This window comes from Nocardioides sp. QY071 (assembly GCF_029961765.1).
GTDB lineage: Bacteria > Actinomycetota > Actinomycetes > Propionibacteriales > Nocardioidaceae > Nocardioides.
Genome location: NZ_CP124681.1, coordinates 3,395,344 through 3,506,906 on the forward strand (window position 1 = coordinate 3,395,344; position 111,563 = coordinate 3,506,906).

Annotated in this window: 111 protein-coding genes, 1 tRNA gene and 1 pseudogene (2 of these 113 only partly in view); 60 read left to right on the top strand and 53 right to left on the bottom strand. The window is 72.2% G+C overall.

Translation table 11 applies throughout. From position 1 onward, the window contains the following. The 3 genes from thrC to QI633_RS16410 all read right to left on the bottom strand — a co-directional run. Positions 1-14 carry the 5' portion of a threonine synthase gene (gene thrC, locus QI633_RS16400; RefSeq protein WP_282426363.1) on the bottom strand. It extends 1,069 nt beyond the left edge of the window, so only the first 14 of its 1,083 coding nucleotides appear in the window; its start codon is at positions 12-14; its stop codon lies off the left edge, out of view. Between the two features lie 2 nt (positions 15-16). Then, complete coding sequence (locus QI633_RS16405; RefSeq protein ID WP_141798223.1) at positions 17-1,321, bottom strand: homoserine dehydrogenase; 1,305 nt, start codon at positions 1,319-1,321, stop codon at positions 17-19. 103 nt (positions 1,322-1,424) lie between these two features. Beyond that, positions 1,425-2,366 (bottom strand): NADP-dependent oxidoreductase, encoded by a 942-nt coding sequence (locus tag QI633_RS16410; protein WP_282426364.1) that lies wholly within the window; start codon positions 2,364-2,366, stop codon positions 1,425-1,427. 102 nt (positions 2,367-2,468) lie between these two features. Here QI633_RS16410 and QI633_RS16415 point away from each other — a divergent pair, with 102 nt between their 5' ends. Then, the gene (locus tag QI633_RS16415) at positions 2,469-3,419 is read left to right on the top strand and encodes a helix-turn-helix domain-containing protein (protein ID WP_282426365.1); all 951 of its coding nucleotides are present in this window, start codon (positions 2,469-2,471) and stop codon (positions 3,417-3,419) included. Here the strand turns inward: QI633_RS16415 and QI633_RS16420 are convergent. Both QI633_RS16420 and QI633_RS16425 read right to left on the bottom strand, forming a co-directional pair. Beyond that, positions 3,416-4,753 carry an MFS transporter gene (locus tag QI633_RS16420; protein WP_282426366.1) on the bottom strand — a complete coding sequence of 446 codons (1,338 nt, stop codon included), beginning with the start codon at positions 4,751-4,753 and terminating at the stop codon, positions 3,416-3,418. The two genes, QI633_RS16415 and QI633_RS16420, sit on opposite strands and share 4 nt — an antisense overlap. Further along, positions 4,750-5,709: a zinc-binding dehydrogenase gene (locus QI633_RS16425; protein WP_282426367.1), complete on the bottom strand. Its 960-nt coding sequence runs from the start codon at positions 5,707-5,709 to the stop codon at positions 4,750-4,752. The genes QI633_RS16420 and QI633_RS16425 overlap by 4 nt, the downstream gene beginning before the upstream one ends. 36 nt (positions 5,710-5,745) lie before the next feature. On the opposite strand from QI633_RS16425, the gene soxR reads away from it, so the two are divergent. Beyond that, complete coding sequence (soxR, locus tag QI633_RS16430) at positions 5,746-6,210, top strand: redox-sensitive transcriptional activator SoxR (protein WP_141798218.1); 465 nt, start codon at positions 5,746-5,748, stop codon at positions 6,208-6,210. Here soxR and lysA read toward each other — a convergent pair whose 3' ends face one another. Beyond that, positions 6,211-7,593: a diaminopimelate decarboxylase gene (gene lysA / locus QI633_RS16435; protein WP_282426368.1), complete on the bottom strand. Its 1,383-nt coding sequence runs from the start codon at positions 7,591-7,593 to the stop codon at positions 6,211-6,213. Continuing rightward, entirely contained in the window at positions 7,593-9,269 is a 1,677-nt protein-coding gene (gene argS / locus QI633_RS16440; protein WP_282426369.1) for an arginine--tRNA ligase, read from the bottom strand. The genes lysA and argS overlap by 1 nt, the downstream gene beginning before the upstream one ends. A gap of 94 nt (positions 9,270-9,363) precedes the next feature. On the opposite strand from argS, the gene QI633_RS16445 reads away from it, so the two are divergent. The 4 genes from QI633_RS16445 (at position 9,364) to QI633_RS16460 (ending at position 14,035) form a co-directional block, all read left to right on the top strand. Beyond that, positions 9,364-9,436 (top strand) — tRNA-Arg (locus QI633_RS16445). A 4-nt stretch (positions 9,437-9,440) separates the two neighbouring features. Then, a complete protein-coding gene (rnhA, locus tag QI633_RS16450) occupies positions 9,441-9,902 on the top strand; it encodes a ribonuclease HI (RefSeq protein WP_141798215.1) in 462 nt (153 codons plus the stop codon). A 198-nt stretch (positions 9,903-10,100) separates the two neighbouring features. Continuing rightward, positions 10,101-13,859, top strand: a complete 3,759-nt coding sequence (locus QI633_RS16455; protein ID WP_141798214.1) for a multifunctional oxoglutarate decarboxylase/oxoglutarate dehydrogenase thiamine pyrophosphate-binding subunit/dihydrolipoyllysine-residue succinyltransferase subunit — start codon at positions 10,101-10,103, stop codon at positions 13,857-13,859. After that, the gene (locus QI633_RS16460) at positions 13,859-14,035 is read left to right on the top strand and encodes a DUF6104 family protein (RefSeq protein WP_164483660.1); all 177 of its coding nucleotides are present in this window, start codon (positions 13,859-13,861) and stop codon (positions 14,033-14,035) included. Before QI633_RS16455 ends, QI633_RS16460 begins: the two co-directional genes overlap by 1 nt. Positions 14,036-14,133: 98 nt before the next feature. On the opposite strand, the gene QI633_RS16465 is transcribed toward QI633_RS16460, so the two are convergent. Next, entirely contained in the window at positions 14,134-16,239 is a 2,106-nt protein-coding gene (locus tag QI633_RS16465) for an MMPL family transporter (RefSeq protein ID WP_141798213.1), read from the bottom strand. A gap of 81 nt (positions 16,240-16,320) precedes the next feature. Between QI633_RS16465 and QI633_RS16470 the strand changes: the two genes are divergently transcribed. From QI633_RS16470 to QI633_RS16480, 3 genes are read left to right on the top strand one after another with little or no spacing between them, the layout of a single operon-like run. Further along, positions 16,321-16,974 carry a TetR/AcrR family transcriptional regulator gene (locus tag QI633_RS16470; protein ID WP_282426370.1) on the top strand — a complete coding sequence of 218 codons (654 nt, stop codon included), beginning with the start codon at positions 16,321-16,323 and terminating at the stop codon, positions 16,972-16,974. A 10-nt stretch (positions 16,975-16,984) separates the two neighbouring features. Further along, positions 16,985-17,653 (top strand): hypothetical protein, encoded by a 669-nt coding sequence (locus QI633_RS16475; RefSeq protein WP_141798211.1) that lies wholly within the window; start codon positions 16,985-16,987, stop codon positions 17,651-17,653. Further along, positions 17,650-18,291, top strand: coding sequence for an acetoacetate decarboxylase family protein (locus tag QI633_RS16480; RefSeq protein WP_141798210.1), 642 nt, complete (start codon positions 17,650-17,652; stop codon positions 18,289-18,291). Before QI633_RS16475 ends, QI633_RS16480 begins: the two co-directional genes overlap by 4 nt. A gap of 83 nt (positions 18,292-18,374) precedes the next feature. Here QI633_RS16480 and QI633_RS16485 read toward each other — a convergent pair whose 3' ends face one another. Genes QI633_RS16485 through QI633_RS16495 form a run of 3 tightly spaced genes read right to left on the bottom strand, consistent with a single transcriptional unit; the run spans position 18,375 to position 21,010 of the window. Beyond that, entirely contained in the window at positions 18,375-18,650 is a 276-nt protein-coding gene (locus QI633_RS16485) for a hypothetical protein (RefSeq protein WP_141798209.1), read from the bottom strand. A 25-nt stretch (positions 18,651-18,675) separates the two neighbouring features. Continuing rightward, positions 18,676-19,821, bottom strand: coding sequence for a fatty acid desaturase (locus QI633_RS16490; RefSeq protein ID WP_141798208.1), 1,146 nt, complete (start codon positions 19,819-19,821; stop codon positions 18,676-18,678). A 10-nt stretch (positions 19,822-19,831) separates the two neighbouring features. Further along, complete coding sequence (locus QI633_RS16495) at positions 19,832-21,010, bottom strand: ferredoxin reductase (RefSeq protein ID WP_282426371.1); 1,179 nt, start codon at positions 21,008-21,010, stop codon at positions 19,832-19,834. A 129-nt stretch (positions 21,011-21,139) separates the two neighbouring features. On the opposite strand from QI633_RS16495, the gene QI633_RS16500 reads away from it, so the two are divergent. From QI633_RS16500 to QI633_RS16510, 3 genes are all read left to right on the top strand, one after another. After that, on the top strand, positions 21,140-21,766 hold the full coding sequence (locus QI633_RS16500) for a TetR family transcriptional regulator (RefSeq protein WP_141798206.1): 627 nt from the start codon (positions 21,140-21,142) through the stop codon (positions 21,764-21,766). Positions 21,767-21,833: 67 nt separating this feature from the next. After that, the gene (locus QI633_RS16505) at positions 21,834-22,439 is read left to right on the top strand and encodes a hypothetical protein (protein WP_282426372.1); all 606 of its coding nucleotides are present in this window, start codon (positions 21,834-21,836) and stop codon (positions 22,437-22,439) included. Positions 22,440-22,522: 83 nt separating this feature from the next. Beyond that, the gene (locus QI633_RS16510; protein ID WP_141798204.1) at positions 22,523-23,587 is read left to right on the top strand and encodes an alpha/beta fold hydrolase; all 1,065 of its coding nucleotides are present in this window, start codon (positions 22,523-22,525) and stop codon (positions 23,585-23,587) included. Positions 23,588-23,640: 53 nt separating this feature from the next. Here the strand turns inward: QI633_RS16510 and QI633_RS16515 are convergent, their stop codons facing one another. The 4 genes from QI633_RS16515 to QI633_RS16530 all read right to left on the bottom strand — a co-directional run bounded on the left by QI633_RS16515 (position 23,641) and on the right by QI633_RS16530 (position 28,040). Then, complete coding sequence (locus QI633_RS16515; RefSeq protein ID WP_141798203.1) at positions 23,641-25,125, bottom strand: DHA2 family efflux MFS transporter permease subunit; 1,485 nt, start codon at positions 25,123-25,125, stop codon at positions 23,641-23,643. A 349-nt stretch (positions 25,126-25,474) separates the two neighbouring features. Then, positions 25,475-26,449, bottom strand: coding sequence for a zinc-binding dehydrogenase (locus QI633_RS16520; RefSeq protein WP_282426373.1), 975 nt, complete (start codon positions 26,447-26,449; stop codon positions 25,475-25,477). A gap of 21 nt (positions 26,450-26,470) precedes the next feature. Continuing rightward, a complete protein-coding gene (locus QI633_RS16525; RefSeq protein ID WP_282426374.1) occupies positions 26,471-27,664 on the bottom strand; it encodes an NADP-dependent malic enzyme in 1,194 nt (397 codons plus the stop codon). Between the two features lie 52 nt (positions 27,665-27,716). Continuing rightward, the gene (locus tag QI633_RS16530; protein WP_282426375.1) at positions 27,717-28,040 is read right to left on the bottom strand and encodes a S24 family peptidase; all 324 of its coding nucleotides are present in this window, start codon (positions 28,038-28,040) and stop codon (positions 27,717-27,719) included. 58 nt (positions 28,041-28,098) lie between these two features. On the opposite strand from QI633_RS16530, the gene sodN reads away from it, so the two are divergent. The 7 genes from sodN to QI633_RS16565 all read left to right on the top strand — a co-directional run bounded on the left by sodN (position 28,099) and on the right by QI633_RS16565 (position 33,279). Then, the gene (gene sodN / locus QI633_RS16535) at positions 28,099-28,524 is read left to right on the top strand and encodes a superoxide dismutase, Ni (protein WP_141798199.1); all 426 of its coding nucleotides are present in this window, start codon (positions 28,099-28,101) and stop codon (positions 28,522-28,524) included. Between the two features lie 213 nt (positions 28,525-28,737). After that, positions 28,738-29,523 carry a hypothetical protein gene (locus tag QI633_RS16540; protein WP_141798198.1) on the top strand — a complete coding sequence of 262 codons (786 nt, stop codon included), beginning with the start codon at positions 28,738-28,740 and terminating at the stop codon, positions 29,521-29,523. A 215-nt stretch (positions 29,524-29,738) separates the two neighbouring features. Next, complete coding sequence (locus QI633_RS16545) at positions 29,739-30,293, top strand: hypothetical protein (protein ID WP_282426376.1); 555 nt, start codon at positions 29,739-29,741, stop codon at positions 30,291-30,293. Positions 30,294-30,465: 172 nt separating this feature from the next. After that, positions 30,466-31,041, top strand: coding sequence for a hypothetical protein (locus QI633_RS16550; RefSeq protein ID WP_282426377.1), 576 nt, complete (start codon positions 30,466-30,468; stop codon positions 31,039-31,041). Positions 31,042-31,141: 100 nt separating this feature from the next. Beyond that, positions 31,142-31,564, top strand: a complete 423-nt coding sequence (locus tag QI633_RS16555; RefSeq protein ID WP_141798195.1) for an anti-sigma factor — start codon at positions 31,142-31,144, stop codon at positions 31,562-31,564. After that, positions 31,561-32,376, top strand: a complete 816-nt coding sequence (locus QI633_RS16560; RefSeq protein ID WP_141798194.1) for an RNA polymerase sigma factor SigF — start codon at positions 31,561-31,563, stop codon at positions 32,374-32,376. Before QI633_RS16555 ends, QI633_RS16560 begins: the two co-directional genes overlap by 4 nt. A 138-nt stretch (positions 32,377-32,514) precedes the next feature. Next, a complete protein-coding gene (locus tag QI633_RS16565) occupies positions 32,515-33,279 on the top strand; it encodes a hypothetical protein (RefSeq protein ID WP_282426378.1) in 765 nt (254 codons plus the stop codon). Positions 33,280-33,355: 76 nt separating this feature from the next. Here the strand turns inward: QI633_RS16565 and QI633_RS16570 are convergent, their stop codons facing one another. Then, the gene (locus tag QI633_RS16570) at positions 33,356-33,781 is read right to left on the bottom strand and encodes a hypothetical protein (RefSeq protein WP_141798192.1); all 426 of its coding nucleotides are present in this window, start codon (positions 33,779-33,781) and stop codon (positions 33,356-33,358) included. 186 nt (positions 33,782-33,967) lie between these two features. Between QI633_RS16570 and QI633_RS16575 the strand changes: the two genes are divergently transcribed. Further along, a complete protein-coding gene (locus QI633_RS16575; protein WP_038678054.1) occupies positions 33,968-34,222 on the top strand; it encodes a WhiB family transcriptional regulator in 255 nt (84 codons plus the stop codon). 26 nt (positions 34,223-34,248) lie between these two features. Here the strand turns inward: QI633_RS16575 and QI633_RS16580 are convergent, their stop codons facing one another. Next, on the bottom strand, positions 34,249-35,727 hold the full coding sequence (locus tag QI633_RS16580; protein WP_141798191.1) for a PAS domain-containing sensor histidine kinase: 1,479 nt from the start codon (positions 35,725-35,727) through the stop codon (positions 34,249-34,251). 111 nt (positions 35,728-35,838) lie between these two features. On the opposite strand from QI633_RS16580, the gene QI633_RS16585 reads away from it, so the two are divergent. Genes QI633_RS16585 through QI633_RS16595 form a run of 3 tightly spaced genes read left to right on the top strand, consistent with a single transcriptional unit; the run spans position 35,839 to position 38,861 of the window. Next, positions 35,839-36,696, top strand: coding sequence for a DUF2785 domain-containing protein (locus QI633_RS16585; protein ID WP_141798190.1), 858 nt, complete (start codon positions 35,839-35,841; stop codon positions 36,694-36,696). A gap of 40 nt (positions 36,697-36,736) precedes the next feature. Next, the gene (locus tag QI633_RS16590; RefSeq protein WP_282426379.1) at positions 36,737-38,437 is read left to right on the top strand and encodes an acetolactate synthase; all 1,701 of its coding nucleotides are present in this window, start codon (positions 36,737-36,739) and stop codon (positions 38,435-38,437) included. Between the two features lie 31 nt (positions 38,438-38,468). Continuing rightward, on the top strand, positions 38,469-38,861 hold the full coding sequence (locus QI633_RS16595) for a thioesterase (RefSeq protein WP_222117795.1): 393 nt from the start codon (positions 38,469-38,471) through the stop codon (positions 38,859-38,861). A 303-nt stretch (positions 38,862-39,164) separates the two neighbouring features. On the opposite strand, the gene rsrA is transcribed toward QI633_RS16595, so the two are convergent. Genes rsrA through QI633_RS16615 form a run of 4 tightly spaced genes read right to left on the bottom strand, consistent with a single transcriptional unit; the run spans position 39,165 to position 41,658 of the window. Beyond that, the gene (rsrA, locus tag QI633_RS16600; RefSeq protein WP_141798189.1) at positions 39,165-39,458 is read right to left on the bottom strand and encodes a mycothiol system anti-sigma-R factor; all 294 of its coding nucleotides are present in this window, start codon (positions 39,456-39,458) and stop codon (positions 39,165-39,167) included. After that, positions 39,458-40,171, bottom strand: coding sequence for a sigma-70 family RNA polymerase sigma factor (locus QI633_RS16605; RefSeq protein ID WP_260805900.1), 714 nt, complete (start codon positions 40,169-40,171; stop codon positions 39,458-39,460). Before QI633_RS16605 ends, rsrA begins: the two co-directional genes overlap by 1 nt. A gap of 15 nt (positions 40,172-40,186) precedes the next feature. Beyond that, a complete protein-coding gene (locus QI633_RS16610; protein WP_141798187.1) occupies positions 40,187-40,846 on the bottom strand; it encodes an alpha/beta family hydrolase in 660 nt (219 codons plus the stop codon). Continuing rightward, a complete protein-coding gene (locus tag QI633_RS16615) occupies positions 40,843-41,658 on the bottom strand; it encodes an SOS response-associated peptidase (RefSeq protein WP_141798186.1) in 816 nt (271 codons plus the stop codon). The genes QI633_RS16610 and QI633_RS16615 overlap by 4 nt, the downstream gene beginning before the upstream one ends. 50 nt (positions 41,659-41,708) lie before the next feature. On the opposite strand from QI633_RS16615, the gene QI633_RS16620 reads away from it, so the two are divergent. Genes QI633_RS16620 through rsgA form a run of 3 tightly spaced genes read left to right on the top strand, consistent with a single transcriptional unit; the run spans position 41,709 to position 44,534 of the window. Continuing rightward, a complete protein-coding gene (locus QI633_RS16620; protein ID WP_141798185.1) occupies positions 41,709-42,221 on the top strand; it encodes a DoxX family protein in 513 nt (170 codons plus the stop codon). A 13-nt stretch (positions 42,222-42,234) separates the two neighbouring features. Further along, complete coding sequence (gene aroA, locus QI633_RS16625) at positions 42,235-43,533, top strand: 3-phosphoshikimate 1-carboxyvinyltransferase (RefSeq protein WP_282426380.1); 1,299 nt, start codon at positions 42,235-42,237, stop codon at positions 43,531-43,533. Continuing rightward, positions 43,533-44,534 carry a ribosome small subunit-dependent GTPase A gene (gene rsgA / locus QI633_RS16630; RefSeq protein ID WP_282426381.1) on the top strand — a complete coding sequence of 334 codons (1,002 nt, stop codon included), beginning with the start codon at positions 43,533-43,535 and terminating at the stop codon, positions 44,532-44,534. The genes aroA and rsgA overlap by 1 nt, the downstream gene beginning before the upstream one ends. A 114-nt stretch (positions 44,535-44,648) precedes the next feature. Here rsgA and QI633_RS16635 read toward each other — a convergent pair whose 3' ends face one another. Then, positions 44,649-45,107: a DUF2231 domain-containing protein gene (locus QI633_RS16635; protein WP_282426382.1), complete on the bottom strand. Its 459-nt coding sequence runs from the start codon at positions 45,105-45,107 to the stop codon at positions 44,649-44,651. A gap of 79 nt (positions 45,108-45,186) precedes the next feature. On the opposite strand from QI633_RS16635, the gene hisN reads away from it, so the two are divergent. Next, positions 45,187-46,095: a histidinol-phosphatase gene (hisN, locus tag QI633_RS16640; protein WP_141798181.1), complete on the top strand. Its 909-nt coding sequence runs from the start codon at positions 45,187-45,189 to the stop codon at positions 46,093-46,095. Between the two features lie 10 nt (positions 46,096-46,105). After that, complete coding sequence (locus QI633_RS16645) at positions 46,106-46,537, top strand: CBS domain-containing protein (RefSeq protein ID WP_141798180.1); 432 nt, start codon at positions 46,106-46,108, stop codon at positions 46,535-46,537. Positions 46,538-46,622: 85 nt separating this feature from the next. Here the strand turns inward: QI633_RS16645 and QI633_RS16650 are convergent, their stop codons facing one another. The 8 genes from QI633_RS16650 to QI633_RS16685 all read right to left on the bottom strand — a co-directional run bounded on the left by QI633_RS16650 (position 46,623) and on the right by QI633_RS16685 (position 53,767). Further along, a complete protein-coding gene (locus QI633_RS16650; RefSeq protein ID WP_160158220.1) occupies positions 46,623-47,606 on the bottom strand; it encodes an alpha/beta fold hydrolase in 984 nt (327 codons plus the stop codon). Continuing rightward, positions 47,603-49,069, bottom strand: coding sequence for a wax ester/triacylglycerol synthase family O-acyltransferase (locus tag QI633_RS16655; protein WP_282426383.1), 1,467 nt, complete (start codon positions 49,067-49,069; stop codon positions 47,603-47,605). Before QI633_RS16655 ends, QI633_RS16650 begins: the two co-directional genes overlap by 4 nt. Further along, complete coding sequence (locus tag QI633_RS16660; protein ID WP_141798178.1) at positions 49,066-50,688, bottom strand: AMP-binding protein; 1,623 nt, start codon at positions 50,686-50,688, stop codon at positions 49,066-49,068. Before QI633_RS16660 ends, QI633_RS16655 begins: the two co-directional genes overlap by 4 nt. Next, complete coding sequence (locus tag QI633_RS16665) at positions 50,685-51,467, bottom strand: lysophospholipid acyltransferase family protein (protein WP_222117794.1); 783 nt, start codon at positions 51,465-51,467, stop codon at positions 50,685-50,687. The genes QI633_RS16660 and QI633_RS16665 overlap by 4 nt, the downstream gene beginning before the upstream one ends. Then, positions 51,464-52,309 carry an alpha/beta fold hydrolase gene (locus tag QI633_RS16670; protein ID WP_282426384.1) on the bottom strand — a complete coding sequence of 282 codons (846 nt, stop codon included), beginning with the start codon at positions 52,307-52,309 and terminating at the stop codon, positions 51,464-51,466. The genes QI633_RS16665 and QI633_RS16670 overlap by 4 nt, the downstream gene beginning before the upstream one ends. Before the next feature lie 144 nt (positions 52,310-52,453). Continuing rightward, positions 52,454-52,774 (bottom strand): hypothetical protein, encoded by a 321-nt coding sequence (locus tag QI633_RS16675; protein WP_141798176.1) that lies wholly within the window; start codon positions 52,772-52,774, stop codon positions 52,454-52,456. Beyond that, positions 52,771-53,346 carry a DUF5994 family protein gene (locus QI633_RS16680; protein WP_141798175.1) on the bottom strand — a complete coding sequence of 192 codons (576 nt, stop codon included), beginning with the start codon at positions 53,344-53,346 and terminating at the stop codon, positions 52,771-52,773. Before QI633_RS16680 ends, QI633_RS16675 begins: the two co-directional genes overlap by 4 nt. A gap of 67 nt (positions 53,347-53,413) precedes the next feature. Continuing rightward, positions 53,414-53,767: a DUF5994 family protein gene (locus QI633_RS16685; RefSeq protein WP_141798174.1), complete on the bottom strand. Its 354-nt coding sequence runs from the start codon at positions 53,765-53,767 to the stop codon at positions 53,414-53,416. 337 nt (positions 53,768-54,104) lie between these two features. On the opposite strand from QI633_RS16685, the pseudogene QI633_RS16690 reads away from it, so the two are divergent. From QI633_RS16690 to QI633_RS16705, 4 genes and pseudogenes are all read left to right on the top strand, one after another. After that, positions 54,105-54,329: pseudogene (locus QI633_RS16690) on the top strand (transposase); the annotation flags it as partial. Positions 54,330-54,441: 112 nt separating this feature from the next. Continuing rightward, on the top strand, positions 54,442-55,179 hold the full coding sequence (locus QI633_RS16695; RefSeq protein WP_282429311.1) for a transposase: 738 nt from the start codon (positions 54,442-54,444) through the stop codon (positions 55,177-55,179). Positions 55,180-55,789: 610 nt separating this feature from the next. Next, positions 55,790-56,197, top strand: coding sequence for a hypothetical protein (locus tag QI633_RS16700; protein ID WP_141798173.1), 408 nt, complete (start codon positions 55,790-55,792; stop codon positions 56,195-56,197). Between the two features lie 7 nt (positions 56,198-56,204). Beyond that, positions 56,205-56,966, top strand: a complete 762-nt coding sequence (locus tag QI633_RS16705) for a hypothetical protein (RefSeq protein ID WP_141798172.1) — start codon at positions 56,205-56,207, stop codon at positions 56,964-56,966. 584 nt (positions 56,967-57,550) lie between these two features. On the opposite strand, the gene QI633_RS16710 is transcribed toward QI633_RS16705, so the two are convergent. Genes QI633_RS16710 through QI633_RS16740 form a run of 7 tightly spaced genes read right to left on the bottom strand, consistent with a single transcriptional unit; the run spans position 57,551 to position 71,925 of the window. Beyond that, positions 57,551-59,998: a transglutaminase domain-containing protein gene (locus tag QI633_RS16710; RefSeq protein ID WP_282426385.1), complete on the bottom strand. Its 2,448-nt coding sequence runs from the start codon at positions 59,996-59,998 to the stop codon at positions 57,551-57,553. After that, positions 59,995-61,281, bottom strand: a complete 1,287-nt coding sequence (locus tag QI633_RS16715; RefSeq protein WP_141798170.1) for a DUF58 domain-containing protein — start codon at positions 61,279-61,281, stop codon at positions 59,995-59,997. The genes QI633_RS16710 and QI633_RS16715 overlap by 4 nt, the downstream gene beginning before the upstream one ends. Continuing rightward, the gene (locus QI633_RS16720) at positions 61,278-62,249 is read right to left on the bottom strand and encodes a MoxR family ATPase (protein WP_141798169.1); all 972 of its coding nucleotides are present in this window, start codon (positions 62,247-62,249) and stop codon (positions 61,278-61,280) included. Before QI633_RS16720 ends, QI633_RS16715 begins: the two co-directional genes overlap by 4 nt. 26 nt (positions 62,250-62,275) lie before the next feature. Next, complete coding sequence (locus QI633_RS16725; RefSeq protein WP_141798168.1) at positions 62,276-68,413, bottom strand: Ig-like domain-containing protein; 6,138 nt, start codon at positions 68,411-68,413, stop codon at positions 62,276-62,278. A gap of 5 nt (positions 68,414-68,418) precedes the next feature. Beyond that, entirely contained in the window at positions 68,419-69,942 is a 1,524-nt protein-coding gene (locus QI633_RS16730; RefSeq protein ID WP_141798167.1) for a serine/threonine-protein kinase, read from the bottom strand. Positions 69,943-69,952: 10 nt separating this feature from the next. Then, positions 69,953-71,098, bottom strand: a complete 1,146-nt coding sequence (locus QI633_RS16735) for an FHA domain-containing protein (RefSeq protein WP_282426386.1) — start codon at positions 71,096-71,098, stop codon at positions 69,953-69,955. Beyond that, positions 71,095-71,925 carry a protein phosphatase 2C domain-containing protein gene (locus QI633_RS16740; protein WP_160158219.1) on the bottom strand — a complete coding sequence of 277 codons (831 nt, stop codon included), beginning with the start codon at positions 71,923-71,925 and terminating at the stop codon, positions 71,095-71,097. Before QI633_RS16740 ends, QI633_RS16735 begins: the two co-directional genes overlap by 4 nt. 130 nt (positions 71,926-72,055) lie before the next feature. On the opposite strand from QI633_RS16740, the gene QI633_RS16745 reads away from it, so the two are divergent. Continuing rightward, positions 72,056-72,427 carry an FKBP-type peptidyl-prolyl cis-trans isomerase gene (locus tag QI633_RS16745; RefSeq protein ID WP_141798164.1) on the top strand — a complete coding sequence of 124 codons (372 nt, stop codon included), beginning with the start codon at positions 72,056-72,058 and terminating at the stop codon, positions 72,425-72,427. Between the two features lie 27 nt (positions 72,428-72,454). Here QI633_RS16745 and QI633_RS16750 read toward each other — a convergent pair whose 3' ends face one another. From QI633_RS16750 to QI633_RS16760, 3 genes are all read right to left on the bottom strand, one after another. Next, positions 72,455-72,736: an RNA-binding S4 domain-containing protein gene (locus QI633_RS16750; protein WP_141798163.1), complete on the bottom strand. Its 282-nt coding sequence runs from the start codon at positions 72,734-72,736 to the stop codon at positions 72,455-72,457. Positions 72,737-72,741: 5 nt separating this feature from the next. After that, positions 72,742-74,001: a DUF445 domain-containing protein gene (locus QI633_RS16755; RefSeq protein ID WP_282426387.1), complete on the bottom strand. Its 1,260-nt coding sequence runs from the start codon at positions 73,999-74,001 to the stop codon at positions 72,742-72,744. Positions 74,002-74,179: 178 nt separating this feature from the next. Continuing rightward, complete coding sequence (locus QI633_RS16760; protein ID WP_282426388.1) at positions 74,180-75,628, bottom strand: MFS transporter; 1,449 nt, start codon at positions 75,626-75,628, stop codon at positions 74,180-74,182. Between the two features lie 76 nt (positions 75,629-75,704). Between QI633_RS16760 and QI633_RS16765 the strand changes: the two genes are divergently transcribed. From QI633_RS16765 to QI633_RS16775, 3 genes are read left to right on the top strand one after another with little or no spacing between them, the layout of a single operon-like run. Beyond that, positions 75,705-76,313: a TetR/AcrR family transcriptional regulator gene (locus QI633_RS16765; RefSeq protein WP_282426389.1), complete on the top strand. Its 609-nt coding sequence runs from the start codon at positions 75,705-75,707 to the stop codon at positions 76,311-76,313. Next, complete coding sequence (locus QI633_RS16770; protein ID WP_282426390.1) at positions 76,313-76,972, top strand: Pr6Pr family membrane protein; 660 nt, start codon at positions 76,313-76,315, stop codon at positions 76,970-76,972. The genes QI633_RS16765 and QI633_RS16770 overlap by 1 nt, the downstream gene beginning before the upstream one ends. A gap of 4 nt (positions 76,973-76,976) precedes the next feature. Beyond that, positions 76,977-77,396 carry an oxidoreductase gene (locus QI633_RS16775; RefSeq protein WP_141798161.1) on the top strand — a complete coding sequence of 140 codons (420 nt, stop codon included), beginning with the start codon at positions 76,977-76,979 and terminating at the stop codon, positions 77,394-77,396. Positions 77,397-77,412: 16 nt separating this feature from the next. Here the strand turns inward: QI633_RS16775 and sigJ are convergent, their stop codons facing one another. Genes sigJ through QI633_RS16790 form a run of 3 tightly spaced genes read right to left on the bottom strand, consistent with a single transcriptional unit; the run spans position 77,413 to position 81,233 of the window. After that, positions 77,413-78,303, bottom strand: a complete 891-nt coding sequence (sigJ, locus tag QI633_RS16780) for an RNA polymerase sigma factor SigJ (protein WP_282426391.1) — start codon at positions 78,301-78,303, stop codon at positions 77,413-77,415. Further along, positions 78,296-79,036 (bottom strand): NAD(P)H-binding protein, encoded by a 741-nt coding sequence (locus QI633_RS16785; RefSeq protein ID WP_141798160.1) that lies wholly within the window; start codon positions 79,034-79,036, stop codon positions 78,296-78,298. The genes sigJ and QI633_RS16785 overlap by 8 nt, the downstream gene beginning before the upstream one ends. A gap of 40 nt (positions 79,037-79,076) precedes the next feature. Next, positions 79,077-81,233 carry a DEAD/DEAH box helicase gene (locus QI633_RS16790; RefSeq protein WP_282426392.1) on the bottom strand — a complete coding sequence of 719 codons (2,157 nt, stop codon included), beginning with the start codon at positions 81,231-81,233 and terminating at the stop codon, positions 79,077-79,079. A gap of 421 nt (positions 81,234-81,654) precedes the next feature. On the opposite strand from QI633_RS16790, the gene QI633_RS16795 reads away from it, so the two are divergent. After that, entirely contained in the window at positions 81,655-82,212 is a 558-nt protein-coding gene (locus tag QI633_RS16795) for a hypothetical protein (protein WP_282426393.1), read from the top strand. Here QI633_RS16795 and QI633_RS16800 read toward each other — a convergent pair. Next, positions 82,202-83,359: an acyl-CoA dehydrogenase family protein gene (locus QI633_RS16800; RefSeq protein ID WP_141798157.1), complete on the bottom strand. Its 1,158-nt coding sequence runs from the start codon at positions 83,357-83,359 to the stop codon at positions 82,202-82,204. The two genes, QI633_RS16795 and QI633_RS16800, sit on opposite strands and share 11 nt — an antisense overlap. Before the next feature lie 108 nt (positions 83,360-83,467). On the opposite strand from QI633_RS16800, the gene QI633_RS16805 reads away from it, so the two are divergent. Together QI633_RS16805 and QI633_RS16810 are read left to right on the top strand one after the other, a co-directional pair. Then, positions 83,468-84,166 carry a helix-turn-helix domain-containing protein gene (locus tag QI633_RS16805; protein ID WP_141798156.1) on the top strand — a complete coding sequence of 233 codons (699 nt, stop codon included), beginning with the start codon at positions 83,468-83,470 and terminating at the stop codon, positions 84,164-84,166. A 22-nt stretch (positions 84,167-84,188) separates the two neighbouring features. After that, positions 84,189-85,043, top strand: coding sequence for an SDR family oxidoreductase (locus QI633_RS16810; protein ID WP_141798155.1), 855 nt, complete (start codon positions 84,189-84,191; stop codon positions 85,041-85,043). On the opposite strand, the gene QI633_RS16815 is transcribed toward QI633_RS16810, so the two are convergent. Further along, positions 85,009-85,884 carry a LysR family transcriptional regulator gene (locus tag QI633_RS16815; RefSeq protein ID WP_282426394.1) on the bottom strand — a complete coding sequence of 292 codons (876 nt, stop codon included), beginning with the start codon at positions 85,882-85,884 and terminating at the stop codon, positions 85,009-85,011. The two genes, QI633_RS16810 and QI633_RS16815, sit on opposite strands and share 35 nt — an antisense overlap. A gap of 24 nt (positions 85,885-85,908) precedes the next feature. Between QI633_RS16815 and QI633_RS16820 the strand changes: the two genes are divergently transcribed. The 4 genes from QI633_RS16820 to QI633_RS16835 all read left to right on the top strand — a co-directional run bounded on the left by QI633_RS16820 (position 85,909) and on the right by QI633_RS16835 (position 90,038). Next, entirely contained in the window at positions 85,909-87,036 is a 1,128-nt protein-coding gene (locus QI633_RS16820) for a nuclear transport factor 2 family protein (RefSeq protein ID WP_282426395.1), read from the top strand. Between the two features lie 67 nt (positions 87,037-87,103). Further along, positions 87,104-87,649: a PadR family transcriptional regulator gene (locus QI633_RS16825; RefSeq protein WP_282426396.1), complete on the top strand. Its 546-nt coding sequence runs from the start codon at positions 87,104-87,106 to the stop codon at positions 87,647-87,649. Beyond that, entirely contained in the window at positions 87,646-89,649 is a 2,004-nt protein-coding gene (locus QI633_RS16830; RefSeq protein WP_282426397.1) for an NADPH-dependent 2,4-dienoyl-CoA reductase, read from the top strand. The genes QI633_RS16825 and QI633_RS16830 overlap by 4 nt, the downstream gene beginning before the upstream one ends. Then, complete coding sequence (locus tag QI633_RS16835) at positions 89,646-90,038, top strand: nuclear transport factor 2 family protein (protein WP_282426398.1); 393 nt, start codon at positions 89,646-89,648, stop codon at positions 90,036-90,038. Before QI633_RS16830 ends, QI633_RS16835 begins: the two co-directional genes overlap by 4 nt. Before the next feature lie 87 nt (positions 90,039-90,125). On the opposite strand, the gene QI633_RS16840 is transcribed toward QI633_RS16835, so the two are convergent. Continuing rightward, a complete protein-coding gene (locus QI633_RS16840) occupies positions 90,126-90,605 on the bottom strand; it encodes an SRPBCC family protein (RefSeq protein ID WP_282426399.1) in 480 nt (159 codons plus the stop codon). Positions 90,606-90,713: 108 nt separating this feature from the next. Here QI633_RS16840 and QI633_RS16845 point away from each other — a divergent pair, with 108 nt between their 5' ends. The 8 genes from QI633_RS16845 (at position 90,714) to QI633_RS16880 (ending at position 95,975) form a co-directional block, all read left to right on the top strand. Then, positions 90,714-90,950 (top strand): hypothetical protein, encoded by a 237-nt coding sequence (locus QI633_RS16845; protein ID WP_141798149.1) that lies wholly within the window; start codon positions 90,714-90,716, stop codon positions 90,948-90,950. Positions 90,951-91,035: 85 nt separating this feature from the next. Further along, complete coding sequence (locus tag QI633_RS16850; RefSeq protein ID WP_282426400.1) at positions 91,036-91,848, top strand: ATP-binding cassette domain-containing protein; 813 nt, start codon at positions 91,036-91,038, stop codon at positions 91,846-91,848. After that, the gene (locus QI633_RS16855) at positions 91,845-92,498 is read left to right on the top strand and encodes an ABC transporter permease subunit (RefSeq protein WP_282426401.1); all 654 of its coding nucleotides are present in this window, start codon (positions 91,845-91,847) and stop codon (positions 92,496-92,498) included. Before QI633_RS16850 ends, QI633_RS16855 begins: the two co-directional genes overlap by 4 nt. After that, positions 92,495-93,163, top strand: a complete 669-nt coding sequence (locus tag QI633_RS16860) for an ABC transporter permease subunit (RefSeq protein ID WP_141798146.1) — start codon at positions 92,495-92,497, stop codon at positions 93,161-93,163. Before QI633_RS16855 ends, QI633_RS16860 begins: the two co-directional genes overlap by 4 nt. Continuing rightward, positions 93,160-94,077 carry an ABC transporter substrate-binding protein gene (locus QI633_RS16865; RefSeq protein ID WP_282426402.1) on the top strand — a complete coding sequence of 306 codons (918 nt, stop codon included), beginning with the start codon at positions 93,160-93,162 and terminating at the stop codon, positions 94,075-94,077. The genes QI633_RS16860 and QI633_RS16865 overlap by 4 nt, the downstream gene beginning before the upstream one ends. Then, on the top strand, positions 94,074-94,928 hold the full coding sequence (locus QI633_RS16870) for an SDR family oxidoreductase (protein ID WP_282426403.1): 855 nt from the start codon (positions 94,074-94,076) through the stop codon (positions 94,926-94,928). Before QI633_RS16865 ends, QI633_RS16870 begins: the two co-directional genes overlap by 4 nt. A gap of 1 nt (position 94,929) precedes the next feature. Further along, a complete protein-coding gene (locus QI633_RS16875) occupies positions 94,930-95,313 on the top strand; it encodes a DUF1304 domain-containing protein (protein ID WP_282426404.1) in 384 nt (127 codons plus the stop codon). 38 nt (positions 95,314-95,351) lie between these two features. Further along, positions 95,352-95,975 (top strand): NAD(P)H-dependent oxidoreductase, encoded by a 624-nt coding sequence (locus tag QI633_RS16880; protein ID WP_282426405.1) that lies wholly within the window; start codon positions 95,352-95,354, stop codon positions 95,973-95,975. Position 95,976: 1 nt separating this feature from the next. On the opposite strand, the gene QI633_RS16885 is transcribed toward QI633_RS16880, so the two are convergent. Genes QI633_RS16885 through QI633_RS16895 form a run of 3 tightly spaced genes read right to left on the bottom strand, consistent with a single transcriptional unit; the run spans position 95,977 to position 98,050 of the window. Next, on the bottom strand, positions 95,977-96,513 hold the full coding sequence (locus QI633_RS16885; RefSeq protein ID WP_282426406.1) for a DUF4334 domain-containing protein: 537 nt from the start codon (positions 96,511-96,513) through the stop codon (positions 95,977-95,979). Next, a complete protein-coding gene (locus QI633_RS16890) occupies positions 96,510-97,655 on the bottom strand; it encodes a hypothetical protein (protein WP_282426407.1) in 1,146 nt (381 codons plus the stop codon). The genes QI633_RS16885 and QI633_RS16890 overlap by 4 nt, the downstream gene beginning before the upstream one ends. Further along, positions 97,652-98,050 (bottom strand): hypothetical protein, encoded by a 399-nt coding sequence (locus QI633_RS16895; RefSeq protein WP_141798141.1) that lies wholly within the window; start codon positions 98,048-98,050, stop codon positions 97,652-97,654. The genes QI633_RS16890 and QI633_RS16895 overlap by 4 nt, the downstream gene beginning before the upstream one ends. A gap of 148 nt (positions 98,051-98,198) precedes the next feature. Between QI633_RS16895 and QI633_RS16900 the strand changes: the two genes are divergently transcribed. The 6 genes from QI633_RS16900 to QI633_RS16925 all read left to right on the top strand — a co-directional run bounded on the left by QI633_RS16900 (position 98,199) and on the right by QI633_RS16925 (position 106,317). Continuing rightward, positions 98,199-99,974, top strand: a complete 1,776-nt coding sequence (locus QI633_RS16900; RefSeq protein WP_141798140.1) for a DUF3556 domain-containing protein — start codon at positions 98,199-98,201, stop codon at positions 99,972-99,974. Further along, entirely contained in the window at positions 99,971-101,440 is a 1,470-nt protein-coding gene (locus QI633_RS16905; RefSeq protein WP_282426408.1) for an AMP-binding protein, read from the top strand. The genes QI633_RS16900 and QI633_RS16905 overlap by 4 nt, the downstream gene beginning before the upstream one ends. A gap of 34 nt (positions 101,441-101,474) precedes the next feature. Continuing rightward, positions 101,475-102,767: a helix-turn-helix domain-containing protein gene (locus QI633_RS16910; RefSeq protein ID WP_282426409.1), complete on the top strand. Its 1,293-nt coding sequence runs from the start codon at positions 101,475-101,477 to the stop codon at positions 102,765-102,767. A 97-nt stretch (positions 102,768-102,864) separates the two neighbouring features. Then, complete coding sequence (locus tag QI633_RS16915; protein ID WP_282426410.1) at positions 102,865-104,277, top strand: NAD(P)/FAD-dependent oxidoreductase; 1,413 nt, start codon at positions 102,865-102,867, stop codon at positions 104,275-104,277. Between the two features lie 33 nt (positions 104,278-104,310). After that, positions 104,311-105,639: a deoxyribodipyrimidine photo-lyase gene (locus QI633_RS16920; protein ID WP_282426411.1), complete on the top strand. Its 1,329-nt coding sequence runs from the start codon at positions 104,311-104,313 to the stop codon at positions 105,637-105,639. A gap of 45 nt (positions 105,640-105,684) precedes the next feature. Beyond that, on the top strand, positions 105,685-106,317 hold the full coding sequence (locus QI633_RS16925) for an alpha/beta fold hydrolase (RefSeq protein WP_141798136.1): 633 nt from the start codon (positions 105,685-105,687) through the stop codon (positions 106,315-106,317). A 74-nt stretch (positions 106,318-106,391) separates the two neighbouring features. Here the strand turns inward: QI633_RS16925 and QI633_RS16930 are convergent, their stop codons facing one another. Together QI633_RS16930 and QI633_RS16935 are read right to left on the bottom strand one after the other, a co-directional pair. Beyond that, on the bottom strand, positions 106,392-106,652 hold the full coding sequence (locus QI633_RS16930; protein ID WP_036541962.1) for a metal-sensitive transcriptional regulator: 261 nt from the start codon (positions 106,650-106,652) through the stop codon (positions 106,392-106,394). Next, positions 106,649-107,068: a DUF302 domain-containing protein gene (locus QI633_RS16935; protein WP_282426412.1), complete on the bottom strand. Its 420-nt coding sequence runs from the start codon at positions 107,066-107,068 to the stop codon at positions 106,649-106,651. The genes QI633_RS16930 and QI633_RS16935 overlap by 4 nt, the downstream gene beginning before the upstream one ends. Positions 107,069-107,164: 96 nt before the next feature. Here QI633_RS16935 and QI633_RS16940 point away from each other — a divergent pair, with 96 nt between their 5' ends. From QI633_RS16940 to QI633_RS16950, 3 genes are all read left to right on the top strand, one after another. Next, on the top strand, positions 107,165-109,321 hold the full coding sequence (locus QI633_RS16940) for an MMPL family transporter (protein ID WP_282426413.1): 2,157 nt from the start codon (positions 107,165-107,167) through the stop codon (positions 109,319-109,321). Between the two features lie 51 nt (positions 109,322-109,372). After that, positions 109,373-109,747: a carboxymuconolactone decarboxylase family protein gene (locus tag QI633_RS16945; RefSeq protein ID WP_141798133.1), complete on the top strand. Its 375-nt coding sequence runs from the start codon at positions 109,373-109,375 to the stop codon at positions 109,745-109,747. 149 nt (positions 109,748-109,896) lie between these two features. Next, entirely contained in the window at positions 109,897-110,127 is a 231-nt protein-coding gene (locus tag QI633_RS16950; RefSeq protein WP_141798132.1) for a DUF2892 domain-containing protein, read from the top strand. Here the strand turns inward: QI633_RS16950 and QI633_RS16955 are convergent. Together QI633_RS16955 and pcaC are read right to left on the bottom strand one after the other, a co-directional pair. Next, positions 110,106-111,287, bottom strand: coding sequence for a 4-hydroxybenzoate 3-monooxygenase (locus QI633_RS16955; protein WP_282426414.1), 1,182 nt, complete (start codon positions 111,285-111,287; stop codon positions 110,106-110,108). The two genes, QI633_RS16950 and QI633_RS16955, sit on opposite strands and share 22 nt — an antisense overlap. Continuing rightward, positions 111,284-111,563 carry the 3' portion of a 4-carboxymuconolactone decarboxylase gene (gene pcaC / locus QI633_RS16960; RefSeq protein ID WP_141798130.1) on the bottom strand. Its footprint extends 101 nt past the window's final position, so the window shows 280 of its 381 coding nt (coding positions 102-381); its start codon lies off the right edge, out of view; the stop codon is at positions 111,284-111,286. The genes QI633_RS16955 and pcaC overlap by 4 nt, the downstream gene beginning before the upstream one ends.

Consider the following 111,563-nt stretch of genomic DNA (forward strand, 5'->3'; position numbering starts at 1 on the left):
GGCCTCGTGCTCATGCTCACTCTTCGGTTCCCTCGACGCGCATCACCGAGGTGACCTCGCGCACGATGTCCATGTCACGCAGGTGGTCGACGGTCGCGGCGAGCGCCGCGTCCGTGGCCTCGTGCGAGACGACGACGAGCTGGGCGTCGTCGCCCCGCCCCTCCTGACGAACGGTCTGGATCGACACCCCGTGCTCGGCGAACGCCAGGGCGACCGCCGCCAGCACGCCCGCCTTGTCGTCGACGTCGATGGCGACGTGGTAGCGCGTGCGGGTCTCCCCCATCGGCAGCACCGCCCGGTCGGCGTACGCCGACTCACCGACGCCGCGAGTGCCCTGGCGGTGGTTGCGCGCGACCGTGACGAGGTCGCCGAGGACGGCGCTCGCGGTCGGGGAGCCACCGGCGCCGGGGCCGTAGAACATCAGCTGGCCGGCGGCCTCGGACTCGACGAAGACCGCGTTGTAGGCCTCGCGGACACTGGCCAGCGGGTGCGACCTCGGGATCATCGCCGGGTGCACGCGGACGCTGACCGCCTCCTCGCCGTTCTCGTCGGCGAGCAGCTCGGCGATCGCGAGCAGCTTGACGACGCTGTCCATGTCGCGCGCCGAGCGGACGTCGCCGGCGCTGACGTCGGTGATGCCCTCGCGGTGCACGTCGTTGGCGGTGACCCGCGAGTGGAACGCCAGGCTCGCGAGGATCGCGGCCTTCGCCGCGGCGTCGAAGCCCTCGACGTCGGCGGTCGGGTCCGCCTCGGCGTACCCGAGAGCCTGGGCCTCCTCCAGCGCGTCGCCGAAGCCCGCACCCGAGGTGTCCATCTTGTCGAGGATGAAGTTGGTGGTGCCGTTGACGATGCCGAGCACCCTGGTCACCTTGTCGCCGGCGAGCGACTCGCGCAGCGGCCGCAGGATCGGGATGGCACCGGCGACGGCGGCCTCGTAGTAGAGGTCGCGCCCGGCCTTCTCGGCGGCCTCGAAGAGCGTCGCCCCGTCCTCGGCCAACAGCGCCTTGTTGGCGGTGACGACCGACGCGCCGTGCTCGAGCGCCGACAGGATCAGGGACCGCGCCGGCTCGATGCCGCCGATCACCTCGACCACCACGTCGACGTCGTCGCGGGCGACCAGCGCCGCGGCGTCCGTCGTGAGCAGCCCGGCCGGCACCTCGACCTCGCGCGGGCTGTCGAGGCGACGTACGGCGACGCCGACCAGCTCCACGGGGGCCCCGACCCGGGCCGCAAGGTCGTCGGCCTGCTCGCCGAGGAGCCGCACCACCTGCGACCCCACGGAACCGCAGCCGAGCACGGCAACCTTGAGAGGACTGTTCACCCGCTGATCGTATCGGCGACAGTCGACCCTCCCGTCAGGGACGGCAGAACGCGGACACCTTGCGGTGCTCCGGCCCGGGTCGGGACTCCGGTCGGGACTCGGTTCAGGGCACCGTGACGACGACCTTGCCCATCACCCGCCCGGTCTCCAGCCGCTCCTGTGCGGCGACGACCTGGTCGAGCGGGAAGGCTCCGTCGACGAGGACGGTGAGCCGGTCGGCGTCGGCCAGGGCGGCGACCTCGGCGAGGGCGGCTCCGTCGGCCGTGACCATGATCCGCTCGAGCCCCGTCGCCCCGGCCGCACGCAGTGCCTCGACCGCGCCGTCGGGGAACGCCGTGATCGTCACGACCGCGGTGCCCTGCCGGACCGCGCCCAGCGGCGGGACGCCGTCACTCACCGTCGAGAGGACGACGTCGACGGGTTCGACGGCGGCAAGCGCCTCGGCATCGCGGTAGTCGACCAGCTCGTCGGCGCCGAGGCCGGCCAGGACCGCGTGCTTGGCGGGGCTGGCCGTGGCGATCACGTGGGCCCCGCGGGCCTTCGCGACCTGGATGGCGAGGTGGCCCACGCCGCCGGCGCCTCCGAGGACCAGCACCCGCCGGCCGGTCGCGTCGCCGACGAGACCGGCCGCCTCGAAGGCGTGCCACGCGGTGAGGACGGCCAGCGGAGCAGCGCCCTGCTGCTCGACCTTCCAGGACGTGGGTGCCTTCGCGAGGTCCGCCGCGGGTACGACGGCCAGCTCGGCGAGCGTGTGTGCCGCGTGCGGGAAGCGGGCCAGGCCGAACACGGCGTCGCCGACCTCCAACGACGTCACTGCAGCACCGACGGCCGCCACCTCACCGGCGACGTCCCAGCCGGGGAGCGGCGAGTACTCGATCGGCCCGAAGTCGCTGCCCGCCGCGCGGATCTTGACGTCGACCGGGTTCAGCCCGACGGCCCCGACCCGGACGAGCACCTCGTCGTCCGCGGGGACCGGATCGGCGACCTCCACCAGCTCGATGACGTCGGCTGCGGCGCCGGCCGCGGTGTAGCGCACTGCGCGCATGACTGCTCCTTCTCGTTCGTGTGTCCTGCGGAGCCTCCAGCCTCCCGGCCGCCGCCCGCGCTCACCAGTGGCCAGATAGACGACATGTGTCATGATCTGGCCATGACCTCGACACGTCCGCACCGCATCGGCGTCGTCGCCCTTCCGGGCGTCTACGCCTACGAGCTCGGCATCGCCTCGCGGTTCTTCGGCGCCGCCGAGGTCGACGGCCGGCCCGCCTACGAGGTCGTCACGTGCAGCCTGGACGGTCGGCCGGTGGCGACGTCCGCCGACTTCTCGGTCGCGGTGGGCGCGGACCGCTCGGTTCTGGACGAGGTCGACACGATCGTCGTACCCCCGTGGGACACGGCCCTCGACGGCACCGACCCGATCGGCCTCACCGACCATGCCGCGCGGCGCGTCGTGTCGTACTGCACCGGCGCCTTCACGGTCGCCGCGTCCGGCCTGCTGGACGGCCGGGCCGCGACGACCCACTGGCGCAAGGCCGAGCAGTTCCGCATCGCCTTCCCGCAGGTCGACTTCCGGCCGGACGCTCTCTTCGTCGACGAGGGCGACGTCCTGACCGCGGCCGGCGCGTCGGCCGCGATCGACCTGACATTGCACATCATCGCCAAGGACCTCGGCGCCGCCGTGGCCGGCGACGTGTCGCGGGCGACCCTCGCTCCCCCGCACCGCGGCGGGGGGCAGTCACAGTTCGTGGCCCGTCCGGTCGTGGCAGGGGGCCCGGGCACCACCGCCGACGTCCGCGCCTGGCTGCTGGACCGCGTCGACCGTCCGGTCAGCCTCGACGAGGTCGCCGCGGCGTTCGGGCTGAGCGTGCGGACGCTGACGAGGAAGTTCCGTGACGAGACCGGCCTCACCCTGGGCAACTGGCTGGTCCAGGCCCGGGTCGAGCGCGCCAAGGAGCTGCTGGAGACCAGCGACGCCGTCGTGGACGTGGTGGCGGAGCGGGCCGGCTTCGCCACCGCCGCGGCGTTGCGCAAGCACTTCCGCGACCGGGTCGGCCTCTCGCCGCAGCAGTACCGCGCCCGCTTCTCGCTGCGCGCGTCCTAGCTGAGCCGGGTCGCCGGGACCAGCGCGAGCGCCCCGGTGACAGCGGCGGCGAGCACCAGCCCGGTGGCCGCGGCGACCGGTGCCGTCACCGCGAACCCGGCGAAGACCACGCCACCGAGGGCGAGCCCGGCGCTGTTGGCGAGGTAGTCGTTGAGCTGCAGCGCCGAGGAGGTACGGCCCTCCTCGCCTGCCCGCGCGGTGGCGAGGGCGAGCACGGAGAGCGTCGAGAAGGCCATGCCGATGCCGAGGCCGGCGGCGGCCCACCCGAGGACGGGTACGACGAGCGGCACCCCGGGCACGGCGACCAGCGCGAACACCCCGATCCCGCCGCCGAGCAGCACCGCGCCGAGGCGGACCCGGGTGGGCTGGTCGGCGAGCAGCCGCCAGCGGGCGGCGAGGACGGCACCGGCCGACCAGGTGACGGCACCGGTGGTGAGCACCCAGCCGGCCTGGGCCAGGGAGAGCTCGCGCTGCAGGGTGAGCAACAGCGGGACGTAGACCTCGGCTGCGGCGAAGGCGGTGCCGATCGCGGCGCGCGAGCCCAGGACGGCCGGCAGTCCGGGGCCCATCCGCCAGGTGCCGGGCGGCAGCAGCCGGCGTGCGCCGGCGGCGATGGCGGCCAGGCCGGCGACCACGAGGACGGGCCAGGCCGGGAGGGTGCGCTGGCCGGCCAGGCTGACGAGCAGCACCCCACCGGCGGCGAGCAGCGCCACGGGGAGCCGGCCGGGCTCGGAGCGGTCGACGCCGGGTCGTGACGGCGCGTCGGCGACCAGCAGCCAGGCAGCGACCGCGACGACCGGGACGCCGAGGAACACCCAGCGCCAGCCGAAGGCCGCGGCCACCTGCGCCGCGAGCACCGGCCCGACCAGCGCGGGGAGCACCCAGGCCGTGGTCAGGACGGCGAACACGCGCGGTCGCAGGCCCTCCGGGTAGGCCTGCGCGATGACCACGTAGAGCGCGACGCCGAGCACGCCGCCGCCGTACCCGTGGACGAGGCGGCCCAGCAGGAACACCGGCATCGAGGGCGCGAGACCGGCGATCACGACGCCGGCACAGAAGATGAGGAGTCCCCGGCGCAGCGCCGGACCGGGGCCGCGGCGGTCGACCTCCGCGCCGGCAGCCGCGAGGGCGACGACGGACGCGGCGAGGGGGGCCGCGAAGGCGACGGCGTACCAGCGCAGGCCGTCGAGGTCGTCGGCCACGTCGGGCATCACCGTGGCGACGGCGAGCGCCTCGAAGGCGAAGAGGAAGGCCAACGAGAAGACGCCGACCGTGGTCCGGCCGTGCCTGCCTCGCCACGGCGAGGTCGCCGTGGGCTCGACGAGCGCGGTCACCGCGGCGACCGCTCGACCACGAGGACGACCTTGCCCGCGGTCGCGCCCGCCTCGAGCGCGCGGTGGGCGCCGGCCGCGTCGGCGAGCGGGAAGGCGGAACCGACGTAAGGCACCCGGGAGCCGTCGGCGGCCGCGTCGAGGGCCAGTCGCTCGAACTCGGCCAGTCGGCTCATGATCGGCGGGCCGAGGACGTCGACGACGGACCGGGCCGGGTCGTCGTACGCGTTCTGGATGCCGGAGGCCCAGCCGTAGCGGACCAGTCGGCCACCAGGAGCGAGCCGGTCGTAGAGCGCCTGCCCGACCACACCACCCACGCCGTCGAGGACCAGGGTGAGCGGGCCCGGGACGCTGTCGGCCCAGCCAGGGGTACGCCGGTCCAGGGCCGGGTCGGCGCCGTGCCTGGCGGCGACGGCGACCTTGTCGGGCCCGCCGGCGACGCCGATCGCGGTCGCACCGAGGTTGCGCGCGCCCTGCAGCAGCAGGGTGCCGAGGCCGCCGGCCGCGGACGTGACGGCGACGACGTCGTCGGCGGCGAGGCGGGAGAGCTCGAGGATCGCGGCGGCCGTGCGGCCGGTCCCGATGGCGGCGACCGCGGTGGCGGCGTCGAGGTGGTCCGGCAGGGCGTGGGCCCGGGCCGCGTCGACGACCGCCTGGTCGGCGTACCCGCCACCGGCGAAGCCCAGGTGCGCCACCACGCGACGGCCCAGCCAGGCGGGATCGACGCCCTCGCCGACCCGGTCGACGGTTCCGGCGACCTCGCGTCCCGGGACCACCGGCAGGTCCGGCACCTGGCTCGGGCCGAAGGACTCGCCGGCCCGGATCGAGGTGTCGAGCAGGTGGACGCCGGCGACCTCGACCGCGATCCGGAGCTGGCCGGGGGCGGGGTCGAGGTCGGGCAGCTGCTCGAGACGGAGGAGGTCGGCGGGCCCGAAGGCGTGGTGTCGGATCGCGTGCATGACGGCATTCGACAACCTGAACTAAGGTTGAGGTCAATGGACCTCAACCGCGCCCTTCGCAGCCACGACCTGACGCCCGGCGACGTCGCCCACCGCTCGGGCGTCGCCATCTCCGCCCTGCACTACTACGAGCGCGAGGGGCTGATCACCAGCATCCGCACGGCCGGCAACCAGCGCCGCTACCACCGCGACGTGTTGCGTCGGGTCGCGTTCATCCGGGTCTCGCAGGGCGTCGGGGTCTCCCTCGCCGAGATCCGCGACGCGCTCGCCACCCTGCCCGAGGGCCGCACGCCCACCAAGGCCGACTGGGCGCGACTCTCTCGCGCCTGGCGCAGCACGCTCGACGAGCGGATCGACCGACTCGAGCGGTTGCGCGACACCCTCGACGACTGCATCGGATGTGGCTGCCTGTCGCTCAAGTCGTGCTCGCTGGCCAACCCCGGCGACGTGCTGCAGGAGTACGGCGACGGGCCGGTGCGGCTGGTGGGACGCTCCCGGTAGTCAGCCGAGGTCGGTGGCGAGCAGGTCGTCGACCGTCTCCCGGCGCACGACGACCCGGGCCCGGCCGTCCTTGACCGCGACCACCGGCGGGCGGAGGGCGTGGTTGTAGTTGGACGCCATCGAGCGGCCGTACGCACCCGTCGCGGGGACGGCGACCAGGTCGCCGGGGGCGATGTCGCCGGGCAGGAACTCGTCCTTGACCACGATGTCGCCGGACTCGCAGTGCTTGCCGACGACCCGCGCCAGGACCGGCGTGGCGTCCGAGGCACGGGAGGCGAGCGTGCAGGAGTAGTCGGCGTCGTACAGCGCTGTGCGGATGTTGTCGCTCATTCCGCCGTCGACGGAGACGTAGGTGCGCGTGGCGCCGCCGTCGAGGGCGACCTGCTTGACGGTGCCGACCGTGTAGACGGTGCACATGGCCGGGCCGACGATGGCGCGGCCGGGCTCGATCGACAGGTGCGGTACGGCGATGCCGAGCGCGGCGCACTCGCCCGTCACGATCTTCGTGATCTGCTCGGCCAGCACCGCGGGGTCGGCAGGGTCGTCCTGGGTCGTGTAGGCGATGCCGAAGCCGCCGCCGAGGTCGAGCTCGGGCATGACGAGGGCCAGCTCGGTGGCGATGCGGGCGTGTAGGGCGAGCACGCGGCGCGCGGCGACCTGCCAGCCGGAGGTGTCGAAGATCTGCGAGCCGATGTGGCTGTGCAGGCCGCGCAGCTCCAGCCCCTCGGAGGCCACGACCCGCGACGCCGCCTCGAACGCGTCGCCCGAGGAGATCGAGAAGCCGAACTTCTGGTCCTCGTGCGCGGTCGCGATGAACTCGTGGGTGTGGGCCTCGACGCCGGCGGTCACCCGCACCATCACGCCCTGGCGTACGCCGAGCTGGCGGGCCACGTCGGCGACCCGCTCGATCTCGTGGAACGAGTCGACGATGATCCGGCCGACGCCCGCGTCGACCGCGCGTCGCAGCTCCATCGCCGTCTTGTTGTTGCCGTGGTAGCCGATCCGCGCGGGATCGGTGCCCGCGCGCAGCGCGACACTCAGCTCGCCGTCGCTGCACACGTCGAGGCACAGCCCCTCCTCCGCCACCCACCGGGCGACGGCGGTGCACAGGAACGCCTTGCCCGCGTAGTAGACGTCGTAGCCGGCGAAGCCGTCACGGAAGGCGCGCGCCCGCGAGCGGAAGTCGTCCTCGTCGAGGACGTAGGCGGGCGTGTTCACGTCGGCGACCAGGTCCGGGACCGGCAGGCCGCCGATCGCCAGCACGCCGCCCTCCTTGCGGGCCGACGAGGACCACAGCTCGGGGACCAGTGCGTTGACGTCGGCGGGCTCGCGCAGCCACACGGGCGACGTACCGGCGTAGTCGCCGGGCGGGACGCGTCCCATCACATGCGCTCCGGCGCGGAGACGCCGAGCAGGTCGAGGCCGCCCGCGATCACGGTCTGCGTGGCGACCACGAGCACCAGGCGCGCGAGGTTGGCCGGGCCGACGGGCTCGTCGCCCTGCGGCAGCATCCGGCACTCCTTGGTGTCGTACCACTTGTTGAACACCGACGCGGTGTCCTCCAGGTAGCGCGCGACCCGGTGCGGCTCGCGCAGCTCGGCGGCGCTGGCCACGACCCGCGGGTACTCCGCCAGCGCCCGCAGCAGCTCGCCGTCGCGCTCGTGGGCGAGCAGGCTCGGGTCGAACTCGGTCGCGAGGTCCGGCAGCGTCATGCCGAGGTCGGCGGCGTTGGCGAGCATCCGGCAGGTCCGTGCGTGGGCGTACTGCACGTAGTAGACCGGGTTGTCGTTGGACGCCTTGGTGATCTCGGCGACGTCGAGGGTCAGCGGCGAGTCGGCCGGGTAGCGCGCCAGCGAGTAGCGCAGCGCGTCGACGCCGATCTCGCTCGCGAGGTCGTCCAGGGTGATGATGTTGCCGGCCCGCTTCGAGAGCTTGAGCTCCTGGCCGTCCTTGAGGATCTTGACCAGCTGGCCGATCATCACGTCGAGCGTCTGGTCGGGGTCGTCGCCGACGCAGGCCGCCATCGCCCGCAACCGGCCGACGTACCCGTGGTGGTCGGCGCCGAGCAGGTAGATGCAGTGGTCGAACCCGCGCGCCCGCTTGTTGAGGTAGTAGGCAGTGTCGGAGGCGAAGTAGGTGAGCTCGCCGTCGGACTTGATGAGCACCCGGTCCTTGTCGTCGCCGAAGTCGGTCGTGCGCATCCACAGCGCGCCGTCCTGCTCGAAGACGTGGCCGAGCTCCTTGAGCCGCGCGAGCGTCTCGGGCACCGAGCCCGAGTCGTGGAGCGAGAGCTCGGAGAACCAGACGTCGAAGTGGGTGTTGAACCCGTCGAGCTGGTCCTGCTGCTCCTTGAGCTGGATCTCGTAGCCCTTGGCCCGTACGGCGGCGCGCCGCTCCTCGCCCTCCAGCTGGAAGATCCCGGGACTGGCCGCCTCCACCGCCTTGGCGAGGTCGTCGATGTACTCGCCGGCGTACCCGCCCTCGGGCTTGGGCTCGCCCAGCGCCGAGGCGATGATCGAGTCGGCGAAGTGGTTCATCTGCACGCCGCGGTCGTTGATGTAGAACTCCCGCGTCACGTCGGCGCCCGCCGCCGCGAGCACTCGCCCGATCGCGTCGCCGAGCACCGCCCACCGGGTGTGGCCCAGGTGCAGCGGGCCGGTCGGGTTGGCGGAGATGAACTCGACGTTGATCTTCTGGCCGGCGAGGACATCGCTGCGTCCGTACGACGCCCCGGCGGCCACGACCTCCGCCGCCACCTGTCCCTGGGCACCGGCCTCGACGGTGATGTTGAGGAAGCCCGGCCCGGCCAGCTCGACGTCCGCGATCCCGTCGGCCTCCTTGAGCCGCGCGGCCAGCAGCTCCCCCAGCGCCCGCGGGTTGGTCCCAGCCTTCTTGGCCAGCTGCAGCGCGACGTTGGTCGCGTAGTCCCCGTGCCCCTTCTGCCGCGGTCGCTCCACCGTCACCTCGCTGGGGACGCCGTCGGGCAGGGCGAGATCACCCTGGTCGACGAGCGTCGAGAGGGCGTCGACGATCGTGGTGGAGAGCTGCGCTGGAGTCACCGGCCCAGCGTATCGAGGGGCACCGGTTTCCTTTGCACGGATATCGCCCGGTAGGGTTCCTCATCGCGCCACGGACCTCACCGTCCGGGCGCATGCCTCCGTAGCTCAGGGGATAGAGCACTGGTTTCCGGTACCAGGTGTCGCAGGTTCGAATCCTGCCGGAGGCGCCCCATGGACACACCCTCGCGCGTCACGATCCACACCGACGGCGCGTGTCTCGGCAATCCCGGCCCCGGCGGCTGGGGTGCGCTGCTGCGCTACGGACAGCACGAGAAGGAGCTGTACGGCGGCGAGCCGGCGACCACCAACAACCGGATGGAGCTGATGGCGGCCATCCGCGCCCTGGAGTTCCTCAACCGGCCCTCGACCGTCGATCTCTACACCGACAGCAGCTACGTCCGCAACGGGATCCTGTCGTGGGTCGCGAAGTGGAAGGCCAACGGCTGGCGCACGTCGGCCAAGGCGCCGGTCAAGAACGACGACCTGTGGCGCCGCCTGGACCTCGCGGCGACCGCCCACGACATCGAGTGGCACTGGGTCAAGGGGCATGCCGGGGACCCCGGCAACGAGCGCGCGGACGCCCTCGCGGGCCGGGGCGCGCGCGAGGCCCGCGACGGCGTCGTACCCGCCTGACCCCCGCCTGACCAGCGCAGGACGAGAACACGTTCCACGAGCGGGGAACGACGCCTCGGTGTCTGATGCGCAACACCTGGCGGCATTGGGTGACCACAGGGCGGTATTTGCTTCCCCGGGGGACTAGCCTTGGCGGTCGACAGCCACCCGCTATCGGCGGCGGGTGCGTCCAGCTCATCGGAAGAGGCGAAGCACGTCGTGACGCAGTCGTCAGACCAGTCCACCGGATCTCCCGTTCCTGAGGACTTCGGGGCCAACGAGTGGCTCGTGGAGGAGATGAAGGAACGGTTCGAGGCCGATCCGAGCAGCGTCGATCCCGCGTGGGCGACGTTCTTCAAGAACGGCAGCAGCAACGGTACGACGACCGCCGTCGCCGCTCCCGCTGCCGCGCCTGCCGCCCCGGCAGCACCGGCAGCACCGGCAGCACCGACCGCGCCGGCCACGCCCGCCGCCGCGGCCCCCGCAGCCCCGGCCGCCACCACCGCGCCGACCCCGAAGGCCACCCCTGCCCCGCAGGTGAGCCCCGCCTCCTCGACGACGCCGACGCCGCCGAAGGCCGACTCCCCCGCCCCGACCCCGAAGGACGCCCCGCGCCCGGCGCCGGTCACGGCCAGCGACGAGCCGACCCTGACGGTGCTGCGCGGCATCCCGGCCGCGACCGCCAAGAACATGGACATCTCGCTGTCCGTGCCGACGGCGACCTCGGTGCGCAACATCCCGGTCAAGCTGCTGTGGGACAACCGCATCGTCATCAACAGCCACCTCAAGCGCGCCCGCGGCGGCAAGGTCTCCTTCACCCACCTCATCGGCTACGCGATCGTCAAGGCGATCAAGGCGCTGCCGGCGATGAACAACACCTACGACGAGATCGACGGCAAGCCGACCATGGTGACGCCGGCCCACATCAACCTGGGCCTGGCGATCGACCAGCAGAAGAAGGACGGCACCCGCCAGCTGGTCGCGCCCAGCATCAAGGCGTGCGAGTCGATGGACTTCGCGCAGTTCTGGACGGCGTACGAGGAGATCGTGCGCAAGGCCAAGGACAACAAGCTGACCATGGAGGACTACTCCGGTACGACGGTCAGCCTCACCAACGTCGGCGGCCTCGGCACCAACAACTCGGTGCCGCGCCTGATGCAGGGCCAGGCCGCGATCATCGGCGTCGGCTCGATGGACTACCCGCCGGAGTTCCAGGGTGCCTCCGAGGACACGATCGCCCGCAACGCGATCTCGCGGATCATGACGATGACCTCGACCTACGACCACCGCGTCATCCAGGGCGCACAGTCGGGAGAGTTCCTCGGCCAGGTGCACAAGTACCTGCTCGGCCAGGACGGCTTCTACGACGAGATCTTCCGCGCGCTGCGGATCCCCTACGAGCCGATCCGCTGGAACGCCGACATCGCGACGTCCCACGACGACCAGATCGACAAGCAGGCCCGGATCCTCGAGCTGATCCACGCCTACCGCGTGCGCGGCCACCTGATGGCCGACACCGACCCGCTGGAGTACAAGCAGCGCAGCCACCCGGACCTGCGCATCGAGTCGCACGGCCTGACCCTGTGGGACCTCGAGCGCGAGTTCCCGACCGGCTCGTTCGGTGGGCGCGACCGCCGCTTCATGAAGCTGCGCGACATCCTCGGCATCCTGCGTGACTCCTACTGCCGCACCACCGGCATCGAGTACATGCACATCATGGATCCCGAGCAGCGTGCGTGGATCCAGGAGCGCGTCGAGCAGCCGCACAGCAAGCCGCCGCGCGAGGAGCAGCTGCGGATCCTGCTGAAGCTCAACCAGGCCGAGGCCTTCGAGACCTTCCTGCAGACCAAGTTCGTCGGCCAGAAGAGGTTCTCGCTCGAGGGCGGCGAGACCACCGTCCCCGTCGTCGACGAGATCGCGGAGGCGGCCGCGCAGGCCGGCCTGGTCGAGGTCGCGATCGGCATGGCCCACCGCGGCCGGCTCAACATGCTGGCCAACATCGTCGGCAAGTCCTACAACCAGATCTTCCGCGAGTTCGAGGGCAACATCGACCCGCGCACGGTCCAGGGCTCCGGCGACGTCAAGTACCACCTGGGCGCCGAGGGCACCTTCGTGGCCGGCACCGGCGAGACCATCGCCGTGTCGATCGCCGCCAACCCCTCGCACCTCGAGACCGTCGACCCGGTCCTCGAGGGCATCGCCCGCGCCAAGCAGGACGTGCTCGACCGCGGCGCCGAGTTCCCGGTGCTGCCGATGCTCATCCACGGCGACGCGGCCTTCGCCGGCCAGGGTGTCGTGGCTGAGACGCTCAACCTCTCGCAGCTGCGCGGCTACCGCACCGGCGGCACGATCCACGTGGTCATCAACAACCAGGTCGGGTTCACCACCTCGCCCGGCTCCTCGCGCTCGACGCTCTACTGCACCGACGTGGCCCGGATGGTGCAGGCGCCGATCTTCCACGTCAACGGCGACGACCCGGAGGCGTGCATCCGTGTCGCGCGGCTCGCGTTCGAGTACCGCCAGGCGTTCAACAGCGACGTCGTCATCGACCTCGTCTGCTACCGCCGCCGCGGTCACAACGAGGGCGACGACCCGTCGTTCACCCAGCCGCTCATGTACGACCTCATCGAGCAGAAGCGCTCGGTCCGCAAGCTCTACACGGAGTCCCTCATCGGTCGTGGCGACATCACGATCGAGGAGGCCGAGCAGGTGCTGCGCGACTACCAGCAGCAGCTGGAGCGCGTGTTCACCGAGGTGCGCGAGGCCAGCGCCGCGCCGTCGGAGTGGACCACCGTGCCGGACTACCCGGACAAGTCGGTCGGCGAGACCCAGACCGCGGTGACGCCGGAGGTCCTCAAGCGGATCGCCGACGCCTACGTCACCCCGCCCGACGGCTTCACCGTCCACCCGAAGGTGATGCCCCAGCTCCAGCGCCGCGCCGGCGCGATCGCCGACGGCCCGATCGACTGGGGCACCGGCGAGATGCTCGCGTTCGGCTCGCTGCTCATGGAGGGCCGTCCGGTCCGCCTGGCCGGCCAGGACTCGCGCCGCGGCACCTTCGTGCAGCGGTTCGCGACGATGATCGACCGGGTCAACGCCGACGAGTGGACGCCGCTGGCAAACCTGACCGAGGACCAGGCGAAGTTCTTCGTCTACGACAGCCTGCTGTCGGAGTACGCCGCGCTCGGCTTCGAGTACGGCTACTCGGTGGCCCGGCCCGACGCGCTGGTCCTGTGGGAGGCCCAGTTCGGCGACTTCGTCAACGGCGCCCAGTCGGTCATCGACGAGTACATCTCGGCCGGCAAGACCAAGTGGGGCCAGGACTCCGGCGTCGTGCTGCTGCTGCCGCACGGCTACGAGGGCCAGGGCGCGGACCACTCCTCGGCCCGCATCGAGCGGTTCCTGACCCTGTGCGCCGAGGACTCCATGGTCGTCGCGCAGCCGTCCACGCCCGCGTCGTACTTCCACCTGCTGCGCCGGCACTCCCTCGGCGAGGAGCACAAGCCGCTCATCGTGTTCACGCCGAAGTCGATGCTGCGCCGCAAGGAGGCCGCCTCCATGCCGGCCGACTTCACCTCCGGCGAGTTCCGCCCGGTGATCGGCGACGCGAGCGCCGACCCGGCCAAGGTGAGGACCGTGCTGCTCGTCTCGGGCCGGCTGACCTGGGACCTGATGGTCGAGCGCCAGAAGGCCGAGCGCGACGACGTGGCGATCGTGCGCGTCGAGCAGCTCTACCCGTGGCCGACCGAGCAGCTGAAGGCCGAGCTCGACAAGTACCCCAACGCCACCGTCAAGTGGGTCCAGGACGAGCCCTACAACCAGGGCCCGTGGCCGTCGTTCTACCTGAACGTCGTCCCGCAGCTGGGCCGGGCGATCCAGCCCGTCACCCGGGCCGCGTCCTCGACCACGGCGGTCGGCACGGCCAAGCGCCACCAGGAGGAGGCCAAGGTCCTCATCGGCGAGGCGTTCGGCGACTGATGTACTTCACCGACCGCGGGATCGAGGAGCTCGAGCAGCGCCGGGGCGACGAGGAGGTCACCTTGGCCTGGCTCGGCGAGCGGCTGCAGGAGTTCGTCGACACCCATCCCGAGTTCGAGACGGCCGTCGAGCGGTTCGCCACCTGGCTGGCCCGGCTCGACGACCCCGAGGACTAGGCCGACCCGGCGCGAAGTAGCGCCAGGATCGCGCCGACCCGGCAGAACTTTCTGCCGGGTCGGCGCGTTTTTCGGGCCAGCTTCTGCCGGGTCGCGGGTCAGGCGGGCGCGGCCTCGGAGAGCCCGACCCGGCGGTGCAGGGCCCGCAGCGGACGGGGCGCCCACCAGGACCGCTCCCCCAGCAGCCGGATGCTGGCCGGGAGGAGTACGCCGCGAACCAGGGTCGCGTCGATCAGGATCGCCAGCCCGGTGCCGAGCCCGAAGAACTGGATGAAGCTCACCGAGCTCACCAGGAAGGCGAAGAAGCTGATCGCGATCAGCGCCGCCGCGGTGCTGACGATCCGGCCGGTGTGGGCCAGGCCGTGCACCATCGCCTCGTCGTTGGCCATGCCGCGGTCGCGCATCTCCTTGATCCGGCTCATCACGAAGACCTCGTAGTCCATCGACAGGCCGAAGGCGACGCAGAACAGCAGCACCATCATCGAGCTGTCCATCGGCTGCGGGGTGAAACCCAATGCCCCGGACAGGTGGCCGTCCTGGAACACCCAGACCATCGCGCCGAGGGTCGCGCCGAGGCCGACCGCGTTGAGCACGAGGGCTCGCAGCGGCTGCACCACGCTGCCGGTGAACAGGAACAGGATCACCGCCGTGGTGAGCACCAGCCAGCCGGCGACCAGCGGCAGCCGGTCGCCGATCCCGGTCATCTGGTCGTGCAGCTCCGCGCTCGCTCCGCCCACCAAGGCCTCGGTGCCGGCGGGCGCGGGGATGTCGCGGACGTCGTCGACCAGGGCCCGCGCGTCGGCGGACATCGGGTCGAGGTCGGTGACCACCGAGACCAGGTCGGCGTCGCGACCGGCCCGCGGGTCGACCCGGACCACGCCGGGCAGCTCCCCCAACCGCGTTGCGTACGACGACAGCTCGGCCTCGGGCACCGTCGAGGTGGTGACCACCTGGATCGGGTGGGTGCCGTCGCCGGCGAAGGACGAGCGCAGGACGTCACCGGCCTGCCGGCTCGACGCACTGGTGGGCAGCACCCGGTCGTCCGGCGTGCCGAGCTCGATACCGGCGAGCGGGACCGCCATCACCAGCAGGCCGGCGAGCACGGGCAGGGCGCTGAGCAGGGGGCGCCGGGCGACGAACCGCGCCAGCCGCGCCCAGGCGGGCGCCTCCTCGCCGCGGATGCCGCGCACCCGCGGCACCGGCCAGGCGTCGATCCGGTCGCCGAGCAGGCTGATCCCCGCCGGCAGCACGACGACCGCGGCGAAGGCGGTGATCAGCATGACGCCGATGCCGGCGTAGGCGAAGGAGCGCAGGAAGTACATCGGGAAGACGAGCAGCGCCGCCAGCGCCACGGCGACCGTGGTCGCGCTGAAGGCGATGGTCCGGCCCGCGGTCTCGACCGCCCGTCGTACGGCGTCCTGGTGGGCGCGTCCCGCGGCCCGCTCCTCGCGCACCCGGGCCACCATCAGCAGCCCGTAGTCGACGGCGAGGCCGAGCCCGAGGCCGGTGGTGAGGTTGACCGAGTAGATCGACACGTCGGTCGCCGAGCCGAGGATGGAGAGCTCGGCGAAGGTGCCGAAGATGGCGGCGACGCCGACCCCGAGGGTGACCAGCGCGCCGACGACGTTGCCGAACGCCAGCACGAGCAGGACCAGGATCAGCGGGATCGCGATGCTCTCGGCCAGGCCGAGGTCCTTGCCGATCTGGGCGCCGATCTCCTCACCGACGACCTCGCCGCCCGCGACGTCGACCTTCAGCGGGCCGGCGGCACCGCCGTACTCGTCGAGCACGGCACCCGGGTCCGCCTCCTCGCCGGGCGCGACCGACGCGGTGACCAGCGCGTAGCGGCCGTCGGTCGAGCGCATCGGGCCGGCCCGGGTGTCGAAGTACGACGCCACGTCGGCCAGCGCCGGGTCCGAGCGCAGCCGCTCGGTCAACGCGGCGCCGGCTTCGCTCGCCGCCGGGGCGTCGACGTCGCCGTCGGTGGCCTCGACGACGAACACGTAGTCGGAGCCTCCGGCGAACCGCTCCTCGAGCAGGGCCGCGGCGCGGCTGCTCTCGGATTCGGGGTCGTCGAAGCCCTCCGTCTGCAGCTTGGAGAAGGCGCCCACGCCGACGACCGCGGCGACCACCACTCCCAGCAGTCCGAGCGCGAGCACCGTGCGGGCCCGCCTCGTCACCAGTCCACCGATCCAGCTGAACATCGCGCTCCTCCAATGTGTGCGCCCGTAAACTTTGGTGGTGTTAACTTGGCATGGATGTGTACGGGTGTCAACATGTTCTCCGTGACGACCTCGAAGCGGAGCTACCACCACGGCGACCTGCGCAACGCCCTCGCCCGGGCGGCGGCCGACCTCGCCGCGAGCGGCGGCCCGGACGCCGTGACCATCCGCGGCGCCGCTCGCGAGGTCGGCGTGACCCCGACTGCTGCGTACCGGCACTTCGAGAACCAGGCCGACCTGCTCGAGGCAGCCCGCGCGCTCGCGATGGACGGGATGGTCGCCGCGATGGCCGACTACCTCGCCCAGGTCCCGACCGACGGCGACCCGGTCGCGCGGGCCGTCGAGCGGCTGCGCTCGACCGGGCGCGGCTACATCCGGTTCGCGATCGAGGAGCCGGGCGTCTTCCGGACCTGCTTCACCGGCGGCCTGCGCGACCAGGGCGGCAAGGGCGGCCAGGACGGGATGGGCGATCCGGCGCCGTACCTGCTGCTCGGGGAGATGCTCGACCAGCTCGTCGCCGTCGGCTACCTGGACCCCGCCGATCGCCCCGACGCCGAGGCCGGCCCGTGGGCCGCCGTGCACGGGCTGGCGATGCTGCTCATCGACGGCCCGATGTCCGAGCTGGGCCCGCCGGAGCAGGACATCGCCATCGCGCGCACCCTCGACATGGTCAGCCGCGGGCTGGCGACCGGCCCGCAGGGGTGCGCGCACCGCTAGTGTCACCCGCGTGAGCGAGGAGCTGATCGACTACGCGGCCTGGGGCGAGCGGTTCTTCGCCACCGCCGTCACCACCGAGCGGGTGCTGAACGGCGTCAACGTGCTGGCGGGCCGCCCCATCGACGTCGGCCCGCTGGGCGTCGGTCCCGGCCGGATCGCCAAGGTGACGGCCCAGGGCACCATCGGTACGGCGACCGGCGAGCGCGTCGGCGCCGACCCGGTGTCCTTCCACGTGGACCTGCCGGTGACGCTGAAGTTCAGCATCGACCTGGGCATGGACAAGCAGAACTTCGACGCCGAGATCACGGTGCCGCTGGTGATCACCGCCCACGGGCGCGCCGACCTTGCCATCGCCCTCGAGGTGACGCCGCCGCCCGCCGCACAGGTCGTCGTACGGCTCAAGGCGCAGGGGCTGCGCGCCTCGTTGACCAGCAAGGCCGCCAACGTCGAGGGCGAGCTGCGGCGGTTCGTGGCCAAGTACGTCGCCAAGGAGCTCGAGAAGCCCTACGTCCGCCAAGCCACGACCATCGACGTCGGCGCCGCGGTCGAGAAGGCCGCCGCCGGGCTCGGGCCGCGCGAGGAGAGCCCGATGGCCGACGAGCTGACCGACGACCTGCCGGCCGCGATGGAGGCCGAGCTCGAGCACACCGCCCAGCTGTTCCTGGAGGACGAGTCGTGACTTCCTATCCCCCGGCCCCGTGGCACATGCACGGGTCCCTGTGGCTCTCGGTGTTCCGCCTCGGCCGCGACGTCGACGCGCACCACCCGGCCGGGACGTACGGCGTCGCGCTGGTCTCCTACGAGGAGCCGAGCCCGCTGACGTACCACGAGCTGCTGCTCGCCAGGACCGTCAAGGCGAAGCCGGCGGGGAGCGCCAGCGACCGACGCCCGAACAGTGCTGGCAAGGGCGCGGTCACGATCACCGACATCTGGGTCGACTCCCCCGCCTCGCAGGCCGGCGGCCGCGCGCTGTGGGCGATCCCCAAGGAGCTGTGCGACTTCGACCTGGACACGTCCTTCCGGGGACCGGTCACCTCGACCGACTGGACGGCCACCGTCGAGCGGCGCCCGATCGTCGAGGCGAGCTTCACCGACGTGTCCCGCGCCGCGATCCGGGTGCCGTTCACCGGCCTGGTCGAGCAGCCCGGCATCCCCGAGCATCCCGAGACCGCGAACGTCGTGATGAAGGGCACCGCCAAGGCCCTGCCGTGCCGCGGCCGGTGGTCCTTCGCCGCTGACGGGCCTCTCGGGTTCATGCGAGAGGCCCGTCAGCTGGGATCGTTCCGGATGGCCGGGTTCCGGCTCGCGTTCGACTGAACTGGAACGCCTGGCGTTGCGGTTTGGTCCCAAACCGCAACATTTCGGGGCTCGGACATGCGGTCTCTGCCCAATCGCGGCGCCTAATCGGCGTCGGCGACCTCCGACGACTCCGGCAGCCCCGACGCCTCCGGCAGCCCCGGCGTCGTCGTGCCGTGCTCGGCGAGCGCGCGCTGCGAGGAGTCCTTGATCTCGAAGATCTCGGTCGCGAAGCCGCCGACGGCCGCGGCGACCTCGCCGACAGCGCGGGTCACGATGCTCGCGACCTCGCCGACGGTCTGGGCCGCGGCCTCGGCGCCCGCCTGGAGCGCGTCCTTGGTGATCTCGGCCTTGCTGAGGTGGTCGCGTCCGTCGCTCATGGGCGTCAGTCTCCCTCGCCGGGCCTCAGGCTGCCAACGAGTCCTCGGTCACGGCCTCGGGGCCGCGGACCGGAGCGACCTTCGCGTCCCCGCCCGGCAGCGAGTAGCGGCAGATCTTCTTGAAGACGCTCCACAGCTGCTGGTGCAGGCGACCGGTGTTGTACGGCAGGCCGTAGCGCTCGCAGATCTCCTGGACCTCGACGGCCATCTCCGGGTACCGGCGGGCCGGCAGGTCCGGGAACAGGTGGTGCTCGATCTGATGAGACAGGTTGCCGCTCATCAGGTGCATCAGCTTGCTGCCCTTGATGTTGGCCGAGCCGAGCATCTGGCGCAGGTACCAGTGGCCGCGGGTCTCGTTCGCGGTCTCCTCCTCGGAGAACGATGCGACGCCGGCCGGGAAGTGCCCGCAGAAGATGATGTTGAACGCCCACACGTTGCGGACCAGGTTGGCCACGGCGTTGCCTGCGAAGGTGAGCGGGAACAGCGGTCCGGTCAGCGCGGGGAACAGCACGTAGTCCTTGAGCGCCTGGCGCCGGATCTTGCGCATCAGGCCCGGGTAGAGCGGCTTGTTGTCGGCCATCTTCCGCTTGCCGGAGACGATGTTCTCGACCTCGAGGTCGTGCAGGGCGACGCCCCACTCGAAGAAGGTCATCAACAAGAACGCGTAAAGCGGGTTGCCGAGGTAGTAGGGGTGCCACTTCTGCTCGGGGTCCATCCGCAGGATGCCGTAGCCCACGTCGCGGTCCTTGCCGACGATGTTCGTGAACGTGTGGTGGATGTAGTTGTGGCTGTACTTCCACTGCTCGCCGGGGCACACGGTGTCCCAGTCGAACATCCGGGAGTTGAAGGCCGGGTCGCCCAGGAAGTCGTACTGACCGTGCATCACGTTGTGCCCGATCTCCATGTTGTCGAGGATCTTCGACACGCTCAGGCAGGCGACCGCGGGCAGCCAGCCGATCACGGGCAGGTAGAACAGCGCGCGACCGGCGATCTCCATCTTGCGCTGGGTCGTGACGACCTTGCGCAGGTACGCCGCGTCCGCCTCGCCGAGGTCGGCGAGCACGCGCTGGCGCAGGGCGTCGAGCTCGGCGCCCAGCTGCTCGATCTGGTCGGCGGTCAGGCCGTGGTACTTCTCGTCGGCCACGGGGGTGCTCAGGGTGTCGGTGCTCATGGGACTCTCCTCAGAGGTCGATGTGGCAGTCACCGGCAGCGGCGGTGACGCAGATGCGGATCTCCTCGTCCGGCAGGGAGGACTCCTCGCCGGTGAGGACGTTGCGGACGGTGCCGGCGGACTTGGTGCGGGTGCAGGAGAAGCAGATGCCCATCCGGCAACCGAACTCGGGCTTCAGGCCCAGCTCCTCGGCCTGCTCGAGCAGGCTGGCGCCGGTGGCGGCGGTCGTCGCGCCGGAGCGGGTGAAGGACACCTCGCCCTCGATCTCGCCGCCCGGTGCGGCAGCCCGGGCGACGGCGGGCTTGAAGAACTCCATCCGCAGCCGCGGCGAGAGCTCGCCCCCCGACGATTCCGGGTCGGTGTAGGCGTCCTTGACCAGCTCGACCAGGCCGGCCGGGCCGCACAGCCAGGTGTCGGTGTCGCGGTAGTCGGGCACCAGGCGGCGCAGCTCGAACTCGCTGAACAGCTGGTCGGCATAGCGCAGGTGGACGTCGACGCCGTTGTCGGCGGCGGCGATCTCGGCGAGCTCGTGGGCGAAGATCTGGTCCTCGGGGCTGCGTGCGAAGTGCAGGAAGGTCACCCGGCGACCCGCGTGGCCGTCGTACCCGTCGCGCAGGAGGGTGCGGACCATCGACATCGCCGGGGTGATGCCGGAGCCGCCGGTGATGAAGAGCAGCCGGCTGATCGTCGGCGTCGCCGGGCTCTCGACGAGGGTGAACTCGCCCTGGGCCTGGCTCAGGTGGAGCAGGGTGCCGGGCTGCGCCTCGCGGACCAGGTACGACGACACCTGGCCCTCGTCGTGCGCGCGGATCGTGAGCGTGAACTGCTCCCCCGGCGCCGAGGCGGCCGAGGAGATGGAGAACGCGCGGGTGTGCCGCTTCCCTCGACCTTCTGGGCCGGGCAGCTCGACGCCGACGAGTACATGCTGGCCGGCGCGATGGCCGCGCCAGGTGCTGGTGGGCTGCAGGGTCAGGGTGGCGACCGGGGCGGAGTCGGTCCCGCTGGTCTCGCGGTGGACCGAGACGACGCGGGCGCGCACTTCGTGCGCCGCCCACATCGGGTTGAACCGCTCGAGGTACCGGTCGACGCCGTGCGGGGTGGCCAGCGCGGCGGCGAGCCGCGAGCGCAGCAGCCGCCCGACCAGGTGACCCGCGCCGCCAGGAGCCGGCGGGGAGATGAGCGCGGACATCGCGCCTCCTTCGTTGGCGGAAAATTCGGTGTACATCCGTACTCCGAAACTCTCTCTCGTCCGTCCCGCGATGGTCAACGACCCGACCACGTGACAGTGCACACATGTTCACTCACGTAGAGTGGCTCCATGGCCCAGACCCGTGTCGAGCAGAAGGAGCGGACCCGCCGTGCCATCCTCGACGCGGCGCTGACCCTGTCCGAGGACTCCGCGCTCGTCGCACTGTCCCTGCGCCAGGTCGCCAAGGAGGTCGGCATCGTGCCGACCGCGTTCTACCGGCACTTCCCCTCGATCGAGCACCTCGGGCTCGCGCTGGTCGAGGAGTCGCTCGACACCCTGCGTGCCCTGCTGCGCGAGCTTCGGCACACCGCAGGCGAGGACGCCGGGACGATCATCGACGGCTCCGTGGCGGTCCTCGTCGAGCAGGTGCGCCAGGACCACGCCCACTACGGCTTCATCGCCCGCGAGCGGTTCGCCGGCCCGGCCGGGGTCCGCGACGCGATCGCCCGCGGCATCGAGCTCGCCGAGCGTGAGCTGGCCACCGACATCGCCCACCTGCCCGGCACCGACACCTGGACCGAGCGCGACCTCGAGGTGCTCTCCGAGCTGATCGTCGGCTCGATGGTCACCACCGCCGAGCGACTGCTCGGCACCGCGCCGGGCTCGGTCGCCGAGCAGCGGGTCGCCGAGGCCGCGCGCACCCAGCTGCGGATGATGCTGGTCGGCGCCCGCAACTGGCGTTCCCGAACCAGCTGATGCAACCCCGCAGGTACCCGCGTCCGTCTAGGTGATGGACCGTCCCCCGATCTCCAGGAGAAGCCGCATGTCCGTCTCGGGCCGCCGTACCGCCCCCGCCATCGCCGCCGTCCTCGCCCTCGTGGCCGGCCTGCTCGCCACCTTCCTCGCCGCGCCCCCGCCCTCGGACGCCGCAGCACCCGCCCGCACCCGGGTGGTCGTCAAGGTCGCCGACTGCGAGGGCTGCCAGGTCTTCGTCCAGCAGGGCCTGCGCCACAGCTGGTGGGCGAGCAAGACCCGCACCGTGCGCGACGGCAAGGCCGTCTTCGTGGTCCCGTCGAGCCGGACCCCCGGCCTGTCCATCGGCATCACCGGCACCTGGGAGGCCGCGTCGCCGCACCCGTCGGGCTTCCAGGCGATCGTGGCCATGCGCTACAAGGGCGTCGCCGCCGGCACCGGCATCGACCAGGCGAGCGCGCAGGCGAAGCAGCGTGCCTCGGCCTGCTTCCCCGGCACCAACGCGCACCGCGTGGTCTTCCACGTCACCGCCCGCAAGGTGACCGTCGCCGGCAACGGTGGGCCGGCCGACACCACGATGGCGTGGGCCGACCCGCAGGTCCGCACCATGCGCAGCACCATGATGGAGGTCTTCGACGGTGTCGCGGGCGCGCAGGACATCGTGCCCTGCTGGTGAGCTCCGACTGAGCGGTCCACGGCGAGCGTCACGCTCGTCACGTTCGGTGGACGGCCGGTGCGCGTGGCAGCGACCATGTCGCGGTGCCGACCGCAGCTGACCTCCTGAGCACCGCCGCCCGCAACGCCTGGGCGATCTCGCCCCTCGGCGACGGCGTCGAGCAGTACGACGGCCTGCCGGCCACCGTGCTGTCCGACGCCCCGCACCGGCGGCTGGTGCGCTACGACCGGACCACCGCCGCCCGGGTCCCACGCCCGGTGCTCCTCGTCCCGCCGCTGGCCGTCTCGGCCCGCTGCTTCGACCTGCGTCCCGGCCAGAGCCTGGCCGGCCACCTGCTGGAGGCCGGCCGGGCGACGTACCTGGTCGACTACGGGCGGATCACCTTCGCCGACCGCGGCATGGGCTTCGAGGCCTGGGTCGACGACATCCTCCCGACCGCCATCCACGCCGTGCTCGCCGACCACGCGGCCGGCGGCGACGAGGCCGACGGCGTCGACCTGGTCGGCTGGTCGCTCGGCGGCACGATGAGCCTGCTCACCGCCGCCGCTCACCCCGACCTGCCGATCGCGTCGCTGACCGCCTTCGGCACCCCGATCGACTACACGCAGATCCCGGCCGTCCAGCCGCTGGTCGTCGCGGATCGCCTGCTCGGCACCCGCGCCGTCACCGCGCCCACCGCCGCCCTCGGCGGTGTGCCGCGGCACCTGGTCCGGGCGAGCTACCGGGCGATGGCGCCCAGGCGCGAGCTGACCAAGGCCGTGCACCTGGCCAAGAACATCCTCGACACCGAGGCGCTCGCGCGCACCGGTGCCATCGACGGCTTCATCGGCGAGATGCCCGGCTACCCGGGACGGGCCTACCACCAGATCCACACCCGGCTGATGGTCCGCAACGAGCTGGCCTCCGGCACCGTGCGGCTCAGCCGCAAGCGCGAGGTCCGGCTGGCCGACGTGCGCACGCCGGTGCTGTTCGTCGGCAGCGAGAGTGACAACATCGCCGACGGCCCGGCCGTGCGGGCCGGGACGGACGTCGTGCCGGGCGCCCGGTACGCCGCCGCCGACGGCCTCAGTCACCTCGGCCTCGTCGCCGGCCCGAAGGCCGCCGAGATCAGCTGGCCGCTGCTCGACGCCTTCCTCGACAGGCCCTGAGACGCCGACCGGCCCGGTCCCCGAGGGGGCCGGGCCGGTCGTACGACGATCGGTCAGTGCCCGCCGTGGGCACCGGCCGGCGCGTCGGCCTTCGCCGGCAGCAGCAGCGACATCGCGATCACCACGAGGCCGATCACGGCACCCGCGAAGAACGCCCACTGCAGGCCGCCCATGAAGGCGTCGGCCGGCGAGCTGCCCGACTCCGCGAGGCTCTCGGTGCGGTTGGTCATGATCACGACCAGCAGCGCGGTGCCGATGGCGCCGGCGACCTGCTGGAGCGTGCCGAGCAGCGAGCTGCCGTGTGAGTACAGCTGCGGCGCCAGGTCGCCCAGGCCGATGGTGAACACCGGCGTGAAGATGGTCGCCAGGCTGGCCATCAGCGCGACGTGCAGCGCGACGAGCACGGCGTACGGCGTGTCGACGCCGATCCGGCTCAGCCCGAACAGCAGCGCCACCATGACGACCGAGCCGGGGATGACCAGCGGCCGGGCGCCGATGCGGTCGAAGACCTTGCCGACCTGCGGGCCGAGCAGGCCCATGGTCAGGCCACCGGGCATGACCAGCAGGCCGGTCTGCAGCTCGCTGAGGCCGCGCAGGTTCTGCAGGTAGAGCGGCAGCAGCAGCATCGAGCCGAGGAACGCCATGAAGCCGGCCGACATCAGGATCAGCGACACCGTGAAGTTGCGGACCTTCAGGGTGCGCAGGTCCATCAGCGGCCGGTCCGAGCGCTGCAGGAACAGCTGATAGCCGGCGAAGGCCGCGATCAGCACGACGCCCGCACCGATGAGCAGCGCCGGCTCGGGCCAGTCGGCGTTGCCGACCTTGCTCAGGCCGAACACGAAGGTGCTGAAGCCACCGGCCGCGAGCACCACGCTCAGCCAGCTGATCGGGCTGCGGTTGGTCTCGCCGACGTTCTCGAGCTGGCGCAGGCCGAAGAAGCCGACCAGCACGGCGATCGGGAGGACGACCGCGAAGATCAGCCGCCACGAGCCGAAGTGGAGCAGCACGCCGGACACCGCCGGACCGAGCGCCGGGGCGCAGGACATCGCGAGGGTGACCTGGCCCATCACGCGACCGCGGTCCTCGGCGGCGACGACCGTCATCAGGGTGGTCATCAGCAGCGGCATCATGACCGCCGTACCGCCGGCCTGGACGACGCGGCCGACCAGCAGCACACCGAACGTCGGCGCGAGCGCGGCGACGAGGGTGCCGACGCTGAAGGTCAGCATCGCGGTGGCGTACGCCGTGCGCGTGGTCACCCGCTGCAGGAACCAGCCCGTCACCGGGATCACCGCGGCCATGGTCAGCATGAACACGGTCAGCGACCACTGGGCGGTGGTCTCGGTGATCTTGAAGTCGGTCATCAACCGCGGGACCGCGTTGACGAGGGTGGTCTCGTTGAGGATCACGACGAAGGTCGCCGCGACCAGCAGCTTGATGACGAGCGGAGTCCGCCCCGGGGTCGCCGGGGCGCTCGTGAACTCCTGCTCGAAGGCGGCGAGGTCGCCGGTCTCAGCGGGTCCGGAGGGCGCAGTCATGACAGGTCCTATCGGTTGGTGGCAGGGTCTGGCGGTGGCCGACCCCATGACGCCGGGCGGTTCGGGCTGGCCGTCGCTTCACAAGTACGACGAACCGGCCGTCACCAGATCGACATGGCGAGCCGAGAAAATTCATCGGCCGCACCGTCGGGGCGCTGACAGGAGTCAATCGTCCAGCACCGACAGTCATTCCCGCCACTGGTTAAAAACGCCTCACCAAACCCCACCAGTCACAAGTTTCACCGGTCGGCCGGTGAAACTGGCGAGCCTGGACGACGAAACCGGCGCTTGGACGATGAAGTTTCCTCGTCCAAGCGCGAGTTTCACCGGTCGGCCGGTGAAACTCCCGTCAGCGGGTGAAGACGATCTTCCCGAAGACGTCTCCGGCAGCCATCGCCGCGAACCCGTCGCGGGCCTCGGTCATCGGCAGCACCCGGTCGATGACCGGACGCACACCGGTGCTGTCGAGCAGGTTGACCAGCCCGGCGAGCTCGCCGCGGGTGCCCATCGTCGAGCCGATCACCGACAGCTGGAGGAAGAAGATCCGGGTCAGCTCGGCGTCGTCGAGGTCGGGACCGGAGGTGGTGCCCGAGATGACGATGCGGCCGCCCGGGCGCAGCGCGCGGATCGAGTGCGACCAGGTCGCGCGGCCCACGGTCTCCATGACGGCGTCGACCTTCACCGGCAGCCGCGCGCCGGACTCGAAGACCTCGTGCGCGCCGAGCTCGAGCGCCTTGGCCCGCTTGGCCTCGTCGCGGCTGGTCGCGAGCACGCGCAGGCCGCCGGCCCGCGCGAGCGCGATGAGGGCGGTGGCGACGCCGCCGCCGGCACCCTGCACGAGCACGGTGTCGCCCGCCTTGAGCGCGCCCTGCGTGAAGAGCATCCGGTACGCCGTCAGCCAGGCCGTCGGCAGGCAGGCCGCCTCCTCGAAGGACATGGACGCGGGCTTCGGCACCACGTTGCGCCGCGGCACGATCACCTTGTCGGCGAAGGTGCCCTGGTGCCGCTCGGAGAGCAGCGAGCGCCGCGGGTCGAAGGTCTCGTCGCCGGTCCAGTCGGGGTCGGAGACGACCGCGTGCACGACGACCTCGTTGCCGTCCTCGTCGTACCCGGCGGCGTCGCAGCCCAGGATCATCGGCAGCGCCTCGGCCCTCAGCCCCACCCCGCGCAGCGACCAGAGGTCGTGGTGGTTCAGCGAGGCGGCCTTGACGGTGACCGTGGTCCAGCCGTCGGGTGCGACCGGGTCGGGGCGCTCCCCGAGCACGAGACCGGTCAGCGGGTCTTCGGACGAGTTGGCGAAGGAGTCGGCGTAGACGGCGAACATGACCCTGACGCTAGTGGCCGATCAGATCCGAGCGACACCGTCTCGTCGTGCGGCGTCCGCCACAGCGGCGGCGACCGCGGGGCCGACCCGCGGGTCGAACGGCGAGGGGATGACCAGGTCCTCGGACAGGTCGTCGCCGACCAGCGTGGCGAGCGCGTCGGCCGCGGCGACCTTCATGCCCTCGGTGATCGCGCTCGCGTGCACGTCGAAGGCGCCCCGGAAGATGCCCGGGAAGGCCAGCACGTTGTTGATCTGGTTGGGGAAGTCCGAGCGACCGGTGGCGACGACCCGCGCGTGGCGGTGCGCCACGTCGGGGTGGACCTCCGGGTTCGGGTTGGCCATCGCGAAGATGATCGCGTCGTCGGCCATCGTGGCCACGACCTCCTCGGGCACGGTGCCGCCGGAGACGCCGATGTAGACGTCGGCGCCGTCGAAGGCCTCGGCGAGCGTGCCGCGCCGGCCGCACTGGTCGGCGGTGAGCTCGGCGAGCGCCTTCTTGGCCGAGGTCAGGTCGGTGCGGTCCGAGCTCACGACGCCCTTGCGGTCGGTGACCGCGATGTCCTTGATGCCGGCCGCGAGCAGGATCTTCGCGATCGCCACGCCGGCGGCGCCGGCGCCCGAGATGACCACGCGGGTCGACTCCGGGGTCCGGCCGGTCAGCTTGAGCGCGTTGACGAGCGCGGCCAGGGTCACCACGGCGGTGCCGTGCTGGTCGTCGTGGAAGACGGGGATGTCGAGGGCCTCCTTGAGGCGGTCCTCGATCTCGAAGCAGCGCGGGGCCGAGATGTCCTCGAGGTTGATGCCGCCGAAGCTCGGCGCGAGCCGGACGACGGTCTCGATGATCTCCTCGACGTCGGTGGTCGCCAGGCAGATCGGGATGCCGTCGACGCCGCCGAACTGCTTGAACAGCACCGCCTTGCCCTCCATCACCGGCATCGCGGCGGCCGGGCCGATGTCGCCCAGGCCCAGCACGGCGGTGCCGTCGGTGACGATCGCGACGGTGTTGGGGACCCACGTGTAGTGGCGGGTCAGGCCGGGGTCGGCGGCGATGGCCTCGCACACCTCGGCCACACCGGGGGTGTAGGCCAGCGAGAGCTGGTCGCGGGTGCTGACATCGGCCGTGGGTACGGTCGCCATCTTCCCGCCGAGGTGCAGATCGAAGACCGGCTCACCCGCGCGCGGGTGGGAGGGAAGAACGTCGTCAGCCACGGTCATCCATCCTTTCACACCGTCCGGCCCGACAGCCGACGTGTCCGGATGGGACGGGTCACAGCCATCGGGGCCACGGCCACACCCGAGCCCGTACGACGCCCGCGACGTCGGCGTCCGGCACGGCACCGCGGTGGCGGGAGTCCACGCCGGCGTCGGCGTTGTCGCTGAGCAGCCACCAGCCGCTCCCCCGGCGTCCGGCGACCCGCTTCACCGCGAGGGTCCCGTCGGCGAAGCGGGCGACGACGACGCGACCGGGGCGCACGCGCGCGCCGTACAGGACCAGCAGGCGCTGGCCGGGCCGCAGCGCGGGCCGCATGGAATCGCCCCGGACGACGGCGATGCCGACCCGACGCCGACCTCCCGTTGCCGCTCGATCCATGACGAGTAGTGTCGCAGGCAGCAAGTACCTGCCCGCCCGAACCTCTGAGAGGACCGACATGTTCTCCCGTATCGCCGAATCGATTCGCGCGGCCTTCGTGGCCCCCACCGTCGACGTCTCCGCCCACTGCGACCTGCCCTGCGGTGTCTACGACCCCGCCCAGGCCCGCATCGAGGCCGAGTCGGTCAAGGCCGTCATCGCCAAGGCGCTCGACAGTGACGACGCCGACTTCCGCACCCGCGCCATCCTGATCAAGGAGCAGCGCTCCGAGCTCGTCAAGCACCACCTGTGGGTGCTGTGGACCGACTACTTCAAGCCCCCGCACTTCGAGGCCTACCCGCAGCTGCACACGCTGGTCAACGAGGCCACCAAGCTCGCCGGCGCGACCGGAACCAAGGGCACCCTCGACCTGGCCAAGGCCGACGAGCTGCTCGCGAAGATCGACGAGATCGCCGAGATCTTCTGGGCGACCAAGAAGGCCTGATCCGTTCGGACTAGTCCTTCCGGGCCACAGTGCCCAGGCCAGACGGGCCGCACGTCCATTTCGGGCGTGCGGCCCGTCGTTTTCGTCCCATCAAGGTCCCGGTTCCTTTAGCGTGACGGCGAGTCAGGCAAGTCGTTGTCTGTACCGAAATCACCAACCGACCAGGGAGCACAGGGTCGGGGGGACCCACACCATCCGGAGGGAGAAGTCGCGATGCATCGCGCCCTTTTCAAGATGTTCATCGGCCTGGCGGTTGCGCTCGGTCTGACCTTCACGACGGCGTCCGTCGCGTCGGCCACCCCGGCGGCCCCGGCCGCGACGCAGGCAGCAGAGCCTGACTGCAGCGCCCAGGGCGCAGCCCTGACCAAGGCGTACAACAACTACGCCGCCGCCAACGCGTACGTCGCTGCGGCCGACGCCAAGGTCAAGAAGCTCAAGAAGAAGCTCAAGAAGGCCAAGAAGCACCACGCGCCGGCCAAGAAGATCAAGAAGCTGAAGAAGAAGCTCAAGAAGGCCAAGAAGGCCAAGCGCGCCGGCATCGCGTACCGCAACCAGACCGTCGCGAACTACAACGGCGCCTACTCGGCCTACGCCACTTGCAAGGGCCGCCCGGGTGCCATCCCGCCGGCCACGCCCGAGCTGCCGATCCAGGCCCTCTGCGACGCGGTCCCGCAGCTTCAGCAGCTGTGCGACCTGTTCCCGACGGTGCTGGACCCGCTGATGAACACCTTCAACCAGCTCTGCGCGGCGGCCCCGGCTCAGATGCAGAGCCTGTGCGACGCGTTCAAGGCCGGCCTGGCCGACCCGACCGGCCTGGTCGACATCCTCGAGGCCACGCTGACCAACCTCGGCCTCGGTGCCGCGGTCGACGCCCTCAAGCCGGTGCTCGACGCGCTCGACTCCGTCGTCAGCCAGCTGGGCGGCGTGCTCGGCGGCGGCCTGCCGAGCCTGCCCGGCCTGCCGAGCCTGCCCGGTCTGCCGAGCCTCCCCGGTCTGTGATCTGATCGCAGGCAACTGAACAACTGACACGACTCAGGACCCCGGGACGAACGTCCCGGGGTCCTGTGCGTTCCGCCCTCCACTCCGTCCATGAAGGGCTCACCACGATGCCTTAGGGTGACCGGCGAGCCGGGCATCCTCACGCCCGGTGTCCGCGACCGGTCGTCGGGGAGGGAAGCTGCTGACGGCCGGCCACACCCAAGGGAGAGACCGGCATGCATCGTGCCCTGCTCAAGATCGTCCTCGGCGTCGCCGTCGCACTCGGCCTGACGCTGTCCATGGCCCCGGTGGCCTCGGCCGCCCCGTCCGCGCGGGATGCTCGCGCCGCGAGCTGCACCGTCGAGTACACCGCGGCCCAGGGCGCCTACACCACCTACACCGCCGCGAAGGCCACGGCCGCGAAGCTGGCGAAGAAGGTCGAGAGGCTCAAGAAGAAGGCCGCCAAGGCGCACGGGCGGGCCGCGGTCAAGCTGGAGAAGAAGCTCGTGAAGGCCAAGGCGCGCAAGCGCGCGGCACGGGCGTTCCTGGTCCAGGCCACCACCGCGGCGACCGCCACCGGTACGACGTACACCGCGTGCCTGAGCGGCCGCAGCACCGCCATCCCGAGCCAGGTCCCGGCCGGCACCACCCCGCTCGACTTCCTCGGCGAGGTCCTCGACATGCTCGGCGTCGGCTGGCTGGTCGACCTGCTCGGCCTCGACCGGGTCATCGACATGCTGGGCCTGCGCCCGCTCCTCGAGGGCCTCGGCCTGGGCGCGATCCTCGACTGACGACCACCTGTGGCGGGCCCCGGGATGCGACACATTCCGGGACCTGCTGCATGGAGGCTCACCAAATGCCATAGGGTGACCGCCGAGTCGGGCCTCAGTGCGCCCGGCCGATTCTCGGCTGTCGCCTATGGGGGGCGAGCGGCTGTCGACTTCACCTGAGGGAGAAACCGGCATGAATCGTGCCCTGCTCAAGCTGATCCTCGGCATCGCCGTGGCCATCGGCCTCACCCTGACCGCCGCTCCGGTGGCCTCGGCTGCTCCGGCAGCCGCTCCGGCCACCACCGAGCGCGCGGCCGACTGCGTCGCCCAGGCCAAGGCCGTCGACGTCGCGACGATCACCCGCTCCGCGGCCCGGATCAAGATCCAGCAGCTCAAGGCCAAGATCGTCAAGCTGCAGAAGAAGATCAAGAAGGCCAAGCGCCACCACCAGGCGGCCAAGGTCAAGAAGCTGACCAAGAAGATCAAGAAGACCAACCGCAAGATCCGCAAGACCAAGATCCTGCGCGCCAACGCCGCCAAGGCCGTCAGCGGCACCGCGGTGCTGCTCGCCGCCTGCCAGGCCGGCAACGGCGTGCCGCTCCCGAGCGGCAAGCCCGACAAGGACAACCTGCTCGACTACGTCGGCGACGCTCTCGACGCCCTGGGCATCGGCTTCCTGCTCGACTCGCTCGGTCTCGAGGCGGTTCTCGACCTGCTCGACCAGACCGGCCTGCTCGACCTGCTGGGTCTCGGCGACCTGCGTCCCTGACGCGACCCGTCCCCTCCAACGGCCGCGTCCTCCGGGGCGCGGCCGTTGGCGTAGGGTCGGTCCCGACCTGGTTCCCCAACGCCAACCCGGAGGATGCGGCATGTCGGAGACGAGCAGCCCTGCTGTCGGTGGTACGACGGCCGCCGGCCGACCCGACGAGGTCGAGCTGCGGCTCCCCGCCGACGGCGCCTACGCCTCGGTCCTGCGCACGCTGACCGCCGGCCTCGCGGCTCGTCTCGACTTCACCATGGACGACATCGAGGACCTGCGCATCGCCGTCTCCGAGGCCGCCGCCATGGTGCTCGACGAGGCCGACGCGGACGCCGTGCTCGACTGCCGCTTCCAGCTCGGCACCAGCGAGCTGGCCCTCACCATCGCCGCGGCCGCCCAGACCCCCACTGCTCCCGACTACGAGAGCTTCGGGTGGCAGGTGCTCGCGACCCTCGCCGACGAGGCGGCGATCGACGCCGTCGCCGGGCGCTACTCCGTCCGTCTCCTCGTGCGGTCGTCCCTGGCGTCATGACCACCGACCTGTCTCGGGGCGGCGGCCAGCGCGGGCCGACCAACATCGAGGTGACCCGCCGGCGCAGCGCGGAGCTCTTCGTGGTGCTCCGCGACGAGGACGCCTCCCAGGCCGAGCGCGACACCGCCCGCGACTCCCTCGTCCACCTGCACCTGCCCCTCGTCGAGCACTGCGCCCGGCGCTTCCGCAACCGCGGCGAGCCCTACGAGGACCTGGTCCAGGTCGGCACCATCGGCCTGATCAAGTCCGTCGACCGCTTCGACACCGAGCGCGGGGTCGAGTTCTCGACGTACGCCACCCCGACCATCATCGGCGAGATCAAGCGCTACTTCCGCGACAAGGGCTGGGCGATCCGGGTGCCGCGACGGCTCCAGGAGCTGCGCATGCAGATCAGCGCGAGCACCGCCGAGCTCACCCAGTCGCTGGGCCGCTCCCCCACGCCGCGCGAGCTCGCCGACGCGATCGGCTGCTCGGTGGAGGAGATCGTCGAGGGCCTCGAGTCGAGCAACGCCTACTCCACGCTCTCCCTGGACGCCACCGACGACGACTCCGACGGCGGCAGCGGCCAGAGCATGCTCGACGCGATGGGCGTCGACGACGAGGCGCTCGAGCACGTCGAGATCCGCGAGTCGGTCAAGCCGCTGCTGGAGAACCTCCCGCCGCGTGAGAAGAAGATCCTGCTGCTGCGCTTCTTCAAGAACATGACCCAGTCGCAGATCGCCGAGGAGATCGGCGTCTCGCAGATGCACGTGTCCCGGCTGCTCAGCCGCACCCTGGCCCAGCTGCGCGAATCGCTCGAGTCGGAAGGCTGAGCAAGCGGTCGGCAAATCGTCGCAGGAGCGACGTTTACCGTCGCGGCCCCCGGGCAGTACCCCTGCGTCTCACACTTCTTGACCGATTCCAGAGACCTCGTTCCGGACGGGTCGGTCCCTCCCCGAAGGAGCTCCTCCATGCGCAGGCTCGTCTCCGCTGGCGTCATCGCGATCACCTCGCTCGCGCTCGCCACGCCCGCTCTGACGTCGACCGCCGCGGCAACCCCCGGCACTGCCGACACCGCCGTCGTGGCGGCGAAGGTCAAGGCCGGCAAGTTCAAGATCAAGAAGTCGGCCGCCGGTGTCCAGCCCGGCATCAGCAAGCTCGTGCTCACGTCCAAGGGCCTTCGGGGCTCGGGCAAGGTGAAGTACTCGATCACCGGCGACAACGGCGTGGCCTTCAAGGGCAAGGCCAAGGTCAAGAAGGGCAAGGCCAAGTACCTCGTCCCGGCCCTCGGCACCGGCCACTACAAGGTCAAGGCCAAGTTCAAGGGCCGCAAGGGCAAGACCAAGTTCGAGGTCTACGACTCGAACCTGACGCTCAGCACGACGGCCCTGACCTGCGACATCAGCGACTACAAGGCCCGCACCTCGCTCTCCGGCAGCGTCAAGTACAAGGGTGGCCCCGCCACCTCGGGCTACGTCGACGTCTACCAGAACGGCAACGCGGCCGGCGGCTCGTCCTCGCCGTACCTGCTGACCTTCGCCTCGGTCAACACCGCCACCGGCACGTTCGACTTCGGCACCAAGATCTGCGACCGGGTCGTCACCGGCGGCACCGGTAGCGCCCTGTCCAACGGCCTGCCGGCCGGCAACTACGTGTTCCAGGCGTACTACACCAAGGACGCCGGGTACGACGACTACTTCTCGTCGAACCTGATCTCGGTGACCGTGGTCCCCTGATCACCCAGCACGCAACGACGGCCCGGTCCCCTCGCGGGGGCCGGGCCGTCGGCGTACCGGGCAGCCAGGGCGTGTCCTAGTCGTCCTCGCCCGGGTGGTCCTCGAGTGCCGCGACCGTGTCGGGGTGCACGACCGCGGCCACGACGACGAGGCCGACGACGGCCAGGCCGATGGCGGCGAGCACGTGCTCGCGCAGGTTCCAGGCGAGCCCGAGCACGATCAGCTGGGTGATCAGCACCGGGCCGCGCGCCCAGCCGTGCCGGCGCCACAGCGCCAGGGCCGCGCCCATCAGCACCACGCCGTACGCCGCGAAGAAGACCGCGGTGGAGACCCCGAACCCGAGCCGCTCCGAGGACACGCTGGCGAGCTCCAGGACTGCCAGGACGAGCAGCACGAGCGCCTGTACGGCGGCCAGCGAGGCGGCCACGGTCAGCGGTGGCGGACGGTCGGCGCCGGGGTCGGCAGAGCGGTCGGACGGGTGGTCGAGGGGCCCTTCGGTCACCGCCGCAGCCTAGGCGGTGGGTGTCCACGATCCGGTTGTGACCCAACGAACCACCGGAATTGCTTGATTCGTGACGCAATCCTTGGAAACCTTGCCGGAGCGATCGTGAAGCCGTTCACTTTTGCGGCTTCACGTGTGCCCGGTCGAGGGCACCCCCGGTAGTGAAAGAAGAGGGCTTTCCCACCCATGGATTGGCGACACCGTTCCGCATGCCTCGACGAGGATCCGGAGCTGTTCTTCCCGATCGGCAACACCGGCCCTGCGATCCTCCAGATCGAGGAGGCCAAGGCTGTGTGCCGTCGCTGCGACGTGCGTGAGCAGTGTCTCGCGTGGGCGCTCGAGGCGGGTCAGGACCATGGTGTGTGGGGTGGCCTCAGCGAGGACGAGCGCCGCGCGCTCAAGCGCCGCAACGCCCGCGCGCGCGTCCGCACCCCCGTCTGACCGGCGCCGCTCGCGGCCCGGCCCGGTCACTCGACCGGGATGCTGAAGCCTGCCCGGGTGCCGCCACCGGGCGCCTGACCGAGCGTCAGGTGCCCGCCGAGCTCGGACTCGACGAGCGTGCGCACGATGGAGAGCCCCAGGCTGGTCGCGGCGTCCAGGTCGAAGTCCTCGGGCAGCCCGCGGCCGTCGTCCTCGACGGCGACCTCCAGCACGGCACCGTGTCGGGCGGCGTGGATCGCGATCTGGCCGGAGCCGCCGGCGTCGTACCCGTGCTCGGCGGCGTTCTGCATCAGCTCCATGACGACCATGGCCAGGGGCGTGGCGACCTCGGAGGCGAGGACGCCGAAGCTGCCCTCGCGGCGCACGCCGATCTGCGCGGTCGTGGAGCCGACGTCGACCACCAGCCGGGCGAGCCGGTCGGCGATGTCGTCGAACTCGACGGTCTCCTCCACGGCCTGGCTCAGTGTCTCGTGGACGATCGCGATCGAGCCGACCCGGCGTACCGCCTCCTCGAGGGCCGAGGCGGCCTCGGGCGAGCCGATCCGCCGGGCCTGGAGGCGCAGCAGGGCGGCGACGGTCTGCAGGTTGTTCTTCACCCGGTGGTGGATCTCGCGGATCGTGGCGTCCTTGGTGACCAGCTCGCGGTCGCGCCGGCGCAGGTCGGTGACATCGCGCAGCAGGATGATCGCGCCGATGTGCTCCCCCTTGGGCCGCAGCGGGATCGAGCGCACGATCAGGGCGGCGCCGTCGCCGGGACCGCCGGACGCGCCGAGCTCGGTGTCGCGGTGCGCGCGGCCGCCGAGGACGGCGCTGAGCGTCTCCTCGTCGGGGCGCTTCTTCGGCGGCACCAGCTCGCGGGTCAGGTCGGGCAGGCGGTGGCCGGTGAGGTCGCCGGTCAGCCCGAGCTTGCGGTAGGTCGACAGCGCGTTCGGGCTGGCGTAGATGACCCGGCCCGCCGCGTCGACCCGCAGGAAGCCGTCGCCGACCCGCGGCGAGTCGGCGTGGTCGCTGCGCTGGGCGGTCGAGGGGAACAGGCCGGCGGCGATCATCTGGGACAGGTCGGTCGCGGCCTGGAGGTAGTTGATCTCCAGCAGGCTGGGGGTACGCACGCCGAGCAGGTTGGTGTTGCGGCTGATCACCGCGATCACGTTGCCGGCCCGGCGCACCGGGATCGCCTCGACCCGCACCGGCACGTCGTCACGCCACTCGGGGTCGCCCTCCCGGGCGATCCGGCCGAGCTCGAAGGCGGCGTCGACCAGCTGACGGCGCCCGGTGGGGGCGAAGGTGCCCACGATGTCGTCGACGTACGCCGTCGGGCCGGTCGTCGGGCGCATCTGGTCCCCCGCCCAGAAGCCCGCCCCGCCCCGGTCGGGCAGCCACAGGACGAGGTCGGCGAAGGACAGGTCGGCGATGACCTGCCAGTCGGCCTGGATCAGCTGCAGCCAGGCGATGTCCGCGTCGTCGAGGTCGGTGTGACGCCGGGCGATCGCGGACAGGGAGGGCACGGGCACAACTCTAGAGAGGGAGGGTGCCTCCCCACTTAGGGTCCCTTCACATTGTTTGGCAGGATAGGGGCCGGGGGATGAAGGCTCGGCTGCTCCGGAGGGTGTGGGTTGATGGTGTCGGTGGATTGGGCGCGCCTCCAACAGGCCCTCCGCGACGGTGAACGGCGTCCCCCTGCCGATCACCCGATCGGCGACCTGACCGCCCAGCTGACGCAGATGCTGGGCGACCCGGACCCGCAGGTGCGCGACGGGATGGCGTACTCCTTCCTCGCGACCTGGATCGAGCACGGCGCCTACGACGACCTGCTGGCCGGGCTCGGCGACGGCATGTGCGCCGGGCTCAACGCCGGGCTCGGCGAGCGCGACACCGACTCGGTCTTCCGGCGCAGCTTCTCGGTGCTGCTGCTGGCCGAGTGCATCCAGCGCGACACCCGGATCCGCCGGCTCCCCCCGAGCAAGGTGCTGCACTGGGGCGACCGGATCGCGGCCTGGTACGTCCGTGAGCGCGACCTGCGCGGGTTCGTGCCCGGCAAGGGCTGGGCGCACTCCGCCGCCCACGGCGCCGACGCGGTCGCCGCGCTGGCCGCCTCGCGCCACTTCGGCATGACGGAGCTGACCGTGCTGCTCGACGTGATCGCCGACCGCGTGCTCAACCCCGACACGCCGCCGCTGGTGCACGGCGAGCCGGACCGGATCGCCCACGCGGTGATGGAGATCCTGCGCCGCGACCGGGTCCCGCTGAACGTGCTGGAGCCGTGGGTGGTCCGCCTCGAGCAGGGCGCCCGGGCCAAGGCTCGCAGCGGCCGCGACCCCTACCGGGCGACCGGCAACGCGCAGGCGGTGCTGCGCGCGATCTACCTGCAGCTCACCATCTCGCCGCGCCACCCCTCGGTCCGCCCCGACCTGCTGCTCGCGCTGGTGGCCTCCCTTCGCCGGGTGCACCCGTACTTCCTCGACGACGTCGGCTGAGGTGGCTGACCGGGCGGGCGCCGCTGGCTAGGGTGCCCGGGTGACCTCCACTCCCCCGGACCAGACCCCGCTGACCGGCCACGCCGGCGAGATCGCCACCGCGGTCGCCCGCGCGCACGGCGTCGAGACGATGTTCACGCTCTCGGGCGCCCACGTGTTCCCGATGTACGACGGCGCGGTCAAGTCACAGCAGGACGGCGGCACGCCGGTCCGGCTGGTCGACGTGCGCCACGAGCAGACGGCGGCGTTCGCGGCCGAGGCGACCGGCAAGCTGACCCGGGTGCCGGGGCTCGCGGTGCTGACCGCCGGGCCGGGTGTCACCAACGGGGTCAGCGCCCTGGCCCAGGCCCGGTTCGCGGGATCGCCGATGGTGGTGGTCGGTGGCCGCGCGCCCAACAACCGCTGGGGCACCGGTGCGCTGCAGGAGATCGACCACCTGCCGATCGTCACGCCGGTCACCAAGCACGCGGCGACCCTGATGACGGCGAACGACGTCGCCGCCGGCTTCGACGCCGCGTTCACCGAGGCGCGCTCGTCGCACCGCGGGCCGACGTACGTCGACGTCCCGATGGACGAGTTCTTCAACGTCGGCACCGGACCGGCGCCGGTGGTCGGCGACGTGCGCGGCGCGGAGCCGGACAGCGACGCGGTGGCGCGGATCGCGGGCCTCATCGCGAAGGCGCGCCGTCCCGTGCTGGTCCTCGGCACCGACGTGTGGGCCGACCACGCCGAGGAGGCCGCGCTGCGGCTGGTCGAGGAGATGCGGCTGCCGGCGATCACCAACGGCATGGGCCGCGGCGTGGTGCCCGGCGGCCACCCGCTGCTGGTGACCAAGGCCCGCGGCGCGGCGATCAACGGCGCCGACCTGGTGGTCGTGGTCGGGACACCGCTCGACTTCCGGCTCGGGTACGGCGTGTTCGGCGCGCGCGGATCTGGCGGCGACGCCGAGCCGGCCACACCGACACCGGTCGTCCACATCGCCGACTCCCCCGGCCAGCTGTCCGGCCACGCGACGCTCGCGGCGTCGGTCAGCGGCGACCTGACCACGGTCCTCGACGGCCTGCTGGAGACACTGGCCGGCGCGAGCCAGCCGGACCGCTCCGAGTGGATCACCCTGCTCCAGGACACGGTCGCGGCGGCGAGCGCGAAGGACGCCGAGCTGCTCGGCGCGGAGGCCGACCCGGTCCACCCGGCCCGGATCTACGGCGAGCTGGTCCCCCGGCTCGCCGACGACGCCGTGGTGATCGGCGACGGCGGTGACTTCGTCTCCTTCGCCGGGAAGTTCGTCGAGCCGAAGCGGCCCGGCTGCTGGCTCGACCCCGGCCCCTACGGCTGTCTCGGCGCCGGTCTCGGCGCGGCCGTGGCCGCCCGGATCGCCCGCCCGTCGTCGCAGGTCGTGCTGCTCCTCGGCGACGGCGCCGCCGGCTTCTCCCTGATGGACGTCGACACCCTGGTACGCCACGACCTGCCCGTCGTGATGGTGATGGGCAACAACTCCGCATGGGGCCTGGAGAAGGGCCCGATGCAGATGCTCTACGGCTACGACGTCGCGGCCGACCTGGCCCCGCGCACGGCGTACGACCAGGTCGTGGCCGCCCTCGGTGGCGCCGGTGAGACGGTCACCGACCCGCGGCAGATCGGGCCGGCTCTGGACCGCGCGTTCGCGGCGAACGTGCCGTACCTGGTCAACGTGATCACCGACGTCGACGCGGCCTACCCGCGCACCACGTTCGGCATCTGATGTCGAACCACAGTCACCGAGGAGGATGAGCATGGCCGGCTCGACCGTGCGGTTCGCCGTGACCGACGCCGACACCGCGCTCGCGGTCGGCTCCGGCAGCCTCCCCGTCCTCGGCACCCCGCGGCTGCTGGCCTGGTGCGAGGCAGCCACGTGCGCCGCCGTCGAGGCCGAGCTCGCCGCGGGTGAGACCAGCGTCGGCACCCGGGTCGATCTCGAGCACCTCGCCGCCACGGCGGTCGGCGGGACGGTCGAGGTCACCGCCCGGCAGGTGTACGCCGACGGTCGGCTGCGCCGCTTCGCCGTCTCCGCGCGTGAGGTCGGTCCCGACGGCACGGCGGGCAAGCTGGTCGGGTCCGGAGAGGTGACTCGCGTCGTGGTGGACGCCGACCGCTTTATGGCCAAGGTTTCGAGACAGTCGGGATAGTCCGTCATTTCGCTCCGCCCGTTCCCGACTTCCTCAACCTCCTCGCGGTTCTTCCGCGGCCGCAAGCGGCCACGGAGCGTCGGAGATTTCGCCGCAGTAGCCGGGCCTGAGAGAATGGCTCGATTCACGACTTCAGGAGGAACCATGGGCAAGACCGGCCGCAAGCGCCGCGCGCGCCGCAAGAAGGGCGCGAACCACGGCAAGCGCCCCAACAGCTGAGCGCACGCACCGACGAACCCCCGCGACCTCACGGTCCGGGGGTTCGCCTCATTCTCGAGCCGCGAACCGGCGTCGCTGAGCGGCTCAGGCCTCGGTGATGCGGACCTGGATCTGCTGGATCTGGATCCGGACCCGCTCGCGCAGCTCGGCCGGGGCGGTCTCGCCGCAGGAGCGGGCGACCACGGCCTTGACCGTGCGCTGGAGGTCGTAGCGCTCCAGGCAGGGGCTGCACGAGTCGATGTGGGCCCGGACGATGGCACAGTCGCCGGCCTCGAGCTCGTTGTCGATCAGCCGCACGATGCGCTCGAGGAAGTCGGCACACTCGGCGTTGCTGGGGTCGTCAGACACGTGCAGGTGCTCGTGGCTCGGCTCGGACATCACTTGCCTCCCTCGAGCGGAGCGTCGCCGCCGGAGCGGACGTAGTCGGAGAGCATGTCGCGCAGCTGGCGCCGGCCGCGGTGGAGGCGGGACATGACCGTCCCGATCGGGGTGTCCATGATCTCGGCGATCTCCTTGTAGGCGAAGCCCTCGACATCGGCGAGGTAGACCGCGAGCCGGAACTCCTCGGGGAGCCGCTGCAGGGCGTCCTTCACCTGGCTGTCGGGGAGGTGCTCCAGCGCCTCCATCTCGGCCGACTTCAGCCCGCTCGACGTGTGCGACTCCGCGCGCGCCAGCTGCCAGTCCTCGACGTCCCCCGTGTCGCCGGCGAGCGCCTGCTGAGGCTGGCGCTGCTTCTTGCGGTAGGAGTTGATGAAGGTGTTGGTCAGGATCCGGTACAGCCAGGCCTTCAGGTTCGTACCGGGCTTGAACTGGTGGAACGCGGAGAACGCCTTGGCGAAGGTCTCCTGGACCAGGTCCTCGGCGTCGGCCGGGTTGCGGGTCATCCGCATCGCGGCGCCGTAGAGCTGGTCGAGGAAGGGCAGGGCGTCACGCTCGAAGCGCGCGGCCCGCTCCTCAGGGGTCTCCGACGCGACGTCGACGTCCTCGGGGTGAGAGGCGTCGGCGTCCAGGGACGAAAGATCGGAAATCTCGGTCATCGCGTCCCAGACTACGGTGCTCCCGGTCCGGGGGCGCTCCAGCGTCGCGATCATGGAAGCCAGAACGCCTCAGGTGCGGGCGTCATTCCCGACGACCTCGCGCACGATCCACTCGAGAGTCGACTCCACCACGATGCCCATCGCCTCGGCCTCGGTGAGCGCACCCCGCTTGGGTACGGCGAGGCCGTGGTCGGCTCCCGGGACCACGGCGAGGTCAGTGCGCCCCGGCAACGGGTCGGGAAACTCCTCGGGTCGCCCGAACGGGTCACGCTCGCCCTGCACGACCAGGGTCGGCACCCCGGCGCCGGCGAGCTCGTCGAGTCGGGAGCGCTCCGGCCTGCCCGGCGGGTGCAGCGGGAACGAGAGCGCCAGGCAGCCGGCGGCGCCGAGCTCGGCCGCGGTGCGGCAGGCCGAGCGGGCGCCGGCCGAGCGGCCACCGACGACCAGCGGGGTGCGGGTGCGCAACGCCTTCGCGGCCGCGCGCAGGCCGACGTCGAGGGTGGCCGGCGCACTGGCGACCTTGCGGCCGGCGCGGCGCCAGGGCTGCTCGAAGCGGGCCACGCTGATCCCCTGCCCCGGCAGCTGGGCGGCCAGCGCCTCGAGGTCGCGGGCGTCGATGCCGCCGCCGGCGCCGTGGCTGACGAGCAGGGTGGCCACCGGCCCGCGGGCCCGGCGGACGACGAGCCGGCCCTCGCCGTACGGCGTCTCGACGATGCGCTCGTCGCTCACAGCAGGGTGCCCTGTCCGTCGTCGGGCTCGCCCTGGTCATCGGCGAACGGGATCGGCTCGACCAGCTCGGGGCCGTTGTTGGCGACGTTGCCGACCGCCGTCGAGACGGGGTACGCCGTCAGGCCGGTCTGCTGGGCCGGCCGCAGCGACTGAAGCAGTCCGGGCAGGTCGCCCGCCGGTGTGCGCGGGTCGAGCCACTCGTGGCGCCGCTCGGGCTCGACGAGCAGCGGCATCCGGTCGTGGATCCGGCCGAGGTCGTCGGTGGCCTCGGTGGTCAGGATCGTGCAGGTCCAGCGGAACCGGTCGTCGGCGTCCTCGGCCTTCGACGGGTCACGCCAGATCTCGTAGAGGCCGGCCATCGCCAGGCTCGTGCCGTCGCCGGAGGTGATGAAGAAGGGCTGTTTCGCAGGTCGACGGGTCTTCCCCTTCGCGGTCGTCGATGAGTGCTGCGTCTCGTACCACTCGAAGTAGCCGTCGGCCGGCACGATGCAACGGCGGGCGGCGAACGCCTTGCGGAAGGCGGGCTTCTCGGCGACCGTCTCCATCCGGGCGTTGATCATCCGGCTGCCGATGCCGGCGTCCTTGGCCCACGACGGGACCAGGCCCCAGCGCAGCGCGCGCAGCTGGCGGGTCGGCTCGTCGGTCCGGTGGCCCTCGGCGTCCCGGGAGGCGCGCTCCATCACGGCGTACACCTCGTCGGTCGGAGCGACGTTCCAGGAGGGTGGGATCGCCCGCTCGAGACGCGGGTCGAGCACCTCGAACTCCTCCGCGAGGTCCTCCGGGCTCCGGCTGGAGGCGTAGCGGCCGCACATGGCCGTCAATCTATCGGTCTGCGCGGACAGTGCCCGGGTACCGACCGGCCATGGCTCTGAGCAGACTGATCGCCCGACCGCTGCTGGCGTCGTACTTCCTCGCCAACGGTGCCCAGGACCTGCGCGAGGCTCCCGCGCTGGCTGCACAGGCGGCACCCGTGACCGAGACGCTCGCGCCGGCGCTGGACAACGCGACCCCGGAGAGCGTCTCCGTGCCGCGCGACCCCGTGCTGTGGGTGCGGGCCAGCGGCGCGGTGCAGGTCGTCGCCGGCCTGGCACTCGCGACCGGCCACTTCCCGCGGCTCTCCGCCGCGCTGCTCGGCGGGACCCTGGTGCCGTCGACCGCTGCGCGGTACCGGTTCTGGGAGGCCACCGACAAGGAGCAGCGCCGCGAGCAGCTGACCCACTTCGTGAAGAACACCGCCCTCGCCGGAGGCCTGCTCATCGCGGCGCTCGACACCGCCGGCAAGCCGGGGGTCGCCTGGCGGGCCCGGCACGCCACCCACGACGCTCGGCGCGAGGCCGCGCTGGTGGGCGCCCGGGTGAGGGCGCGGGTCTCCTAGACTCAGCCGGGAGATGACGACTCCCGCCACGCACGCCGACCCCTGGCCCGCGCCCACCACCACCGGGCCCCTCGACGCGACGGTGACGCTGCCGGGCAGCAAGTCGCTCACCAACCGGGCGCTCGTGCTCGCGGCGCTGGCGGACGGGCCGTCCGTCGTACGCCGGGCGCTGCGCTCGCGCGACACCCTGCTGATGGCGCAGGCGCTGACCTCACTGGGTGCCCGTGTCGACACCTCGGGCGACGACTGGACCGTGACCCCGCTCGACGGTGCCGTCGCCGGCGACCGGGCGTCGGTGGACTGTGGGCTGGCCGGGACCGTCATGAGGTTCGTGCCGCCCGCGGCCGGGCTGGTGCGCGGGGAGGTCGCCTTCGACGGCGACGAGCACATGCGCAAGCGGCCGGTCGGCGAGATCCTCGCTGCCCTGCGTGGGCTCGGGATGGCGATCGACGACACCGACGGCGCGCTGCCGTTCACGGTGCACGGCGCGGGAACAGTGCCGGGCGGGACCGTCGTGATCGACGCGTCGGCGTCCTCGCAGTTCGTCTCGGCTCTGCTGCTCGCGGGCGCGCGGTTCGAGGCGGGAATCGACGTGCGTCACGACGGCAAGCCGATCCCCTCGCTCCCCCACATCGAGATGACGATCGCGATGCTGCGCGACCGCGGTGTCGCGGTCGACGACGGCGACGCGAACCGGTGGGCGGTCGCCCCCGGCCCGATCGCGGCCCACGACGAGGCGATCGAGCCCGACCTCTCCAACGCCGCGCCGTTCCTGGCGCTGGCGGCCGTGTCCGGCGGCTCGGTGCTGGTGCGCGACTGGCCGAGCGCCACCACCCAACCGGGCGACACGCTGCGCGACCTGCTGGCGCGGATGGGCTGCACGGTCGAGCGGGAGTCCGACGGGCTGCGGGTGACGGGACCCGCCGACGGCTGGCGCGGGCTGCAGGGACTGGACGCCGACCTGCACGACGTCGGGGAGCTCACGCCCGCGATCGCCGCGCTCTGCGCGCTCGCTCAGACGCCCTCGCACCTGACCGGCATCGCCCACATCCGTGGCCACGAGACCGACCGGCTGGCCGCGCTGGCGCACGAGCTGGGTGCGCTCGGCGCCGACGTCGTCGAGCACGCCGACGGGCTGACCCTGCGCCCGGCGGCGCTGACGGGCGGCGTGTTCCACACCTACGCCGACCACCGGATGGCCCACGCCGGCGTGATCGTCGGCGCCGCGGTCCCCGGCGTCCTCGTCGAGAACGTCGCGACCACCAGCAAGACCTTCCCCGACTTCGCCGGCTTCTGGTCCGGGCTGTTCTGATGCCGCGGTACGACGAGCACGACGTCGAGCACTACGAGCGTCCGCGTCGTCGTACCCGCCCCCGGACCAAGGATCGCCCCACCCACGACGACGCCGTCGAGGGTCTCGTCGTCACCGTCGACCGCGGCCGGTTCACGCTGCTCATCGACGACCGCACCGTGCTGGCCATGAAGGCCCGCCCGCTGGGCCGCAAGGGCGTGGTCGTCGGCGACCGCGTGCGCGTGGTGGGCGACGTGTCCGGTGCCGACGGCTCGCTCGCGCGGATCGTGGAGGTGCTCGAGCGCAGCAGCACGCTGCGCCGTACCGCTGACGACGACGACCCGGTCGAGCGCGTCATCGTCGCCAACGTCACCCAGCTCGTCGTCGTCACCGCCCTCGCGGACCCCGAGCCCCGGCCGCGGTGGATCGACCGCGCCCTGGTGGCGGCGTACGACGGCGGGATGGCGCCGCTGCTGTGCCTCACCAAGGCGGACCTGGAGGACCCCGAGACCCTGCTGGCGACGTACCGGTCGCTGGGGGTGCCGTGGGAGGTCACCCGCCGCGGCGCCGACCGCGCGATCATCGGCCTGGACGCGCTGCACGACCGGCTGCGCGGCGAGACCAGCGTGCTGATCGGGCACAGCGGCGTCGGGAAGTCCACGCTGGTCAACGCGCTGGTCCCCGACGCGCGCCGCGAGACCGGGCACGTGAACGCGGTGACCGGTCGGGGCCGGCACACGTCGACGTCGGCGCTGATGCTGCCCCTGGCCGACGGTGACGGCTGGATCATCGACACCCCCGGCATCCGGTCGTTCGGTCTCGCGCACGTCCAGCCCGAGCACCTGATCGAGGCGTTCCCCGACCTCGACGAGATGACCGAGGACTGCCCGCGCGGCTGCACCCACGGCGAGGACGAGCCCGAGTGCGGGCTCGACGAGGCCGTGGCGGCCGGTGAAGCCGATCCGGAGCGCGTGGCCTCGTTCCGGCGGCTGCTCGCCGCGCGGTCGGTCACCGACTACTGACCCGTCGAGTTGCCGCATCCTCACCGTCGAGTTGCCGCATCCTCACCGTCGAGTTGCCGCTGCCGGAAACTCAACGGCGAGTTCGGGGCAACTCAACGGTGAGGATGCGGCAACTCAACCGTTGAAGCCGCCCCAGACCGCCTTGGCGCCCGCGTCTCCGGTGAGAGCGACCAGCACGATGACGGCGACCGCGCCGGCGGCGAGAAGGACGCCGAGCAGCCAGCGCAGCGCGCCCTCCTTGGGGTGGAGCAGGCCGGAGACCAATGCGACGACGCTGAACCCGATCGAGGTCCACAGCAGCTTGAGCGCCAGCGAGTGGTGGTGGTCGATCTGGCGGGTGATCTCCGAGGGCGGCGTCGAGAAGAACTCGTTGGCGTCGCGGAAGCTGTTGCCCGAGACGAACGCCAGCACCACCGCGCCGATCGCGATCACGGCACCGACCACGAGCGGCCAACGCAGGCGGTCGCGCCAGGACGGCACGAGGGAGGCGAGGGCGAGGAGGGCGACGAGCGGCGCGAGCACCACGGCGGCGTGAACGGCGAGCGGGTGCAGCGGAAGGCCGTTGATCTCCATGGTTGAATCCTGCACGACCGCTGGTCACGGGAGCCGCACCCGCGCCGGTCGCGCGGCGCCCGACGGCTAGGGTGCCCCTGTGGCTGCCCCCGACTACACCGACGACCTGCGTCTGGCGCACCTGCTCGCCGACGACGCGGACTCGCTCACCCAGGCCCGGTTCCGCGCGCTCGACCTGCACGTGATGAGCAAGCCGGACCTGACGCCGGTGACCGACGCCGACCAGGCGGTCGAGGAGTCGATCCGCCGTACCCTCTCCAAGGCGCGCAGCCGCGACGCCGTCACGGGCGAGGAGCAGGGCACCTCCGGGCACTCGCAGCGACGCTGGATCATCGACCCGATCGACGGCACCAAGAACTACGTGCGCGGCGTGCCCGTGTGGGCCACGCTGATCTCGCTGGCCGTCGACGACGAGGTCGTCCTCGGCGTGGTGTCGGCGCCCGCGCTGCAGCGCCGCTGGTGGGCCTCGGCCGGCCAGGGCGCGTGGACCGGCAAGTCGCTGATGAAGGCGACCGAGTGCCACGTGTCCGACGTACGACGGCTGGAGGACGCCTCGTTCTCGTACTCCTCGATCAGCGGCTGGGAGGATCGCGGTCTCGGCGAGGACATGCTGGCGCTGATGCGCCGGGTCTGGCGGACCCGGGCGTACGGCGACTTCTGGTCCTACATGCTCCTCGCTGAGGGCGCCGTCGACATCGCGGCCGAGCCCGAGCTCGAGGTCTACGACATGGCTGCGCTCGACATCATCGTGCGCGAGGCGGGCGGCCGGTTCACCTCGCTGGAGGGCCGCGAGGGCCCGTGGGGCGGCAACGCGCTGGCCAGCAACGGACACCTCCACGAGGCCGCGCTGTCCTTCCTCGGCAGCGTCAGCGACCTCGACGACGACCCCGACTGGCCGCGTACCGGACCGGGCAGCGTGTCCGACCTGCGCTCCCGCCGGCACCGCGTGTCGGACGAGGGCAGTGACGACGAGGGCGACGCCGAGTAACCTGCGTCACATGCGCATCGCTGACGTGCTCCAGTCGAAGTCGCTTCGCGACGTGGTCACCATCAGTCCCGAGGCGGGGGTCCGCGAGCTGCTCGCGCTCCTCTCGGAGCACAACATCGGTGCGGTGGTGGTGAGCTCCGACGGCACCTCGCTCGACGGGATCGTGTCCGAGCGCGACGTCGTACGCCACCTGCACAGCGACGGCACGGTCATCAACAACGTCGTCTCGGCGATCATGACCACCGAGGTGAGCACCTGCTCCCCCGACGACGACCTCGACGAGGTCCTCGCCGTGATGACCGAGCGCCGGTTCCGCCACATCCCCGCCACCGACGGCGATCAGGTGGTCGGCATCGTCAGCATCGGCGACCTGGTCAAGCACAAGATCGACCAGCTGCAGTTCGAGCGCGACCAGCTCGACAACTACGTGCATCAGAGCTAGGGACCCAGGAAAGTCCGGGCAGCACCTCACCCGGTTTCGAGACGCGTCACTCGGCCCTCGCAGGCTCGGGCCGAGCCGACGCTCCTCAACCTTCGGCCGTGTCTCGTGTCCTCGCAAGCTCGGACACGACGCCCTCGACGGCGGCGAGGAAGACCGGGCGCCACCGGTGCACGTCGAAGACCACCGAGGCGTGGCCGCCGGGCGTCTCATGGACACTCGCGCCGGGAATGGCGGCGGCCATGGCGCGCTGGCGTGAGGTCGCGATGGCGTGGTCGCGGCCGGTGACGACGACGGCGGTGGGGACGTCGATCTCGCCCAGCCAGGGCCGCGCGTCGAAGCCGCCGAGGGCGCCGAGCACCTCGGGCATCGCCCAGGCGCTGGTGCTGCGGAACTCACCCCAGGCCCAGGTCGACATCTCGTCGCCGACGTGCCGGTCCTCGCCGAGGCCGGCGCGCACCTCGCGCACCCGCTCGCGGAAGTGGTCGCGGAACCGGTCGTTGGCCCGGCCGAGCGTCGGGTAGAACACCGCGTCGCCGCGGCTCTCGTTCCAGCACGCCGCGGTCGAGGCGAGCACCAGCCCGGCCGTGCGCCGGGGGTGCCGGCGCCAGAACAGCTGGGCCAGGGCGCCGCCCATGGAGTAGCCGACGGCGACGACCGAGGCGATGCCGAGCTCGTCGAGGACGGCGGCCGCGTCGTCCACGCAGTCCTCGAGGGAGAACCGCTCCGAGACGATGCCGCGGCCGTGCCAGCGCTGGTCGAGCATCACGACGCGATGGCTCGCCGCGAGCTCGTCGAGGGTGCTGAACCAGGTGAGGTACGACGTCGTGGCCAGCCCGTGGAAGAGCAGCAGCGTCGGTGCGCCGGGAGCCGGCTCCCCCGTGTCGACGACGAAGGTCTCCCCCCGCCCGGGCAGCTCGACCAGGCGTCCGGGCGGCAGCGTGGGCAGCGCCGGGAAGCGCTGGGTACGACGGATGCCGGTCCGTACGCCGTACACGGCGGCGCCGCCGACAGTGCGGACGGCGGTCCGGCCGACGGTCAGGCCGACGGACTTGATGACACGAGCGGTCACGCGGGGTTCCTTCGCAGGGTGGGGGCCGCCGCGGGCGGCTCGAGGTCGAGCTCGGCCAGGGCAGCGGGGAGGTACGACGCCAGCACGTGGACGTCGGGCAGCAGGTCGGGGCAGGCCAGGAGCGAGAAGTTCATCCGGTCGACGTAGGACCAGACGGTGACGTTGAGCCCGATCCCGTCGACGAGGGGGCCGACGCTGAACAGGTCGGCGAGGCGAGCGCCACCGACGGTGGCCGGCTCGCGGGGGCCGGGGACGTTGGAAACGATCGCGGAGAAGGCGGCGGGATGCCAGGACGCCGCGTTCAGCCGCGAGTAGGCGCGCACCGCCGCCGCGAACGGCCGCGGCGGGGTGAACTGCGACCAGTCGGCGAGGATCGAGGAGCCGAGCTGGGCGTTGATCCGCTTGGCGTCGGCGGTGGTCCGGGCGATGGTCCGCAGCCGCTCGACCGGGTCGTCGACGTCGGTGGCCAGGGTGGTGAACAGATTGGAGACCCGGTTGCCGCCGAGACGGGGTACGGCGTCGCGCTCGTCGGCGCTCACCGGGACGCCGGCCAGCAGCGAGGACGCCGGCCGCTCGTCGTGCTCGGCCATCCAGCGGCGCAGGGCACCCGACGTGATGGCGAGGACGATGTCGTTCAGGGTCACCTCGAGGCCGGCGGCCCGGTGCTGGGCCCGGACCCGCTTGAGCTCGGCGAGCGGCAGCGTGACGGTCGCGAAGGAGCGCAGCGGCGTGAGGGCGCCGTTGAAGGACACGCGGGGCGCGTGCAGCACGGGCACCGGAGATCTCGCACCGGCCCGCCGCTCGCGGACCACGCCGAGGATGCCGAGCAGGGTGCGCAGCAGCAGCGCCGGGATGGAGGTGATCTGGGCAGCTGCGTCGGCCCAGGCGTGCCGGAGCAGGTTGATCCTGCTCGGCAGCCGGTCGGTCGAGGCGTACTCCTCCTGGACCGCCTCCGGCGTGGCCGCGGAGCGCACGTCGGTGACATTGGCGAGCAGCGCGTTGGCGGCGGCTCCGTCGGCGAGGGCGTGGTGCATCTTGCCGACGACGGCGACCCGGCCGCCCTCGAGTCCCTCGCAGTAGTGCAGCTCCCACAGCGGCCGGTCGCGGTGCAGCGGGGTGCTGGCGATCATGCCGATGAGCTGCTCCAGCTCGCGCATGGTGCCGTCACCGCCGACACGGTGGCGCCGGATGTGGTGAGGTACGTCGATCCGCGGCTGGGTCACCCACACCGGGTGGTTGAGCCCGAACGGCACCTCGACGACACGGCGGCGCAGCGGTGGCAGCCGCTTGAGGCGGGCGAGCATGCCGGCCACGAATGCGTCGTACGTCAGGGCGTCGTCGGCCTCGAGCACCGCGATCTTGAGCGTGTGCATGTGGACCGACGGCGTCTCCATGTAGAGGAATCCCGCGTCGATCCCCGCCATCCTCTCGATAGCTGGTCGCTCGATCGCCGGGCGGGTCACGACGCCACCCCCGGCAGCTCACGGACCATGATCTTGCCCGAGGCGTTGCGGGGCAGCGCGTCGAGGAGGACGACGTCGCGCGGCACCTTGTAGCCGGCGAGCCGGTCCTTCACGTGGGCGCGGAGCTCGTCAGGAGTGGCCTCCCCCGAGAGGGCGACGTACGCCGCCAGCCGCTGGCCGAACGCCTCGTCGTCCACACCGATGACGACCACCTCGCGCACGGCGGGGTGGGCGCCGAGGACCTTCTCGACCTCGATCGGGTACACGTTCTCGCCACCGGAGACGATCATGTCGTCGTCGCGGCCCACGACGTAGAGCCGGCCGGCAGCGTCGAGGCGTCCGACGTCGCCGCTGACCATGTAGCCGTCGATGAACTCCTTGGACGCGCCGGCGGTGTAGCCGTCGAACGGCGAGGCACCGCGGACCAGGATCCGGCCGACCACGTCGGTCCCGACCTCACGCCCGGCGTCGTCGACCACTCGGAGCAGGGTGCCGCGCACGGCCCGGCCCGCGGTGTCGGCGGCGTGGCGCAGGTCGGCGGGCTGGGCGACGCTGATCTGGCCGGCCTCGGTGGCGTTGTAGCTGTTGTGGACCAGGTCGCCGAAGCGGTCCATGAACGCGGTCACCGACTGCGGCCTCATCCGCGACCCGCTGGCCGAGACGAAGCGCAGGGAGCGCAGCGCGTAGCGGTCCAGCGTGGCCGCCGGCAGGTCCATGATCCGCTCGAGCATGACGGGTACGACGCTGAGCCCGCTCGCGTCGTGCTCCTCGACCAGCGCGAGGGTCGCCTCGGGGTCGAACCTGCGCCGCGTGACGACGGTGCAGGTCATCGTCGCGGCGATGACCAGCTGCCCGAAGCCCCAGGCGTGGAACATCGGCGCCGCGACGACGACCGTCTCCTCGCCGCGCCACGGGATCTTCTCCAGCATCCCCGCCAGCTCGTCCGCGCCGCCTCCACTGCGTCGCGCCCCCTTCGGCGTCCCTGTCGTGCCGGAGGTCAGCAGCACCACGCGCCCCCGCCGCGCCGGCTTCGGCGGCACCTGGCCGGCGTGCTCCGCGATCAGGCCGTCGATGCTCAGGACCCCCGCGGGGACGGGGGAATCGGTCCAGCCGAGGAGCTCGACCAGCCCGTCGACCCGGGCCCGAGCGTCGGCGACGACACCGGCGAACTCCTCGTCGTACAGGATGACGCGGGCTCCCTCGCGCTCCATCACGTCGGCCAGCTGCGGCCCGGAGAAACCGGTGTTGAGCAGCAGCGCGCTCGCGCCGAGCCGCGAGCTGCCGATCAGCGCGTCCACGAAGCCGCGGTGGTTGCGGCACAGGATCGCGACGGTCTCGACCGGCCCGCCGGTGACCTCGAGCAGGCCCGCTGCCAGGGCGGCGGAGCGGTCCTGCAGGTCCTGCCAGCTCAGCGTGCCGCGCTCGTCGACGAGGGCCGGGCCGTGCGGGCGTCGTACGGCGGCCAAGGCGAAGCTCGTCGTCGCGTTCGTGCCCTGCTGGCGCAGGATCCGCGCCAGCCGGACGTACTTCGCCGGACTCATCGGCACCAGCATCCGGCTGGTGACGAGCATCCGGAACACCCACAGCTGGGTGCGCAGCCTGGCGAGCACGGCCTTCACCCCAGCACCGGGAAGCGCCGCTTGCGCGCCATCTCGGCCAGCGCGTCCTCCATCCGGCCGCGGACGACGCGGTCGACCTCGGCGAGGTCGGGATCGGGCCCGAACTCCGCCTCGACGTCGATCGGATCGAGCACCCGGGTGGTGATCTTGGTCGGCAGCGGCAGGTTGAGGGGCGCCGGGAACAGCCCGAAGGGGAAGCCGAAGCCGATCGGGAACAGGTCCGTGCGCATCACCTTGCGCAGCGGCGAGCGCTTGCCGATCCACTCGCCTCGGGTCAGGAACAGCTGCGACTCCTGGCCGCCGATCGAGACGACCGGGACGATGGGTACGCCGGCCCGAAGGGCCGTGCGGAGGTAGCCGGTGCGCCCGTTGAAGTCGACGACCCTCGACTGCAGCGTGGGGCGGAACGTGTCGTGGTCGCCGCCCGGGAAGACGATGGTGACGCCGCCGCTGGTGAGGATCTCGTGAGCCGCCTCGCGGGTCGCGTTGACGAACCCGAACCTCCGCATCACCGGACCGGCCGCACCCGTGAAGAGCATGTCGTGGGCCAGGCAGTACAGCGGCCGCTCGGCGCCGAACGCGTCGGCGAAGGCGACGGCGATGATCGGCACGTCCATCGGCGTCAGGCCGCCGGAGTGGTTGCCGACGATGAGAGCGCCACCGTCGGGAACCTTCTCCATGCCGCTCACGCTGGAGCGGAAGTAGGCCCGCATCGCCAGCTTGAGCAGCGGCAGTGCCTTGGCGACGTACGCCGGGTCGCGGCCCGCGAGCGCGCTCACGATGCGATACCCGGTACCAGCCCCGGCACCAGCCGCGACCAGGCGAACGCCCGCCACGCGGCCGGGTCCTGGCGCAGCCGGTCGACGACGACCGAGAGCACGAGCGGGTTGGCGACCATGCCGGCGTGGCTGCTGACCACCTCGACGTTCTCGGCGGGAGCCCTCCCGGGACCGCCGTCCTGCTCCTCGACCGTGCAGCCGCGCCACGGGACGATGCCGTCGGTCCTCGACCAGACCGCGGTCAGCGGCACCGGGACCGGGCCTCGGAGCCGGTCGACGATCTCGCGGGCGTCGGCGACGATGCCGTGCCTCTCGCGCGACTTCTCGAACATCCCGGTGGCGCGGGTGCGCTCCCCCTCGGCCCGCCACGGCGAGCCGAGGCAGACCACCTGGCGGACCCGGTCGGGGTGCTCGTGGGCCAGCCAGCGGGCCAGCAGGCCGCCGAAGCTCCAGCCCACGACGGCGACCGGCTCGTCGTACCGGTCCGCGATCTCGGCGAAGCGTCGCGGCAGGCCGGTGACGATCCTCTCGGTGAGGCCGTGGTTGCTGCCCAGGTTCCAGCCGTGGACGTCCCAGCCGCGCTGGGCGAGGTGTCCGCGGAGCCGCCCGGTGAGCCGGTCGTTGGCCGAGAAGCCCGGAAGCACGAGCACCGGCCGGCCATGGCCGAGGTCGCGCTCGCCCGGCAGTACCGGAGCGGTGGCCGTGCGGGCGAGGTCGACGAGGCGGGACGCGCCGTACTCCACGCTCCAGCGCGGCAACTCGAGCAGGAGCAGCCCGCGGTGCGGTCCGCCGCCGTCGGGCGCCCCGGCGCCGTGGTCGTTGAAGTCGTACACCTTGCTCACCCCATGTAGAACACGTTCTAGTTTCTACGAGTATCCCCACAGGTGACGCCCCGGAGCAAGGCTCCGCCCCGGTCCGGGACGGAGATCACAGGACCGGTCCAGACCAGTCGTCGGGCTACGGCGCGCAGGCGCGCCGCAGCCCGCTCACGGGCCGATGGCTGCGCCGGCGAGGCCGGCCATCCTTCTCGCCGCGTCACCGGCCTCTGCTCTCGTCGCGAACCAGTCCCCAGAAACGGCGACCCGCTCACCGGAAGCATCCCAGGCGGTCCAGCGCCACGAGCTCCCTGCACGCTCCTGAAGCCGGAACTCACGGCCGTCGGGCTCCAGCCGGAACCGGTGCGCCGCGTGGTCGGCGATCGCCAGGCTCGCGAACGTGACGCCTGACCAGGCGAGAACGAGACCGTCGTCGTCGATGAGCCACCACGCCGCCTCTCGGGCAACCGATGACTCGACCAAGAACCTCATCCGTTCCGGATCTCCGTCCGGAAGGACGGAGCAACCCTGCCGTCGCCCCACCAGTGGCCGCCGTCGTCCTCCCAGTGGTCGGCCGGATCGACGTCCTGATGCTCGGACACGACGGACAGCAGGTCGCCGGCAGCATCCGAGTTGCCTGGTGTCGCAGCCGCCAGCAGCGCCTCGGCGCCCTGACCTTCGCTGAAACCCGGAGGAATCACGAGGACGTGGAGCACGGTGCGGTCGGCAGTCTTCAGGTCGATGAGGTGCGTGTCATCGCCGGGGAACGACCCGACCTTGACGTACCCGCCTTCGACGCCCACCTTCCGCGGCGCGGGATCCCAGTCGGGTGGGGAGAACAGAGCTCGCACCACGCGACCGCTGGCGAGCGGGAAGTGGTCGACCAGGTCTGCCAGCTCCACCGTGAGGTCCCGGCTCTGCGGCCACCAGCCCCCGTCGAGCCGGTTGCCCTCCCCCTTCCGGGCCATGCGAAGCCGGAGCGGCTGGCGGACGGGCGCCTGCGCAGGACCACGACCCTCCGTCAGGTCGGGGGCGGGAAGAGCGGGTGTGCCTGGCGTCGTCATGACGGCCACCTCTCGACCGGTCCGGGCGTCCAGGAGTGGGCCTCAGGGTGACCGGTCACCTCCGACGCTACCGTGCATCGCCAACACCCTCCGGCTTCGCGGCAGCGTCCGGATCGAACACCTCGTCACGGAGCCTGTCCGGCCACACGATGCGGATCCGCAGCACCTCGGAGGTGTGCAGACGGATCAGCACCACCCCGCGTCCGCGGGCCTCGGGAAGGAAGCCGACCTTGACCCGGCCGTGCCGGGTGAAGATCTCGCTCGCGGCGACGCCCCAGTCGCCCGGAGCGTAGACCAGGCGGTCGACGCGACCCCGATCCGCCGGGAACTCGTCGATCAGGTGCGCTCCCTCGCGGACCAGGTCGCGGCCGTAGGGCAGCCAGATCCCGTCGGCGACGGCACCGTGGGGCGCGTCGGTCAACCGCAGTCTCAGGAGTCCGAGCGCGTCGGGATACCTGTGTGGGTAGTGGAATCTGGGCGCACCCATGGTGCCGCCTCTCGTCGCGCTCATCACGGCACCGGACGTGCCGCAGGAGCCTCTTGAGCCAACGGTACGTCAGGCAGGCCCGCCCACGTTCGATCCGGGGACAGCGCCAGCCGACCTTGCGGGCCGCGCCCACAATCTCGAGCATGCGAGCGTCCGTGCCCGATCGCCGGAGATTGCCGAGACGACGACCTGGTAAGAGTCCCCGGGAGTGGTGGGTTTGAGGGACCACGGCGGGGCTGTCTGAGGTAGACGGCCATCGGCGGGATCTTCGGTGTGTAACGGCCAAGCACGCACTGAAGGAGAACCACTGATTGCCTTGCCCCAGTCTGCCCTGTCCGAGCTCCTCGAGGCGCTCCGCACCGGCGACGGCGTCGACCTGCGTGAATCGGTCCGCGTCGCGCTCCAGGAACTGATCGAGATCGAAGCGACCGAACGCATCGGCGCCGCACCCTACGAACGCACCCCCGAACGGGTCACAGAACGCAACGGCCACCGGCCACGGATGCTCACGACCAAGGCCAGCGACGTCGAGCTGCGCATCCCCAAACTCCGCAAGGGATCGTTTCTACCCGTCATCCTCCGAACCCCGCCGCCGCATCGACCAAGCCCTGCCATGGTGGTACGCGGTCGTGATGGAGGCCTACGTCCACGGCGTATCCACCCGCAGCGTCGACGACCTGGTCGAAGCCATGGGCTCCGATTCGGGCATCTCCAAGTCCGAAGCGTCCCGGATCTGCGCCGGCCTGGACGAGCAGGTCGGGGCGTTCCACACCCGGCCGCTGGACCACATCGAGTTCCCCTACGTCTACCTCGACGCGACCTACCTCAACGTCCGCAACATCACCTCCCAGGTGGTGTCCATGGCGGTCGTGGTCGCCACCGGGATCGCCGCCGACGGCTCACGCGCGCAGATCGGGGAGGACGAGACGTTCTGGCGCGGCTTCCTCGCCACGCTGAAGCAGCGCGGACTGCACGGGGTCAAGCTCGTCATCAGTGATCAGCACGCCGGCCTGGTCAAGGCCCTGAAGCGGTCGTTCCAAGGCGCTGGCCACCAGCGGTGTCGAGTGCACTTCGCCCGCAACCTGCTCGCCCACGTACCGAAGTCGCACGTCCACCCGTCATGGGATGGTCGCCGCAGTGTTCCGCCCCGCGTTCGCACAACCCGACGCCGACGCGGTCGCCCTGCGTGGGACGAGGTCCGCGACCAGCTCACCAAGTCGTTCCCCAAGATCGGTCCGCTGATGGACGAGGCGAAGGCCGAAGTGCTGGCGTTCGCGACGTTCCCGCGAGCGCATCACCTCAAAGCCCACCACCCCACGGGACTCTTTCGGTCGCTGACCGCCTAGATCCCTCGGTTCACCGGACGTGTGTCCGGACTTCGGGCCCAGATCAGCCCGACCCGTTGACCGCGACGGCCGCGACCTCACACGGTGCCAGTGCGCACCTCCCCGGAGTGCCCGTTCATCCTCGCAACACCCTGGAAAATCGAGAATGGAGAAGACCCCCATGCGACCGAGGCGTTCCTCAACGGCCACGCCGTCGTGCCCACCCAGGCGCCGCCGCCGCGACCAACCGTCAGGGAGTCCACTCGAGGGGATGCCCGCCTCGAACCTGCGTGTTCTGGTAAACCCTCGCGCAAAAATCTAGGAACCAAAGCGGGGGGCCCACGACGTCGTATTGGCGTCCGGCGATCTCCTGAGATACGCGGACACGCTCTCGGAAGATACGTCGATGAACCCAACCAGAACCAGGCGACGCCGGCCCGCCGGCCGGCTCCTACTTCTTTTCCAAGCGCTGACAGTGCCGACGGCGCTGACGATCACCCTCACAGCGACACCTGCCAGGGCTGACATATGGCCCGCTCCGGGCATTGTTCCGGACAGAGGGACCCATACGTATTGCTGGGCGCCGGACTACCCTCCGAACGGCACGGTTCAAGGTGAATCGATCGCGTCAATGACCAACTTCCAGTCTCAAACTGGAGTCGGCGTCGCCATGCACAGTCCCTGCCAGACCGGCACCGACGTACGTATCGGTCAGGAGTTCCTCGGCATTCAGGCCTGGGGATCGACGCAGTGCGCCGTGACCAATCCGTCGACGGGCTTCTGTGATCGCTGGCGCGTCAGGATCAACTTCTCCGAGCTCAGGAACTACGGCGGGGTGACTGAATATGCGGCGCGAAAGACGGTGTGCCACGAGATCGGCCACACGGCCGGGATGGCCCACTATGGGAACGGCGATCCTTACTACGCGTCTCCGGACTCGTACGACAGCTGCATGATCTCGGGGTACCAGGGTGGTGGCCAAGCGTGGACCCGCACGTACGGTGCCCACCACATCGCCCATGTACAGAGCTGGTGGTGAGAGAAACATGACCAAGACAGGTGCACATCAGAGCAAGTTGCGGGCCGCGATCAAGGGCAGGAGCAGGCACATTGTGGCGCTGACGTCAGCAGCAGTGGTGCTCGCTGGATGTTCAACGGACGATGCGGCGAGAGATCCCGCAGTGGCTTCCTCGACGGCGGATCAGAGCTCTAAGGTCGACCTTTCAATTCTCGCTGCCGGCGGCAGCATCGACGCAGAATCGTTCCCGTCGCCCCAAGCTCTACTGAAGGTCCCCGGAATCACGATCGCCGTCACCGGGACGATCGACGGAATCGAAGACGGTCCGACTGTGCTCGAGTCCGAATCTGGACTCGGATACCCAGACATCCGGGAGAAGTTCGCTCTGGTGCGGGTGAAGGTCGGTCACACCTACCGGCGACCGCCGAGCACTGGTGACCAGGAGTACGTCTATGTCGCGCTTTCTAGAGGGATTGAGGTCATCGACCAGAAGGGCCAGTCCACCCGCAAGGCAGGCGCTCCTTCGACCATCACCGGGCTTGACGCCTTCGCCAAGGCGCTTCCAGCCGCAACCCGGGTGGTTGTGATGGGCGAACGCTGGGCAGCCCCTCCGGGCCCCCTAGTTCGGGTCGAACCAGCACCGGGAATCGCCGAGGATGCGATCGTCGTCCGGGGCACCCTCCCCCAAGCGATCTCATTCGAGACCACACCAGGTGGCGAGATGAGCAGTTGGAGAGGCTACACATTCGGCAAGCTCGCCGCAGAGGCAGAAACAGCAGCGAAGGGCTAGTTGGGCCTGCTGCACGGATAGGTCACAGCTGATCTGTGGTGCCGAGGGGCGCCGCTGGAAGGACGTGCACTGTGCCGAAGCCGTACCCCAAGGAGTTCCGCGACGAAGTGGTCCGTGTCGCGAGGAACCGTGAGCCGGGCGTCCATTTTGAAGCAGATCGCTGCCGACTTCGGGATCAGCGAGTCGTGTCTGACGAACTGGATGAAGACCGCCGACGTCGAGGACGGGATCAAGCCTGGGACCACCGCGGCCGACAACGCCCAGTTGCGTGAGGCCAAGGAGCGGATCCGGCTGCTGGAGCAGGAGAACGAGATCTTGCGTCGGCAACCGCGATCGACAGCGGCGAGTAGGCACCGAGGATCACCTCACAGCTCACCACCCCACGGGACTCTGTCGCCGACCTGCCTCAGGGCTTGCTCGCGCCCGCAAGGGGTAGCGCACAGACAGTCGACGTGTGGCGCCGACATCTCGGGCCCACGACGGCGAGGCCCTGGCCGGGAGGTGGGCTCCAGAAATCGGCTGGGGTCGTCCCCTTCTGCGCCAGGAACGGACCTCTGCGCCTCGCACCCCCGGATCGATCCCGTTCAGCGGCGGAAGATCCCCAGCACTCCCCGCACCAGGCGACGCCCACCTGCGCGGACCCGGACCACCGGGCCGAGCCCGGCGAACCAGCGTCCCGCACCACGCACCCGCCGCCCGAGCGCGGAGCGGAGCCGCTCCAGGCCGGAGCGCCACGGCACCGAGGCCAGGGAGAACCGGGCCACCAGGCGGCGCCACCACGGCGTCGCCTTGCGGATGCGGCGCAGCGCCGTGTCGACGTCGGCCCAGTAGGCGCGAGCCTCCTCGGGGGTGGGCTCCCCGTCGCCGTAGACGTGGCGGTCGGCGGTGTGGGCGAGCGTGACGACAGGGACGGCGTCGTAGCGCTCCGCGACGGCGTACGCGCTCTCACGGCGGGTGGCGCCCGGCATCGGCCGCACGCCGAGGTCACGCACCCGGTCCGCGAGCTCGTGCCAGGCCCCGGTCAGGCGCAGCGTCGTGTCGTCGGCGCGGCGTCGACGACGCCGACGCAGGAACTTGAACAGCAGCACACCCCACAGCGGCGAGAGCAGCAGCGCCACCTTGGCGATGTCGAAGGCGATCCCGAGGATCGTGCCCAGCACCGCGAGGACGTCGAGCTCCTTGCGCTGGCCGTCGCCCTGCTGGAGGTTGTCGCTGGCCTCCTTCGGCTCGCCGGGCACGCGCGGCGGCTGGAGCACCTGCGGCTGCGGGTCCTCGTTGGGGTCGTCGTTGGGACGACGCAGCTTCTTCTCCTCCGGAGGGGTCGGGTCGAAGGGCACCCAGCCGGCGCCGGCGAGCTTGACCTCGGTCCAGGCGCTGACGTTCTCGCCGCGGACCTCTCCCCCGCCCGGCGGCACCTTGAAGCCCATGACCACGCGGATCGGCAGGCCCATCCGCTGGCCGATCAGGGCCATCGCGGCGGCGTACTGCTCGGCGTCGCCCACCGGCGTCGGCGTCTTGGCGAGCTCGGCCAGGCGGCTGGCGCCGTGACCGGCGGGGACGTCGTCGTCGATTCCGTCGGAGTAGAAGCCGTGCTCGCGGAAGGCGTCGCGGAGGAACTGCGCCAGCGGACCGCCGTCGCCACCGCCGAAGGCGTCCTCGACCTGCCAGCGCTGCACCCGGTCGACCAGCTCCTCGGGCACGATCGCGGGCGCCGGCAGCGAGACCGAGCGGTCCGCGGCGAGCACGGCGATCTCCTCGTCGACCAGCGGCGGCGGGTCGATCGCCTCGACCTCGAAGGTGGTGCCGGTCTCGACGCCGCCGATCTGTGCGACGGTGCCGGTCTCGCGGTTGATGACCAGCTCGGCGGCGGCGTCGCCGTCGGTGCGGCCGTCCTTGACCGGGGTCATCGAGAGCGTCTCACCGACACTCGGCACCCACACGCCGGTGTAACCGGTGACCGTGATCTCGCCGCGGACCGTGGCCCGGGCGTTGGCGTCGGGGTCGTTGCGCAGCCGGCGGAAGGTGCCGGAGTCGTGGGCGGCGTTCGGGCCGCCCGAGACGTTCCACACGATCCCGTCGTAGGTGTCCATCACCGCGAGCCGGACGAGCGTGCCGGGCTCGAGCCCGTCGACGGAGAAGAGCGAGGTCTCGGTCCGCAGCGGCTCCTTCTTGTAGGCACGGAACTTCGCCAGCGGGCTCGGGTAGTCGTGGGGGTCGAACGGCGGGTCGACGTGGTCGCGGAGCACGACCCGGTTGGCCTGGGGATCGGCGAGGGCACCCAGCCCGGTCGCCGCACCGCCGGCGACGCCGACCACGACCAGGGTGGCGAGCACCCGGCGTCCCCAGCGGGCCCGGACGTGGCGCAGCGAGCGCCAGCGCAGCCAGACCAGGCCGACGACCGCGCCGACCAGGCCGCGGGTCAGCGCCGCCTGCGCGCTCACGTCGCCGAACGCGGAGGCCAGCACCAGGACCAGCGCCAGGACGACGCCCGCCAGACCCGGCCAGCGCGATCGCCACAGCAGCACGCCGGCGGCCAGTCCGCCGACCAGGCCGGTCACGAGCGGCACGATCAGCACGACGCCGGTCTCCCCGAGAGGCACCGGCAGGGTCAGCGACTCCCGCCACGACTGCACCAGGCCGACCACGAGGTCGCGCAGCGAGTCGGCGGTCGGCACGAAGCCGTTGCGGGTGCGGTTGGGGACCGCGACGGCGGACCCGACGAGCAGGTAGGCGGCGGCCACGAGGAGCGCGGTCAGCCACGGCCCCAACCGCCACCGGGCCCCGGCCCAGGCGACCGCCACGCCGAGGGCCAGGCCGACGACGACGGCGACCAGCCAGCGGTGGCCGGTCCAGGCCTGCCCCAGCGGCCAGGCGCACAGGACACCCAGTCCGATGACCAGGAGGGCGTCGACGAGCACCAGCCACCACGACGGCAGGGCGCCCTGGCCGCGGCGGCGGTGCGGGACGATCATCACCGGCCCGCTGCGCTCGCGGGCGGGGGGCGGGACGGGGGCGCCGATCGGGTGGCTCATGCAGACACCCGTCGTACGGCGACGCCGAGCTCCTCGAGGCGGCCCACCGTGGCGACGCCCAGGTCGCCGAGCCAGCGCACCGACGGCTCCTCGCCGACCAGGCAGCGCACCGCGATCACCCGGGTGTCGACGGGGAGGTACTGGCGCGCCCGGCGCAGGTCGGTGATCGAGACCCCGGACCCGATGCAGAGCACCATCACGCTGGCGGCGAGCTCGTCGCCGCTGAGGTGGCGGGCGACGTCGACGAGACGGCCGGCCTGCCAGTCGTAGGTCAGCCCGGACAGGCCGTCGAGGAACCGCTGGGCGCTGGTGGCGGGCAGCGAGCCGTGCGACGACGCGGCGCTGAGCTGCTGGCCGTCGGCGAGCGCCTGGGTGCCGAGCGAGCCGGCGACGGAGATGGCCAGCTCGAACTGGTCGTCGTTGGCGTAGTCCTCGAGCCGGGAGCTCACCATCGTGAGCAGGTGGGAGCGCCGGGTCTCCTCGAACTGGCGGACCATGAGGGTGCCGGTCTTGGCGCTGGACTTCCAGTGGATGTGGCGCCGGTCGTCACCGGAGACGTAGCCGCGCAGGGCGTGGAAGGACACGTCGTTGTCGGACACCTTGGGCACGGTGCGGCCCTCGAGGTCGCGGACCAGGCCGGCCGCGGAGCCCTCGACGCGCAGGGTCTTGGGGTGGACGTAGAGCGTGTCCATCTCGCTGAGGTGCCGCTCACGGCGCAGCAGGCCCAGCGGGTCGGCACGTACCGCCGTGACCGGGCCGACGTCGAGCACCGCGCGGTGCGCGGTGGGGACCGCGAAGAGCTCCTCGTGCTCGGCACCGGGCGCCAGGCCCGGGAGCTCGAAGGCCGCCCGGCCGGCGCCGACCGGGAACTCCACCACGAGCGAGCGCGATCGCCGCGCACTCGGGTTGGCGACGGTCAGGTAGCCGTTGGCCCGCTCCCCCACGATCACCCGGTCCCGGGCGAGGTCGAGTCGCGCCAGCAGCGGCAGCCGGCCGATCACGAACACCACGGCGAGCAGCAGCACCAGCGCCAGGAAGGCCCCCGCCACGACCAGCTCGCGCCAGTGCAGCATCGGGCCGGCGACCAGCAGCGCCAGCGCCATCACCGCGACCACCCAGCCGGCCGGGGTGACCGTCTGGGTGATCGGCTCGACGACGCCGCGGACCCGCCGGGTGCGCTCGGCGATGCCGTCACGCAGTCGGCCGGCCAGCGCCTGGCGGCGCCGGGAGAGGTCGGTGAGCGTACGGCGGAGGCCGGCCGCCCAGGAGCGGGGACCCTTCATGAACGGGCGGGCTCCAGCGGGACCGAGACGCGCTCGAGCACCCGGCGCACGACGTCCTGGGTCGTCGTACCGCGGAAGTCCTCCTCGGGGTCGAGGACCATGCGGTGGGCCAGGACCGGCACGGCGAGGGTCTTCACGTCGTCGGGCACGACGTAGCTGCGGCCGTAGGACAGCGCCTGGGCCCGGGCGGCGCGGACCAGCGCGAGGCCGGCGCGCACGCTCGTGCCGAGCACGACCTCGGGCGCCTCGCGGGTGCCCTCGGTGATGCTCGAGACGTACTCGTAGATGGTCGGCTCGACGTGCACCTGCTGGGCGAGCCGGATCAGGTGGAGCACGTTGTCACCGCTGATGATCGCGCGCAGCACGGTGGCCGCCTTGCCCTTCGGCGCGTTGGCGAGGATCTGGACGGTGTTCTCGTGGTCGGGGTAGCCGAGCGAGGTCTTGATCAGGAACCGGTCGAGCTGGGCCTCGGGCAGCCGGTAGGTGCCGGCCTGCTCGATCGGGTTCTGGGTGGCGATGACCATGAACGGCTGGCCGACCTGGTGGGTCACGCCGTCGACGGTGACCTGGTTCTCCTCCATCACCTCGAGCAGCGCGGACTGGGTCTTGGGCGAGGCGCGGTTGATCTCGTCGGCCAGCACCACGTTGGAGAAGATCGGGCCCTGGTGGAACTCGAACTGCTGGGAGCGCTGGTCGAAGATCGTGACGCCGGTGACGTCGCTGGGCAGCAGGTCCGGCGTGAACTGGATCCGGTGGTGGTCACCCTGGATGGTCTGGGCGATGGCGCGGGCGAGCGAGGTCTTGCCGGTGCCCGGGTAGTCCTCGAGCAGCAGGTGCCCCTCGGCGAGCAGCGTGACGAACGCCAGCCGGACGACCTCGGTCTTGCCGACGATCGCCTGCTCGACGTTGGCGACGAGCTGGGCGAAGGTCTGCGAGAACCACTCGGTCTCCTCGGTGGTGAGCGACATGGTGTCCTTTCCGTTGTCCCGACGGACTAGTAGTTCTTGGCTGTCATGCCGGCGACCGTGATGCTGACGTTGCCGGGCCCGTCGTAGTAGCAGTTGCCGAACCCGGAGCCGTTGTAGCCCCCGTTGACGGACTGGTCGGTGTTGCAGGTCGCGGGGTCGTTGTTGAGCAGGTTGGCGCCGGACACGGTGAAGTGGGTCGGGTTGGGCTGCTGGAGGAAGCCTGCCGCGAAGAGGTTGACCGAGCACCTCGTGTTGTTGCTGTTGCAGGCCATGCTGACCGACAGCGCCTTCGGCTTCGACTTGGCGATGAAGGTGGCCACGGGGCTGTACTTGCGCTCGCCCTCGGCCGTGGAGACGGTCCGGGCCCGGATCGTGCGCTGGGTGCCGCCCTGGTCGACGACCTCCCCGTAGCCGGAGCCGGTCAGCGGGGTGAACGCGCCGTTGTCGACGCTGATCTCGACGCCGGTGACCGGCATGCCGTTCTCGCGGCCCTCGGCGATCGGCAGGTCGATGCGGTAGTAGTTGCTCTCCACCGAGCCGGAGCTCGTCGGCGCGAAGGGCTGTCCCCACGTCTTGACCCCGTAGCGCGTCGCCGTCTGCCCGTCCACCGCGCTGTTGCCGTTGAAGGTCACGGCCCACACCTTGACGTCGTGACTGCCGTTGTCGACGAACGTGATCGCGCGTCCACCGGCACCCGGGGCGCTGTCGAAGGTCTGGTAGGTGCCGCCGGACTGCACGACGTAGTGGCGGATCGCGAGACCACCGTCGTCGGCCGGCGGGTCCCAGGCGATCACGGCGGTGCGGTCCGAGGGAGAGGTGCCGACCTCGGTCAGGTTCTGGACCGGCCCGGACCTGGTCCACGGACGTCCGGAGACGCTCGGGCTGCGGTCGCTGGTCCCCGCGTCGTTGGTGGCGGCGATGGTGAAGGTGACCGTCTTGCCCTTCTGGATCCCGTCGCTGGGGTCGAAGGTCTTCGAGGTCGCCGACCCGTCGACGGTGTACGTCGAGCGGCTGCAGCCGTTGCACGTGATCTCGTAGGAGGAGACCGCGTTGCCGTTGCTCTGCGACTCCGACCACCGAGACCAGTCGATGCGCACCCACGGGTCCTGGCTGACCGCGCCGTCCTCGCTGGCGGTCAGCTGTGGCGCGACACCGGACCTCATCGGTACGCCGAACGGCGCGACGGCCTTCGAGGGTCCCGAGAACTGGCGGCGCGGCTCGACGTCGTTGACCGCCCGGATCTCGAAGGCGTACGGCGTCCCGTTGTCGAGGCCGGGGATCACGCGCGAGGTGTCGTTGCCACCGGCGGTCCAGGTCGTCGCGCTGCCCGCCTCCTTGATCTCGTACGACGTGATCGGCGAGCCCTCGTTGGCAGGCGGCGACCAGCGCAGCGTGAGCTGGCGGTCCATCCGTCCACCGGTGGGCTTGGACTCCACCACGATCGTCGGCGGCGACATCAGCTCCGGCGCCTTGTTGGGGATGATCTGCTCGGAGGCCGGCCCCTGCTCGCTCCAGCCCTCGCTGTTGTGGGCCCGGACGCGGAAGGTGTAGGCCTTGCCGGGGGTCAGGTCAACCAGCCGGCAGGTGGTGTCGGTGCAGGTCTGCTTGAAGCCGTTGTCGCCCGAGACCTCGTACTGGTCGATCGCTGCGCCGTTGGTCGCCGGCTCCTGCCAGGTCAGCACCGCGGAGGAGGCCTCCACCGACGACAGGAACGGCCGGTCCGGCGCATCGGGTACGGCGACCACGGTCACCGTGATCCGTGCGGTGGCGTCGCGCTCGCGATCGTCGGAGGCGTCGGCGACGGTGACGCGGAGGATCGACGTACCGGTCTCGACTGGGGTGAACCGGACGGTGGAGCCGTCGGTCTTCACCCCCTCGAGCCGGCCGCTGCCGCCGTCACGCCGTGCCTCACGGACCTGGATCGGCTCGCCTGGATAGGGGTTCACCGCGTAGTCGGCGATGTCGACGGTCGTCTCCTCGTCGCGCGTCGCCGTCAGGTTGATCGCCGGGATGTCGAGCAGCGGACGGTCGCTGCCGACCACCCGCACGGTGACCACGCCCTCGTCGGTGCCGCCGTGGCCGTCGTCGGCGAGCACCTTGACCTGCAGCGCGTCGCCGTCGTTGACGCCGCCGCCGGCCTTGATGCTCAAGATGCTGCTGTCGGAGCCGATCCGGGCGTCCAGGCCGTTGTCGGCCGACTCGACCGACCAGGTCATCGACTTCAGGTCGTCCTTGTTGGCGTCGCGGGTCAGGCCGGACAGGTCGACCTCGCCGGCGTCGCCGTCCTCGGTGACGTCGATCGAGGCGTCGCGCATCTGCGGGGCGACGTTGCCCGACGGCTCGACGTCGACGGGGACGGTGAGCAGCGAGGTGAGCGCCGCGTCCTCGGCTGCGGTGCGCCCGTCGGACACCTTGACGGTGACCGAGGCCGGTCCGACGTAGTTGCGCGTGGGCGTGAAGACCAGCGAGGTCGGCGAGGCCTCGGAGACCTCGACCAGGCCGTTGACGGCCGACGGCACGGAGTCGGGCACGATCTGCGGCTCGCGGCCGGCCCGGGTGACCACGACGTCCTTGAGGTCGAAGGTGACCGGCTTGCCGGCGACGGCCTTGACCGGCACCAGGTCCTTGTCGGTGGTCAGCTGGGGCGGCACGTTGTCGGTGCCGGTCACGTAGATGACGCCGAAGGTCCCGGAGGACTCGTCGTCGGCGTCGTCGAGCTGGTAGAGCACGACCTGGTCCTGGGCGGCCAGCTCGATCCGCACCTTCGCCTCGTCAGCGGCGACCTCGCACATGCCCTTGCTGCCCGCGTCGCAGCCGGTGACCCGCAGGTCGGCCTTCGCGCCGTCGAAGTCCAGGTCGTTGTCGAGCACCGGGACCTCGACCATCTCGCCGGGGTCGCGGCCGATGATGTCGCCCAGGTCGGCCACGTCGTCGCGGGCGATCGGCGCATAGAACGGCGCGTCGCGGCTCGCGGTCACCTTGAGCACGGCGTTGTCCTTGGCCCCTGCGGCGTCCTCGATGGTGTAGCCGAGGTTGGTGGCCGCCGACCCGGTCTCGGGAGCGTCGCCGACGGCGAGCTCGACGAAGCCGTTGTCGTGCTTGGCCTTGTCGTCCGGGTTGAGGGACTCGATCCGCAGCGCGTCGTCGTCGGGGTCGGCGTCGTTGGAGAGCACGTTGTAGGAGATGGTGCGGTTCGGCTGCACCAGCACGCTGTCGTCGATCGCGACCGGCGCCTGGTTCTCGGTCTCCTCGGGGACCACGCCGACACGGACCTCGGCGACCCCGGTCGCGCCGTACTTGTCCTGGACCAGGATCTGGAAGAAGTCCGTGCCGAACTTGTCGTCGAACGCCTCGTAGCGGATCCAGTCGACGCCCGTGTCGATCACACGACCGAGCGAGGGGGCGGTGAGGATGCTGCGGAAGGCCACCGAGTCGCCGTCGGGGTCGGCTCCCCCGAGGTCGACGCCGATCACCTTCGGCCGCCCGGCGATCACCCGGTCGGTGATCGGCTGCGGCAGGGGCGGATGGTTGTTCTTGGCGGAGTCGGGGATCACGAAGATCGCGACCTCCGCGGAGGCCTTGAGGCCCTCGGCGTCGCGAACGCCGTAGAAGACCGAGTAGTTGCCGGGCTCCTCGGGCGCGCGCAGGCGCAGCGTGTCGCCGGCCACCCACACGTCGAGGTCCTCGTTGCGCAGGTCGGACTGGAACAGCCGCGGCTTGCCGCCGTCGGGGTCGGAGTCGTTGGCGAGCACCGGGATCGTCGTCACCGCGCCGGCGCGGACCGTGACCTGGTCCTTGTTGGCGATCGGGTGCCGGTTCTCCTTCGTCGAGCGCCGCTGGGTGATCACCAGCTGGCCCGTGACGGTGCTGCGGCCGTCGGACACCCAGTAGTCGACGGTGGCCGGACGGCCGGTGAGGTCGGCCGTCGAGCTGGCCACGGCGATCCGCTTGTCGACCACGGAGACCTTCACGCCGGGGACCGACGGCGGCCCGACCCGCTTGACGACGAGCACGTCGCCGTCGGGATCGAGGTCGTTGAGCAGGAGGTCGACCTGGGCGCTGCCGCCCGGCGTGATGGCGGCCTTGTCGCGTACGGCGATCGGCGGCCGGTTGTCCTTGGGCGGCGACTCGATGTCGAGCCGGATGACCGAGGACCTGGTCGCCGAGGAGTTGTAGGCGGTGTAGGCGAGGTAGTAGCTGCGCGCCTTGTCGGCGGTGAAGGTGAAGGTGCCGCCCTCGAGGTCCTTGGAGATCTCGGTGCCGGCGTCGTCGCCGAGCACCTTGACGCTCTTGAGGGTGAGGTCGGTGCCCTCGGGGTTGCGGTCGTTGGTCAGCGGCTGCACGACGACCGCGGTGTCGGCGATGCCGGAGGCCAGGTCGGGGATCAGCTCGGGCGGCGCGGTGTCGCCGAGGATCTCCACCGGGAGCTTGCCGTCGTAGACGGTGGTGCCGTCCTCGATGGTGTAGTCGATCTCGGTGACCTTCGCGCCGGTGCCGTTGTCGGTGAAGGTGATGGTGCCGTCCGGGCGGTACTCGACCTCGCCGCCACGCGCGTCGGCGTAGGTGAGGGTCAGGTCGTCGCCGTCCTTGTCGTAGAAGTCGGCGAGCAGGTAGTAGCTGGAGCTCGCGCCGCTGGCGACCGTCAGCTTCGGGTCCCGCTTCGGCATCAGCTCCGGCTTGACGTTCTTGTCGTTCTCCTCGATGTCGAGGGTGACCGTCGCGTAGACCTGCTCGTTGACCCGGCCGTCGGTGACGTAGTAGCGGAAGGTCGAGGTGCCCGTGACGTCGCCGGGCACGGTGACCTGCAGCTGGGTGCCGCCGCCGACGATCTTGACCTCCAGCTCCGGGCCGCCGACGTGGGTCGTCTTCGCGATGCTGATGATGTCGCCGTCGGGGTCGTGGTCGTTGAGCGCCACGACCGGCAGCACCGTCGTGCGGCCCCGCCGGGCACCGAGGTGGTCGTCCTCCGGCTCCGGCGCGCGGTTCTCCTGCTCGGGGACCTCCTCGCTGATCTCCTTGAGCTTGGACTTGTTCTCGTTCTGCGGGTCGACCGCGGGCCAGTTGTCGATCTTGGCCTTGCCCGGGTCCTGGACCAGCCAGGCGTCGCCGGTCACCGAGTCGTTGAGGACCACGACATCGCGGTTGACCCGGAACTGGAGGTAGGCGCCCGGCTGCATCCCCGGGATCGGCAAGGTGTCGTCGCGGTCGCTGCCCGCGCAGTCGCGCAGGTAGTTGTGGGCCGAGCCCGGGTCCGACCAGGCGGCGTAGACGCAGCCGGTGTCGGTCATCTGGACCGGGGCGGCCGGCCGGCCCGAGACGCTGCCCCTGCTGGCCTCGTGCACCTCGCCGCCGCCGACGGGAGTGACCAGCAGGCCCTCCCGGGTCGCGACATAGACGTCGTCGCTCTCGTCGGAGGGCTGCTGCAGCTCGACCTCGGACGGGTCGGCGGTCTCGAGCACGACGGGCTTCGTGCCGGGGCGGGAGAGCTCGAAGGAGGACCGGTTGAAGAGCACGGGGACGTCGCCGACCACGGTCAGTGCGACCATCGCCGGGTCCGTGCCGACGCCCTTGCCGAGCTCGTGGGTGTCGCCCTCGACGGCGGCGCCGCTCTCGTCGAGGGTGAAGGAGGTGACCTTGCCGTCGCGGCCCAGGACCCACGCCCGGCCGTCGGTCCCGACCGCGGCGGTGAGGGCGTGCTTGAGGTCGGGGGTGGTCTCCTTGGCGGCGAACCCGCGGAACCGTTCGGCCGAGCGGACCCAGGCGTCGCCGCTGACCGGGTCGACCACGGCGAACGTGGACCCGCCGTTGGCGACGATCGCACCCGTCGGCAGCGAGGTCGGGTCGAGCACGTTCGCACGGACGACGTCGACCTGCTTGACCATGCGCTCGGTGGAGTCGTCGTCGACGTACAGGCTGGTGGCGCGCTGGAAGATGTCGAAGTCGGTGCTGCCGGCGTCGACGCCGAGGTCGAGCTCCTTGATCTGCGGGTTCAGCCGCGCGACCAGCCCCAGCTGGTTGTTGGTCACCCACACGCCGCCGTCGTTGAGGTCGACCTCGGTGAACGGCTTGCCGTCGTGCTCGAAGGCGAGCACCACGAGCGTGCCCACCACCAGCGCGAGGACGGTGGCGGACGCCGTACGGCGCCATCGGCGGATCCTGGTCATCGTCGTCATCTGCCCGTCACGCATTCGACCTTGGAGAGGGCGGAGGTCTGGCCGCCCTCGCGGGAGAGCGCCACCTGGACGCACACCGTCGCGTTGCGCTTGACGGTGAGCGTCTTGCTGGTGGCGTCGGTGTACTCCGGGGGCGCCGGCTCCACGCCGTCACCGGAGAGCAGCACCTTGAACTCGTCGCCCTTGCGGGGATCGGCGGGCGCCCAGGTGAAGGTCCACCGGATGCCCTTGCCGGCCTTGGTCACGACCGGTGGGTCCGGGCGGTCCAGCAGCTCGACCGGGTCGGGCGGGTCCTCGCCGCGCAGGGTCCCGTCCTTGCCCTTGTCGTCGCCGGCACTGCCCGCGAGCAGCGCGTAGCCGACCGCACCGAGGAGGATCGCCGCGACCACGCCGATGCCGATCCGGGCGGGTACGCCGAGGCGGCGGGCCTCGGAGCGCTGCGGACCCGTGCGGCGGGCGGACCGGCCGCCGGTCGTGCCGCGGTGTCCGGAGTGCGCGGCGTGCCCGGAGTGCCCGGAATGGCCGGAGTGGCCCGGGTTGAGGGTGTCCTCGTCGGCGCCGGGCTGCAGCGGACCGAGCCGCTCGTGCACCGCCGCCGGGATGATCACCGAGACCGGCCGGACCAGGGTCCGGGCGTCGTTGGGGTGCTCCTCGCCGAGCGCGGACGGCGAGGCGTCCATCACCTCGAGCCGGGTCGGCGACTGCCGCAGCTCGATCTGCACGTCCTGGAGCTGGCGGCCCAGCACCATCGCCGAGACGGGGCGGCGCTCGATCTCGACGGACATCGCCCGCCGCAGCACGTCGACCAGGGATGCCGGCACGTCGGGGCGGCGCAGCGGCGTGAGCTGGCCGCGCTCGATCCGGGTCATCAGGGAGGCGTTGTCGTTGGCGGCGTCGCGGCGCTCGAACGGCGGGTGCCCGATGAGCAGCGAGTAGAGGGTCGCGGCCAGCGAGTAGACGTCGCTGCGCACGTCGTGGCTGTCGGCGGCCAGCGACTCGGGCGGCGACCAAGGGATCGAGAGGCCCTGGGCGCCGGCACCGGTCTCCCCCACCACCGAGGCGATGCCGAAGTCGGTGAGCAGCGGCACGCCGAAGGTGCTGGTCAAGATGTTGTGGGGCTTGATGTCGCGGTGCAGGATGCCGGCCCGGTGGGCGGTCTCGACGGCACTGGCGATCTTGACGCCGATGTCGAGGACCTCGGCGACGGCGAGCGGCTGGGCCCGGTAGCGCTGCGCGACGTGGGGCGGCGGGCAGTACTCCATGACCAGGAACGCCCGGCCGTCCGAGCTCACCCCGGCCTGGTAGATCGGCACGATCGAGGGGTGGTTGGACAGCTGGGCCATCACGTTGGCCTCGGCGCGGAACAGCTCGATCGACGCGGCGTCGCTGCCGCTGCGCAGCACCTTGATCGCGACCTGGCGGGTCGGCAGCTCCTGCTGGTAGCGGAACACGTCGGCGAAGCCGCCTTCGCCGACGAGGTCGACGAAGTGGAAGCCGGGGATCTGCGGTGGCTGCTGCATCGTGCCCTGCTCAGACCTCGTCCGGGGCGGGGACGACGGTCGCGGTCAGGCCCTTGGACAGGGTCAGCACGTCGCCGAGGGCGACCTCGGTCACCACACCGCGGTCGAGCGGGACGGGGACGCGGCCCTGGCGGGCGAGCAGCGTGCCGTTGGTGGACATGTCGGTCACGGTCACCCGGCCGCCGTCGGCGGAAACCTCCAGGTGGGTGCTGGACACGTAGGGGTCGTCCACGGTGACCAGGGCCGGGAGGTTCTGGCTGCCCCCGACCTGCTGGATGCGGGGGCTGCGGCCGATGAGGACCCGGCGCCGCACGGGGACCACCCGGCCGGTCGAGAGGGCGAGGGCCACCGAGGGACGGACCGGCACCGACGGCAGGCGCAGGGTGGGCGGCGGGGCGCTGGGCGGGGCGCCCGGCGGAGTGCCGTGCGGGGCCGCACCCGGCGCCGCGGCGGCGCGCAGGGCCTGCAGCTGGGCGGGGGTGATCGTGCGGCCGTCGTGCTCGGGCGAGGGGTCGACCGTGCCCGTCGGCTGCCATGCCGGCGGCGGGGCCGAGGGCGGGGCCGAGGGCGGGGCCGAGGGCGGCGGGGTGGTCGGGGCGTCCGGCCCGGCCGGAGGGGGTACGGCGGGGCGCTGGCTGCCGCGCACGACGGTGTACTCCGACGCGGGGGCGTGCGGTGCGGCGGGCGCGGCCGGCGGCGGGGGCGGCGTGGGAGCGGCGGCGGGAACCGGGGCGGAGGTGCCGCAGAGCACCGGGCGCCAGGTCACCCCGGCGCTGCGGACCACGCCACCGGCGAGCGGCAGCTCGGGACCGGCAGCCGGCGCGCCGAGCGGGGCGACCTCGACCACTGCGCCGGGGCTCAGCGTGGCCGTGGCCTCGGTCCACATGGTCGCGTCGCGGCCGTCGACGGCGAACCCGTCGACCCGCACGACCAGGCCGCCGCGAACCAGGATCCGGGCCTCCGTGCCGTCGAGGCGCACCGCGGCGAACTCGGGCAGGGCGCGCAGGTCGCCGCGCGAGAGCACCTCCACGACCGTCGGCGCCTCGAGGTCGCGCTCGCGCAGCGCGGCCACCTCGGCGAGCCGGTCCGGGGTGGAGACCACGACCCCCTCGTCGGTGACGAGGGTGGCGAGCTCGCCCGGCAGGTAGCTGGTCATCGGCCGCCCTGTCGGCCGGGGGCGGTGTGCTCGGCGGCGGGCGCGGTGACACCGACGCCCTCGACGTCCACGACGACCACGGTGACGTTGTCGTGGCCTCCGGCCGCGACCGCCGCGTCGACGAGGGTCAGCACGGTCCGGTCGGGAGCCATGCCCTCGGACAGGATGTGCAGGATCGCGGTGTCGGACAGCTCCGAGGTGAGGCCGTCGGAGCACAGCAGCAACCGCGAGCCGGGCTCGGCGGGGATCAGCGCGAAGTCGGCCTCCGAGGTGGTCAGCGCGCCGATCGCGCGGGTCACGACGTGCCGCTCGGGGTGGCCGATGGCCTCGTCGCGGGTGAGGTGGCCCGCGTCGATCAGCTCCTGGACGACCGAGTGGTCCTTGGAGATCTGCTCGAGGACGCCGCCGGCGTACGTGTAGGCCCGGGAGTCGCCGATGTTGGCCAGCAGCCAGTAGCCGCGCCCGTCCTCGAGGACGTAGGCCGCCGTGACCAGCGTGGAGCCCGGCGCGGAGCTGAACTCGGCGGCCAGCGAGGCGACCCGGGTCTGCGCGGTGGCGATGGCGGCCTCGACGTCGGCCGGCTGCACCTCGTGGAGGCTGGCGAGCGACTCGAAGGACTCGACGACCAGGCGGCTCGCGACGTCGCCGCGGGCGTAGCCGCCCATGCCGTCGGCGACCAGGAAGAGCGGCGGCGCGACCAGCGAGGAGTCCTCGTTGACCTGGCGGACCCGGCCCGGATGGGTGCCCGCGGCGTGCACGAGACGCGTGGCCTGCCCTGGCGACGACCAGGACTCCGCTCCCGTCGCGTTGACCCGCACCTGTCCCACCCCCGAGACGTCCCTGCCCCCATGCCCCGAACCACCCGACGGTTGGGACGCTGGGCGCAGCCTAACCCGCTCGCCCGAGTGGTGAGGCATTGATGGGGGAGGCCGCCGAGGCACCATCTAGGCTGGCCGGATGAGCCAGAAGCCCGAGATCGACTTCGTCGACCCCACCCCGCCCACCGACCTCGTGATCACCGACCTCACGGTCGGCGACGGTGACGAGGCCACCGCCGGCAGCACCGTGTCGGTCCACTACGTCGGCGTCGCCCTGTCCAGCGGCGAGGAGTTCGACGCGTCGTACAACCGCGGCACCCCGCTCCAGTTCCGCCTCGGCATCGGCCAGGTCATCCAGGGCTGGGACACCGGCGTGCAGGGCATGAAGGTCGGCGGCCGCCGCCAGCTGGTCATCCCGCCGCACCTCGGGTACGGCGACCGCGGCGCCGGCGGCGTCATCAAGCCCGGCGAGACGCTGATCTTCGTGGTCGACCTGCTCGGCGTCAGCTGAGCCCCTGCTCGACCAGCTCCACCCGCTTCACCAGGGCAGGTTGTCCGGTACGTCGCCGTGGGCGACCCGGGCAGCCTGCCCTTGCAGCTCCACGACGTCCCCGACGTGGAGCTGACGCCCCCGGCGGGTGTCGACCTCGCCGTTGACCTTGACCAGCCCGTCGGCGATCACCGGCTTGGCCTCGGCACCGGAGTCGACCAGGTTGGCGAGCTTGAGGAACTGACCGAGCCGGATCGACTCGTCGCGGATCGGGACGTCGACGGGCACCGGGCCCGCCGACTGCGACTCCTTGCGCCTGCGTCCGAACATGGCCATCAGTGAAGCACCACCGAGATCGTGTGGATCAGGACCCCCACCAGGCCGCCCACGATGGTGCCGTTGATCCGGATGAACTGCAGGTCGCGGCCGACATGCAGCTCGATGCGCCGGGCGGCCTCCTTGCCGTCCCACCGCTCGATGGTGTGGGTGATGACGGCGGTCAGCTCGGCGCCGTACCTGTCGACGGCGAAGACCGCGGCGTCGGCCGCCATCTTGTCGAGCCGCTCGCGCAGCGCCGCGTCCGAGCGCAGGCGGGCGGAGGCGCCGTCGACCTCGACGAGCAGCCGGCGGCGTACGGCGCCCTGCGGGTCGCCGAGCGAGCTGAGCAGCGCCTTGCGCAGCGCCTGCCACAGCGAGATGGCGCTGGCGATGACGGCCGGGTGGTCGAGGACCCGGTCCTTGAGCCGCTCGGCGCGCTCCTGGGTGGCCGGGTTGGACAGCAGGTCGTCGGCGAGCTGGCCGAGCATCGAGTCGAGCGCGCGCCGGGCCCGGTGGTCGGGCCTGTCGCGGATCTCGGTGAGCCAGCGGACCATCTCGAGGTGCAGCCGGTTGATGACGTAGGTGTTGACCGAGTCGGGCGCCCACCAGGGTGCCCGCTCCCCCAGCACGTCGTGGACGGTGTCGGGGTTGGCGAGCAGCCAGCCGTGCATCTCCTCGAGCATCAGGTCGACCAGGCCGTGGTGGAGGTCGTCGCGGATCGCCTCGGCGAGCAGCCCGCCGAGCAGCGGGGCGATCGGCTCCTCGCGGAACCGCGGCACCAGCGCCTCGGTCACCAACGCCTCGATGTGGTCGTCGCGGACCTTGCCGAGGGCGAGCGCGGCGATCTCGGAGCCCTCGGTGACCACCCGCTCGGCGTTGGCGGGTACGGCGAGCCAGTCCCCGACCCGTTGCGCGATCTGCACGCCGAGGACGCGCTCGCGGATGATGTCCTCCTGGAGGAAGTTCTCCCCCACGAACTGCTCGAGCCCCTTGCCGAGGTCGTCCTTGCGCTTGGGCACGAGCGCGGTGTGCGGGATCGGCAGACCGAGCGGGTGCTTGAACAGCGCGGTCACCGCGAACCAGTCCGCGATCGCACCGACCATCGAGGCCTCCGCCCCGGCGTTGACGTAGCCCCACACGCCGTCCTTGCGCAGAGTGGCGACGTAGACCGCGGCGGCGAGCAGCAGCAGCGACACGGCGACCGTGCGCATCCTGCGCAGCGCGCTGCGGCGCACGGCATCGGTCGTCGGGTCGGACGGGATCAGCGGGCCGGACACGGGACCATCCTTACCCACCGGTACGACGAAGCGCGGCCCCGGGGCGATGCCCCGGGGCCGCTGCGACGGTGCGGAACCCCCCAGTCACCGCACCTGTCGTTTCGTCGGTATCAACGAGCGGTGAACGGAGAGGTTCCGGATTTACCCGTGATCGGTTGTCACGGCTATTGAACAGGTGTCAAAGGCTGCTCGAGTGGCGCCGGCGCGGGACGGCGGCCGCGAGGAGGACGCCGGCGAACGCCGCCGCCGCACCCACCCCGAAGCAGATCGCGAAGGCCTTCTCGGTGGGCAGCGCGTAGCCGCCCAGGTCGAGGGTCGAGGCGGTCAGGACGGCCGCCATCGCGGCCGACGACACGCTGGTGCCGATGGAGCGGACGAGCCCGTTGATGCCGACCGCCGAGCCGGCCTCGGCGAGCGGCACGGACTCGAGGATCAGGGTCGGCATGGCGGCGTACCCGATGCCGACGCCGGCCGAGGTGATGCAGGTGGCGATCATCATCTGCCAGGCGGCGTCCATCAGGAAGAGGGCGAACAGGTAGCCCAGGCCGAGCACGGTGCCGCCGATCATCAGCGTCGCCCGGGCGCCGATGACCCGGATCAGGCGACCGGAGACGGGCGAGAAGACCATCATCACGACGCCGCCGGGTGCCATCCACAGGCCGGTCTCGAGCAGGCTCTGGCCGAGGCCGTAGCCGGTCGCGGCCGGCGACTGCAGCAGCCGCGGGATGACGATCGCCTGGGCCATCATGCCGAACCCGATGGCGATGGCGGAGAGGTTGGTGAGCAGGACGGGGCGGCGGGCGGTGGTGCGCAGGTCGCACAGCGGGTCTGTCGTGCGCAGCTCGTAGCCGCCCCAGGCGAGCAGCACGACGACCGCGGCGACGAGCAGGCCGAGGGTACGGCCGTCGGTCCAGCCCCACTCGTTGCCCTTCGAGACGGCGACGAGCAGCGCGACCAGCCCGACGGCCAGGCCGACGGCGCCGACCACGTCGAACCCGCCGGGCACCGCGTCGCGCACGTGCGGCACGAGCAGGACCACGGCCAGCGCGACGACGGCGGCCAGGCCCGTGGAGACCCAGAACAGGGTGTGCCAGCTGAAGTCCTGGACGATCCACGCGGACAGCGGCAGCCCGACCGCGCCCCCGACGCCGAGCGTGGCGCTCATCGCGGCCATCGCCGTGGCGGTGAGCCGCGGCGGGGTGACCTCGCGCAGCAGCGCGATGCCGACCGGCACGAAGCCCATGGCACAGCCCTGCAGCAGACGGCCGGCGAGCATCGGCGCCAGGCTCCCGCTGAGGGCGCAGATCAGCGAGCCGAGCACCAGCACCAGCGCGCTGATGACCAGCACGCGCTGCTTGCCGTACAGGTCGGCGAGCCGGCCCGCGATCGGCATCGCGACGGCCGCGGCGACCAGGGTCGCGGTGACCACCCACGAGGCGTTGGCCTCGCTGGTGTGCAGCAGCCGGCCGAGCTCGCCCTGGATCGGGATCACCATGGTCTGGGTGAGCGAGGCGGTGAGGCCGCCGAAGCAGAGCACGGCCACGACGAGCAGCGCGGAGCGGGGGGCGCTCTGCGTCGTACCGGGGCCGGATGCGCCGGTCGCCGGCGCGGAGGAGGTCGCAGTCACGAGGGCTGAGTCAACGGCGTTGACCGTGCTGTGTCAACAGTGTTGACCGAGCCCGGGGATGCCCTACGGTTGCGCTGTGACGAAGACCTCGCCCGACGCGCAGCGCCCCCGTGAGCTCCGGCCCGCCGGCCGCGCCACGCGCAGCGCGATCGAGGACGCCGCCCGGAGCCTGTTCGCCGAGCGCGGCTTCGACGGCGCGTCGGTGCGCGCGATCGCCGCCGGGGCCGGTGTCGACCCCGCGCTGGTGATCCGGCACTTCGGGTCCAAGGAGGCGCTCTTCCTGCGCACGGTCGACACCTCGCTCGGCATCGGCACCGTCCTCGACGGCCCGCTCGAGACCGTCGGGCGGCGGCTCGTGGCGTACTTCCTCGACCCGCGCCGGCCGGTCATCCGCCAGCGGTACGTCGCCCTGGCCCAGGCGGCCCACCACGACCAGGTGCGCGAGGAGATGATCCGCCACACCGCGGAGACGTACGTCGCCCCGTTGACCCCGCGCCTGTCCGGCCCGAACCCCGAGCTCCGGGTCGCGCTCGCGGTCGCCCAGCTCGGCGGGCTGCTCAACCTGCTCTTCCTCCAGCGCGACCCCATCGTCACCGCCGCGGACCCCGAGGTGGTGATCTCGACGTACGGCGACGCGATCCAGCGACTGCTCACCCCGCCCTCCGCCGAGGAACAGGAGGCCTGATGCGCACCGCCCGCGCCTGGCACATCCTGACCGCGGTGGTCACCGTCGCCGCGCTTGTCCTGCAGCTGGTCCTGGTGGTCCAGGGCGGCCGGGTGCTCGACGAGGTCGAGCCACCGGGCCTCGGACTGCGGCTGGCCCGGCTCATCGCCTACTTCACGATCCAGAGCAACCTCCTGGTCGCCGTCGCCACGACGTTGCTGGCCCGCGACCCGCTCCGCGACGGCGCGGCGTTCCGGGCGGTGCGCCTGGCCTCGACCGTCGGCATCACCGTGACCGGGCTGGTGCACTTCCTCCTGCTCCGCCCGCTGCTCGACCTCGACGGCGCGGACTGGGTGGCCGACAAGATGCTGCACATGCTGGTGCCGGTGCTCGCGGTCGTCGGCTGGTTCGCTTGCGGCCCGCGGCCCCGCACCGACGGGCGCGCGATCGCGATCGCCTTCGGCTGGCCGATCGCCTGGCTCGCGGTGACCCTGGCCGTCGCCGGCGCCACCCGGTGGGTCCCCTACCCGTTCCTCGACTTCCGCGAGGAGGGCTGGGGCTCGGTGGTCGTGGTCTGCCTCGGGATCACCGCCCTGTTCGCGGCGCTCATCGCCGGCTTCCGGTACGCCGACCGGAGGATCGCCGCCTCTCGACAGGCCGACCCGGTCACGGCACCCTGATCGCGTGACCACGCTCTACGAGCAGGCGGGCGGCTTCGACGCCCTCCTCGACCTGTGCAACCGGTGGCACGACCTGTGCCTGGCCGACCCGGTCGCGGCCCACCCGTTCGAGCACGAGCTGCACCCCCAGCACGACGAGCGGCTGGCGGCGTACCTCAGCGAGGCGCTCGGCGGCCCCGCCCTGTACACGGCGGGCTACGGCGACGAGAGCTCGATGCAGCGGCTGCACGCCGGCAACGGCGAGCACGCCGAGCTCGACGAGGTCTGCCTGGAGCTGTTCGACCGGGCGCTGGCCGACGTCGGCATCGACGGGCACGCCGGCCGGCAGATCTCGGCCTACTTCCGGCGCGCGACGCAGGCGATGAGCGCGTACGCCGACAGCCCGGACCAGGTGCCGAACGGGCTGCGGTTCAACCACGCCTGAGCCTGCTGAGCCGCGCTCAGCGGTCGGCGAGCGCCAGCTTGGCCGGCGCCCGCAGCAGGTCGACCCGGGTGGCGCGGCGGCCGACGACCGTGAGCACCAGCAGCGAGGTGAGCACGCCGTCCTCGCGCAGCGCGACGGCCGGGGCGCCGTTGGCCTCGACCAGCTCGACCTCGACGTCGCCGGCGTACTTGGCGACCAGGCCGACCAGGAACCGGGCGACCCGGTCGGCGCCGTGGACCGGCCGGCGGGCCGAGCTGACCACGCCGCCGCCGTCGGAGGTGAGCACGACGTGGGGGTCGAGGGTCTCCAGCAGTGCGGCCAGGTCGCCGCCGGCGGCCGCGGCGAGGAAGCGGCCGAGGACCTCCTCGTGGGTGGTCCGGTCGACCTCGAAGCGGGCCGGCTGGGCGGCGAGGTGGGCGCGGGCCCGGGACGCGAGCTGGCGGACGGCGGCCGGGGTGCGGCCGACGACGTCGGCGACCTCGGGGAAGCCCATCCCGAACACGTCGTGCAGCACCCAGGCGGTCCGCTCGGCGGGCGAGAGCGACTCGAGGACCACGGCCAGCGCATAGCTCACCGTCTCGTCGAGGGTGACCCGGTCGGCGGGATCGGCCTGGACCGCGGCGAGGAACGGCTCGGGGAGCCACGGGCCGACGTAGGACTCGCGGCGGACGCGGGCCGAGCGCAGCACGTCGGTCGCGGCGCGGGCGACCGTCACGGTCAGCCAGCCCGTCAGGTCGCGGACCGGCTCGCGGGCGTCGGCGTCGACCAGCCGGGTCCAGCAGTCGGCGACGACGTCCTCCGCCTCGGCGCGGCTGCCGAGGATGGCATAGGCGACGCGGACCATCCGCGGGCGCAGGGCGTCGTACTCCCCCGCCAGCGCCTGGACCCGCGCGACCGGGTCACACACGCGCGAGCCACTCGTCGAACGTCATGGTGCCCAGCGTGGCACCGGGGCCGGGCAGCAGGCCACCCTGCTCGACCTGGCGGCCGGTGCGGCCCGCCATCGGCACGGGTACGACGATCCGGCGCGACCCCCGCGCCCGGACGACGGCGCGCACCATCCGGCCCAGGTCCTCGGGCCGCGGTCCGCCCAGGTCGGGCAGCAGCCCGGCGGGCTCGCCGAGGGCGGCGGCCACCAGCGCGGCGGCGACCTCGCCGGCCGCGACCGGCTGGGTGCGCATCCGCAATGCCATCGCGAACGGCCGCGGGCTGCGCTCGATCATCTGGCCGGCGAACTCGTGGAACTGGGTGGCACGCAGCACCGACCAGGGCACCGGCCCGGCCGCGACCAGCGCCTCCTGACGGCGCTTGCCGAGGTAGTAGGGCAGGTCGACCCGGTCGCACCCGACGATGGAGAGGGCCACGTGGTGGCGCACTCCCGCCTCCGCCCCCGCGGCGAGCAGGCGACCGGTCGCCGCCTCGAAGAAGGCGACCGAGCGCTTCGCGCTGAGGGTGTCGACGTTGCTCGCGTCGATGACGGCGTCCACGCCGTCGAGGGCCTCCGCCAGCCCCGAGCCGGTGGTCAGGTCGACCCCGGCGGAGCGAGCGATGACGACCGGCGTGGCGCCGGTGCGTCGTACCTCCGCGACCACCATCGCGCCGACCAGTCCCGTTCCGCCTGCTACTGCGATCTGCTTCATGACAGGTGGACGAGACGGGTCGGCGGAGTGTGACACCGGGTCAGGCGGCGTCCCCGCGGGCCTCCAGCGCGGCGGTGAGCAGCGCGACCAGTGCCTCGGTCTGCAGGTCGATGGCACCGCCCTCGACCTCCTCGCCGGCACCGTCGAGGGCGCGGGCGGCGAGCCCGGCCTTCTTGTCGATCAGCTCGGCGATGCGGGTGTCGAGGGTCTGCGTGGCGATCACGCGCCAGGCGGTGACCGGCTCGGCCTGGCCGATCCGGTGGACCCGGTCGATGGCCTGGGTCTGCTCGGCGTCGGTCCAGGAGAGCTCGGCGAGCACCAGGTTGGAGGCGACCTGCAGGTTGAGCCCGACGCCGGCCGCGGTGAGCGAGCAGACCGCGACCTGGACGTCCGGGTCGTTGACGAAGGCGTCGATCTCCTTCTGCCGCGTGGTCGAGGACTGGTCGCCGCGCACCGAGCTGTAGCGGATCCCGCGCTCGGCGAAGGTCTTCTCGGCGGTGTCCATGACGTCGATGTGCTTGGCGAAGAAGACGACCTTGCCGACGTTGCGCGCCAGCTGGGCGGTGTAGTCGGCCGCGAGGCCGGCCTTGGCCTGCCCGATCCGGCGCATCATCGTGAAGACGTTCTCGCCGGTCTTGGTCGAGTTGTCCTCACGCTCCCAGCCGGCGACCTGGCGGACCAGGCGGTGGTCGATCCCCTCGACCTCGGCGCCGGTACGGCGGGTGGCGATCGCGGCGTCGTAGCGCTCCACCATCCGCCGGGCCAGCTCCTGCTCGGCCTTGCGGATGGAGCGCCCGGCCTCGCCCTCGAGCTCGACCGGGATGTCGGCGACGCGGCGGGCCGGGATGTCGGCGGCGACGTCGATCTTGCGGCGCCGGGCGATGCCCTGCTCGATGACGGCGCGGCGCGCGGCCGGGTAGAACGCCGGGTCGGCCGGGGTCAGGCCGGTCTCCTCCAGCGCCTCCATCAGGGGGCCCTGCGGCACGACGTTGTCGATCCAGCCGAGGAACTGCCAGATCGCGCGGAAGTCCTCGATGTCGTTGATCAGCGGGGTGCCGGTCAGTGCCATCATCAGCGGGCGCGCGATCCGGGAGCGGATCCGCGAGGCGATCTCGAGCACGTTCTGCGAGCGCTGCGAGGTCTTGTTCTTGATGTAGTGCGCCTCGTCGACGATCATGCCGCGGAACCCGTGGGTGCCGAGCCAGCCGACGTGGCGGTCGAGGATCTCGTAGTTGACGACGAACACGTCGGCGAAGCCGTCGGCGTCGTCACCGTCGCCGTGGAGCACGGTGGCGCGGCGGTTGGGCGTCCAGATCTCGACCTCGCGCGCCCAGTTGGTCTTGACCACGTTGGGGACCACGGCCAGCAACGGGAAGGCGCCCGCCGCCTCGGCGGCGAGCAGCGCCTGGGCGGTCTTGCCGAGCCCCGGCTCGTCGGCGAGCAGGTAGGTGCGGTGGCCCTCGGCGGCCGAGGCGATCAGCTGGGCCTGGTGCTCCATCAGCTCGCGCCCGACCGGCGCGTGCCGGCCGGTGAGCGCGGTGAGCTGGTCGGCGTCGGGAAGCGGCATGCAGGCCGGCGCGTCCGGCGCGGCCCGCTCGAAGGAGCGGAACAGCGGCTCGAGCAGTTCCCAGCCGGCCAGCCGCCGCGGCGGGACCTTGACCCGGGCGTGCGCGAAGTCGGGTGCGAGGAAGGGGTGCGAGAGCTGGTAGGCCTGCACCGACAGCGGAGTGACCCGCTTCTCGGCGAGCGCCGCCAGCTCCGGGTCGACGGTGACCGGCGTCGGCTCGGGCTCCGGCTCGTCCACGCCGGCCTTGCGCAGCAGCTCGCGACGCATCGCCTTGGCCGACTCCGAGATCTCGGCGTTCTCGTCGAGCAGCGTGAACAGCGTGCTGTCGCGCGCCGCGGTCTGGGCCAGGATCGTGGCGATCCCGTCGAGCCGCTTGAGCTCCTCGCCGCGGCGGCTGTCGGACAGCTCCGTGTCGTTCTTGACCCGGGCCCGCTCCTCGCGCGCCAGCAGCGCCACGACCTGGAACTTCGCGCGCACCTCCGGCATCGCCGAGCGCCGCGCGACCGCTGCCTCGACCTCGCGCACCGCGCGGGCGAGCTGCGGGATGATGCCCTCTTCGTTGCGACGCGTGCGCGCCGACTGCGAGCCACGACGCTGCTGCGTCGCCCCCCGCTGGCCTCCTCGAGCCACAGGCTTCCTTCCAAGCGGCCGCCGACACACGGCGACCCCGGTTCATCAGCTGGTTCGACCGGCGGCTCGCGCTGCTGCGGGAGGGCACCGATCGGCGTACGTCACCGGTTCTCGTCGCGAGGACGGCGTCCGGTGGTGGGCTCAGAGTACCCCACCACCGTTTCACCTGTGGTCGGCATCACCGCGTGCGTGGCGGCGGGCCGCCGCGCCCCATGCGTTCTGGTCGCCGATCGAGCCGGATGACGACCAGAACGAATGGGGTGCGGTTCAGACCAGGGCGAGCCCACTAACGCGTTAGTCAAGACTGACGTGTTAGCGGCACTCACAGCGTCCTGCCAGCACGGCCGCAGTCCGGGCCCAGCCTCGCCGCGGAAGGTCGAGGCAGGCCCGCACCGACGCGGGCGAGACGAGAGGAGCACCGATGAGCAAGTACCGCATGCGTGCCGCCGCCCTGCTGGCAGCCGGCGCCGTCGCCGGCGGCGCGAGCGCCACCGCCCTGGCCGCGAACGCCGACGACACGACGAGCACGCCGAGCGCCACCGCCGACCAGGGCCGCCCCGGTCCCGGCGGACCCGGCGGTCGCGGCGGCCCTGGCCCCGGCCTCGACCCCGCCGCCCTGGCGAAGGCCTTGGGCGTGAGCGAGAACGACCTGACCGACGCCCTCGACGCCGTACGCGACCAGCTGAGGCCCGACGCCGCCGCCGAGCCCGCCGAGGGAGAGTCCCCCACGCCCCCGACCGACGCCGAGCGCGCCGAGCGCGAGGCCGCGCTGGCGAAGGCGCTGGCCGGGGAGCTCGGCCTCGACCAGGCGAAGGTGACCGCGGCGCTCGACGAGGTCCGTGCCGCGCACGAGGCCGAGCGTCGCCAGGACCTCTCCGACCGGCTCGACGAGGCGGTGACGGACGGTGACCTGACGGCGGACGACAAGGCCTCGGTGCTCAAGGCGTACGACGCCGGGGTGCTCGGCCTCACTCGGTGATCGGCACCGGCTCGCCGAGTGCGTCGGCGCCGAGGTGCACGAGGGTCTGCTCCGGCGTGAACGGGTGGAACTTCACGGCCCGGATGTCGCGGTAGCACCGCTCGACCACCGAGCCGCGGAAGTACGCCGGCCCGCCGGCGACCTCCATCGCGAGGTCGCAGACCTCGATGCCGGCCCGGGCGACCTCCGCCTTGGCGGTCATCACCGCCAGGACACTCGCCCGGGACGGCGTCGGATCGTCACCGACCAGCGCGAGCGCGCCGTCGAGCGCCCAGACCGCCACCTGGATCCGCGCGCGCATCACGCCGACCTGCCGCTGGATCGCCACGTCTCCGCAGCGACGGCCGGCGGCGGCCACCGCGGCGTCGTACGCCGCCTCGGCGACACCGAGGTAGGCCCCGCAGATGATCGGGAACGCGATGCTCGAGATGACCTGCAGCGGCGGGTCGACCACGCCCCACGGGCGGTTGGCGAGCACCTTGTCGTCGGGGACGAAGACGTCGACCAGGTCGATGTCATTGCTGGCGGTGCCGCGCATCCCCAGCGTGTCCCAGTTGTCGGCGACGGCGACCCCCTCGGCCGCGACCGGCACGGCCAGGTTGAGGACGCGGCGGCCCAGGTCGGGGTCGTCGTAGCAGGCCATCGTCGAAATGACCGTGCCATGGCGGGACTGGCTGGCGAAGCGCTTGCGGCCGGTGACCCGGTAGCCGCCGTCCACCCGGACCGCCACACCCTGCGGCTGGGTGTAGTCGCCACCGCCGGTCGAGACGAGGAGGACCTGCTCCTCGGCGACCCGGCGCAAGGTGGCCTCGGCCCCGGGCAGGCCGCGGCGGTAGCGCCACGCGGTGAACGCGACGACGTGCTGGTGCATGGCGCTGGCGAGGGCGGTCGCCCCGCAGTGGTGCCCCAGCTCGCGCTGCAGGGCGACGAGCTCGCGGACGGTGGCGCCGTCGCCACCGAGCTCGACGGGGACGGCCGCGCGCAGCAGGCCCGCGGCCCGCAGCTCGTCGTACGCCTCGGACACGAAGCTGGCCTCCGCGTCGTGGCGGGCGGCGTGGGCGGCGATGCGGGGGCCGATCGCGGCGGCCCGTTCGGCAGGGGTGGGACGGGTGGCGGACTCGGTGGTCGGCTGGAGTGTGCTGGTCATGCAACCAATGTCGGACCGGTCCGGGCGGGGCCTCCAGTCCATGAATGCGACCCGGCTGGTCCAGGTTCTGGACTACCCCGGCGGGTCGCGCGGGAGGACCATGGAGGGATGCCCGACTACGGCAACTACTGCCCCGTCTCCATGGCCGCCGAGGTGGTCGCGGACCGCTGGACGCCGCTCATCATCCGCGAGCTGGTGCTCGGGAACACCCGCTTCAACGACATCGCCCGCGCACTGCCGGGCATCTCGCGCTCGCTGCTCGTGCAGCGCCTGCGCCACCTCGAGCGCCGCGGGGTGCTCGAGACCTGGCCGGCGCCGACGGGTCGCGGCAGCGAGTACCACCTGACACCGGCCGGGCGCGACCTCGAGCGGGTGATCGACAGCCTCGGGCGCTGGGCGATCGAGTGGCTCTTCGAGGAGCTGCGCCCCCACGACGTCGCGCCGACGACCCTGATGTGGTGGATGCACCGGCGCGTCGACCTCCAGCGGCTGCCACCGGGCCGCACGGTCGTGGAGTTCCGGCACACCGCGCCGGAGGCCGTGACCATCTGGCTGGTCATGGAGCGCACCGAGGTGTCGGTCTGCCTGCAGCACCCCGGCTTCGCCGTCGACGTCGAGGTCACCGCGACCACGCCGGCCCTGTCCGACGTCTTCCAGGGCTACTGCTCGTGGGGCGAGGCCGTCGAGGCCGGCCGGGTCCAGGTCGCCGGTCTCCCCCGGCTCGTCGAGGCGCTGCCGCGCTGGTTCCTGTGGAGCCCGTGGGCCGCGGTGACCCGGGAACGGGCGGATCGCGCGCTGACCAACTAGAACCTGTTCTAGAGTCTGCGGCGTGGGTACCTACGCAGTCACCGGCTCGGCCTCCGGCATGGGCGCCGCCGTCCTCGCCCGGCTCGTCGCCGAGGGTCACACCGTCATCGGCGTCGACCTCCGGGAGGGGGACGTCGTGGCGGACCTCGCCACCGCGGACGGGCGTCGTACGGCGGCCGCCGCCGTCCTCGAGCGAGCCGGCGGCGTCCTCGACGGCGCGGTGCTGGCCGCGGGCCTGGGCCCGGCACCGGGCCGGGACCGCGCCCGGCTGATCGCGGAGGTCAACTACCTCGGGGTCGTCGAGCTGCTCGACGCCTGGCGCCCGGCGCTGGCCGCCGCCGAGCGGGCCAAGGTGGTCGTCTTCTCCAGCAACTCCACGACGACCGTGCCGATGGTTCCGCGCCGTGCGGTCCGCGCCCTGCTGGCGCGCGACGTGCCGAAGGCGCTCGGCACGCTGCGCAGGTTCGGGCGGATGGCGCCGACCTTCGCGTACGGCGCCAGCAAGATCGCCGTCAGCCAGTGGGTGCGCCGCGAGGCGGTCACCCCCGCATGGGCCGGCGCCGGCATCCGGCTCAACGCGATCGCGCCCGGCGCGATCCTCACCCCGCTGCTCGAGCAGCAGCTCGCGACGCCGGCCGAGGCGAAGCGGATCAAGGCCTTCCCGGTCCCGATCGGCGGCTTCGGCGACCCCGGGCAGCTGGCCGCGTGGGTGGTCTTCATGCTCTCCGACGCGGCGGACTTCCTGTGCGGCAGCGTGGTCTTCGTGGACGGCGGGTCGGACGCCTGGTTCCGCGCCGGCGACTGGCCGCGCGCGGTGCCGGCCGTCCGGCTGCGCGGCTACCTCAGGCGGATGAAGGAGTTCCGAGCGCAGCGCTGAGCCCGGCGACCAGCGCCGCCACGGGCGCCGCAGGCTCCGGTCCGGCCGGCAGGGTGGCGATGATCGCCCGCCGTGGCGCGTCCGGTACGGCGAGCGCCACCACGTCGCGCCGCAGGGCAGGCACCAGCAGCCCGGGGACCAGTGCGACCGCGTGCCCGGCCGCGACCAGCGCCACCTTGCCCGCCAGGTCGGCGGCCGCGAGCTCGATCCGCGGCGCGAACCCGGCGGCCGCGCCGGCGGCGCGCAGCAGCGCGGCGGAGCCCTCGTTGTCCTCGGCCCAGGCCTCCGCGGCGAAGTCCGCGAGTCCCGCAGCGCCGGCCGCTGCCGGATGCCCCTCCGCGACGACCACCCGCATCACGTCCTCGCCGAGCCGCTGGCGCACGAGCCGGGCGTCGGCGGCGAGGCCGGGCGGGGCGTCGGTGACCACGGCGAGGTCGAGCACGCCGGTGGCGACGAGGTCCTCGAGCTCGGCGGTGAGGCCGGTGGTCAGGGTCCAGGCCGCGTCGAGCCCGCGCAGCGCGGCCGGCACCAGCCCGGCGGCGGCCGACGGGGTCGCACCGACGGCCACGACGCCCCGGCCGGATGCGGCCTCCCTCGTCGCGTGCACGGCCCGGTCCGCCGCAGCGAGGACGCCGCGGGCGTGCTGGGCGAAGGCGGTGCCGGCGGCCGTGGGCACCACCCCGCGCGCTCGGCGTTCGAGCAGGGCGACCCCGACCTCCCGCTCCAGCGTGGCGACCTGTCGGGAGATCGCGGACTGGGTGTACCCGAGCTCGGCCGCGGCCGCCGAGAGCGAGCCGAGGCGGTGCACGGCGAGGAAGGTGCGCCAGGCGGTGAGGGTCATCCCGCCAACCTATGCGATCAGCGCATGTCTGGCCTGCTGGAGTTGCGCTGGTCGCAGAGCCCTGCGACGGCCAGCATGGACGCCATGCACGTCACCGTCCTCGGGCTCGGCCACCTCGGAGCCGCCATCGCCGCCCGCCTCGCCGACCGCAACCACCACGTCACCACCTGGACCCGCTCCGGCGGCGGCACCGCCGCGACCGCGCCGGACGCCGTACGCGACGCCGAGGTCGTGCTGCTCTGCCTCTACGACGCCGCCGCCTGCCGCGCCGTGCTCGACACCGTGCGCACCCGCCTGCCCGTCGAGGCGGTCGTCGTGAACACCGCGACCGTCGGCCCGGACGAGGCGGTCGAGCTGGCCGCGCTCGCACCGCGGATCCTGCACGCGCCGGTCCTCGGCTCGACCGGGGCGGTCGCTGCCGGCACCCTCACCTTCCTTGCCGGAGGCGCGCCCGGCCCGGCCGCCGCGGTCCTCGCCGACCTCGGCACCGTCGTCGACTGCGGCACGCCGGCCACCGCTGCTGCCGCCAAGCTCGTCGCCAACGGCGTGCTCGCCGACGCGCTGCTCACTGTGCGCGCGGCCCGCACCCGCGCCGCCGCGCTCGACCTGCCCCCTCACCTCGCGCTGGACGTCCTCGAGCGGACCGCACTCGGCGGCCTGGTCCGGGCCAAGCGCGACCGGCTGGAGGCGCCCGACGCCACCCCCGCCGACTTCGCGGCCAGCGCCCTCGCCAAGGACGTCGCGCTGCTCGCCGGCGCGCTCGCCCCCGGCAGCGACATCGCCGGACTCCTCACCCCGGCCCACGCCGACCCGGCGGTCCTCGCGCCGCTGCGCGACTACGCGGCGGGCCATGCGACCGGCGATGCGTCGTACCACCGGCGGGCGTTCCTGCCGACCGCCCACGTCGAGGGACTGCGCGAGGGGCGCTTCACGTCGTGGACGTTGGAGGAGTACTGCGCGCTGTTCACCGGCTCCCCCGCGCCCGACGAGCCGACGCGGCGGCGCCGGGTCGACCGCGTCGACGTCACCGGCAGTACCGGCACCGCGACGATGACGCTGCACCACGGGCCGGACGTCTTCACCGACTCCTTCGCACTGCTGCGCGTCGACGGCGCCTGGCGGATCGCGAACAAGACCTACCACCGGGCGTGACCGGAGCCACGTGAAACGAGTTGCGCAACTAGTTGCATAGCCTCGCCGTCTGGGGCACGCTGGGGCCATGGCCCTCGAGCACGCGATCCTCGTGTCGCTGAGTGAGCGCGCCGCCTCCGGCTCCGACCTGGTGCGACGCTTCGACGCCTCGATCGGGTTCTTCTGGTCCGCGACGCACCAGCAGATCTACCGCGTCCTGGGCCGGATGGAGGGCGACGGCTGGATCACCTCCGAGGCCGTCGCCCAGGCCGACCGCCCCACCAAGAAGATCTATGGCGTCACGGACGCCGGCCGCGCCGAGCTCGCCCGCTGGATCGGCGAGCCGACCGCACCCGACGCGATGCGCAGCAGCGTCAGCGTCAAGATGCGCGGGGCGTCGTACGGCGACCGGGCGGCACTCCTCGACGACCTGCGCCGCCAGCTCGACGAGCACACCAAGCGGCTCTCGCTCTACGAGTACCTCGCCGCCCGCGACTTCCCCGACCCCGGCGCGCTGGCCGACGCCGACCTCGACATCTACCTCGTGCTGCGCGGCGGCCTCCTCATGGAGGAGTTCTGGATCCGCTGGCTGACCGAGTACCTCGACGCCCACACCCGCAAGGAGTCCCGATGACCACCTACCCCCTGCTCACGACCCCGGCCACCGTCGGCGGCCTCGAGCTCCAGTCCCGTGCGGTGATGGGCTCGATGCACACCGGTCTCGAGGACCGGCCCTGGCACGTCGACGAGCTGGCGGCGTACTTCGCCGAGCGCGCGGCCGGCGGCGTCGGCCTGATCGTCACCGGCGGCTACTCTCCCAACGTGCGCGGGTGGCTGCTGCCGTTCGGCTCGCAGATGACCACCCGCCTCAACGCCCACCGTCACCAGCGGGTGACCGAGGCGGTCCACGCCCACGGCGGGAGGATCGCGCTGCAGCTGCTGCACGCCGGCCGCTACGGCTACACGCCGTTCAGCGTCTCGGCGAGCGCGACCAAGTCGCCGATCACGCCGTTCAAGGCGTCCGCCCTGTCCGGCCGCGCGGTCGAGCGCACCATCGACGACTTCGTCGCCTCCGCCAAGCTCGCGCAGAAGGCGGGGTACGACGGCATCGAGGTGATGGGCTCCGAGGGCTACCTGATCAACCAGTTCCTCGCGTCGCGCACCAATCGTCGTACCGACAAGTGGGGCGGGTCGGCCGAGAACCGGATGCGCTTCCCCGTCGAGGTGGTGCGCCGGATCCGCCAGGAGCTGCCGGACTTCTTCGTGATGTACCGGATGTCGCTGCTCGACCTGGTGCCCGACGGCCAGACCTGGGCCGAGACCGTCGAGCTCGCGCACAAGCTCGAGGAGGCCGGTGCCAGCGTCTTCAACACAGGCATCGGCTGGCACGAGGCGCGGGTGCCCACGATCGTCACCAGTGTCCCGCGCGGTGCCTGGGTCGACAGCACGCTGCGCCTCAAGGCCGAGGTCTCGATCCCGGTGTGTGCGAGCAACCGGATCAACACCCCCGACGTCGCGGAGTCCGTGCTGGAGCAGGGCGTCGACCTGGTCTCGATGGCCCGCCCGTTCCTCGCCGACGCCGATCTCGTCGCCAAGGCCCGCGACGGTCGCGCCGACGAGATCAACACCTGCATCGGCTGCAACCAGGCCTGCCTCGACCACACCTTCCAGGCCAAGCGGGCCTCCTGCCTGGTCAACCCGCGCGCCTGCCACGAGACGACGCTGGTGCTCAGCCCGACCCGTCGCGCGAAGCGGGTCGCGGTCGTCGGCGGTGGCCCCGCCGGACTGGCGACAGCCGTCAGCGCCGCCGAGCGCGGCCACGACGTCACCCTGTTCGAGGCCTCCGAGGAGCTGGGCGGCCAGTTCCGGCTGGCGATGCAGATCCCCGGCAAGGAGGAGTTCGCCGAGACCCTGCGCTACTTCCGCCGCCGCATGGAGGTCCTCGGCGTCAACGTGAAGCTCGCGACCCGCGCGACGCCCGACCTGCTGGCCGGGTACGACGAGGTCGTGGTCGCGACCGGCGTCGAGCCGCGCACGCCGGCCGTCCCGGGCATCGACCACGCGAAGGTCGTCTCCTACCCGGATGCGATCACCGGCCGGGTGGCCGTGGGCGCGAAGGTCGCGGTGATGGGTGCCGGCGGCATCGGCTTCGACGTGACCGAGCTGCTGGCGCACGCGCCGGAGACCCTCGAGGAGTGGAAGGCGCACTGGGGCGTCGCCGATCCGGGCGTCGTCCGCGGTGGCGTCACGGACAAGACGCCGCGCACCCCGGCCCGCGAGGTCTGGCTGCTGCAGCGCAAGGAGTCCGCGCAGGGCAAGGGCCTCGGCAAGACGTCGGGCTGGGTGCACCGCGCAGCGGTCAAGGACCTCGGCGTGCACCAGCTCAGCGGGGTCAGCTACGACCGGGTCGACGACGCCGGCCTCCACATCACCGTCGACGGGACCTCGCAGGTGCTCGACGTCGACCACGTCGTCGTGTGCGCGGGCCAGGAGTCCGTCCGCGGTCTGTACGACGACCTGGTCGCCTCGGCCTTCCCCGGCCGGGTGCACCTGATCGGCGGCGCGGACCTCGCTGCCGAGCTGGACGCCAAGCGCGCGATCAAGCAGGGCACCGAGCTGGCGGCGACGCTGTGAGCAGCGCGTTCCGGGCGGCCGTGGAGGCCCGTGACGTCGCGGCGATGCGGGCCTGCCTGGCCGAGGACGTCGTCTTCCGCAGCCCCGTCGCCCACAAGCCCTATGCGGGCAAGGCGATCACCGGCGCGATCCTGGCGAACGTGATCGAGGTGTTCCAGGACTTCCGCTACGTGCGTGAGCTCGAGGACGCCACCGGCCACGCCCTCGTGTTCGAGGCGACCGTCGACGGCCTCGAGCTCACCGGCTGCGACTTCCTCGTCCTCGACGACGAGGGTCTGATCACCGACTTCATGGTGATGGTGCGCCCGCTCAGGGCCGCCCAGGCGCTGGCCGAGCAGATGGGTGCGCGGTTCGACGCCATCGTGGCGCTCGCGTCCGAGGCGACATAACGACGAGCTCGGACGACGGAACTCGCGCCTGGACGAGGAAGCTTCCTCGTCCAAGCGCGAGTTTCACCGGTCGGCCGGTGAAACTCACTACAGCGCCGGGTTGTCGGCGTCGCCGGGCCGCACGTCGCCGCGCCAGCCACCGGTCTCGGTGCCGCGGGTCTCGATGAACTGCTTGAAGCGCTCGAGGTCGCCCTCGGTGCGCCGGTCGATGATCCGCAACGCGTCCCCGGTCTTCTCCACGATGCCCTCGGGCTCGAACTCCATCCGCAGGGTGACCCGCGTCGCGCTACCGAGCTCGTCGGGCGCGAAGGAGACGGTGCCGTCGTTCTTCGTGCCGCCGAGGGCGCGCCAGGTGATCCGCTCGTCGGGCGTCTGGTCGACGATCTCCGCGTCCCACTCGCGGTGCACGCCCGCGATGTCGGCGCGCCAGTGCAGGTGGGTGTCGTCGAGCTGGCGGACCTCCTCGACGCCCTCCATGAAGGACGGGAAGGTCTCGAACTGGGTCCACTGGTCGTAGGCCGTGCGGACGGGAACCTCGACAGTGACGGACTTCTCGATCGTGCTCATGGGTTCGTGCTCCTCTCGTCGGTTCACCGGGCGGTACCCGACGGCTCGGCGCGATACCCGGCGTCCTCTTCATGTTTCCTTCATGAAGGCCGCCCTAGCGTCGCCGCCATGAGCATCCGATTCACCGATGACCTCAAGCTCCGCACGCCGGCGCCGGCGCCGATCCACACCGTCAGCGAGCTGCGGCGGCGGCTGGCGCTGAACGGGGCCCCGGTCGAGGTCGTCGTCGAGGCGGTCCGGGGATGGCTCGCGGACAACGACGTGTCGCCGACGCTGGCGACGAGCATCGCGCGCAGCCCGTACGCCGCCGCGCTGGCGCCGGAGGGCGACGTACCGCCGGCCTGACCCGCGCGCCGCCTCGCACCGTGCGCGCACCTTGCTGGCGCGCACCTCCACCCCGTTGTCCGCCCAGCACCGTAGGGTGCCACGCATGGGGATCGAGTTCCGCGACGTCGGCAAGACCTACCCCGACGGCACCGTCGCCGTCACGGGCTTCTCGTGCACCGTCCCTTCCCACCGCACCCTCGCGCTGGTCGGCACCTCGGGGTCGGGCAAGACGACGCTGATGCGGATGGTCAACCGCATGGTCGAGCCCACCACGGGCTCGGTCCTGATCGACGAGCGCGACGTCCGCGACCTCGACAAGGTCGATCTGCGCCGCTCGATCGGCTACGTCCCGCAGGCCGGCGGACTGCTCCCCCACCGGCGCGTGGTCGACAACGTCGCGACCGTCCCGGTCCTCACCGGTACGCCGAAGCGCGCGGCCCGCGAGGCCGCGCTGGCCCTGCTCGAGCGGGTCGGGATCGACCCCGCGCTGGGGAAGCGCTACCCGGTGCAGCTCTCGGGCGGCCAGCAGCAGCGGGTCGCGGTGGCGCGGGCGCTGGCCGCGGACCCCAACATCTTGTTGATGGACGAGCCGTTCGGCGCGGTCGACCCGATCGTGCGGCGTGGCCTGCAGGACCAGCTGCTGCAGCTGCAGGCCGAGCTCGGCAAGACCATCGTGCTGGTCACCCACGACATCGACGAGGCGTTCCGGCTCGGCGACGAGGTCGTCATCCTGCGCACCGGCGGGATCGTCGCGCAGACCGGCACCCCCCAGGAGATCGTCGCCGCACCGGCCGACGACTTCGTGCGCGACTTCATCGGCTCCGACCGCGCGGAGCGGGCGCTGCGCACCGTCGACGTCGACGGCCGCAAGGTCGTGGTCGACGGCGACGGCCGGCCGGTGGGTGTCCTCGCGTGACCTGGCTCGACGCCAACCGCGCCTACGTCCTGGACATGCTCGTCCAGCACCTGCGGCTGTCGGTGCCCGCCATCGTGGTCAGCGTGCTGGTCGCGATCGTGCTCGGCCGGGTCGCCTGGCGCTGGCCGCGCGCCGGCACCGTCGTGCTCGGCACCGCGAGCCTGCTCTACTCCGTGCCCGCCCTGCCGCTGCTCATCGTGATCCCCGTCCTGCTCGGCATCCCGCTGCGCTCCGGCCTCACCCTGGTCGTCGCGCTCGCCGTCTACGGCACCGCCCTGCTGGCCGGCACCGCAGCCGACGCGTTCCGCTCCGTCGACACCCGCGTGCGCGAGGCGGCCGAGGCGATGGGCTACTCGCGCTCCGGGCTGTTCTGGAAGGTCGACCTGCCGCTCGCCGTACCCGTGCTGCTGTCGGGGATCCGGGTGATCACGGTCAGCACGGTCAGCCTGGTCACCATCGGCGCCCTGGTCGGCATCCCGAGCCTGGGCAACCTGCTCACCGACGGCTTCCAGCGCGACATCCGCGCCGAGATCGTCACCGGCGTCGTCGGCACCATGCTGCTCGCCGTCGCCCTGGACGTGCTGCTCGTCGCCATCGGCCGGGTCGCCACGCCCTGGCGGACGGCCACTCCGACGGGAGCGGCGAGGTGAACCTCTTCGCCGACGCCCTGGCCTGGATCGCCGACGGCGCCCACTGGGGCGGGCCGGGCGGCATCGACCACCGGATCGTGCAGCACCTGCTGGTCACCTTCGCCGCGGTCGCCATCGCCGCCGTGCTCGCGATCCCGCTCGGCATCCTGATCGGACACACCGGCCGCGGCCGGCTGGTCGTGGTCGCGCTCGCCGGGGCCGTGCGAGCGGTCCCGACCCTCGGCCTGCTCACCCTGCTCGGACTCGCGCTCGGGATCGGCCTGCAGGCGCCGCTGCTCGCGCTGGTCGCGCTGGCGTTCCCGTCGCTGCTCGCCGGCGCCTACGCCGGCATCGAGGCCGCCGACCGCGGAGCCGTCGACGCCGCCCGCGCGGTCGGGATGAGCGAGTGGCAGCTGGTCACCCGGGTCGAGATCCCGCTCGGCGCCGACGTCCTGCTCGGTGGGGTGCGGGCAGCGACGCTGCAGGTCGTCGCCACGGCCACCCTGGCGGCGTACATCTCCGACACCGGCCTCGGCCGCTACCTGTTCTCCGGCCTCAAGTCCCGGCACTACGACGAGATGCTCGCCGGCGCGCTGCTCGTGGCGGCGTTGGCCCTCGTGCTCGACCTCACCATGGCTGCCCTGCAGCGGGCCAGCCGCCCCACCACCCGAAAGGTTCCGTCATGACCCGCACCCCCCGCCGATCCACAGCGGTCGGTCTCGCCCTGGTCGCGGCTGCCGCGCTCTCCCTCACCGCGTGCGGCAGCGACGACCCGCTCAGCACGGGCGACAAGGGCGGCGACACGATCGTGATCGGCTCGCAGGACTACTACTCCAACGAGATCATCGCCGAGGCCTACGCCCAGGCGCTCGAGGCCGCCGGCATCAAGGTCGAGCGCGACCTCCGGATCGGCCAGCGCGAGGGCTACCTCCCCGAGATCGAGAGCGGCTCGATCGACCTGTTCCCGGAGTACACCGGCCCGCTGCTGCAGGTCTGGAAGCCCGACACCAAGGCCCGCCTGGCCGACGACGTGTACGCCGAGCTCGAGGACGCCGCCGAGGAGAAGGGCCTGGAGGTGCTGGACCAGTCGCCGGCCACCGACCAGGACTCCTACGTCGTGACCCGGGCGTTCGCCGAGAAGTACGGACTGACGACGATCGACGACCTCGCGAAGGTCACCGAGAAGATGACCTTCGGCGCCAACTCCGAGGCCGAGGACCGCCCCAACGGCCCCAAGGGACTCAAGAAGGCCTACGGCGTCGACGTGGCCTTCACGCCGATCGAGGACGGCGGCGGCCCGCTCACCGTCAAGGCCCTCAAGGACGGCTCGATCCAGCTCGCGATCATCTACACCGGCGACCCGTCGATCAAGAAGAACGACCTGGTCGCCCTCGAGGACACCAAGGGACTGTTCCTCGCCTCCCACGTCGTCCCGGTCGCCAGCGACGACCTGAGCGACAAGGCCGTGGGTGTCATCAACAAGGTCAGCGCCGCCATGTCGCCCGACGACCTGGTCGACCTCGACGCCCGCAGCGTCGACGAGGAGCTGCCGGCCGCGACCATCGCGAAGGACTGGCTCGAGAAGGAAGGCCTTCTGTGACCCTTGCGGTCACCGGTGCGACGGGAGGGCTCGGGGGACGCGTCGCCCGAGCCCTCGCGGCGCGCGGCGTCGAGCAGCGGCTGCTGGCGCGCGATCCGAGCCGCGCCCCCGAGCTGCCCGGCGCGACGGTCGCCCGCTCGACGTACGGCGACAGCGAGCTGGCGGCCGCCTCGCTCGAGGGCGTGCGCACCCTGCTCATGGTCTCGGCCGCCGAGTCGGCCGACCGCCTCGAGCAGCACCTGACGTTCGTCGATGCGGCAGCGGCGGCCGGCGTCGAGCACGTCGTCTACACCTCGTTCCTCGGCGCCGCGCCCGACGCCACCTTCACCCTGGCGCGCGACCACTGGGCGACCGAGCAGCACGTGCGTGCCTGCGGGATGGGGTTCACCTTCCTGCGCGACAGCTTCTACCTCGACTTCCTGCCCGACCTGGTCGGCGAGGACGGCGTGATCCGCGGCCCGGCCGGTGACGGGCGGGTGGCGGCGGTGACCCGCGACGACGTCGCGGCCTGCGCGGTCGCCGTGCTCCTCGCGCCCGCGGACCACGCCGGCGCCACCTACGACCTCACCGGGCCGGACGCGCCGACCTTCACCGAGGTCGCCGAGGTCCTGACCGCCCACACCGGCCGCCGGGTCCGCTACCACGACGAGACCGTCGAGGAGGCCTACGCGTCGCGGCTGCGCTGGGAGGCCCCGCAATGGCAGTACGACGCCTGGGTCTCCACCTACACCGCGATCGCCGCGGGCGAGATGGCCGGCGTGACCGACCACGTGGAGCGGCTGACCGGGCGCGCGCCGACCGGGCTCGCGGCCTACCTCGACAGCGCCTCGACCGAGCGCCAGAATCCCTGACATGACCGCTGCTGCGCTGGTGTTCGCCGGCCTCGCCGCCCTGCTCCACGTCTACATCTGGGTGATGGAGTCGCTGACCTGGACCAGCGCCCGCACCCGCGCCACCTTCGGCACCAGCCAGGCCGAGGCGGAGGCGACGAAGGAGCTGGCCTTCAACCAGGGCTTCTACAACCTCTTCCTGGCCCTCGTCACCGCAGGCGGCATCGCGGCGTTCGGCGCGGAGGACGACCGGGTGGGCGCGACGCTGGTGTTCTGCGGCGCCGGCTCGATGGTCGCCGCGGGCCTGGTCCTGCTGCTGTCCTCGCCCGGCAAGGCGCGCGCCGCGATCACCCAGCTCGCCCTCCCGGCCGTGGCCGTGGTGCTGCTGGCCGTCGCGCTGGCCTGACCCGGGTTCCCGCTCGGGAGCCGGGTACCGCCCGGCGCATGGACGACACCACCTCCACCGCTCCCCTTCGCGCGCTCGTGCTCTGCTGCACCCTCAAGGCGACGCCCGCGCCCTCCAGCTCCGAGCTGCTCGGCCGCCGCGTGCTCAGTGCGCTCGAGGAGCACGGCGTGCAGGGCACGCTGGTTCGCGTCGTCGACCACCACGTCGCCTTCGGCGTCAGCACCGACGAGGGCGACGGCGACGAGTGGCCGCTGATCCGGCGACAGGTCCTCGACGCCGACATCCTGGTGATCGCGACCCCGATCTGGATGGGGCAGCCGGCCTCGGTGTGCAAGGTGGTGCTCGAGCGGCTCGACGCCGAGCTCGGCGAGACCGACGACGAGGGCCGGATGCCCACCTCCGGCAAGGTCGCGGGCGTCGCGGTGGTCGGCAACGAGGACGGCGCCCACCACGTCTCTGCAGAGGTGTTCCAGGCGCTGAGCGACGTCGGGTTCACCATCCCCGCCAACGGGGTCACCTACTGGGTCGGCGAGGCGATGCAGTCGACGGACTACCAGGACCTCGACCCGGAGCCGGAGAAGACCGCCGGGACGACGAAGACGTTGGCGGCCAACGCCGCCCACCTGGCGCGGCTCCTGCGCGGGTCCGCCTACCCCGCGTGAGTCAGTCGCGCACCAGCACGAAGAAGTACGGCGCTGCGTCGCGCAGGTCCATGCACCCGAGCAGGGTGTCGTCGTCGACTCGGCGGAACAGGTCGATGATCGGCAGGTGGTCGTAGCTCATCCCCGCAGTGACCACGCCCCGGTACTCCACGTTGCGCAGCCGGGCCCGCGGCCGCTTCGTGCGCAGAGCCGGCAGGGCCGCCCCCATCACCGTGCGGCCGCGGGCCACCACGCCGGACGGGATCTTGTCGACCACGCCGAACGGGATCCGGCGGGGGTCGACCGAGACGATGTCGCCGGACGGCGCCCGGAACAGCAGCGGGTGCACCTCGTCGACGGAGTCGAACTGCTTGCCGTACCAGCCCGACGCCGCCAGCAGCCCGTCCATGGGATGACCGGTCGCGAGCTCGCGACCGTGCCAGCGGCCGGTGATCTCGTCGGCCCGCACGGCCGGGAGGCTGTCGAACAGCGCCAGGGCGTCGGAGAGGGTGCAGGCGGGCTCGAGCGCGGCCAGCCGGTCACTGGGAATGACAGTCATGCTGTCATTGTCACCCACGCGTGGAACAGCGGCACACCGTCCCACGCACCGCCCCGGGCCACGGCGACCACGGCGTGCGGGCGGTCGAAGGCAAGCTCGACGCGCCGCACCCGGCGCTCGACGTACGACGGCATCCCGGCCGCCCGCACCGAGAGCGCCGTGACGGCGGCGGCCCGGAACCCGTCGGTGTCGTAGGTCGCGGTGGCGGCCTGCACGCACTCCAGGTCGATCCCCTCGCGCAGTGCCTCGGGTGGCAGCAGCCCGGCGACACCGCGACCGACCTCGGCGACACCGGGCGCGGCGCTGAGGTCGTGCCGGGCATCGGCCTTCCACGCGGGGAGCCGGCTGGTCCACAGCTCGGCGCCGTCCTGGGGCGCCTGCCGGGCGACGAACGACTCGACGACCTCACGCACCCGCCAGGCGTGGCCGTCGGCCAACGGCCCGGAGGGCCGGTCGCCCGCGGCGAGCCCGCCGCCGAGGCGGTGGGCCACGACCTCGTCGACGGCGCGCCACACGTCCGCCGCAGCGACGCCGGGAGCCGCGATCACGCTGAGCACGTCGATGCCGTCGTCGGTGGGCGGGCACGCGAGCGCCACGACACCGGCGGCCTCGGTGGCGACGAGGGCCTGGAGCCCGTCGTCGAGCAGCAGCCGCCCGTCGCGGTCGGCCTGCAGCCGCGCGCGCCAGCGCGGCTCGGTGACCAGGGCGGAGGCGAGCAGCAGCAGGGTGCGGGCGTCGACCTGGGCCGGGAAGGTGGGGATCAGGCCGCGGGTGTGCTCGCGGGCCCAGGCGTCGAGGGCGGCCTGGCCGGGCAGCGGACCGACCGGGACCGGTCCCGGCACGGGAGCGCGCAGCGTCAGGTCGGGACGCACCCAGCCGCCGAGGGCGGCGCCCACGGCGGGGTGCGGGTCGGCGAGCAGGGCGCCCACCGTCGCCGTGGCGTCCACGGCCGGCACGCCCAGCGCGTCCTCCAGCGCGCGCCGGTCGGCGGGGTCGGTCACCGACTCCGCCACGGCGGCGAGCAGCAGCCAGAGCCCGGTGGCCGACAGGATCGGCGCCTCGGCGAGGCCGAGCCGCTCGCGCAGCCGGGCCGCGTGGTCGCGCTGCGCGGCCGCCGTACTCGCGTCCAGCGCCGGGGTCACGACAGCTCTCCGGCCCGCTTCTTGACCTCGGCCCACGAGAACCGCTGCCGCAGCGTCGCCCCGCTCGGTACGCCGTCCCGGGCCTTGGCCCAGGCGGCGTAGTCGGCGAACGAGCCGGCGCTGCCGGGCTCGGCGAGGTAGCGCGCCACGATCGCCACCACGTCGTCGTCGCTCCACCGGCGGCTGGTGGAGCGGGTCTTGTTGGTGGCGACGCCGGCGTGCGCACAGGCGGCGTTCCACGACCCGAACCGGCGGATCAGCAGGGCGGGCGAGGCCGCGTTGCGCTGGCGCTGCCAGCCGTCGTACCCCGCCGCCGTCAGCGGCTCGCCGAGCTCGGCGGCCGCGGCGGCGAGGTCGGCGGCGATCTGCTCGTCGGAGAACTCGGGGACCCGCATGTGGCCACCGTAGCCATCTCGCGCGCACTTGTCCGTCGAGGACGAAGGCCGCCGGGATCTTCGGTCGTCGTGGCCGTGACCGTCGACACAGTCGCGAACCTACGGTCGGGACACCCGCTGCGGCGGCCGTCCCGAAGGAGCCAGACCGATGCCTTTCCTCACCCCCGATGCCCCACCCGCCGACCCCGCGGACCTGCTCGCCCGTCCCCGTCAGGAGCGGATCCGCTTCCTCGCCACCTTCTGGGCCGAGTACGGCTTCGGCACCCCGAAGATGGTGCACACGATCTACATCGTGAAGCTGCTCGTCCTCCACATCGGCGGCGGCGTCGCGCTCGCGACGCTCACCTCCGGTGTCGGCGGCCCGCTCGACGTCGCGCAGTGGTGGGACCAGCCGGTGATCTACCAGAAGCTCGTGCTGTGGACGCTCTTCCTCGAGCTGTTCGGCATCGGCGGCACCTGGGGCCCGCTGGCGGCGCACTTCAAGCCGATGACCGGGGGCATCTCCTACTGGGCGCGACCGGACACGATCCGGCTCCCTCCCTGGCCGGGCAAGGTGCCGTTCACCTCGGGCGACAACCGCAGCGTGTTCGACGTGCTGCTGTACCTCGCGACCCTGGCCTGCTTCCTGGTCGGCATCGTCGCGGGCGGCAGCACCCGGATCGACGGCTTGGGCGGCATCGAGATGGTCGACCCGCGCTTCATGGCCCTCTCCGCCGCGCTGCTGGTGCTCTGCGGCCTGCGCGACAAGATCCTGTTCCTCGCCGCCCGCGGCGAGCAGTACCTGCCGATCCTCCTGATCTCCAGCCTCGCCGGCAGCGTGCTCACCCTCGTCGACTTCGTCGTGGCGGCGAAGCTCGTCATCGTGATCGTCTGGGTGGGTGCGGCGATCTCCAAGATGAACGCGCACTTCGAGAACGTCGTCCCGCCGATGGTCTCCAACGCGCCCTTCGCCCCCAAGATCGTCAAGCGCGCGCACTACCGCTCGCTGCCCGACGACCTCAAGCCCTCGCGGATCGCCTGGTTCATGGCCCACGTCCTCGGTACGACGGCAGAGCTGGTCGTCCCCCTGGTCCTGCTGTTCAGCACCAGCTGGACCATCACCCTGCTCGCGGTCGGCTCGATGGTGCTCTTCCACCTGTTCATCACCCAGACGTTCCCGCTCGCCGTACCGCTGGAGTGGAACATCCTGTTCGCCTACATCACCGTGTTCCTGTTCGCCGGCCACTTCGCGGGCGACGGCTATGGCGTGAGCGACTTCAGCCGGCCGTGGATGCTGCCGGTGCTCGCCGCCGCGCTCCTCTTCTTCCCGGTGCTCGGCAACCTTCGCCCCGACCTGGTCTCCTTCCTCCCCTCGATGCGGCAGTACGCCGGCAACTGGGCCTCGGCCACGTGGGCGTTCGCGCCCGGCGCCGAGGCGAAGCTCAACCAGCTCAAGAAGCCCGCGAAGAACCAGATCGACCAGCTCGTCGAGGGCATGGGCTACCCGCAGGACGTCGCGGAGATGACCATGCAGATGACGCTCGCCTGGCGCTCGATGCACAGCCAGGGCCGGGGCCTGTTCTCGGTGATGCAGGACTACCTGGGCGAGGAGTACGAGTCCTACTCGTTGCGCGAGGCCGAGTTCTGCTGCAACTCGGTCATCGGCTGGAACTTCGGCGACGGCCACCTGCACGACGACCAGCTGATCGAGGCGATCCAGAAGCGGATCGGCTTCGCTCCCGGCGAGTTCGTCGTGGTCTGGGTCGAGTCGCAGCCGATCCACAAGAAGACCCAGGAGTACTTCGTGATGGACGCGGCGCTCGGCATCGTCGAGCGCGGCACCTGGCTGGTCTCCGACTGCGTCAGGGAGCAGCCGTGGCTGCCCAACGGCCCGGTCCCGACCACCGTCACCTGGCGGCGCGCCACCGCCGAGGTGCCCGCATGAGCCCGCTCGCCGAGATCCCCTTCGCCCGCGCTGCACAGGACCCCACCGGGTCCTGCCTCCGCGACGGCGAACGGGCCTTCGACAACGCGAGGTTCGCGGCCGACGTACGGCGGCTCGCGCAGCGGCTCGGTGCTCTCGGGATCGCACCGGGCGACACGGTCGCGGTGATGCTGCCGAACTGCGCGGAGATCGTCACGACCATGTTCGCCGCCTGGTACCGAGGATCCGCGCTGACTCCGGTCAACGCGGCGCTCACCGACGACGAGGCCCGCTACCAGCTGCAGGACTCCGCGGCCGCGGTGCTGGTGGGCGACGAGCGGGCGCGCGAGCTGGCCGCGTCGGTCGGGATCGCCTGGCTGGACGCGGCGTCGATCGACGGCGACGACCTCGCCGTGGAGCCGGACGACGGCCCGGCCGCGGCGGCCGACGACTTCGCGCTGATCATCTACACCAGCGGCACGACCGGGCGGCCCAAGGGCGTGCTGCTCGACCACGCCAACCTGGACGCGATGAGCGGCTCGCTGGTCGAGCACTTCTCGCTGAGCGCCGCGGACACCAGCCTGCTGGTCCTGCCGCTGTTCCACGCGAACGGGCTGATCGCGGGCACCCTCGCGCCGCTGCGCGCGGGCGGCGACGTGGTGGTCGCGCCCCGGTTCGCCCCCGACACCTTCTGGGAGCTCGTCGAGACCGCCCGGCCGACGTACTTCTCCGCGGTGCCGACGATCTACGCCGTGCTCGACGCCCGCACCACCAGGGAGGTGGACACCTCCTCGCTGCGGTTCCTGGTGTGCGGGGCGGCGCCGATGCCGGCCGAGCTGATCATGCGGTTCGAGAAGCGGTTCGGGGTGCCGGTGGTCGAGGGCTACGGCCTCTCGGAGAGCAGCGTCGCCTCGAACATCAACCCGCTCGACGGACCTCGCAAGCCCGGCACCGTCGGCATCGCCCTGCCGGGCCAGGAGGTCGCGGTCGTCTCGCCGTCCGGCGAGCACCTGCCGCCGGGCGCGCGCGGCGAGGTGGTGATCCGCGGCGCGAACGTGATGCGCGGCTACCTGGGCAGGCCCGAGGAGACGGCGAAGGTGATCAAGGACGGGTGGCTGCACACCGGCGACGTCGGGATCGTCGACGAGGACGGGTACCTGCGCATCGTCGACCGGATCAAGGACCTGATCATCCGCGGCGGCGAGAACATCTACCCCAAGGAGATCGAGGAGTGCCTCTACGCCCACCCTGCGGTGCTCGAGGCGGCCGTCGTCGGCCGGCCGGACGCGGTGCTGGGCGAGGTCCCGGTCGCCTACGTCGCCCCGCGGCCGGGTCGCGTCGTGGCACCCGAGGAGCTGCGTGTCCACTGCGCGGCGCGTCTCGCGCGCTACAAGGTGCCCGAGCAGTTCGAGGTCCGCACCGAGCTGCCCAAGAACTCGGTCGGCAAGCTGGTCAAGGGGTTGCTACGTGAGCCGAGCCAGGTCTGACCCGACGCTGCCCCCGTCTGCGAGGATGCCGGTCGTGGCTGAGCGAACCGGTGCCGACGGCGCCGACCTCGTCGAGGTGGTCGCGGCCGCACTGCAGTCGCGGCTCGCCGACCTCACCGGCGCGCTCCGCGACCGGCTCGCGACGCGGATCGAGGAGCTCGACGGCGACGCCGTCATCATCGACCTGCTCTACGCGAGCATCGAGGGCAACATCGAGAACATCCTCAACGCACTGCGCCACGACATCGCCCTCGACAAGATCGAGCCGCCGTCGGCGGCCTACGAGTACGCCCGGCGGCTCGCCCAGCGCGGGGTCGCGGTGAGCGCGCTGGTCCGTGCCTACCGGCTCGGCCAGCAGAACCTGCTCGAGCTGGTCTTCGCCGAGTGCCAGCGAATGGACGCGCCCGCGCCGGCCCGGGCCGCGGCGTACGAGAAGGTCGTCGAGGTCACCTTCGACTACATCGACTGGATCTCCCAGCGGGTGATCACCGTCTACGAGGAGGAGCGCGAGCGTTGGCTGGCCGAGCGCAACAGCGCCCGGTCCGGCCGGGTCGACGAGCTGATCGCCGGCACCGTCACCGACGTCGACGCCGCCGAGAAGGTGCTCGGCCACCGGCTGCGCGTCAACCATCTCGGCGCCGTGCTGTGGGTGCACGAGACAGGCGCCCAGCAGGACCAGCTGACCCGCTTCACCCGGGCAGCGGCGGCGATCGCCGAACAGCTGGATGCACGCGGCGCTCCCCTGCTCGTGCCGCACGACCGGGCCACCGCCTGGGCCTGGTTCGCGGTCCCCGACGACCCTGACGGCGCCGTGCCCGACCTCGGCGCGCTGGCGTCCCGGCTCGCCGCGGTGGGCGAGCCGCCGGTGCCCCGCCTGGCGCTAGGCCGCCCGGCGCACGGGGTGGACGGCTTCCGGCGCACCCACCTCGAGGCGCTGAGGGCCCAACAGGTCGCGACCGTCGGGGACGACCCGCGCCGCTCGGTCACCAGCTTCGACGAGCCCGGGCTGAAGGTCGCCTCGCTGCTGACCCATGACCTCGACACCACGCGGACCTGGGTGCACGAGACACTCGGCGACCTCGCCCACGACGACGAGCAGCACGAACGACTGCGGCACACGCTGCTGTTGTTCTTCCAGCACGACAGCAGCTACACCGCCACCGCCGAGGCGATGCTGATGCACAAGAACTCGGTGAAGTACCGGATCGCGTCCGCCGCGAAGGCACTCGGCCGCCCGATCGGGTCGGACCGGCAGGCGATCGAGCTCGCGCTGACCGCCTGCCACTGGCTGGGGCGCGCGGTCCTGGTCGAGGCCGGCCGAGCGTGACGACCGGGGCGCTTGTGCGCCGGGACCAAAGCCGGTCCCCCAAGTCCGGCCTCGCGGGACATGGGCGCCCGCGACGCGCTCGTCGTACGGTCGAACCATGACGGACGCCATCGTGATCGGCAGCGGGCCCAACGGCCTGACGGCCGCGCTGACCCTGGCCCGCGCCGGTGCACAGGTGAGCGTGCTGGAGGCGGCCGACGAGATCGGCGGCGGCACCCGCACCACGCAGCCGTTCGGCGAGGGGATCCTCGTCGACCACTGCGCCGCCTTCCACCCGATGGCCGTCGGCTCCCCCGCACTGGCCGGCCTGGAGCGCTACGGCCTGCAGTGGGCCTGGCCCGAGATCGACGCCGCCCACCCGCTCGACGACGCCGCCCCCGCGCTGCTGCACCGCTCGGTCGAGGAGACCGCGGCCGGCCTGGGCGCCGACGCGCGTCGCTGGAGGCTTCTGTTCGGCGGCCCGTCGCGCGCCTACGGCAAGCTCGCCGCCGACATCCTCGGACCGGTCGTCCACCTCCCCCGCCACCCGCTCCTGCTCGGCCGGTTCGGCGCCCCCACCGTCCTCCCGGCCGCGGTGTTGGCCCGGTTCTTCCGCACCGAGCAGGCCCGCGCCCTCTTCCTCGGTACGACGGCCCACGCGATGCGCCCCCTCACCGAGGTCATCTCCTCCGCGATCGGCACCGGCATCCTCACCGCCGGCCACCACGACGGTTGGCCGGTCGTCGTCGGCGGCACCCAGGCGCTCACCGAGGCGCTGGCCAAGGCGCTGCTCGACCACGGCGGCCGGATCGAGACCGGGGCCCACGTGACCTCGCTCGACCAGCTGCCCGCCGCGGACGCCGTCCTGCTCAACCTCTCGCCGACCGCCGCCCTCGACCTGTACGGCGACCGGCTCCCCGCCGGCACCCGCCGCGCCTACCGCCGCTACCGCTACGGACCGGCCGCCTTCAAGGTCGACTTCGCCGTCGAGCAGGGCATCCCGTGGCGCGACGCCGACCTCACCCGCGCCGGCACCGTCCACCTCGGCGGCGGCCCCGCGGAGATCATCGCGAACGAGAAGGCGGTGAGCTCCGGCCGGATGCCCGAGCGCCCGTTCGTGCTCCTCGGCCAGCAGTACGTCGCCGACCCGTCCCGCTCCCGCGGCGACGTCCACCCGGTCTACAGCTACGCCCACGTCCCCGCCGGCTTCGACGGCGACGCCACCGAGGCGATCACCGCCCAGATCGAACGTTTCGCCCCCGGGTTCCGCGAGCGGATCGTCGGCGTCCACGTCACCTCGCCCGGGCAGTTCGCGACCGGCAACACCAACTACGTCGGCGGCGACATCCTCACCGGCGCCAAGTCGCCGACCGCGCTGCTGCTCGGGCCGCGCCCCGGCCGCAACCCGTACCGGACCGGCGCCCGCGGGGTCTACCTGTGCTCGGCCGCCGCGCCGCCCGGCCCGGGGGCGCACGGCATGGCCGGCTTCCGCGCGGCCCAGCTGGCGACCAAGGACCTGGGGTTGGACTGAGATCGCTCAGGCACCGTCTGCCAGCATGGCCGGGTGACTGACCGTCGGGCGAGAGGGAGCATCCTGTGGTTCCGTCGGGACCTCCGGCTCGGTGACCACCCGGCCCTGCTGGCCGCCTCGGCGGACGGCCCGGTGCTGCCGCTGTTCGTGCTCGACCCCGCGTTGTGGAGGCCGTCCGGTGACATCCGGCGCGCCTTCCTGCTGCGGACCCTGCGGGCTCTCGACGCGTCGCTGCGGCAGTTCGGCCCGGGCCTGGTCGTGCGCTCGGGCCGGCCGGAGTCGGTCGTTCCCGAGGTCGTGGCCGAGGCCGGCGCGGGTGCCGTGCACGTCTCGGCCGACTTCGGTCCGTACGGCGCCGCCCGGGACAACCGGGTCGCCGAGGCGCTCGGTGCGGTGCCGCTCGTGGCCACCGGGTCGCCGTACGCCGTCGCGCCGGGGCGGGTGCTCACCAAGGACGGTCGCCCCTACCAGGTGTTCACGCCGTTCCACCGCGCGTGGGTGGACCACGGCTGGCGGGCGCCCGCGGAGTCCGACCCGGCCTCGGTCGACTGGGTGGGCGCGCCGTCGGACGACCTGCCCGGCGAGCCGGACATCGCCGGCGTGGACCTCCCCGAGGCGGGCGAAGCGGCAGCGCTGGCGCGCTGGGAGGCGTGGCGCGGGACGCCGTACGACGACGTGCGCGACCGCCCCGACCTCGACGCGACCTCGCGGCTCTCCCCTGACCTGCGCTGGGGCACGATCCACCCGCGCACCGTGCTCGCCGACCTGGATGCGCGCAGTCCGCACGCCGCCACCTTCCGCAAGGAGCTGGCCTGGCGCGAGTTCTACGCGCACGTGCTGCACCACTGGCCGGCATCCGCGCGGGAGTACTTCCGGCCCGAGCTGCGCGACCTGCCGTACGTCACGGGCGCCGAGCTGCGGCGACGACTGGCGGCGTGGGCGGAGGGCCGGACCGGCTATCCGATCGTCGATGCCGGGATGCGGCAGCTGCTGGCGGAGGGCTGGATGCACAACCGGGTGCGGATGATCGTGGCGTCCTTCCTGGTCAAGGACCTGCACGTCGAGTGGCAGCACGGCGCCCGGCACTTCATGCGCCACCTCGTCGACGGCGACCTGGCGAGCAACCAGCACAACTGGCAGTGGGTCGCGGGCTGCGGCACCGACGCGGCGCCGTACTTCCGGATCTTCAACCCGACCACCCAGGGCAAGAAGTTCGACCCGGACGGTGCGTACGTTCGGCGCTGGATCCCCGAGCTCGCCGACCCGTCCGTCGGCGACTACCCCGAGCCGATCGTCGACCACGCGGAGCAGCGCGCGGCGACACTGGAGGCCTACCAACTGCTGCGACGACACGGAGGCTGACCCATCCACGACGCCGACCGCTCCGAAGACCCGGTGATGCCCGAGATGACGACCAGCTCCGCGACACCGGTGTTCACCGACTCCTGGGTCCCCGACTCCGCCCGCGCGATCACGCTCGTGCTGCACGGCGGCGCCCAGCACGGGACCGACCCCGTCGACGGGCGCAGCCTGTCGTGGCGTCGCGGTCGGGCGCTGGCCCGCCACGTCGCCGGGGTCGCGGCCGCCGACGGGATCGGCGTCGTCGTGCTGCGCTACCGGGTCCGTGGATGGAACGCCGGCCACGGACATCCGCCCGCGCCGGTCGCCGACGCGCGCTGGGCGCTCGACGAGATCGCCCGCACCCACGGCCTCCCCGTCGCGATCCTCGGCCACTCGATGGGCGCCCGCACCGGCGTCGCCGTCGCCGACCACCCGTCGGTGCGCGGCGTCGTCGCCCTCGCCCCCTGGCTCCCGGCCGACGACCCGGTCGCGCCGCTGACCGGCAAGGTCCTCCGCGCCGCCCACGGCCGCCTCGACCGGATCACCTCGCCCCGCGCCACCCGGGCCTACGTCGCCCGCGCGGCCGAGGTCGCCGACGCGGAGTTCACCGACATGGGTGCGGTCGGGCACTACCTGCTGCGCCGGATGCCGCTGTGGAACGCGTACGCCGCGGCGAGCGTGCGCGAGGTGCTGAGCTGAGCGTGCGGTTCAACTACCGAATTCGTCGCTGATCCGGCCCGACCACGACAAATTCGGTCGTTGAGCCGGAGACCTCAGGCCAGCGCCAGGAACAGCTTCTCCATCTTCTTCGCGTCCACCGAGTCCGGGCCGCCCTCGACCAGGCACTTCTGCAGACCGGTGGCGACCAGCGCGTACCCGCCGCGCCCCACGGCCTTGTTGACCGCGGCGAGCTGCATCAGTGCGTCCTCGCACTCGGCGCCCTCCTCCAGCATCCGGATCACCGACGCGAGGTGCCCGTTGGCCCTCTTGAGGCGGGTGATGATCGCCTTGATCTCCTCAGGCTCCAGCTTCATGCGGTCGCTCCCGTCTGGTCGGTCAGGGCCTCCATCATCCCGGTGAGCCGGGCGCGGCCGTCGGCGGCCACCTCGGCGAGCTCCGGATCGGGCGCCAGCGTGGCGAGCAGGGCGGGATCCATCACGTCGACGCGAGTCCGTCCCTCCCCCGCGTCGGCGACCACGACGTTGCACGGCATCAGGGCCGCGACCCGCGGCTCGACCTGCAGCGCGCGGTGCGCGAGCTGGGGGCGACAGGCGCCGAGGATCAGCTGTGCCGGGACGTCCACGTCGAGCTTCACCTTGAGGGTGGCACGGATGTCGATCTCGGTCAGTACGCCGAAGCCGGCGTCGCCGAGCAGCTCTCGCACCCGCGCCACCGTGTCGTCGTACGACGCCGCGAGGGTCGTGCTGAGCGTGAAGTCGGTGGTGTCCATCGGAGGTCCTCTCCTCGATTCCGTATCCCCCCGGGGGGATCTGCTACTGTCGTCATCGTAACCCCCTGGGGGGATAAACCGAAAGGAGGCGCCACCGTGGCGCAGACGACACCGGCCGCACCGGAGGCGGCCTCGCACACCTGGCGGCCAGGACCGCTCGGCCGCCTCGGCGTCTGGGTGACCGAGCACCGCCGCACCGTCGGCATCGCCTGGGTGGCGCTCGTCATCGGGCTCGGCGTCTTCGCGCCGTCGGTCGAGAAGAACCTGTCGGGCGCGGGCTGGCAGGCGAACGGCTCGGAGTCCGTGGCCGTGCGCGACCTCGCCGAGGAGCACTTCGGCGGCAACGCCAGCCACGCCATCCAGGTCGTCGTACACAGCACCGACGGCCCGCTCGGCGAGGGCGAGGGCGCGCGGGTGCTCGCCGAGGTGACGCAGGTGCTCGAGGACGAGCCGCGGATCGCCGAGGTGATCGCGCCGATGCCCGGAGCCAGCCTCTCGCCCGACGGTCGTACAGCGGTCGTCCTGGGCGGTGCCGGCGCCGACACCAACGAGATGGTGCGGGTCGCGACCGACCTCAAGGAGGAGCTGCAGCACCTGTCGACCGACACGGTGCAGGTCAACCCCACCGGCTCGTCGCTGCTCTGGTCGGACTTCAACGAGGCCAACCTCGAGGCGATGCTGACCTCGGAGATGGTGTCCTGGCCGGTGACCCTGGCGATCCTGGTGCTGGCGTTCGGAGCCCTCGTCGCCGCCGGGCTCCCCCTGCTGCTGACCCTCGCCGGGCTGGTGGCCTCGGCCGGCTCGCTGGTGCTGATCAACGAGCTGGTGCCCGTGTCCATCTGGGCGATGAACTTCGCGATGATGTTCGCCCTCGCCCTGGGCATCGACTACGCGCTCTTCGTGGTGGTCCGCTACCGCGCGGCCCGGATGGGCCAGCACAGCACGCCCCGGCAGGCTGTCGCGGAGACCATGGACACGGCCGGGAAGGCGGTCCTGCTCTCGGGCGCGACCGTCCTCGTGTCCCTGTCCGCCGTGCTGCTCGTGCCGTCGCCGTCGTTCCGCTCGATGGCCGGCGGGATCATGATCTCGGTCGTCTTCGTGCTGGCCGCGACGCTGACCCTGCTGCCCCTCGTGCTGTTCAAGCTCGACGACCGGATCAACCGGTTCGCCCTACCGTGGGTCAGGGTCGGCGAGCACCGCTCCCCCGTCTTCGCCCGCTGGGGCGCCCACCTGTGGCGCCGCCCGGTGGCCTGGGGCGTCGGCGCGAGCGTCGTGCTGCTGGTCCTCGCCGCGCCGATCGTCGGCCTGAAGACCGGGATGCCGTCGATCAAGGTGCTGCCCGAGGACGCCAGCGCGCGGGTCGGGTACGCCCAGGTCAAGGACGCCTTCGGCCCCGGTGCGCCGGGGATGCTGCAGGTCGTCGTCGACGAGACCGACGCCGGTACGGCCGCCGCCGTGCTCGCCGACGACGCCGGCATCCAGGCCGTTCTCCCGCCGATGCCTGCCACCGACGGCAGCGACCTCACGATGATCCAGGCGATGCCGACGGTCGACCCGTCCGACCCCGCCCTGCCGGCGACGATCGACCGGCTGCGCGCCGACCTGCCGCCGTCCGCCCTCGTCGGCGGCGCCGCGGTCGAGAACATCGACCTGACCGACCAGCTCCAGCGCTCCACGCCACTGGTGATCGGCGTCGTGCTGCTGCTCGGCTTCCTGCTCCTGCTGGTCGCCCTGCAAGCGCCGCTGATCTCGCTGCTCGGCACGCTCGCCAGCCTGCTCTCGACGGCCGCAGCCTTCGGGGTCGCGCGGCTGTTGTTCCAGGACGGCCACGGCTCGGGCCTGCTCGGATTCGAGCACCAGGGCTTCCTCGACGCGTGGGCGCCGGTGTTCTTCTTCGCGATGATCTTCGCGATCGCCATGGACTACACCGTGTTCCTGCTGGCCTCGGCCAAGGAGCACTGGGAGAAGTCCGGCGACCCGCGCGAGGCGATGGTCGGCGCGGTCGCCCACTCGGGCCGGGTGATCTTCGCCGCCGGCGGTGTGATGGTCGCGGTGTTCTTCACCTTCGCGCTGTCCGGACCGCTGCCACCCAAGGAGATGGGCGTGATCCTCGGCGTCGCCGTCCTGCTCGACGCCTTCCTGGTCCGCCTGGTCCTGCTGCCCGTGATGCTGCGGCTCTCCGGCCGTGCCGCCTGGGCCACGCCGGCCTGGCTGCGCCGGATCCTGCCCGCCATCACCTTCGCCCACGACTGATCGATCCCGACCCGAACCGACCCCAACCGAAGCGACCCGAGAGGAACCACCATGACCGACTCACCCCACGCCAAGCCGATCCTCGACGAGCTCTCCCCGCTGCACCGCCAGCTGCGCCGCGCGATCCCCGAGGTCTACCAGGGCTTCGGCGCCCTTTCGAAGGCCGCCTTCGCCGACGGCGCGCTCGAGGCGCGCACCAAGGAGCTGATCGCGATGGCGATCGGCGTCGTCGAGGGCTGCGACGGCTGCATCGCCTCCCACGCGCAGGCCGCCGCCCGCGCCGGCGCCACGAAGCAGGAGGCCGCCGAGGCCATCGGCGTCACCTTCCTGATGCACGGCGGGCCCGCGACGATCCACGGCGCCCGGGCGTACGACGCGTTCTGCTCGTTCGCCGACGCCCTCGAGCCCGCTGCAGCGCAGGCCTGAGCCGTGTGCCGTCCCGTGCGCTGCAAGACCTGCGGCAAGACGACCTGGGCCGGCTGCGGCCAGCACGTCGCGTCGGTGAAGGCCCGGGTGCCCGCTGACCAGTGGTGCGGCGGCCACGAGCGCCCCGAGAGGCCGAAGCGGTGGTGGCGATGAACGTCGACCGGCTCGTCCTCGCGCTGGCGGGCACCCTGGTGCTCGCCAGCGCGGGCCTCGCCGCGCTGCTCTCGCCGTGGTGGCTGCTGCTCACCGGCTTCGTCGGAGCCAACCTTCTGCAATCGAGCGTCACCGGGTTCTGCCCGGCGGCGGTCCTCCTGCGTCGCTTCGGCGTACCGACCGGCTGCGCGTTCTCCGGACCGCCTCAGGAGGGCCAGCCGGTGTAGCCCTCCGCGAGGTACGTCGACCCGGCGGACGAGGTGACCAGCGAGGTCAGCTCGCCCACCTGCCGGCGTACGTCGAAGTCGCTCGCCTCGGGCAGGCGGTGCAGCATCGTGGTCATCCAGTACGAGAAGTGCTGCGCCTTCCAGACCCGCTGCAGCGCCCGCTCGGCGTACCGGTCGAGCGCCACCTCGTCCCCACGGAGGTGGAGCTCGAGCTCCTCGGCGAGCACCCGGACGTCGGCCAGCGCCAGGTTGAGGCCCTTGGCGCCGGTCGGCGGGACGGTGTGCGCGGCGTCGCCGGCGAGGACGAGGTTGCCGTGGCGCATCGGCTCCTGGACGAAGCTGCGGAACGGCAGCACCACCTTCGAGGTGATCGGGCCCTCCTTGAGGACGTAGCCGTTGGCGCCGACCCGGGCCTGGAGCTCCTCCCAGACCCGGTCGTCGGACCAGGCGGCGACGTCCTCGGCCGGGTCGCACTGGAAGTACATCCGCTGCAGCGTCTCGGTGCGCTGGCTGATCAGCGCGAAGCCGCGCTCGGAGTGGCTGTAGATGAGCTCGTCACTGCTGGGGGGCGCCTCGCAAAGGATGCCGAACCAGGCGAAGGGGTACTCGCGGAAGAACTGGCGGCGCAGCGACTCGGGGAACTCGTGGCGGCAGATGCTGCGCGACCCGTCGGAGCCGACCAGGATCCGGGCCGCGACCTCGTGGCGTACGCCGTCCGCGTCGGTGAACCTCATCAGCGGCCGGTCGCCGGTGATGTCGGCGACCGACACCTCGCTCACCCCGAACCGGACGTCCCCGCCCTCGCGCGCGCGGGCGTCGGCGAGGTCGATGAAGACGTCGGTCTGCGGGTACAGCTGGACCGAGGCGCCGACCAGCGACTCGAAGTCGATCCGGTGCCCGCCGCCGCCGAACGCGAGGTCGATGCCGGCGTGGCGGTAGCCGTCGCGCAGCACCCGCTCGGAGACGCCGGACTCGACCAGCAGCCGGACGCTGTCCTGCTCCAGGATCCCGGCCCGGTGGGTGTTCTCGATCTCCTCGCGGCTGCGGATGTCGATCGCGACCGAGGAGATGCCGGCGCGCTGCAGCAGGTGGGCGAGCATCAGGCCGGCGGGGCCGGCGCCGACGATGGCGACGTCGGTGGTGGTCGTCGTGATGCTCATCGGTCCAGCTCCTCGAGGACACCCTTCGCGACGGCGAAGGCGTGGTTGGCGGCGGGGACGCCGCAGTAGATGCCGGCCTGAAGGATCACCTCGGCGATCTCGTCGTCGCCGAGGCCGTTGGTGCGCGCGGCGCGCACGTGCATCGCGAACTCCTCCCAGTGCCCGAGCGCGATCATCGCGGTGAGGACGGCGACCGAGCGCGACCGGCGGTCGAGACCGGGCCGGGTCCACACGCTCCCCCACGCGTAGCGGGTGATCAGCTCCTGAAAGTCCTGC

Excerpts from the sequence above, each read along its gene's own strand:
- QI633_RS16500 (WP_141798206.1), top strand. The coding sequence starts at position 21,140 with ATGGCCCAGACCCGTGTCGAGCAGAAGGAGCGGACCCGCCGTGCCATC.
- QI633_RS16905 (WP_282426408.1), top strand. The coding sequence starts at position 99,971 with ATGAGCCCGCTCGCCGAGATCCCCTTCGCCCGCGCTGCACAGGACCCC.
- QI633_RS16840 (WP_282426399.1), bottom strand. The coding sequence starts at position 90,605 with ATGAGCACGATCGAGAAGTCCGTCACTGTCGAGGTTCCCGTCCGCACG.
- rnhA (WP_141798215.1), top strand. The coding sequence starts at position 9,441 with ATGGACACACCCTCGCGCGTCACGATCCACACCGACGGCGCGTGTCTC.
- QI633_RS16555 (WP_141798195.1), top strand. The coding sequence starts at position 31,142 with ATGTCGGAGACGAGCAGCCCTGCTGTCGGTGGTACGACGGCCGCCGGC.
- soxR (WP_141798218.1), top strand. The coding sequence starts at position 5,746 with ATGGACCTCAACCGCGCCCTTCGCAGCCACGACCTGACGCCCGGCGAC.
- QI633_RS16585 (WP_141798190.1), top strand. The coding sequence starts at position 35,839 with ATGGTGTCGGTGGATTGGGCGCGCCTCCAACAGGCCCTCCGCGACGGT.
- QI633_RS16525 (WP_282426374.1), bottom strand. The coding sequence starts at position 27,664 with ATGACCGTGGCTGACGACGTTCTTCCCTCCCACCCGCGCGCGGGTGAG.
- QI633_RS16710 (WP_282426385.1), bottom strand. The coding sequence starts at position 59,998 with ATGAGCCACCCGATCGGCGCCCCCGTCCCGCCCCCCGCCCGCGAGCGC.
- QI633_RS16805 (WP_141798156.1), top strand. The coding sequence starts at position 83,468 with ATGCCCGACTACGGCAACTACTGCCCCGTCTCCATGGCCGCCGAGGTG.
- QI633_RS16615 (WP_141798186.1), bottom strand. The coding sequence starts at position 41,658 with ATGTGCGGCCGCTACGCCTCCAGCCGGAGCCCGGAGGACCTCGCGGAG.
- QI633_RS16795 (WP_282426393.1), top strand. The coding sequence starts at position 81,655 with ATGAGCAAGTACCGCATGCGTGCCGCCGCCCTGCTGGCAGCCGGCGCC.
- QI633_RS16515 (WP_141798203.1), bottom strand. The coding sequence starts at position 25,125 with ATGACTGCGCCCTCCGGACCCGCTGAGACCGGCGACCTCGCCGCCTTC.
- QI633_RS16635 (WP_282426382.1), bottom strand. The coding sequence starts at position 45,107 with ATGGAGATCAACGGCCTTCCGCTGCACCCGCTCGCCGTTCACGCCGCC.
- QI633_RS16505 (WP_282426372.1), top strand. The coding sequence starts at position 21,834 with ATGTCCGTCTCGGGCCGCCGTACCGCCCCCGCCATCGCCGCCGTCCTC.
- QI633_RS16725 (WP_141798168.1), bottom strand. The coding sequence starts at position 68,413 with ATGACCAGGATCCGCCGATGGCGCCGTACGGCGTCCGCCACCGTCCTC.
- lysA (WP_282426368.1), bottom strand. The coding sequence starts at position 7,593 with ATGGGACGCGTCCCGCCCGGCGACTACGCCGGTACGTCGCCCGTGTGG.
- QI633_RS16545 (WP_282426376.1), top strand. The coding sequence starts at position 29,739 with ATGCATCGTGCCCTGCTCAAGATCGTCCTCGGCGTCGCCGTCGCACTC.
- QI633_RS16845 (WP_141798149.1), top strand. The coding sequence starts at position 90,714 with ATGAGCATCCGATTCACCGATGACCTCAAGCTCCGCACGCCGGCGCCG.
- QI633_RS16520 (WP_282426373.1), bottom strand. The coding sequence starts at position 26,449 with ATGTTCGCCGTCTACGCCGACTCCTTCGCCAACTCGTCCGAAGACCCG.
- QI633_RS16950 (WP_141798132.1), top strand. The coding sequence starts at position 109,897 with ATGAACGTCGACCGGCTCGTCCTCGCGCTGGCGGGCACCCTGGTGCTC.
- QI633_RS16850 (WP_282426400.1), top strand. The coding sequence starts at position 91,036 with ATGGGGATCGAGTTCCGCGACGTCGGCAAGACCTACCCCGACGGCACC.
- QI633_RS16700 (WP_141798173.1), top strand. The coding sequence starts at position 55,790 with ATGACCAACTTCCAGTCTCAAACTGGAGTCGGCGTCGCCATGCACAGT.
- QI633_RS16595 (WP_222117795.1), top strand. The coding sequence starts at position 38,469 with ATGGCCGGCTCGACCGTGCGGTTCGCCGTGACCGACGCCGACACCGCG.
- QI633_RS16955 (WP_282426414.1), bottom strand. The coding sequence starts at position 111,287 with ATGAGCATCACGACGACCACCACCGACGTCGCCATCGTCGGCGCCGGC.
- QI633_RS16530 (WP_282426375.1), bottom strand. The coding sequence starts at position 28,040 with ATGGATCGAGCGGCAACGGGAGGTCGGCGTCGGGTCGGCATCGCCGTC.
- QI633_RS16620 (WP_141798185.1), top strand. The coding sequence starts at position 41,709 with ATGGCTCTGAGCAGACTGATCGCCCGACCGCTGCTGGCGTCGTACTTC.
- QI633_RS16895 (WP_141798141.1), bottom strand. The coding sequence starts at position 98,050 with ATGCGGGTCCCCGAGTTCTCCGACGAGCAGATCGCCGCCGACCTCGCC.
- QI633_RS16800 (WP_141798157.1), bottom strand. The coding sequence starts at position 83,359 with ATGACCAGCACACTCCAGCCGACCACCGAGTCCGCCACCCGTCCCACC.
- QI633_RS16885 (WP_282426406.1), bottom strand. The coding sequence starts at position 96,513 with ATGACTGTCATTCCCAGTGACCGGCTGGCCGCGCTCGAGCCCGCCTGC.
- QI633_RS16720 (WP_141798169.1), bottom strand. The coding sequence starts at position 62,249 with ATGTCGCTCACCACCGAGGAGACCGAGTGGTTCTCGCAGACCTTCGCC.
- aroA (WP_282426380.1), top strand. The coding sequence starts at position 42,235 with ATGACGACTCCCGCCACGCACGCCGACCCCTGGCCCGCGCCCACCACC.
- QI633_RS16875 (WP_282426404.1), top strand. The coding sequence starts at position 94,930 with ATGACCGCTGCTGCGCTGGTGTTCGCCGGCCTCGCCGCCCTGCTCCAC.
- rsgA (WP_282426381.1), top strand. The coding sequence starts at position 43,533 with ATGCCGCGGTACGACGAGCACGACGTCGAGCACTACGAGCGTCCGCGT.
- QI633_RS16770 (WP_282426390.1), top strand. The coding sequence starts at position 76,313 with ATGCGCACCGCCCGCGCCTGGCACATCCTGACCGCGGTGGTCACCGTC.
- QI633_RS16575 (WP_038678054.1), top strand. The coding sequence starts at position 33,968 with ATGGATTGGCGACACCGTTCCGCATGCCTCGACGAGGATCCGGAGCTG.
- QI633_RS16825 (WP_282426396.1), top strand. The coding sequence starts at position 87,104 with ATGGCCCTCGAGCACGCGATCCTCGTGTCGCTGAGTGAGCGCGCCGCC.
- QI633_RS16605 (WP_260805900.1), bottom strand. The coding sequence starts at position 40,171 with ATGATCGCGACGCTGGAGCGCCCCCGGACCGGGAGCACCGTAGTCTGG.
- QI633_RS16565 (WP_282426378.1), top strand. The coding sequence starts at position 32,515 with ATGCGCAGGCTCGTCTCCGCTGGCGTCATCGCGATCACCTCGCTCGCG.
- QI633_RS16735 (WP_282426386.1), bottom strand. The coding sequence starts at position 71,098 with ATGACCAGCTACCTGCCGGGCGAGCTCGCCACCCTCGTCACCGACGAG.
- QI633_RS16705 (WP_141798172.1), top strand. The coding sequence starts at position 56,205 with ATGACCAAGACAGGTGCACATCAGAGCAAGTTGCGGGCCGCGATCAAG.
- QI633_RS16495 (WP_282426371.1), bottom strand. The coding sequence starts at position 21,010 with ATGTCCGCGCTCATCTCCCCGCCGGCTCCTGGCGGCGCGGGTCACCTG.
- QI633_RS16945 (WP_141798133.1), top strand. The coding sequence starts at position 109,373 with ATGACCGACTCACCCCACGCCAAGCCGATCCTCGACGAGCTCTCCCCG.
- QI633_RS16815 (WP_282426394.1), bottom strand. The coding sequence starts at position 85,884 with ATGACCCTCACCGCCTGGCGCACCTTCCTCGCCGTGCACCGCCTCGGC.
- QI633_RS16715 (WP_141798170.1), bottom strand. The coding sequence starts at position 61,281 with ATGAAGGGTCCCCGCTCCTGGGCGGCCGGCCTCCGCCGTACGCTCACC.
- QI633_RS16425 (WP_282426367.1), bottom strand. The coding sequence starts at position 5,709 with ATGCACGCGATCCGACACCACGCCTTCGGGCCCGCCGACCTCCTCCGT.
- rsrA (WP_141798189.1), bottom strand. The coding sequence starts at position 39,458 with ATGTCCGAGCCGAGCCACGAGCACCTGCACGTGTCTGACGACCCCAGC.
- QI633_RS16935 (WP_282426412.1), bottom strand. The coding sequence starts at position 107,068 with ATGGACACCACCGACTTCACGCTCAGCACGACCCTCGCGGCGTCGTAC.
- QI633_RS16785 (WP_141798160.1), bottom strand. The coding sequence starts at position 79,036 with ATGAAGCAGATCGCAGTAGCAGGCGGAACGGGACTGGTCGGCGCGATG.
- QI633_RS16880 (WP_282426405.1), top strand. The coding sequence starts at position 95,352 with ATGGACGACACCACCTCCACCGCTCCCCTTCGCGCGCTCGTGCTCTGC.
- QI633_RS16865 (WP_282426402.1), top strand. The coding sequence starts at position 93,160 with ATGACCCGCACCCCCCGCCGATCCACAGCGGTCGGTCTCGCCCTGGTC.
- QI633_RS16560 (WP_141798194.1), top strand. The coding sequence starts at position 31,561 with ATGACCACCGACCTGTCTCGGGGCGGCGGCCAGCGCGGGCCGACCAAC.
- sodN (WP_141798199.1), top strand. The coding sequence starts at position 28,099 with ATGTTCTCCCGTATCGCCGAATCGATTCGCGCGGCCTTCGTGGCCCCC.
- QI633_RS16540 (WP_141798198.1), top strand. The coding sequence starts at position 28,738 with ATGCATCGCGCCCTTTTCAAGATGTTCATCGGCCTGGCGGTTGCGCTC.
- QI633_RS16820 (WP_282426395.1), top strand. The coding sequence starts at position 85,909 with ATGTCTGGCCTGCTGGAGTTGCGCTGGTCGCAGAGCCCTGCGACGGCC.
- QI633_RS16915 (WP_282426410.1), top strand. The coding sequence starts at position 102,865 with ATGACGGACGCCATCGTGATCGGCAGCGGGCCCAACGGCCTGACGGCC.
- QI633_RS16465 (WP_141798213.1), bottom strand. The coding sequence starts at position 16,239 with ATGTTCAGCTGGATCGGTGGACTGGTGACGAGGCGGGCCCGCACGGTG.
- QI633_RS16645 (WP_141798180.1), top strand. The coding sequence starts at position 46,106 with ATGCGCATCGCTGACGTGCTCCAGTCGAAGTCGCTTCGCGACGTGGTC.
- QI633_RS16750 (WP_141798163.1), bottom strand. The coding sequence starts at position 72,736 with ATGTTCGGACGCAGGCGCAAGGAGTCGCAGTCGGCGGGCCCGGTGCCC.
- QI633_RS16730 (WP_141798167.1), bottom strand. The coding sequence starts at position 69,942 with ATGCAGCAGCCACCGCAGATCCCCGGCTTCCACTTCGTCGACCTCGTC.
- QI633_RS16830 (WP_282426397.1), top strand. The coding sequence starts at position 87,646 with ATGACCACCTACCCCCTGCTCACGACCCCGGCCACCGTCGGCGGCCTC.
- QI633_RS16415 (WP_282426365.1), top strand. The coding sequence starts at position 2,469 with ATGACCTCGACACGTCCGCACCGCATCGGCGTCGTCGCCCTTCCGGGC.
- QI633_RS16680 (WP_141798175.1), bottom strand. The coding sequence starts at position 53,346 with ATGACGACGCCAGGCACACCCGCTCTTCCCGCCCCCGACCTGACGGAG.
- QI633_RS16930 (WP_036541962.1), bottom strand. The coding sequence starts at position 106,652 with ATGAAGCTGGAGCCTGAGGAGATCAAGGCGATCATCACCCGCCTCAAG.
- QI633_RS16490 (WP_141798208.1), bottom strand. The coding sequence starts at position 19,821 with ATGAGCACCGACACCCTGAGCACCCCCGTGGCCGACGAGAAGTACCAC.
- QI633_RS16745 (WP_141798164.1), top strand. The coding sequence starts at position 72,056 with ATGAGCCAGAAGCCCGAGATCGACTTCGTCGACCCCACCCCGCCCACC.
- QI633_RS16485 (WP_141798209.1), bottom strand. The coding sequence starts at position 18,650 with ATGAGCGACGGACGCGACCACCTCAGCAAGGCCGAGATCACCAAGGAC.
- QI633_RS16550 (WP_282426377.1), top strand. The coding sequence starts at position 30,466 with ATGAATCGTGCCCTGCTCAAGCTGATCCTCGGCATCGCCGTGGCCATC.
- QI633_RS16925 (WP_141798136.1), top strand. The coding sequence starts at position 105,685 with ATGACGACCAGCTCCGCGACACCGGTGTTCACCGACTCCTGGGTCCCC.
- QI633_RS16900 (WP_141798140.1), top strand. The coding sequence starts at position 98,199 with ATGCCTTTCCTCACCCCCGATGCCCCACCCGCCGACCCCGCGGACCTG.
- QI633_RS16410 (WP_282426364.1), bottom strand. The coding sequence starts at position 2,366 with ATGCGCGCAGTGCGCTACACCGCGGCCGGCGCCGCAGCCGACGTCATC.
- QI633_RS16675 (WP_141798176.1), bottom strand. The coding sequence starts at position 52,774 with ATGAGGTTCTTGGTCGAGTCATCGGTTGCCCGAGAGGCGGCGTGGTGG.
- QI633_RS16460 (WP_164483660.1), top strand. The coding sequence starts at position 13,859 with ATGTACTTCACCGACCGCGGGATCGAGGAGCTCGAGCAGCGCCGGGGC.